We start from the raw sequence: 112,653 nt of genomic DNA on the forward strand, positions 1-112,653 counted from the left end.
GGTGACGCTGTTCGGCATGAGCTCCGTCCTTGTCGGGATGCCGCTCTGATGAAGGCCGTTTCCGACGACGCTGCCGAACAGGCAACTTTCCAGATCCTGACCCGGGCGCTGGACAAGCTGCTCGGACCGATCCGTTTTCTCCTCGAAGATCCGAGCGTTTCCGAAATCCTGATCAACGGCACATCCGACATTTTCGTCGAAAGACGCGGCAAGCTCGAACGCGCCGATACGCGTTTCGCCAGCCGGGAGGATCTGGAATCGGCCGCGCGCAGCATCGCGCAATTCTCAGGCAAACGCCTGACGCCTGAAGAGCCGAGCATCGAGGCCCGTCTGCCGGATGGCTCACGCGTGCAGATGATCCAGCCGCCCGCCGCCCGCACCGGGCTCTGCATCTCCATTCGCCGCTTTCTGAAGGAACATCGGAGCATCCGCGATCTCGTCACCCAGGGCAGCTTGACCGAGGAGTCTCTGTCGCTGCTGCAGGCGGCCGTCGGGCTGCAGAAGAATGTCATCATCTCCGGCGGCACCGGCACCGGCAAGACCACGATGCTGAACGCACTGTCGGAAGCCTTTGCCGACCACGAGCGCATCATCGTCATCGAAGACACGTCGGAACTGCAAATCCGCAAGGAACACGTGGTCTATCTCGAAGTGACGAAACCCGACCGTTTCGGCCGCGGCGGCGCCAGCATCCGCGACCTGTTCCGTTCGTCGCTGCGCATGCGGCCCGACCGGATCATCGTCGGTGAGTGCCGCGGCGGCGAGGCGCTCGACATGATCCAGGCGATGACCTCAGGCCACAGCGGCAGCCTTTCGACGGTGCATGCGAACACGCCCTACGATGCCCTGCACCGGCTGGAGACGCTGGCGCTGATGTCCGATATCGACATGCCGCTCCGGCCGCTGCGCGCCCAGATCGCCTCGGCGGTCGACGTCGTCGTGCAGATCGCCCGCTTCAAGCGCACCGGCCGGCGCCGTGTGATCGAGATTTCCGAGATCAAGGGCCTGAACAATGACGGCCAGTATATCGTCGAAAGCATTTACAAGCTGGAAGGCGACGGCCATTCCAATTCCGATGGCGCACTGCTCTGGACGGGCGTCGTCCCGAGCTTCGCCACCGATGCGATGGAAGAACTGCAAGGCGCCGAGCGCGCGGAGTGGATGAAGGCGGAAACCGGCGTGCAGGCAACCGCTTGAAACCTGTTGGCGAACGCTAGCTGGGACTATCTGCCCCGCATGGTGCATTCGAGGGAAGGCAAGCCTAGTTGCCTTCCCCGGTGTTTACTGGCGCTTCTTGCGCCAGGGCGCGCTCTTCTGCCAGTCGCCTGCCATGATGCTCCCGTAGGGGATCACCTCGTCGACCACTTCGGCGAGACCGTAGTGCTCGATCTGTGCCCGCACGTTCGCAGCGCTCTTGTAGGCACTCGGCAGTTCCGACACATCGGCGAAACCAGAGAAGAACCGCGCGTCGAGACCGCTTATTTCCTTCTCCAGAATAGCCGCGATGTTGTTCGGGCTCAGACCTCGCGAATCCGCTCCATACTCCGCAGACAGCTGCCTCATATGCGCGCTGCGCGAAAAGTTGCGGCCAGCGCCATGCGGCGAGAAGCCGAGGCCATGGGCAGCGTTCGAGCCACGAACGATCAGGATCGGCTCCGCCATGTTGAGCGGAATGATGGTCAAATCGGTCGCGTCATGCGCCCAGTTGTCGAAGGCAGGGGTCGCACCCTTTCCGTGGTAGAACAGCCCGTCAGACTTCCGGAAGACGAAATTATGCTCGTTCCAAAAGCGATCTGCGACCTTGGCCGAGAGTTTTTCCGCCGCCATGTCGTGAAGGACATAGTGGTTTTCCCTGGTCCACTGGCGGATCGTCTGCAGCGCCGACCAGTAGGCGTCACCTTCCTCGGTATCTGCCGGAATCCAGGCATTTTCCCTATGCGTCTCAGGCGAGATGCGTTCCCGAAACTGGTTGGCGACCTTCATACCCTTGTCATAGAGCCGCGCCCCCGGCGCCCGCGATCCATGATGGGTCACAAGGGCGGTTTCGCCGGTCGACTTCATCGTCCCGACATAGGCGAAATGATTGCCGTCGCCCTGGGTCGCGAAATGCTCGATGCCAGCGCTCAGCGCACCGTCGCGCAGATAAGGGTTCTGCTCGAAGGCCGAAAGCGTCGCCACGGAAGGCTTCAGCTGTGCGCCGCGCGGACGACCGCCGGGACCGAAATGCGTCACGGCATGCACAGCATCCAGAAGCGACTTCGGATCCACGCCAGGAAGGATCGAGATCGCCATAGAGCAGCAGATATCGGCCGAGTGCATGCCGGGATGGATCGCTTCGGACGCCACCACGCCGCCGACCGGGATCGTTCCCACAGGACCAGCCGGGCAAGCGTCCGGCATGATCGCTGCGGCCCGAACAACGGGTGTGCGCACCAGCGCGCGCATCGTCGCATTGACCTTCTCGACATTGTCTTGTTCGAAGGCGTTCTCGGCACGGATGTTGGAATAGATCTCGATATCGTTATCGGCCCTCAAGGCAAGCGTCGGCCCCGGCTGGAAGGCCCTTGCCGCCTCCAGGGCATCCGCCACCGAGCCACCCTTGCTCAAAACCGCATTGGCCGCGTCGAGAGCCGGGCGAAACCACTTCCCCTGGCTCATGCCGGCATCGATCAAATCCTGTCCGCTCATTACCGCTATCATTGTCTTTTCTGCGTCTGCAGTCCTTCTTGTTCAGTTGCTTCTCTTCACACCGCCTGAGCGACGAGCATTGCCGGAGATCTATCTCACCGCACGCATTCCATGGTCATGGCGCTATGCGGCCCCTGTAGTCACCGGCAGCATTCGCCCAGGGCCTTATCATCGTCCCGGCGACGAGATTTGGCAGGACAGTTTACTGAGCTACGTGCCCCTTTCGGAAGCGCGGGATGGATCGAACATCCGACCTGCCCGCCGGAAATCCGATGGGCCGCTCTACCTGTAGTCCTGCCGGCATTCGCCGAGTTATTCCGTCCCTGTGGAACAGGGATAGTGCATGCAATGCAGCGGCGACGAGGGTGGACGAAACTGGATGGCCCCGCTCGTGCCAGAGAGCGTATGCCCGGAGGAGTCGAACCTGCCAGACCATCCAACGTTGGCGGCTGTAGTTCCGTCCGGCATTCGCCGCTGCATTTGGCTACGGCGACAAGTGTTTAAGAAACTCCCGCTACCAAGGGGACGTTTAATCCCTCGCAGGGTTCGAACCTGCCGCGTCAATGTAGTTCCTTTTGCATTCGCCGTTCATTTCAGCCATGGCGACAAGTGTCCGGGAAACAGCTTGCTCTACCAACTGAGCTACAGGACCAGGCCCTGGCGAGAATCGAACTCGCGACACAGATGTAGTTCCCCATGCATTCGCCATGTCATTCCATTCGTCCGTGACGACGAGGTGTGGTGAAACATCCTGCTCTATCCGCTGAGCTACGGGTCCATAAACTGGAGGACCCGACGGGATTCGAACCCGCGACCTGGAGGGTAAACAGCCTGTAGTTTCATCCGGCATTCGTCACGGTTCCACGCGCCGTTCACGGCGGCGCGAGGGGATTGCTTCCTATGAGCCCGTCAGAGCTCGATCGCCTCGATGGCGTTCACCCAGCCATCCGCTCCTTTGCTATTGGCCGCGAAAGCCGTGATCACCCCATAGACGGCATCCGAGAAGCCACCGATGTTGAGCACATCTTCCCGCGTCGGCGCCTGTGTCGTGGCATGGGGCTGGATGTCGAGGCAGACCAGCTTCGCAGCCGGGTTGACCCGCTTGATCCTTGCCCATTCCGTCATCACCGCCGTCGGCTGGCCGCTCCCGCGCGCATCCACCCAGGACTCATTGTCCGAGATGAACACCACGAGATCGACTTTGGCCTTCTCGTTTGCCAGCCTCTTCAGCGGCGCGGAGCAGTTGGTTCCACCGCCGCCGATTTTCGCCAGCTTACCGGCATTGGTCATCACCGAATCCCGCTTGTTGAGGCTGACGTGCACCACGTCATTCTCGAACGGCAGCACCCGCGCCTTCGGGTTGCGCTGCAGGAACGCCGCGGTCATCAGACCGGCAACATCGATGCAACGAACCGAGGACGTTGCGCCCTTCCGGTAACCGGTCACGGGCGAACCCATGGAACCCGACACGTCGGGGCAGAGCACAACATTGCTCATCAGGGACGGCACGTTGGCTATGGCGATATCCATCGCGTCCTGAAGCGCATCCCGAACGACATCCGGAACCTGGCCATCGACCATCTTCCACGCCATCATCAACTGATAGGGGAAGACCTTTGCCTTGCGGATTTCCTCCGGATCGGCAAGCCGCGCCGCCAGCGCCTCGGCAAACCCCTCGACCTCGAACACGCCATTGCGTGCAAAGGTGTTGAGGTTCTGCCGCACCATCTGCCAACCGCCCTTGCGGGCGATCTCGACCCAATGCTCCCGCGTCAGCGGCAGCGAGGTCAGCATCTGGAACGGGACGTCCGGTACTGGCACCGTCTGGTCACGTCGGAACGCTTCCAATGCCTTGACGAGCTCAGGCAGTGCCGCGTAGTCGTGCGGCTTGCCGATCGCCCAGGCATAAAGCGCCTTGCGCTCCTCTGTAGCCGGCTTCGGATGCACCATGCGGATGACGTCGGCGAGCGAAGGATCGTTTCCGACCATCGCACGCAGGATCTGCTCGGTGCTGGCCCGTTCGAGCCACGCCTGCACCGCCTTCTTCGGACGTGTGCCGAGCGACTTGCGACCCGTGGCGCCAGAGCGCATGACCTGCACGAAGCCGCGCAGCATCTTGCCACTCTTAATCACCCGCGGGAATGCACGGGCGAAGGCATCGCTCTGAAGGCTGGAGAGCATGGCGAGCAACGTCACCGGCATATCCTTCATGTGACCCTTTTCAGCTGCGTAGACCGCCACCCTGGCGAGGAACTCCGGCTCGACCTGAAGGGCAAGCGACTTTACCGCTTCGAGCTGCTCAGCCCCCTCCGCATAGAAGGTGCCGTTGAACGTGCCTGTGACGGCATACTGCGCCAGCGCTTCGCGCGGCGTCAGCTGATAGGCCGGGGCGGCTTCATGATTTTTTGTGTCCGTTCCCGGAAGCAGTTTCCCGAGGTAGGTTTTGAAGATTGCCTTGTTGACCATGACAGCACCTCTTGATTGGTTCGTGCCAGATACATTTCAAGACGCGTGCCAGTTTGGAGAAAAGCACGCATCCCGCGTGTGTTTTTCTTTTATCCATATGTTTTTAAATATGAATTTTTTCCACGCCGTCACACGCAATCATGAATTGCGAAAATCCGCATGCCGATTATATTATCGCAAGGTATAGTACCTTATAATTTTGGATAAGACATGAAGCGCCGCGTCGCCATCAGCATTTTGGGAACCACCCTGGATGCAGGGAAGTGGGAAAATCGCTGGAGCCGCTGGCGGCCCAATGTTGCGCTTTGCCAGCAACCGGGCCTGTTCATCGACCGGCTGGAACTGATCCACGACAACCACTCGCAAGCTCTCTGTCACCGCATCGTTGCCGACATCGAAACCGTGGCGCCGGCAACGGAGGTGCGGAGCAATGTCATCAACTTTCGAGATCCCTGGGATTTTTCGGAGGTCTATACGAGCCTCAGGGACTTTGCCCGCAACTACAACTTCGACCCCGAAACGGAAGACTATCTCGTCAACATCACGACCGGCACTCATGTGGCGCAGATCTGCTGGTTCTTGCTGACCGAAGCCCGCATCATTCCCGGCCAGTTGTTGCAGCTTTCGCCGCCGCGCGACCGGGAACCGGAGCAGGATTTCGCCGGCACGCATCGGATCATCGACCTTGACCTTTCCCGCTATGACGAGATCGCCAAGCGCTTCGCCTCCGAGCGCGAAGACGCCGCGTCCTTCCTGAAGTCGGGGATTTCGACCCGCAGCGCCACCTTCAACAGAATGATCGACGAGATCGAGAGGGTGGTCATCCGCTCGACGGCGCCTGTTCTCCTGACCGGGCCGACCGGTGCTGGCAAGTCGCAACTCGCCCGCAGGATCTACGAGTTGAAGAAGAGCCAGCGCAAGGTCAGTGGTCCGTTCATCGACGTCAACTGCGCGACCCTGCGCGGCGACCAGGCCATGTCCACCCTGTTCGGCCATGTGAAAGGAGCGTTTACCGGCGCTGCCGGCGAGCGTGCCGGCTTGCTCAAGTCCGCCGACAAAGGCGTGCTGTTCCTCGACGAGATTGGCGAACTCGGCCTTGACGAACAGGCCATGTGTCTGCGGGCGATCGAGGAAAAGAAGTTCCTGCCCGTGGGCGCTGATCGGGAAGCGTCCGCGGACTTTCAGCTGCTTGCCGGCACCAATCGCGATCTTGGAGAGGATGTCCGCAAAGGCAGGTTCCGCGAAGATCTCTATGCCCGCCTCAACCTCTGGACTTTCCAGCTGCCGGCCCTGCGCGAACGCAAGGAGGACATTGAGCCCAATCTCGACTTCGAGCTCAGGCGCTATCTGGAACGAGAAGGCGAAAATGTTACGTTCAACAAGGAAGCGCGCGAACGCTATCTTGCTTTCGCAACTGGCCCGCAAGCCGTCTGGAGTGCCAACTTTCGCGACCTGTCGGCCTCGGTTACCCGCATGGCGACCCTCGCGCCCCATGGGCGCATCACGACTGCCGTCGTTGATGATGAAGTCCGACGGCTGAATGCGTTTTGGCGCAGCTCGAGTGACGACGGCAGGGTAGATCTGATTATTGAAGAAGTACTGGGTGCAGAGACTGCTGCTAGCCTCGATCGCTTTGACGCAGCACAGCTTGCCACTGTTCTTCATACCTGCCGTCAACATGCCACGGCAAGCGCGGCGGGCAGAGCCTTGTTTGCGATCTCGCGATTGGGGAAAAAGAGCAGCAACGACGCCGATCGCCTGAGCAAATATCTCGCCCGCTTCAGTCTCAAATTCGAGGACATTAGGAAAGCCGGATAAGGGCTTGTGCTGGGCGTGAACGCCAATCATCTCTTTCGCTCATGGGACAAACCATTGGCGATTGCCGTCGCCATGACCTAAAGCGCTCATCAGCTATTTTGACGAGAGAACGCGGTCATTCCGTCCCGTTAGCGTCGTTCCTGATATTGCCGGCACGGATGGCCTTTATGCGCTATCCTTTTCGGCGCTCGCCGCCATATGGGAGAGATCCTCCCAGAGACTTTCGGCGAAGCTGCGTAGAACGGTGAGCTCGAAACTGTCTTCGCCGGTGCGGACGATTTGCACCGAGAGGTGACCGACCATCGTCATCACGGAATGGCCCTCCAGGAAGACGGCGGGATCCAGATCGACGGCGGTGCCTTTCGAGAGAAGCACCCGCGAGGATCGGCCGGAAACGCCGATGCGCACACGCCCGTGGCTCTGGTCCATGACGTAGGCTTTTCCCGCAAGCGCTGCTGCGAGGGCATCGAGACTGGCCGGGACAAGCGGTTCATCGCCGGCGACGAACCATTGGCGGAAGCCCGCCTTGCGGATCGCACTTTTCGCAAAGCCTACCTTTGCCAATGCCCCAGTGAGTGCCGACGGTTCGATCGCGCCGAGCACATGCAGGAGATGACCTTCCGGCAAGGCTTCCAGCCGGACGCCCGCCTCCGAAGTGCCGTTATGGACCGTCCCGGCAAGAACCGGTCTATGCTGCGGAAGATCACGCATGAAGCTTCTCGTTTTCGGGATCGATAAAGACGGGATGGCAGAGCACCGCATCGGTGAATTCATTGCGCAGGCCGTTCCAGACCGTCACCTTTTCGCCGACGCGCTCCGGCCCGCGCCTGACGAGCGCCAGGCCGATCGTGTGGCCGAGATTGGGCGAGAAGGCGCTCGATGTGACGTAGCCCTGGTCGTTTTCGAGCGTCGCCGCGTCACCCTCGGCAAGGATATGCGAGCCGGTGCGGAAACCACGTGCCGGATCGAGCGGCTTGACGCCGACGAGGCGCGGCCGTTCCGGATCTTGCAGTCCTTCGCGGGCAAGCATCGCCTTGCCGATGAAATCCGGCTTGGTCGTTGAGACCATACGGCCGAAACCGAGATCTCCAGGTGTTACCGTGCCGTTAATTTCCGCATGGGTGACATGGCCCTTCTCGATGCGCATGACGCCGAGCGCTTCGACGCCATAGGCTGAGATGCCGTGTTTCTCGCCTGAGGCCATGATCGCGTCGGCAACCCCTTCGCCATAACCGGCTGGGACTGCCAGTTCGTAGGCGAGTTCGCCGGAGAAGGAGATCCGGAAGAGCCGACCTTCAAGCTGCCCGCCGAAGAGAGAGACCGTGCGGGCGCTCATGAAGGGGAAGGCCGCGTCCGACAGGTCCTCGTCGACGATCTCCGAGAGGATGGCGCGCGACTTCGGCCCGGCAACCGCCATCTGCGCCCATTGATCGGTCGAGGAGGCGAAGCAGACGTCGAGCTCCGGCCAAAGCGCCTGGGCACAGAATTCGAGATGAGTCAGTACGCCGGCGGCAAGCGCTGTTGTCGTCGTCATGAAGAAATGGTCGTCACTGAGTCGGCTGGTAGTGCCGTCATCATAGATGAAGCCATCCTCGCGCAGCATGATGCCATAACGCGCCTTGCCTACAGCAAGCTTGGCAAAGCCGTTGCAATAGATGCGGTCGAGGAAGATAGCCGCGTCCTTACCGAAGATTTCAATCTTGCCGAGGGTCGAGACATCGCAGAGGCCGGCATTCCTGCGGATGTTCAGCACCTCGCGATCGACGCTTTCACGCCACGTCGCCTCACCGGCACGCGGAAACCAGGAGGAGCGATACCAGAGACCGGTTTCGACGAAGACCGCGCCGTTCTTCTCGGCCCAGCGATGCAGCGGCGATTTGCGCACCGGCTGGAAATGCTTGGCCCGCGCGGCCCCTGTCAGCGCGCCGAAGGAAACCGGCGTATAGAAGGGGCGGAAGGTCGTCGTTCCCACTTCGGCGGGCGACACACCGCGCGCCTCGGCGAGAATGCCGATGGCGTTGATGTTGGAAAGCTTGCCCTGGTCGGTCGCCATGCCTGATGTGGTGTAGCGCTTGGCAAGTTCGACATGGCCGTAGCCTTCGCGGACGGCGAGACCCAGGTCCTTGAGATGCACGTCGTTCTGATAATCGACGAAAGCCTTCCCCTTCGAGCCTTTGATGGACCAGAGCGGCTTCGCGTGCGCGGCCGCCTCGGAGGCCAAGGCAAAGGCCGGTTCCGCTCTGAAGCCGATCGCCTCTAGCGCCCCAACTGCCTTTGCTGCACCATCACCGAGGCAGGTCGCGGTTTGCGCAAGACCGGCGGCCGAGCCGGCAACGGTAAGACCTTCCTGCTGGACGGGCGCAAAAAACGCCGAGGCCTCGTTCGACCATTGCGGCTTTGCACCGCGATGGCAGGCAAGATGGATGATCGGGCTCCAGCCGCCGGACATGGCAAGCGCATCCGCTTCGATCCGGCGAAGGCCGCCTGCGGTTTCGACGTTGACGCCGCGCAGGTGCTTGCCGCCAACCGCATCGATAATTCGGCCGCCCTTCAGCACTTCGGCGCGGCCCTGCCAGCTCCCGACTGCATCCGCGCGGCTGTCGACGATTGCCGCGATCTCGAGGCCTACGGCTTCAAGATCGGCGGCGGTGCGGTAACCGGCATCGTTGGTGGTGAAGATCACTGTACGGGCGCCGGGCGCGACCGCCTGCCGGTTGAGGTAGCTGCGCATGGCGCCTGCCATCATCACGCCGGGAATGTCATTGCCGCCGAAGACGAGCGGTCGCTCTTCCGCGCCTGTCGCAAGGATCGCTTGGCCGGCGACGATGCGCCACAGCCGTTCGACCGGACGATCCGGATCGGGGATCGCCACATGCTTCTGCACCCGCTCGATCGCGCCGAAGACATTATCGTCGTACCAGCCGAAAACAGTCATGCGCGGCAGGCGGCGCACGTTTGAAAGTCCTTCCAGCTCGGCAAGCAGCTCGCCGAGAAGGGCGTTCGCCGGCTTGCCGTCGACGCTGCCGCTGTCGGAAAGCAGGCTGCCGCCGAGTTCCGGTCCCTCGTCGGCGAGGATGACGCGCGCGCCGGCGCGGCCGGCGGTGAGGGCGGCGGCAAGGCCGGCAGGGCCGGCGCCGATCACCAGCAGGTCGCAATGCGCCCAGCATTTTTCATAGGAATCGGGATCGGCCTCGTAAGAGGCCCTGCCGAGACCGGCCGCCTTGCGGATCAGCGGTTCGTAGAGCTTTTCCCAGAAGGCCTGCGGCCACATGAAGGTCTTGTAGTAGAAGCCGGCGCTCAGGAAGGGCGAAAGTAGCCCGTTGACCGCGCCGATATCGAAGCCGAGCGAGGGCCAGCGGTTCTGGCTCTTTGCCGTCAGCCCCTCATAGAGCTCGATCATCGTTGCGCGCGTATTCGACTCGGTGCGCCCGCCGCTGCCTGTGGTCACCAGCGCGTTCGGTTCGGCGGCGCCCGCCGTCAGGATGCCGCGCGGACGGTGATATTTGAAGCTGCGGCCGACGAGCTGGACGCCGTTGGCAAGCAGCGCCGAGGCGAGTGTGTCGCCCGGATGGCCTGCGAAAGGCTTGCCGTCGAAGGTGAAGCCGTGCGAGGTGGTGCGGTCGATGCGGCCGCCGGAGGAAAGACGGAAGCTCGTCATGCCGGTTCTCCGCCGAGCTTGGAAAGGGCAGCGTCGCGGACGCTATGGACCGCATGGGTGACGGTATCGCGCTCGACGATCAGCCAGCGGCGGCATCCTGATGAATGGTGCCAATATTCGCTATGCCGGCCACGCGGGTTGTCGCGGAGATAGACATAGTCGAACCAGGCATCCGCACCGGCATCCGGCGCCGGCCTGATAAGGCCGGCATCACCGCGGATCGAGAATTCCTCCTTGGGCCGGGAGCCGCAATGGGGACAGGAAATCAGGCTTGCCATCGTCGAATGTCCTCAGTGCAGATTGGGCTGGGCGCCAACGCCCTTTTCGTCGATTGGATACCCGCGCGCGAAGCGGTCGAGCCGGAAGGCGCGGGCGGTCTGATGCGGTGTATTGCGGGCGATCAGATGGGCGTAGCAAAAGCCGGAGGCGGGCGTGGCCTTGAAGCCGCCGTAGCACCAGCCGGTGTTGAGGTAGAGATTGTCGATATGGGTGCGGTCGATGATCGGCGAGCCGTCCATGCTCATATCCATGACGCCGCCCCATGAGCGCAGATAGCGCACGCGCGACAGCGACGGGATCAGCGCCAGCCCGGCTTCGGCGACATGCTCGACCGCCGCGAGATTGCCGCGCTGGGCATAGGAATTGTAGCCGTCGATATCGCCGCCGAAGACAAGGCCGCCCTTATCAGACTGGGACGCATAGAAATGCCCGGCACCAAAGGTGACGACCGTGTCGATGAAGGGCTTCAACCCTTCCGAAACGAAGGCCTGCAGCACATGGCTTTCGATCGGCAGCCGCAGGCCGGCCATATCGGCGACGACGGTGGAATTGCCGGCCGCCGCAAGCGCCAGCTTGCCGCAGCCGATAAAGCCTTTGCTGGTCTCGACGCCAGTCACCTGACCGTTTTCGCGGCGAATACCGGTCACCTCGCACTGGGTGATGATGTCGACGCCGCGGCTGTCTGCCCCGCGCGCATAACCCCAGGCGACCGCATCGTGCCGCACCGTGCCGCCGCGCGGGTGGAACAAGCCGCCCATAATGGGGAAACGGGCATTGTCAAAATCGAGGAAAGGCAATTTCCGACGCACCGCCTGCCGGTCGAGAAGTTCAGCATCAACCCCGTGCAGCCGCATGGCATTGCCGCGGCGCGTATAGGCGTCACGCTGGGCGTCGGAATGGAAGAGATTGAGGACGCCGCGCTGCGAGACCATGGCGTTGAAGTTGAAGTCCTGCTCCAGCCCTTCCCAGAGCTTCATCGACAACTCGTAGAAGGGATTGTTGCCGGGTAGCAGGTAGTTCGAGCGGATGATCGTCGTGTTCCTGCCGATATTGCCGGAGCCGAGATAGCCCTTTTCGAGAACGGCGACATTGGTGACCCCGAACTCCTTGGCAAGATAATAGGCGGTGGCAAGACCATGGCCGCCGCCACCGACGATGATGACGTCGTAATGCGGCTTCGGCGCCGGATCGCGCCAGGCAGGCGCCCAGCCCTTGTTGCCGCGAAGACCGTTCAGGAAAATCGAAAAAGCGGAATAGCGCATAGGTCACCCGGAATGAACGGGCCCATGATGCCAGAAAGAGGCGGGCATACTTGCACAGTAGGGACCAAAATCGCTAAGAAAGAGACATGTCCTCACTTGATAGCAGAAACGTGCAGACGATCGGCTTCATCCTGATTCCGGGATTTGCGCTGATGTCCTATGCGTCGGCGACGGAGCCGCTGCGGGCGGCAAATCTTCTGGCCGGCCGCGAGATCTACCGGCTGCAGACCTTCTCGCCGGATGGCGCATCGGCGCTATCCTCATCGGGCGTCAGCGTTCCCGCCGAGCCTCTCCCGGCCAGGGGGGCCGGGCTTGGAACGGCCTTCGTCTGCGCCGGCGGGTTGCCCCGCGACTGGCGCTATCCCGGCGTGCTTTCCTGCCTGAGGCAATTGTCGCGCGAAGGCGTCAGGATCGGCGGCATTTCGGGCGGTCCCTATCTGATGGCCGCCGCTGGGCTGCTTGGTGGCCGCGACTTCACCATCCACTGGGAACATGCAGCCGCCCTTCTCGAAGCCTTCCCGGACCTGTCGCCGCGTCAGGCGCGCTTCATGATCGACGGTAATCGCATCACCTGCGGCGGTGGCATCGCCCCGCTCGACATGATGCATGTGCTGATCGCCGAGCGCATGGGGCCGGATTTCGCCCGCCGGGTCAGCGACTGGTACCTTCATACCGAGGTCAACGAGCCTGCGGCGCCGCAGCGCGGCTCGCTCGCCGAGCGCTACGGCGTCCACCATCCCGGCCTGCTCAGCGTTCTCGAGCGCATGGAGGAGACGATCGAGATGCCGCTTGAGCGCGCCGCCATGGCGCGCATCGCGGGCGTCACCGCTCGCCATCTCGACCGGCTCTTCTCAGCCCATCTCGGCACCACCTATCTCGATCAGTACCGCAGGATCAGGCTTCAGCATGCCCATCGCCTGCTGAAGCAAAGCCCGCTTTCCGTCTCGGAGATCGCGGTCGCCACCGGTTTTTCCAGCCTGAGCCATTTTTCCCGGATGTTCCGCACCGTCTACGGCATTGCCCCGCGTGAGGCGCGGCGGGAATAGGTTTTCTTCACGGTTGAGGAAATTTCACTATGGCGATAGGGTTGCCTTCAAACGAAAGAGAAGGCGGCAGTGGGAAATCCATGAAATCCAAGCATGAAGCGGCAGAGCAACCGGAACAGGCGCATGGCGGACGCGCGCCCTTTTCCCAGGATCCGCACGCCGTCCGGGAGCCGAAGGAAAACAACCTCGAAATGGCGATCGGCCACGAAGTGCGCGCCTACCGCAAGAAACTCGGCATCACGGTGACCGATCTGGCGGCCGCGACCGGCATTTCGCTCGGCATGCTGTCGAAGATCGAGAACGGCAACATCTCGCCGTCGCTGACGACGCTGCAATCGCTGTCGCGGGCGCTCGGCGTGCCGCTCACAGCCTTTTTCCGCCGCTTCGAGGAACCGCGCAACGCCGTCTTCGTCAAGGCGGGGCAGGGCATCGAACTCGAACGGCGCGGCACGCGCGCCGGCCATCAATATAATCTGCTCGGCCATATCGACAACAATACCAGCGGCGTCATCGTCGAGCCCTATCTCATCACGCTGACGGCCGATTCTGACACCTTCCCGACCTTCCAGCACGAGGGCATGGAGTTTCTCTATATGCTCGAGGGCGAGGTCATTTACCGCCACGGCGACCAGCTTTTCCAGATGCAGCCGGGCGATAGTCTGTTCTTCGACGCCGATGCGCCCCATGGGCCGGAGCAACTGGTGAAACTGCCGAGCAAATACCTCTCGATCATCAGCTATCCCCAGCAGAGCTCCAAGAGCTGACTTGCCTTAGAAGAAACGTTTATTCTTCCCAGTTGATGTCCATAAACAGACCTGCTAGTCCTTTCTCAACACGAAAGGAGCACGGGCTATGTGCGGCATTGTTGGACTGTTCCTCAAGGACAAGAGCCTTGAGCCCCAGCTGGGAAACCTGCTCTCGGATATGCTGATAACCATGACGGATCGCGGACCGGACTCGGCCGGCATCGCAATCTATGGTGGCTCTGCCGAGGGTAAGGCAAAAATCACCATCCAGTCCGCCAATCCGGGCGCAGACTTCGAAGGCCTCGCCGCCGACCTTGAGAAGGTCGGCATCAAAGCCGGCGTGTCGATCAAGAGCACGCATGCGGTCATCGAGCTGGAAGTCTCCAAACTTGAAAATGTGCGCAAGGCGCTCGAAGAGATCCGCCCGGCAGTCCGTCTGATGGGATCGGGCGAAAGCGTCGAAATCTACAAGGAGATCGGCCTTCCGAAAGAGGTCGTAGCGCGCTTCGGCGTCCGCTCGATGAGCGGAACCCACGGCATCGGCCATACCCGCATGGCGACGGAATCGGCCGTTACCACGCTCGGCGCCCATCCGTTCTCGACCGGTGCCGACCAGTGCCTCGTGCACAACGGCTCGCTGTCCAACCACAACAATCTGCGCCGCGAACTCGTACGCGAAGGCATGACCTTCGAGACGCAGAACGATTCCGAAGTCGCCGCCGCCTATCTGACGGCCGAAATGGCCAAGGGCAAGGATCTCGGCCAAGCGCTGACAGGCGCGCTCGATGATCTCGACGGCTTCTTCACCTTCGTCGTCGGCACCAAATCCGGCTTCGGCGTCGTGCGCGACCCGATCGCCTGCAAGCCTGCCGTCATGGCCGAGACAGAGCAGTATGTCGCCTTCGGTTCGGAGTACCGCGCGCTGGTCAACCTTCCCGGCATCGAGAATGCCCGTGTCTGGGAGCCGGAGCCGGCAACCGTCTACTTCTGGGATCACGACAAGGCCGCCTGAGGGACGCCAGAAAAGCAGGAGCCGGCTCAGACCGCCTTTCGGACCAACGAGGAATAAATGCCCATATTCGATCTTTCCAACACCCCTCTTCGCGAACTGAATGGCGCGCTTCACGCCCTTTCCGAAGGTGCTAATGACACTGAATTCGAAGTCGTCAACCCGCGCGGCAGCCATGCCGTCGCCGTTGGCATCGACAGCCCCGTCACGGTCGCGGTCAGAGGATCGGTTGGCTACTATTGCGCCGGTATGAATGACGGCGGCAGAGTGACGGTTCATGGCTCGGCCGGTCCGGGCGTTGCCGAAAACATGATGTCCGGTACCGTCGTCATCGAGGGCGACGCCAGCCAGTATGCCGGCGCCACCGGCCGAGGCGGCCTGCTCGTCATCAAGGGCAATGCGGCGTCGCGCTGCGGCATTTCGATGAAAGGCATCGACATCGTCGTTCATGGCAGCATCGGCCACATGTCGGCCTTCATGGGCCAGTCCGGCCATCTCGTCGTGCTGGGCGACGCCGGCGATGCGCTGGGGGATTCGCTTTACGAAGCCAAGCTTTTTGTCCGCGGCGAGGTCAAGAGCCTCGGCTCCGACTGCATCGAGAAGGAGATGCGGCGGGAGCATCTGGACAAGCTTGCCGAACTGCTCGAGCGCGCTGGAGTGACGGGCGTCCGGCCCGAAGAATTCAAGCGCTACGGTTCCGCTCGCAAGCTTTACAATTTCAACATCGACAACGCCGACGCGTATTGAGGCGAGGGACCCCCATGAGCTATCACAACCCCTATACCCCGCCACGCAAGTCCGCGACGTTCGATGACTATACGCTCGCCGAAATCCGCCGCGCGGCCGCTACCGGCATCTATGACATCCGCGGCGCCGGCACCAAACGCAAGGTTCCGCATTTCGACGATCTGCTGTTCCTCGGCGCCTCCATCTCGCGCTATCCGCTCGAAGGCTACCGCGAGAAGTGCGATACATCAGTGGTGCTCGGCTCTCGCTTCGCCAAGAAGCCGATCACGCTCAAGACGCCGATCACCATTGCCGGCATGAGCTTCGGCGCGCTTTCGGGCAATGCCAAGGAAGCGCTCGGTCGCGGCGCGACGATCGCCGGCACGTCAACCACCACGGGCGACGGCGGCATGACGGATGAGGAACGTGGCCATTCGCAAACGCTGGTCTACCAATATCTGCCCTCGCGCTACGGCATGAATCCGAGGGATTTGCGCCGCGCCGATGCAATCGAAGTCGTGGTCGGCCAGGGCGCCAAGCCCGGCGGCGGTGGCATGCTGCTCGGCCAGAAAATCTCCGACCGTGTCGCCAATATGCGCAACCTGCCAAAAGGCATCGACCAACGCTCGGCCTGCCGCCATCCGGACTGGACCGGACCCGATGATCTGGAAATCAAGATCATGGAGCTGCGCGAGATCACCGACTGGGAAAAGCCGATCTACGTCAAGGTCGGCGGCGCGCGTCCGTATTACGACACCGCTCTTGCGGTGAAGGCGGGCGCCGATGTCGTCGTGCTCGACGGCATGCAGGGCGGCACGGCGGCGACGCAGGACGTCTTCATCGAAAATGTCGGCATGCCGACACTTGCCTGCATTCGTCCGGCTGTCCAGGCGCTGCAGGATCTGGGCATGCATCGCAAGGTACAGCTCATCGTTTCGGGCGGCATCCGCTCGGGCGCAGACGTTGCCAAGGCGCTGGCGCTCGGCGCCGACGCGGTCGCAATCGGCACGGCGGCGCTCGTGGCGATCGGCGACAACGATCCGCGCTGGGAAGAGGAATACCAAAAGCTCGGCTCGACGGCCGGCGCCTATGACGATTGGCATGAAGGCAAGGATCCGGCTGGCATCACCACCCAGGACCCGGAGCTCGCAAAACGCCTTGACCCGGTTGCGGCCGGTCGCCGCCTTGCCAACTACCTCAAGGTCATGACGCTGGAGGCTCAGACGATCGCGCGCGCCTGCGGCAAGAACCACCTGCACAACCTCGAGCCGGAAGACCTCGTCGCACTGACGATCGAGGCATCGGCCATGGCGCAGGTGCCACTCGCCGGCACCAACTGGATCCCCGGCAAGGGAGGCTTTTGATTTCTACCGGCCGGGCAAGCGTCCCGGCCGTCTCATATCCATAACCAAAGTGTCTCCAAGAAATCCAAAGGGGAACAAGAATGACACTGGACCTTGCTGCTTTTGCCAGAGACAAAGGCATCAAATATTTCATGATCAGCTACACCGACCTGTTCGGCGGCCAACGCGCCAAGCTAGTCCCGGCAGAAGCCATCGCCGACATGCAGAAGGATGGCGCAGGCTTTGCGGGCTTCGCGACCTGGCTCGATTTGACGCCGGCCCATCCCGACCTGTTCGCGGTTCCCGATGCTTCTTCCGTCATCCAGCTGCCCTGGAAGAAGGACGTCGCATGGGTTGCTGCCGACTGCGTCATGGACGATAAGCCTGTCGAACAGGCGCCGCGTGTGTTGCTGAAAAGACTGGTCGCTGAAGCCGCGAAAGAGGGGCTGCGGGTAAAAACCGGCGTGGAGCCCGAGTTCTTTCTCATCTCAGCCGACGGCTCGGTGATTTCAGACCAGTTCGATACAGCCGAGAAGCCTTGCTACGACCAGCAGGCGGTGATGCGTCGGTACGATGTGATCGCCGAGATTTGCGATTACATGCTCGAGCTTGGCTGGAAGCCCTATCAGAACGACCACGAGGACGCGAACGGCCAGTTCGAGATGAACTGGGAATATGACGACGCTCTTCAGACGGCAGACAAGCACTCCTTCTTCAAGTTCATGGTCAAGTCGGTCGCCGAAAAGCACGGCCTTCGCGCCACTTTCATGCCGAAGCCCTTCAAGGGCCTGACCGGAAACGGCTGCCATGCCCACATCTCGGTCTGGGACATCGAAGGCAAGGTAAACGCCTTCGCGGACAAGGAAATGCCCTTCGGGCTCTCTGCTCAGGGTAAGACCTTCCTCGGCGGCATCATGAAGCATGCCTCCGCGCTTGCCGCGATCACCAATCCGACGGTCAACTCCTACAAGCGCATCAACGCGCCGCGCACGACATCGGGCGCGACGTGGTCGCCGAACACCGTCACCTGGACGGGCAACAACCGCACCCACATGGTGCGTGTGCCGGGACCGGGACGCTTCGAGCTGCGCCTGCCGGATGGTGCGGTCAACCCCTACCTGCTGCAGGCGATCATCATCGCGGCCGGCCTCGACGGCATCCACAGCCAGGCGGACCCCGGCCGGCACTACGATATCGACATGTATGCCGAGGGGCATCTGGTGAAGGACGCGCCGCGCCTGCCGCTCAATCTGCTCGATGCGCTGCGCGCCTATGATGCCGATGAAGGCTTGAAACAGGCGATCGGGGCAGAGTTTTCCGCCGCCTATCTCAAGCTCAAGCATCGGGAATGGAATGCCTACTGCTCGCATTTCACCCAATGGGAACGCGACAGCACGCTCGACATCTGAGCAGCCGGGCCGATGGCTTCGACAACAACCGACATGCCGGGGCAGAAAGCTCCCGGCGTGACCGGGTTCTCCACATCTGAATCGGCGAAAGAAGAGACAGCATGAAGAGCTTCGTACTCACCGTATCCTGCCAATCGACGCGCGGCATCGTGGCGGCGATTTCGAGCTATCTGGCCGAGAAGGGCTGCAACATCATCGACAGCTCGCAGTTCGACGATCTCGATACCGGCAAGTTCTTCATGCGTGTCAGCTTCATTTCGGAAGAAGGACTTTCGGGCGCCGAGATCGGTGCCGATTTTGCCGCCGTCGCCGCGCCCTTCGCGATGGAGTACGAATTCCACGACAGCGAGAAGCGCATGAAGGTGCTGCTGATGGTGTCGCGCTTCGGCCATTGTCTCAACGACCTGCTCTACCGCTGGAAGATCGGCGCCCTGCCGATCGACATCGTCGGCGTCGTCTCCAACCATTTCGATTACCAGAAGGTCGTCGTCAACCACGACATCCCCTTCCACCATATTCCCGTCACCAAGGCCAACAAGGTGCAGGCCGAGGCTCGCATCATGGAGGTGGCCGAGCAGACCGGCACCGAGCTGATCGTGCTGGCCCGCTACATGCAGATCCTGTCGGACGAGATGTGCCAGAAGATGTCGGGCAAGATCATCAACATCCACCATTCCTTCCTGCCGAGCTTCAAGGGCGCCAATCCTTACAAGCAGGCCTACGGGCGCGGCGTGAAGCTGATCGGGGCGACGGCGCATTATGTCACCGCCGATCTCGACGAAGGCCCGATCATCGAGCAGGACACGGCGCGCATCACCCATGCGCAGTCGCCGGACGACTATGTCTCGATCGGCCGCGATGTCGAAAGCCAGGTTCTAGCCCGCGCCATCCACGCCCATATCCACCACCGCACCTTCATCAACGGCAATCGCACCGTGGTCTTCCCGGCAAGCCCGGGCAGCTACGCTTCCGAACGCATGGGTTGAGAGATGGTCGAGGTCATCGATGGCAAGCTTGTTGCTGCATCCGTAATCGAGACGGTGAAGGCTGCGACGGCAGCGCTGGAGAAGAGTAGCGGCGTCACCACCGGTCTTGCGGTCATCATCGTCGGCGACGATCCGGCCAGCCACGCCTATGTCGGCTCCAAGAGCCGGATGGCCAAGGAATGCGGCTTCAAATCGGTCCAGCACACGCTGCCGGCCGAGACGAAGCAGGAGGAACTGGCAGCCCTCGTCGCCAGCCTCAACGCCGATCCGTCGATCCACGGCATCCTGGTGCAGCTGCCGCTGCCGAAGCCGCTCGACAGCGAGCCGATCATCCAGTCGATCCTGCCGGAGAAGGATGTCGATGGTTTGAGCAACGTTAATGCCGGCAAGCTCGCCACCGGTGATCTCAAGACCGGACTGGTGTCCTGCACGCCGGCCGGCGCCATGGTTTTCGTTCGCCGCACCCATGGCGAGGATCTCTCCGGCCTCAATGCCGTCGTCATCGGCCGCTCCAACCTGTTCGGCAAGCCGATGGCGCAGCTGCTGCTCAATGCCAATGCGACGGTGACGATCGCTCACTCCAGGACCAAGAACCTCGCCGAGGTCTGCCGCAATGCCGATATCCTGGTGGCCGCCGTCGGCCGTCCGGAGATGGTGAAGGCCGATTGGGTCAAGCCGGGTGCAACGGTCATCGACGTCGGCATCAACCGTATTGCCGCACCCGAGAGGGGCGAGGGCAAGACCCGGCTGGTCGGCGACGTCGCCTTCGCGGAGGTCTCTGCGGTCGCCAGGACCATCACCCCGGTTCCGGGCGGCGTCGGACCGATGACCATCGCCATGCTGATGGCCAACACCGTCATCGCCGCTCACCGCACCGCAGGGCAGGTGCCGCCGAAGTTTTGATTGGAATGCCGCCGGACGGGCTTGCCACGGCGCGAAAGACTTATATAGTCAGGAAATAAATATTCCGTAGAAGAAATAAGAGGGAACGGAAATGGCTCTATCATGGCGTTTCTCCGCCTTGGCGGATCGGCATCGCGCTCTGGGATCGAAGCTTGAGGACTGGAGCGGCATGGGAACCGCCTGGACCTATGACAAGGACATGTCGGAAGAACATGTCGCGGTCCGCACCAAGGCCGGCATCATGGATGTCTCAGGCCTGAAGAAGGTGCATCTGGTCGGTCCGCACGCCATTGCCGTGCTCGACTATATCACCACCCGCGACATGACGAAGATCTATCCCGGCCGCTCGGTCTATGCGGCCATGCTGAACGACCGCGGCCACTTCACCGACGATTGCATCGTCTATCGCACCGGCCCGAATTCCTGGATGCTGGTGCACGGCTCCGGCTCCGGCCACGAGGAATTCGTCAAGCAGGCGGCCGGCCGAAACTGCGCCGTGCTCTTCGACGACGACCTGCACGACCTGTCGCTGCAAGGCCCGATCGCGGTCGATTACCTTGCCAAATACGTGCCCGGCATCCGCGACCTCAAATATTTCCACCACATGCAGACGACGCTGTTTGGCGCGCCCGTGATGATCTCGCGCACCGGCTATACCGGCGAGCGCGGCTACGAGATCTTCGTGCGCGGCCAGGACGCCGTCATGGTCTGGGACCGGATCGTCTTGGAAGGAAAGGAGATGGGCATCATCCCCTGCTGCTTCTCCGTTCTCGACATGCTGCGCGTCGAAAGCTACCTGCTGTTTTATCCCTACGACAATTCGCAGATGTATCCCTTCGCCGACCAGCCGCCCGGCGACAGCCTCTGGGAACTCGGCCTCGACTTCACCGTCAGCCCGGGCAAGACGGGTTTCCGTGGCGCCGAAGAGCATGCCCGCCTGAAGGGCAAGGAACGCTTTAAGATCTTCGGCATGCTGATCGATGCCGACGGCCCGACCGATCTCGGCGACGAGGTCTTTGCCGACGGCAAGAAAGTCGGCGTCATCACCTGCCCGAGCTATTCGTCGCTGACGAAGAAATCCATGGCGATCGCCCGTCTCGATGTTGACAAGGCGGTGCACGGGGCGAAACTCGAAGTACGCGGCAAGACCGTCAAGGCGAGCGCCACTGCCCATACGCTCCCCTTCGACGATCCGGAGAAGAAGAAGAGGACTGCCGTAGGTTAAGGAGCACGCGAATGCTCGTTGCAGGCATCAAGAGCCGACCAGTCTACAAGGGCCTGACCATCCAGCCGCATGCCCGGCGGCACATTTTCGCGCTCGAAGGGGAGGGCGCCAATGCTCTCCTCGACCAGCAGCCGGCGCTTGACGAGACGGCCCTTTCCCGCAGCGAGATCCTCTATGTCGCCCGCGGCTCTCAAGGGTCCGGCCTGGACGAGGCGCTGCGCCATCTCGGCGCCGACATGTTCTCCACGGCCCCGACGATCGCAACGCTGCTCTTCCGATTGAAAGGTTCGCTCGCCACCGCCCATATGGGTACGCGGCTCTATATATCGGGCACGGAAGGCTTCATCGGCCAGGCGATGCTCGTGGCGCTCGAATACGGCATGGACCACGCCTCCATCATCACCGAGCATCGCGGCTCGCTGGCCAGGCGTGTGCAATGTGTCCATTGCAAGGGCATCACCGACGACGTCACCGTCAGCCCTTTTGCCTGCAGCCATTGCGGGCTGACGCTTCTCGTGCGTGATCATTATTCGCGCCGGCTCGCCGCCTTCCAGGGCGTCAATATCGATGCGGAAGAGCCCGGCAGCGCGCCCAATCCGGAGGAGTTGTTCCTTTGAGCGGTGGTACAGAAATTCCCGTCCGCGTGGCGCGGATCACCCCGATCGCCGAGCGCGTCAAGCGCTTCCGCTTCGAGCGGCTGGACGGCAAGCCGATGCCCTATTTCTCCGGCGGCGCCCATGTCATCGTCTCGATGAACGATGGCGGCCATATGCGCCGCAACGCCTACTCGCTGATGTCGCCGCCGCATGATTGCGCCGCCTATGAGATCAGCGTGCTGCATGTCGAGGATTCGCGCGGCGGCTCCACCTTCATGCATGAGAAGGTGAGCGAAGGCGACGAGCTGAAGGTCAGCTATCCCGTCAACCTATTCCAACCGGACTGGCGCGGGCGCAAGCATCTACTGATCGCCGGCGGCATCGGCATTACGCCCTTCATTGCGATGATGGAGCAGTTTTCCCGCGAGGGTGCCAATTTCGAACTGCATTACGCCATCCGCACGCGGAACCGCGGCGCCTACTGGCGGGAGCTGCTGGAGCGCTACGGTCCGCATCGCATCAAGATCTATTGCGACTCCGAAGGCGGCGCCATTCCTCTGACACGGCTGCTCGACAGCCAGCCGCTCGGCACGCATCTCTATGTCTGTGGCCCCACAGGCATGATCGACGGCGTGCTGAAGACGGGGCTGAATGCCGGCTGGCCGGAACAGAACCTGCATTCGGAACGGTTCCTGTCGTCGCTGCCCGGCAAACCCTTCGCGATCGAGTTGCTGCGATCCGGCAAGACCGTGAAGGTCGGCCATCACGAAAGCATGCTGGAGGCGATCGAGGCGGCGGGCGTCGACGCGCCCTTTCTCTGTCGCGGCGGGGCCTGCGGTCAGTGCGAGACCGGGGTCGTCACCTGCGACGGCAAGCTGCTGCACCATGACGTCTATCTGACGAGCGAAGAAAAAGCATCCGGCCGCAAGGTGATGATCTGTGTTTCCCGCTTCGAGGGAAACACACTGCATCTCGATCTTTGACGGTAAAAAGGAGACCGGACATGGCAATCGTCTTCAAGCAGGAAACCTTCCGGAACGATTTCAGCTACCGGAACAGCCCCGAGAATATCAGGCGTTTCCCGTTTCCCTTCGACCGGGATGAATACATGTATTCCGTCAATATGGAGCCGCATGTGCGCGGCCGGGCGGGAACCGTCTACGAAAGCCTGATCGACGTCGACGAGCATTACGTCGCCGAGATGCACGACCGGGCGCTGGTCCTGAAGGAAGATCCGCTGCGCTACCAGGCGCTTCCGCACATGATGAGCGCGCAGTGGGATACGCTCGAACTTTTGATGGAAGAGCAGGCGGCAGGTTATCCCGACCACTTCACGCTGATCCGCAACGGCGACCAGTGGCGCTGGATCAACCGCCCGCTCGGCATCGACGATAGCTTCACCTTCGGCGATGCCTCGACGCTGCCCTGCGAGCCATTCGAATATATCACCCGCCAGGCCCAGGGCGATTTCTGCATCGTCGATCAGCGCGACGGCAATCTCTGGATGGATGCCGGCATGGTGACGACGCAGGCCGACTGGTCGCTCGATTTCGACCTCGGCATGAACTTCATGGAATGGCATGGACCGGTGCCGCTCGCCCACCAGATCGGCGTCTTCGACCGGGCGCTGAAATTCCTTTTGAACCTGCAGCAGGGCAAGCCGACACGGCGCTTCAACTGGACGATGACGATCAATCCCCGGCTCGACACCAGCCCGGAGAATTATCACAAATGGGGTCCTGACCGCACGACGGTGACGCCTGACAATGTCGGCGAGAAGGTGCATTTGCGCGTCGAGCTGCAAAGCCTCTGGCGCCTGCCGCGCTCCAACGCCATCCTCTTCGTCATCCGCTGCTATTTGATGAACATGGAAGAACTCGTCACTGTGCCGAAATGGGCACGACGCTTCCCGCGCGTGCTGAAGACGCTGCCGCCGGAGCTCATCGACTACAAGGGGCTCACCCGCTTCCGCGAGACGACGATCGACTGGCTTTCCAAATACGACGATGGGGCGCCGACCAGCCCCGGCATCTATCCGGACTGAGGCGCAGCGATGCGTACCAGCGCCGCGCGTCTTCTCGGACGCACGAACTAAGCAATGACATATAATCAAGAGGGGAATGCTTCATGACAAGAGTAGCCGTCATCGGTGCCGGTCCTTCCGGGTTGGCGCAGCTGCGCGCCTTTCAATCGGCCGCCCAGAAGGGCGCCGAAATCCCGGAGATCGTCTGCTTCGAAAAGCAGTCCGACTGGGGCGGGCTTTGGAACTATACCTGGCGCACCGGGCTCGACGAATATGGCGAGCCGGTCCACGGCAGCATGTATCGTTACCTCTGGTCGAACGGCCCGAAGGAATGTCTCGAATTCGCCGATTATTCCTTCGAGGAGCATTTCGGCAAGCCGATCGCCTCCTATCCGCCGCGCGCCGTGCTGTGGGACTACATCAAGGGCCGCGTCGAGAAGGCGAATGTCCGCCATTGGGTGCGCTTCAGCACGCCGGTGCGCATGGTCCGCTTCGACGATCAGACGAAGAAATTCACGGTGACGGCGCACAACCGCGTCGCGGACCGGATGTATGACGAAGAGTTCGACTATGTGGTCGTGGCGTCAGGTCACTTCTCGACGCCGAATGTGCCTTACTTCGAGGGCGTGAAGACCTTCAACGGCCGCGTGCTGCACGCCCACGACTTCCGCGACGCGCTTGAGTTCAAGGGCAAGGACATCCTGCTCGTCGGCCGCAGCTATTCGGCCGAAGACATCGGCTCGCAATGCTGGAAATACGGCGCGAAATCGGTGACGACGAGCTATCGCTCGAAGCCGATGGGCTTCAAATGGCCCGAGAATTTCGAGGAGCGGCCGCTGCTGACCAAGCTCGAAAACCGCACGGCGCATTTCCTCGACGGCTCGACCAAGGAGGTCGATGCCGTGATCCTCTGCACCGGATACCAGCACCATTTCCCCTTCCTGCCCGACGATCTCCGGCTGAAGACCGCCAACCGCCTCTGGGCCGACAGCCTCTACAAGGGCGTGATCTTCGACAAGAACCCGCAGCTCTTCTATATCGGCATGCAGGATCAGTTCTATACCTTCAACATGTTCGACGTGCAGGCCTGGTGGGCGCGCGACGTGATGATGGGCCGCATCACACTGCCGCCGGAAGAGGAGCTGAAGGCCAATTTCGACATGTGGCGCGCCCGCGAGGAGACGCTTGAAGATGCCGAGCAGATGATCTGGTATCAGGGCGACTATGTGAAGGAACTGCTCGCCGAAACCGATTATCCCTCCTTCGACATCGAGGGCACCAACAAGACCTTCATGGAGTGGGAACATCACAAGGCCCACAACATCATGGGCTTCCGCGACCATGCTTATCGATCGCTGATGACCGGCAACATGTCGCCGACGCACCACACGCCCTGGGTCGAGGCGCTCGATGATTCCATGGAGGAATATCTGCGAAACTGATGACCGGCTGCTGCATAATTCCTTAGATCCGAATCGATTTCAGGATAAAATTACAGCAATTCAAAGTGCTACAGCGTCCCTTGCGGCTCTCGAAAAGACGCGCGGGCGCTGTAGGCTCCACATATCGGGGAGGGAGCCGTTCGTCGCGGCTCCCTCCCAGCGTTCAAAGTGAAGCAAGTAATCCGATTCGCAACTCCTCTTCTCGAGCGAGGCCTTTATGGATTTTCAAACGAGCATTCTCGGGCGCATGAACGGTTTTCTCTATCGCTGCCGCGCCGATGAAAACTACACGATGCTGGAGATGACCAACGGCATCGAGCGCATCTTCGGTTATCCCGCCGACGAAATCATCGGCAACAAGACGCGAACCTTCACCTCGATCATGTATGAGGAAGACGTGCCTCAGATGGACGAGATCGTCGGACAGGCGCTCGAGAAGCGCACGGACTGGACGATGGAATATCGTATCCGCCACGCCATGGGCCACCTGATCTGGGTGACCGAGACGGGCGGCGGCATCTGGGACGAGAAGGGTGAGCTTCTCTATCTCGAAGGCAGCATCATCAATATCGAATCACTCTACCAGCGAATCGATGAACAGACCGCCGATATGCGTGTCACCGCCTCGAAGACCAACGAGATCCTGCAATCGCTGCGCTACCTCAAGCTGCTCGCCGTCAATGCCGGCATCGAGGCCGCCCGCGCCGGCACGGCCGGATCGGGCTTTGCCGTGCTTGCCGCCGAGATGCGCACGCTCGCCAACTCTTCCGAAGAGGCCGCACGCGCCATTTCCAATGCACAACGCAAGGCGGAAGGCTGAGCGTTACCCATGCGGCCGCTGATTTGCGTCTCAGAGCGAAAGCCCCACTATTAACCGTGCGGCGCATCTTTTAATTATGTTGTATTTTCAACGACTTGAAGCGATAGCGCTCGTGAAAAACCTGATGCCGTTATAGGTAATATTAGAGCCGCGTTAACCTTTTGTTAACCATGCCGGCGGTAGACATGGTCAACGATTTCTTCACATAGATGACCAAAGTGCTAACAGACGCTCGCTCTATCCGCATCAAGGGCCGCTCTTTCCTCGCGGTCATGTTATCCCCGGATCTTCCGATCGATGATTGGTTGATCAGGCTGGACGATCTGGCTGCGCGTTCGGCCGGGTTCTTCCTCGGACGGCCTGTCGTGCTCGATCTGACGGACCTGCAAATCGACCGGCCGCAGCTGAAGGACCTGATTGCCGAACTTGCCAAGCGCAATGTCAGCATCATGGGCATCGAAGGCGCGCGTCCGTCGATCCTCGGCTCCGGCATGCCGCCGGCACTCAAAGGCGGCCGGTCGACCTCCGATATCGAGGTTCAGGCAAAGGAGCCTGTCGATCCGCCCGGCAAATCGATCGTGACGGAGACCCGTCCGGCAATGCAATCGATCGTCATCAGGGAACCCGTGCGCTCGGGGCAATCGGTGATCTTCCCGGAAGGCGACGTCACCGTCATCGGATCGGTCGCCTCGGGAGCCGAGGTCATCGCCGGAGGGTCCGTCCACATCTATGGCGCCTTGCGCGGCCGAGCCATGGCGGGATCCATCGGAAACGCATCGGCGCGGATCTTTTGCCGCAAGCTCGAGGCCGAGCTGGTTGCAATCGACGGCATCTACAAGATGGCAGAAGACATGGCCTCCAATCTTCGCGGACAGGCTGTTCAGCTCTGGCTCGAAGACGACGCGATCATGGCGGAAAAACTGATCTGACGACAGCACCGCGCGTCTCTTCAGACGCGCTAGGGATGCTGCAGCACTTTGAATTACTGCGGGCCACGGCAAAGGAGAGAAACATGGGGAAAGTGATCGTCGTCACGTCAGGCAAGGGCGGGGTTGGCAAGACCACCTCGACCGCCGCATTGGGAGCGGCGCTGGCGCAACGCAATGAAAAGGTCGTCGTCGTCGACTTCGATGTCGGCCTGCGCAATCTCGACCTCGTGATGGGCGCCGAACGCAGGGTGGTCTACGACCTGATCAATGTCATCCAGGGCGACGCCAAGCTTACCCAGGCGCTGATCCGCGACAAGCGGCTGGAGACGCTGTTCCTGCTGCCGGCCTCGCAAACCCGCGACAAGGACAATCTGACGGCCGAAGGCGTCGAGCGCGTCATCAACGACCTGAAGCGCTATTTCGACTGGATCATCTGCGACAGCCCCGCCGGTATCGAACGCGGCGCAACGCTTGCCATGCGCCACGCCGACGTTGCGGTCGTCGTCACCAATCCTGAGGTCTCCTCGGTACGCGATTCCGACCGCATTATCGGCCTGCTGGATTCCAAGACCGCCAAGGCCGAACGCGGCGAGCGGATGGAAAAGCACCTGCTGCTCACCCGCTACGACGCCAACCGCGCCGAACGCGGCGACATGCTGAAGGTCGACGACGTCCTCGAGATCCTGTCCATCCCGCTGCTAGGCATCGTGCCGGAAAGCATGGATGTGCTGCGCGCATCCAACATCGGCGCGCCGGTCACGCTGGCAGAGAGCCGCAGCGCGGCTGCGATGGCCTATTTCGATGCCGCTCGCCGGCTCGCCGGCGAGACTCTGCCGGTCGTAATCCCCGAGGAAAAGCGGAACATCTTCGGCAAGATCTTCGGAAGGAGGGCAGCATGAATATTTTTCGTCTTTTCAACAAGCAGCGAACGGCACCGGCCGCCCGCGAACGCCTGCAGGTGCTCCTTGCCCATGAGCGCTCCTCTGCCGGATCGGACCTGGTCTCCCTACTGCGCGAGGAGATCCTTGCGGTGATCGCAAAACACGTACAGCTCGACCACGACAAGGTGCAGGTGACGATCGACCGCAATGAATATGTGTCGACGCTCGAGATCGACGTCGAAATCCCGCTGAACGCAGCCGTACAGGCTGCTTGAAAGATAGCGCTGCCTGTCGTGGCGACAGGCAGCGCTGACAGTCAGGACTTTCTGGCTTTGCGATTGGCGTAACGCAGGTCGCGTTCGGCCTTTCGGGCGGCTTCATCGGCAATAACCCGGGCGATCCGGTCTTTGTCAGCCGCTTCGCGCGCGTCTGCATCGGCGCGTGCTGCGGCCTCGGCGGCGGCCTGACGCTCGGCTTGCGCGGCCTGAGCCCGCTCAAACTCCTCAAGCTTTACCCGTTCGCGCGCCGCACGCCGTTCTTCCCTGGCCGCAGCAATAGCCTGGCGCTCCGCCTGCTTCGCGAGCCGGGTGGGTTCGGCCGTATCCTTGGCGGTGCGATACGCATTGAGGAGCGCAGCCTTGGCTTCGGCAGCAGCGCTGCGGCGATCGGCAAGCTCGTTGTTTCTGGCGTTTTTCAAATCTGTTACCTGACCGTTCGACGACCTGAGGGTCAGTCCTTGTGTTTTTGCTTTGCTGCAAGAGCGTTAGCCGCCGTCAGGCGATCCTGTAGCTCCTTGGCCTCACGGGCTTCGCGTAGCCGCAAGGTCTTCTCCTCGCGGGCCCGTACGGTCTGATCGACCTCTTCAACCGCACGGCTTCGCGCCAGGAATTGCGATTGCACGTTTCCGAAGGCAATCTCCGCCTGCTTGCGTGATTTGCTATGTGACTCTGTCATATCCGTCCTGGATTCATGCGCCGCTCAGCGAACGCAACAAAAAGGCCAGGCAAATTGCCTGACCTCGATAGTATCATGCTTTCGACAGTGCCGGTACATCCGCGGTCAAAGGAAAGCAGATTTCAGTTCAGGCAGCTTGGAGATTGCAAGCGGACATTTTGCCCGACTTGCTGTCACGCTCAAGGTCGTAGCCGATCTTCTGGCCTTCGACGATTTCGCGCATGCCAGCGCGCTCGACGGCAGAGATGTGAACGAAGGCATCAGCGCTGCCGTCATCCGGCTGAATGAAGCCGAAGCCCTTGGTGGAATTAAACCATTTAACTGTGCCAGTGGTCATAACAAACCCTTTCATAGCAATTGAAGGCCGCACGTGCGGAAGCACGACGGATGATAGTCTCGATTTTGAAGAGGGAAGTTCGTCCAGGGCACGTTGCCAGCGCGCGATAACAAAAGTCAAACAAGCAATATCGACAACCGGAATATAATCATCGAACCCGCAATTGTCAACTTTTAGTTTTTCCCAGTTGCCATTTCTCTATCTGGTTGTATCTCGGCGGCCGTGCGCGTCATCGACAGAATCGAGAGCCGATCGCCGTTCCCCGATCTCGAAAGTATGTGCTACGAGCGCGGCCGTGTCTTCTGCGGGTCGTAATGCGAAAGCGGCACGATCGTCGCCGGCAGCCGCTTCTGGTGGCCGTCGAGCTTGCCGATTTCAACCTCGGTGCCGGGGGCCGCATGCATCACGTCGATGCGGGCGAGCGCGATCGTCTTGCCGAGGATCGGCGAGCGCATGGCACTGGTGACGACGCCCACCTGGGCGCGGCCGATATGGACGCAGTCGCCGTGGCCGACCGCCTCGTTCGCCTTGATGTCGAGGCCGACGAGCAGATGGCGCGGATGCTCCTTGCGCCGGATCAGCGCCTCGCGGCCGATGAAATCGTCCTGCTTGGATTTCAGCGGCACGGTGAAGCCGATGCCGGCCTCGAACGGGTCCGTCTGGTCGGTGAATTCGTGATGGGCAAAGATCAGGCCCGCCTCGATGCGGACCATGTCGAGCGCCTCCAGCCCCATCGGCTTCAACCCGTGCGGCTGTCCTGCCTCCCAGACGGCGTCGAACACCGTCAGCGCATCTTTCGGATGGCAGAAGATTTCGTAGCCGAGTTCGCCGGTGTAGCCGGTGCGCGAGACAACGACAGGCGCACCCTCGAAACCGCCGATGCGACCGACGGTGAAGCGGAACCATTCGAGCTCGCCTATCGTCGGCTGGCGCGGTGCCGTCCAGATGATCTCCTTCAGGATATCGCGGCTCTTCGGCCCTTGCAGGGCGATATTGTGCATCTGATCGGTCGAGGAACGGACCCAGGCCTTGAAGCCCTTCTTCTCGGCCTGCTGACGCAGCCATACGCCGCTGAAATCATCGCCGCCGATCCAGCGGAAGTTCTTGTCGCCAAGCCGGAAGAGCGTGCCGTCATCAATCATGCCGCCGTTTTCGTAGCACATGGCGGAATAGACGACCTGCCCGGTCGACAGCTTGCGCACGTCGCGCGTCAGACAATATTGCAGCAATTCCTCGGCATCCGGCCCGGTCACCTCGAACTTCCGCAAGGGTGAGAGATCGATGACGGCAGCGCGCTCGCGGCAGGCCCAGTATTCCTCGACCGGCCCTTCGCTGGAAAAGCGGTTCGGGAGCCAGTAGCCGCGATATTCGGTGTAATCCCGCGTCAAGGCGGAGAGGCGGGGATGAAAGGCTGTTTCGCGCGTCAGTTCGGGTTCGGCATCTGGGGTCATGCGATAGGCTACCGCTCGTGAGAATTTCTCTTTTCCGGAAAAGGTGCGGACGTGGATATCCGTCGGATCCCAGCCGTTCGCAGCGTCGATATCGTCAGGGCAGGACGAGGAGACGCAGACGAGATCGGTCAGCGCCCGCATCAGCACGTAATCGCCGGGACGCGACCAGGGCTCGTCGAGATAGAGCTGGTTGTTGTGGTCGATATTGGTGTTGTAGAAATAGTTCAGCGCTTCCCAGCCCTTGCGGCCGGCAATGCCGTAAGGCGCCAGCGCCGCATTGAAATTGTCCGTGCAGTTGACATGGCCGGGGTAACCCATGTCGTCATAATAGCGCGAATTGCAGGCGGTCGCGAAAGCGTCGTGACGGCCGACCGTATCCTGGACGATCTCGACCAGCGGCTCGAAGTCGCGGTCGAAGGCCTTGGAGGGCAGACCGGGCGTGGGATAACTGCGGCCGAGCAGCGTGCGGGTGACCGTCGAATCGAGCGCGAGATCGAGTCCCTTGTCGACCTTGCGAGCGGCGAAGGCCTGGAAATCGGTGCACTGGCGCCCATAGACGTCGATGATCTGGATGAATTCGCCGGCGTGCACGAAATAGGCTGCGGCAGTCGCCGCCCGGATGCGGATATCCTCGATCGGATCAGCGACCGGCTCCGGCAGCGCGGAGGCGTAATCGCGGATCAGCAGGCTGCGCTTGATCCTGATTTCGATCGGCGTCGCCGTATCCTGGGCTTCCGGCAACATGGCGGCAGCGGGTGCCGCGACGATCAGGAGGCCCTTCATTGAAATCGTGAACTCCGCCCGGCTGCCCGGGGTCGATCCCGGACCGAAGATGCTGAGTGCGCCGGCTGCCGCAAGATCGGCGCCGCGGCGCTCAAGCGCTGCACGCGTGCGGGCAGCGCTCTCGTCCTCCGCTTGAAGAATAGCCTTCAAACCATCGGCGGAATTGGTGAATGCCGTTCCAAGCCCAGCCGCCAGGAAGCGGCCCTTTTCATCAAGAAAAGAAATTTCACAGACCTGCCCGCCCTCGCTGTCAATGACGCTCACGCGGTCGCCCGCCTCGACACGCATGACGACCGATCCGCCGCCCCTTGCCCTGTAGCGTTCGGTTCCCTCCGGCAGGGTGGGAATGCCGGGATAATATACGAGGCTCGGAGCGACCGTCCGCAGGCCCGTCACAGCAGGATGTAGTTCTCGCATTCTACCCTCATGGGGGATCGGCATGCCCTCCGGCACACACCCATACAGGTTACAAAATGCCTCGGGAAAGTAAAGGCATGTTGACTAAAAAGAAAATATCTTCACTATGCATAAAGAGTTGAGACTCGGGGAATCCGTCGGAACGCGGATCGCCAAAATCATCCGAGCGAGCTTGAGACTGTCAGGGAGACACGTTCAGGGAGACGTACAAAGATACGTCCGGAACAAATAGAGTGGGGAATTTCATCGATGACAGACGTAGTGGAGGCCGGGATTGCATCCGGCACCGAAGGTAAGCTTATACGCGCGCTCGACTGGAAGGGCGCATTCTGGGTGGCTGCGGGCGTGCCGCCGCTCGTCCTCTTCTCCATCGGCGGCATCGCGGGCACGACGGGCAAGCTCGCCTTCGTCGTCTGGATCATCTCCATGGTGATGGGATTCCTGCAATCCTTTACCTATGCCGAGATTGCCGGCATGTTCGGCAATAAATCCGGCGGCGCTTCGGTCTACGGCGCCACTGCCTGGCTGCGCTATTCGAAGTTCATCGCGCCGCTGTCGGTCTGGTGCAACTGGTTTGCCTGGTCGCCCGTGCTTTCGCTCGGCTGCGCCATCGCCGCCGGTTATATCCTCAACGCGTTCTACCCGATTCCGGCAGCAGATTCGCAGATGGTCCTCGACTGGATCTCAGCGCACGCCGCTTCCGTCACGGCCGATAGCCCCCGCGTCGCCGAATATATTGCAGCCCATGCCGGTACGACGCCGGAAGATGCCGTCAAGGCGTTGCTCGGCACCGATGGCGTCGCGGCGCTCACGCCGGCGATCCGCAGCTGGTCGCTTGTCAGCTTCAGCATCCCCTTCCTCGCCACCGCCAACATCAATGCCACTTTCTTCATCGGCGGCATCCTGATGCTGATCATCTTCGCGATCCAGCATCGCGGCATCTCTGAAACGGCAAGCGTGCAGAAATGGCTTGCCATCATCGTGCTGGTGCCGCTGCTCATCATCGGCCTCTATCCGATCGTCAGCGGCCAGATCGTCGCCGCCAACGTCACCGGCCTGGTGCCGCCGACGGCCGCCTATACCGCCAGCGACGGCACCTGGAGCAATGGCGGCTGGACGCTCTTTCTCGGCGGCCTCTATATCGCCGCCTGGTCGACCTACGGCTTCGAGACGGCGGTCTGCTACACCCGCGAACTCAAGAATCCGAAGACCGATACCTTCAAGGCAATCTTCTATTCCGGCCTTGCCTGCTGCCTGTTCTTCTTCCTCGTACCCTTCGCCTTCCAGGGCGTTCTCGGCCACGCCGGCATGCTGGCGCCCGGCATCGTCGACGGCACCGGTGTTGCCGAAGCCCTCGGCGGCCTGATCAGCGCCGGCCGGGTCATCACCCAGCTGCTCGTCGTCTTGATGATCATGGCACTCTTCCTCGCCATCATGACGGCGATGGCCGGCTCGTCGCGTACGCTCTACCAGGGCTCGAAGGATGGCTGGCTTCCGAAATATCTCGACCACGCCAACGAGCACGGCGCCCCGACACGGGCGATGTGGACCGATTTCGCCTTCAACCTCTTCCTTCTGGCAATCGCCTCGGATGCCGGCGGCTATTTCTTCGTGCTCGCCGTTTCGAATGTCGGCTACATCATCTTCAACTTCCTGAACCTCAATTCCGGCTGGATCCACCGGATGGATTCCGGCCACATCGAACGGCCGTGGAAAGCGCCGACCTGGCTGATCGGTGTCAACACCGTGCTCGCCTTCGTCAACGCGCTCTTCCTTGGCGCCGGCGCCAAGGTCTGGGGTTATTCCAACGCGCTCTGGGTCGGCTTCATCTTCGCAGCCCTTATCCTGCCGGTCTTCGCCTATCGCCACTATGTGCGTGACGGCGGCAAATTCCCGGCAGGCGCGATGGAGGATCTCGGCCTCATCGGCCAGGATCTCGGCGTCAAGAAAGCCGGCATGCTGCCCTATCTGGCACTCGTCGGCGGCCTCGCGATCGTCCTGATCGCCAACTGGTTCTTCCAGCTTCCGGCTTAAATCTCCTCCCAAGCAGAAAAGCCGCCAAGCCGCCATGGAAACATGGCGGCTCTTTCTATGGGTGACCTTCTATCATCCAACCTCGCCACGCGGCCGTCATGGAAATCGCTTGAAGGCGAGGGCGGTCTGTAGAAAGACTATCAAAAGATACAGATGAAGCGGGGCGCATTCGAAGGGCGATCATCATGCCAACCCTCGGCAATATCTGGTTGTTTATCGGCGCTTCCCTGGCTCTTCTTCTGATTCCGGGGCCGGCGGTTCTCTATATCTTTGCCCGCTCGGTCGAGCAGGGCCGCCTTGCGCGCTTCGTGTCGATTCTCGGCATTCATGCCGCGACACTGGTGCATGTCATCGTCGCGGCGTTGGGCCTGTCGGCAATACTGGCTTCGTCGGCCCTCGCGTTCAGCGCGGTCAAGTATGCGGGCGCGGCATATCTGATCTGGCTCGGGCTCAAGAAGATTTTCGGCCGAACCGAGCTTCCCGAAACCGACACCGGCGTGAAGCCCTTCGGCCACGCGCGCCTTCTGCGTGACGGGTTCGTCGTCAATCTCTTCAATCCCAAGACCGCGCTCTTCTTTCTTGCCTTCCTGCCCCAGTTCATCTCGGTGGACCGGGGTCACGCAGCGATGCAGATCGCCTTCCTGGGCTTGATCTACACCTGCCTCAGCATCATCACCGACGGCAGCTACGCGTTCGCCGCCGGTATTGCCGGCAACTGCCTGAGGCGCAATCGCCGCTTTCTCACGGTCGAACGCTATGTCAGCGGAGCCCTGTTGATCGGCCTCGGTCTGACGGCCGCATTTGCGGGAAACCGAAGCAGCAGCCGTTAGACAACGGTCTCACCGCCGTCGACGACGAGGATCTGCCCGGTCATGTAGGACGAACGGTCCGAGACCAGGAAGAGAATGGGTTCGGCGATTTCGGAGACATCAGCCCAACGCCCGAGCGGCACTTTTTCGGCGATATAAGCCTCGATCGCGCCGCGCCCGCCCATCTGGGCGATGAAGGGTTCGTTGAACGGCGTGTCCACCCAGCCCGGGCAGAGCGCGTTGACGCGGATGCCGAACCTGGCGTAGTCGCCCGCCATCTGCCGGGTCATCGCGATGACGGCATGTTTCGTCGTCGTATAGGCAATCATCTCGCGGTCGTAGAGCACGCCCGACGAGGAGGAGGTATTGAGGATGACGCCGCGGCCGGCCTTCTTCATCAGCGGCATGACGAAACGCGCCGCCATGAAATGCGCCCGGACGTTCAGGCTCCATGATCTGTCGAAGCCCTCGACCGCCACCTGTTCGAGATCGCCCGCCACCTGGGCGCCGGCATGATTATGGAGGATGTCGATGCGGCCGTGACGCGCAGCGACCGAGGCGATGCCGGCTTCGAGTGCCGCGTCGTCGGTGACATCGAGAACAAGACTCTCGGCCTTGCCACCGGCCGCCTCGATCCTGCCGACGGTTTCGGCGGCATTGGCAGCGCTCCGATCCGCCACCACGACGAACGCGCCTTCCCCTGCCATGATCAGCGCACCGGCCTGGCCGATGCCCGACCCCGCTCCGGTGACGATCGCGACGCGATTTTCAAGAATCATGGATGTTTCCCGTTCAGTTTATTGTTTTCTCGCGCATCAGGAAGCGCGCGATGAGGATCAGTCCCAACGATGCGATGAGCACCATGGTGGCGACGGCGTTGATCTCCGGCGTCACGCCGCGGCGGATCGAGGCGAAGACATAGATCGGCAGCGTCGTGTTCGAGCCCGCGACGAAGAAGGCGATGATGAAATCGTCGAAGGAGAAGGTGAAGGCGAGCAGAAAACCGGCCAGGATCGATGGCAGGATCTGCGGCAGCACGATCTGGCGAAAGGTGGTGAAGGGCGTGGCATAGAGATCGCTCGACGCCTCGACGATATCACGGCCGAGACTGGCAATGCGCGCTTTGACGATCATCGTCACCAGCGCCATGGTGAAGAGGCCATGGGCGGCGATGATCGAGCCGTAGCCGAGGGAAAGTTTCGGCGCCTGTTCGCTCGGCCAGACCGCGGCGAGCAGCGGATTGACGAAGCCGAAGACCTCGACGAGCGCCACCAGCGTCGCAATGCCGATGACGACGCCCGGCACGACGATCGCCGCGGCGAACAGCCCGTCGAAGACCGCCCGCGTGCGGGCGCCGAGCCGCTCCATGCCGATCGCCGCCATTGTGCCGAAGACGGCGGCAAGGCCTGCGCTGGTGAAGGCGATGATCAGGCTGTTCTGCAGCGCCTCCATCAGGAAGGTGTTGGCGAGCGCCTTGCCATACCATTGCGTGGAGAAGCCGGTGAACTCGCTGGCATTGCGGCCGGCATTCAAGGAAAACAGCACGACCAGCGCGATCGGCGTGTAGAGGAACAGGTAGACTGCGGTGACCAGCGCGCGCATCAGACGAGATCCACTTGGCGGGTGCCGGCGACACGCCAGGCGATGCGCATGGCGATCAGCAGCACGATGACAACGACAACGACGAGAGTAACGGCGATCGCCGAGCCGAACGGCCAGTTGCGCGATTGCAGGAAGAGATCGACCAGCGCATTGCCGATGAAGAAGACCTTGCCGCCGCCGAGCAGCTGCGGGATCAGATATTCGCCGAGCAGCAGGATGGTGACAAGCGCGATGCCGGTCATCACGCCTGGAAGCGACAGCGGCAGGGTGATGCCGAAGAATGTCGAAAGCGGCCGCGCACCGAGATCGGCGGAAGCCTCGAGCAGGCGGCGGTCGAGTATTTCCAGGCTGACATAGATCGGCATGATCATCAGCGGCAGGTAGCCGTAGACGATGCCGAGCAGCACAGCGCCCGGCGTGTTGAGCAACCTGACATTCTCGATGCCGACCATTTCAAGCAGATGCGGAATGCCGCGGGCGCCGAGGATGTACATCCAGGCATAGGTACGCACGAGAAGGCTGGTCCAGAAGGGCACGACAACGAGCGAGACCAGCAGCAGCCGGTATTTGGGGCTCGCCTTGACCGCCAGATAATAGGCGACGGGATAGGCGACGAGCAGGCAGGCGACGGCGCCGATCGGCGCAAGGATCAGCGTGTTCTTGAAAGCGGCGGCGCGCGAGCCGAGATTGGCAAACTGCGCAAAGGTGAAGGCCGGCTGATAACCGCCCTCCGGCGCCCGCTCGCCGAAGGCAAAGACGATGATGGCGATGAAGGGCAGCACCAGGAACACGAACAGCCAGATGCTGGCCGGCGCGACGAGCGCGGCGGTGACCAGGCGTTTTTTCGTGTTTGGTGTAAGCGGCATTTCAGTTCGATCGTCTCAATGTTCGTTGAATGGCCAATACATGTCCCCGCGCTCCCTCTTCTCCACTCGGGGAGAAGGTGGCCCGAAGGGTCGGATGAGGGGGCTACACGGCAGGACGCCAACCAGCCTTCGCTTTCCGCTCAGGCTGCGCTTCGCTGGCGCTCTTCGCACCCCCTCATCGCCTTGCTATCGCTCCGGCACTTCTCCCCGCCGCTGGGGAGAAGAGACAAGAGGCGGCGGCTCGCCCCCAAAAGGGAAGCGGCGGGAGATCAAATCAAGCCGACTTGAAGCGCGCCATCAGCTCCGCGCGGCCGGGATCGGTCAGCGTTACCGCCGCGCCGAATTCCAGCGGCGTCAGTGATGCCTCGTCGGGATAGACGATCTTGTTGGCGGTGATCTCCTTCGGCAGCAGCGCGATGACGCGGCTGTCGGTCGTCGGCGCGCCGTTGGCGATGTGCTCCTTCACGGCATTGGCAGGATCCATCAGGTAGTTGAGCAGCGCATAACCCGCCGCCTTGTTCGGCGCATCCTTCGGAATGGCGTAGTAATCGGTCCAGATCTCGCCGCCGTCGGTGCCGAGCACATAGGAGATCTCGGGAACGTCGCGGTTGAGCTGTGCGCCGTCATTGGTCCAGCACATGGTGAGCCAGGCGTCGGTGGCGCGCATAGCCGGCTGGTAGTCGCTGTTGATGGCGAACAGGTGCGGCTTGACCTTGATCAGCAGTTCCTCGGCCTTGGCGAGTTCGTCCGCCTTGATCGAGTTGAAGTCGTAGCCGAGCGAGACCAGCGCGCTGCCGATCGTCGTCAGCTGATAGTCGTGCACCATGGCGCGGCCGTCGGCTTCCGTCTGGGCGATCTCGAAGAAGTCCTTCCAGCTCGAAAGCTTGGTCCTGATCTTCGAGGTATTGACCGAGAATCCTGTCGTGCCCCAGTTCTTCGGCACGGCATAGGTCTTGCCGTCGATCATGCCTTCCCTGGTGAAGCGCGGGTTTTCCGTCGCCTGGCTGAAATTCGGGATCTTCGACAAATCGAGCTCGTCGATCAGGCCGAGCTTGTGGTGGGTGGAGATCGTGTAGTTGGTCGGCACGAAGAGCGACCAGCCGGAGGCGCCCGCCTGGAGCTTGGCCAGCATTTCCTCGTTCGAGCCGAAGACGTTGACCTCGACGGCAACGCCGGTCGCCGCCTTGAAGTTCTCGAAGGTCGCCGGATCATGGTAGTTCGGCCATGTCGCGATCGACATCTGAGTGCCGAGATCCCCTGCATAAGCAGGCGTCGACAGCGCGCCGGGGAAGCGCGACAGCACCGCGGTCGCGAGCCCGAGGCCGGTGATGCCGAGGAAATGACGGCGGCTGACCGAGCCGCGCTTCAGGCGCATGAACTCGTCCATGAAGCCTTCAGGGGTAATGGGCAGATTATCCTTGTAGTCCTTGCTCATGATGCTGTTCCCTTGTTCTGGTTTATGCACTTGATCCTGAAGAAACCTGGGCCGGAAAGACGTGGGCCATGTCGGGATCGAAGCCGAGGAAGACCGCTTCGCCCGGCTCGACCAGATCGCTCTCGCTCATGCTGCGCCGGTCGGCGGTGACGAGGAAATCGCCAAGCCCCGGAACGGTGACGGCATATTCGGCCGAGGAACCGAGGAAAATGCGGTGCGTGACCGTGCCGGCGAAGGACGTGCTGCCGACGGCGGCCCGAGTCAGCCGGATCGCCTCCGGGCGGATCGCGACGGTGACCTCGCCTGGCGGAAGGGCGTGTCGCGCACCTGCCGGGAGTGCCGAGCCGTCAGCAAGACGGAGCGTCTTGCCATCGGCTTCCATTGTCGCGCCGATCCGGTTGGTCTTGCCGACGAAATCGGCGACGAAGAGATCGGCCGGGCGGTCGTAGACCTCCTGCGGCGTGCCGAGCTGGCGAATGCGTCCGGCGCTCATGACGCAGACGACGTCGGCCATCGACAGCGCCTCTTCCTGATCGTGGGTGACGAGCACGAAGGTAATGCCGAGTTCGCGCTGCAGCGTCTGCAATTCGATCTGCATGGCCGAGCGCAGCTTCTTGTCGAGTGCGGCCAGCGGCTCGTCGAGCAGCAGCACCGAAGGCCGGTTGACGATTGCCCGCGCCAGGGCCACGCGCTGCTGCTGGCCGCCGGACATCTCATGGATGCGGCGCTTGGCAAAGCCGCCGAGCCGCACCATTTCGAGCGCCTCGGCCGCGCGGCGGTTGATCTCGGCCGCCGCAATCCTCGGCCGCATCTGCCTAAGGCCATAGGCGACGTTTTGTTCGACATTAAAATGCGGAAACAGCGCGTAGTGCTGGAAGACCATGTTGACGGGACGGCGATAGGCCGGAACGCCGTTCATCTCCAGCCCGTCGATCAGCACGGCGCCCTCGCTCGGCTGCTCGAAGCCGCCGATCATGCGAAGGCATGTCGTCTTGCCGCAGCCGGAAGGGCCGAGCAAAGCAAGGAAAGCACCTTTCGGCACATTCAGGTTTATATCCGTCACGGCGGTCACGGCGCCATAGTTCTTGGTGACCGAACGGAATTCGATATCGTTCGTCGAAGCGGATGCCACGTCTGTTCCCTGCGGTTGGTTGGTACGGGCAGTCTAGCGCTGCCTTTTGCCACCGTCGTTGAGGAAAGACTAAGCTCGGGCTTCCCGCGCGGTATATACCCCGAAAGAGGTATTCTGCCTCACATCGCTTCGTGGAAGGTGTATATGGATGCTGCGCGCATTCCGCATGGGCGGTTGAGGGAGGCTGTCGATGAGCATTGATCTCGAAGCGCTGTTTCAGGCTTTCGACGCCACCGTTGGAAAGCCCGTGATGGCGGATGCGGAATTCGGAGAGACGTTCCGTCGGATGATGGCGGCGCTAGTGCGCTTCGATTATGTCGTTGTCTTCGCTTATCGCGGCAAGGAACGGCCAATCGATCTCTACAGCACCTTCGATCCGCAGGAGAACGTCATCTTCGTCACGCTCTATCAGGTCGGCCCCTACCTGCTCGACCCGTTCTACCAGACCGCCCGCGCGCGCCGTCCCGGCGTCTTCCGCATGCGCGAGCTGGCGCCTGACCGCTTCTTCTCCAGCGAATATTACCGAAGCTACTATGTGCAGACCGGGCTTGCCGAGGAGATCGGCTTCTTCGTGACGCTCGACGATGATATCACCGTCGTGCTGTCGCTGATGCGCCGGGAAAAGACCGGCCCGTTTCCGCCGGCCGAATTCGCCCTGCTGAAAAAAGCGGAGCCTCTGGTGGCGAGCCTGGTCCGGCATGTCTGGCCGGGGCTTGGCGCCCGCTTCGATGCACAGCTTGATGCCGGCATGCGAACGGGCAAGAAGCGCGGCGCGGCGGCGCAGGCGCTGCAACCGGCCGACACCGTCTGGCGCGACCTCAAGCTGACAAGCCGCGAAACCGCGATCGTCGATCTGGTGCTGCAGGGACATTCGTCGGAATCGATCGGTCTCAGGCTCAATATCTCCACAGGCACGGTGAAGGTTCACCGCCGCAACGTCTATCGCAAGCTCGGCATCTCCTCGCAGACGCAGCTTCTGTCGATCTACCTCAAGACATTCGCCAGCACGGGTGAACGACCTGCACCCCAGAGTGCCGGTCGATCGTCCTAACCCGGAGACCTGTCCGCCTCGGCGGGAGGCGGACAGGTTGCGTTCAGTTACATCAGCAAGGCTCAGCGGCCGCCCTCGATCTTGCGGTGGCGCTGGTTAATGCCGCCCTTGCCGTAGGGATAGTCGAACGGCTGGGGGGCGCTCACATCGTTGAGTCTCGCCATGTCACTATCGGAGAGCTTGAGCTTCATGGCGCCGAGATTGTCGGCGAGCTGTTCGGGCGTGCGGGCGCCGAGGATGACCGAAGTGATCGCCGGCTGCGCCGCCGTCCAGGCGAGCGCCACCTGCGCCATGCTGATGCCATGCGCCTTGGCAATCTCCTCGACAACAGCGATGATCGCCCAGGTTCGCTCCATCGCATTGCGCGGCGCATAGGATTCACCACCGCGATTGGGGTTTTCGCCGAGGCGGGTGGCGCCGGTCGGCATCTCGTCGCGCTTATACTTGCCCGTCAGCCAACCACCGCCGAGCGGCGACCACGGCAACAGGCCCATGCCGGCATCCTGGCAGGCCGCGACGATTTCGAGTTCGATGTCGCGCACCAGCAGGTTATATTGCGGCTGCAGCGTCACCGGGCGCGTATAGCCGCGCGCCTTGGCGATCTCCGAAGCCTTGGCGATATGCCAGCCGACATAGTTGGAGAAGCCGTAATAGGCGATCTTGCCTGACGAAACCGCATCGTCGAGGAAGCGCAGCGTCTCTTCGATCGGCGTCAGCGCGTCCCAGGCATGCATCTGGTAGAGGTCGATCTGCTCGAGGCCGAGGCGGCGCAGCGAATCGTCGAGCGCCTGGCCGAGGTGCCGACGCGACAGGCCGATATCGTTCGGGCCGTCGCCCATCGGAAACCGTCCCTTGGTGGCGACGATCGCCTGGCGGGCCTCGGTCGGCCGCGCCTTCAGCCAGCGTCCGATGATCTCCTCCGACTTGCCGGCGCTATAGACATCGGCCGTATCGATGAAATTGCCGCCCCAGGCGAAATAATCGTCGAGCAGCTTGTGAGATGCTGCCTCGTCGGCTTCTGCGCCGAAAGTCATGGTGCCGAGGCAATAAGCGGTGACGACGGCCCCGCTGGGACCGAGCTTGCGATAGTCCATTTCTTCCTCCTGATGCGGATGCCCGCAGCCGGCGGCAAAACCGTCGGGGTAGAAGCCGGGGCTCCTGCAATCGATGACAATATCGTGCTTGAGGCGGTCGCTTGCCGCCGGATGACGTTCAGCGCTCTGCGCTCTCAGCGCAGGGGCCGAGAGGGAAGATAACCAATCCGGCCCGCGCGACAAGTGAGAAAAAAATATTCCCACCTGCCGACGCAGCCGGCGATGGTTACCGGCCTTGCGAAAACGAGCCGGCGATCAGCTCGGCTGCGGCGACACCCGTCTCGTAGGCGCCGTGCGCCGTCGAATAACGCGAGCGCGAACAGGCTTCGCCGGCAAAGAAGATCCGCCCGTCATGCGGTGCGGCGAGACGGGCGCGCAGATCGGAGGCGCCGGGTTCGGCGTAGGAATAAGAGCCGCCGATATGGGGCATCGCGGCCCAGGCCGATATCGCTGCCACAGACAGTTGCTTGCGAATGTCAGCGCCGAAATGCGCCGCCAGTTCATCAGCGGCGAAGGAAAAGGCGATCTCTTTTCCCTCACGCTCGAGATCATGTGCCAGGTCGCCGGCAAAATAAGCCTCGACGACGGGGGCGCCGAACGGGCGGAGCTGATAGGTGCCGGTCGCACCGCGGCTGGTGGAGCCGAGCATATGCGTATCCGCGGGCAGCGCCTCCGGATGCGCGAGGCTCAGGAAGAGCTTGTCCGCGAGCCCGAGCGGCAGACGGGCTGCCGCCTCGGTCTTCTCGGGTAGGGGAGGGTCGAAGGCGATCCGGCCGGCGGCAAGCACGTTCGTTGAAACGGTGATGAGCACCGCGCGAGCGCTGAGCATCCCCTGGTTCGTCTCGATGCCGACGCGGCCGGCGTGGTGATGGTCGATGCGCCGGACTTCGGCACCGAGCCTTGCCGGAACCGGCTTGCCATACAGGGAGACCAAGGTCCCGTAGCCCTCGCGCACCCGCCAATCGAGACCGGGACCCGGATCATATCTCTTGTAGTCGACGACCGAAGAGCGCTCCAGTTCGGCGCCGGTGATATAGGTGCCGATCGCCCGGATCTGGCCGTTCGAGGGATTACCGGGCTCTAGCATCCCGGCCATGTCGGTATCCCTACCCTCATGGTTTTCGAGCCGTTCGAAATAGGCGCCGATCGCCTCCTGCGCGGCACGGACGTCCGCCTCATCCCGCTGAAGCTGACGCCCACCGTTCCACGGCGCGGGCGTACGGTCGACCGTCAGCCCGACGTCTCCTGCGATCGCCGTCCACGCATTGGTCCGCGCGCCGTGCAGCCAGCCGCAGCCGAGATCGAGCCCGACACCATCAGCCTCCAGCCCGACCGTCCAGGCCCTGCCGCCGAGCCGGTCGCCGGCTTCGAGCAGGAGGATGGAAAGATCCGGTCGGAGTGCCTGCAGGCGGCGGGCAGCGGCAATACCGGCGGCACCGGCGCCGATGGTGACGACGTCCTTATCGGCGACCTTGCTGGTATCACCTGGCATGCATTCTCCTTCGGCCGCCCGTTCGCTTGGCTCGAGATGCTACGCTGAAGCCTTCTCCTTCCGCCAGGCGGAAAGCCTGTCCTTCAAATCCGGAAGGAATCTTTGAATGGTATCGTCCGGCCGGCTGAATTCCTCGATCTGCCGGAACAGTGCCCAGCGTTGTTCGGCATCGGCCGGGAGCTGCGGTCCGCGCGCATTGGATCCGTTGACCTTCGCGGAAAACTCCTCACGCGAGCGCGTATAATAATGATTGAATCGCAGGGTGTCGGCCTTGAGCTTCAGGGGATCTTCCCTGGGGAAACGCGGCAGCGGCTCGCCATCCTCATTCACGCCAATCTTGTTCGTGCCTTTGAGGTTGAACCAGTGGACGCTTTCGATCGATCTGATGTGAGCCGGCTGAACGATCGACTTGACGTTCAGAAGCTTCGGATGTTGGCGCTGGAGGTCCATGGGAACCGCCTCCCGGTAATTTTCCGCGACCAGACCCTCGGGCCTGACGGCGTGGCCGCTCGTTCCAAAATTGATACCGGTGACACAGATCGCCTGCTCCTTCTCTCGCGCCTGCAAAAGCTCGGTCAAGGAAGCGGCGTGCACCGGAAACATGAATTCATCGAGATCAAAAAAGGCCATCCATCGGCTGCCCGGCCCAAAATTACTGACGGCGTGGGCATAGGCCATATTCTGGGTATTCGCCCAAACGCTGAAGGGACGCCAAGGCACGACGGTCACGATACCGGCCTTCTCATAGGCTCTTAGTACCGACAGGGAATGATCCGTCGATCCGTTGTCATAAATATAAAAATGCGAAACGCCGACCAGCAGATGAAACTGAATCCATTCGTCCAGATAGGCGCCCTCGTTCTTGGCAATCGCGACACAAGACAAATAATGATCGGGCTGCGTCGTGGCGACGGATTGCGGGACAACGATGGGCTCTCTTACGAGAATCTTCTCGTTACGGGCCTGGCGGCGTTTTTTAAGCACGGCTCTAAGCCCATGCCATACATGCATTTTTCTCTCCTGGCACAGGGCAGTTTCCGCAGGCGGATGTGGCCTGTAATCAAACAGCTAAGCTGCGTATCCCTGAAAGGCAAGAGGCGGGTGACCTGGAGTTCCGCAGCGATCTTCGCGGCATGCCGACACGGCCTTCGGCTCGCTATTGCAGCTGTTCCAGCAGCCGCCTGAGCGCCGTGCGCAGATCGTCCATCTGCTGCTGGCCGGTCAATGCCGCCCAGCTTTCATCGACGCGCCGGCCCGCCGCCATCGCGACAGGCCGCACGCCTTGGCCCTTTTCGGTCAGAAACACCAGCCGGGCGCGTCGATCGTCCGGATCGGGCCGTCGTTCGACATAGCCAAGACGTTCGAGTTCCTCGACCGCCTGAGTCATCGTCTGCTTGCGGACACGGGCAAGTTTGGTGAGCTCGCTCACCTGGATTCCCTCGGGACGGGCGAAAGTGAAGACGTTGGCGTGCGGCGGGCGGATGTCGCCGTAGCCGGCTTCTTCGAGCGCCGCCTCGACAGCCTGCGTCCAATGCTGATGGACCAGACGCAACAATAGGCCAAGCGAAGACGACGACATGAAACCCCACACGACAATATAGACAGGCAACTGTCCATCTGATAAGTAGACAGTTGCCTGCCTATACAGCACGAAACCGCGGAGTTCCATATGCCGACCATCGATATCCTCAGCTCGTTCATCACTTACGAGGAACAGGGGGAGGGCGATCCGATCGTCTTCCTTCACGGCAATCCCACCTCATCGCATCTCTGGCGCAACATCATGCCTCGCGTCGGGCCGGGGCGCTGCCTGGCGCCCGACCTGATCGGCATGGGACGCTCCGGCAAGCCCGATATCGGTTACCGCTACGGCGACCACATCGATTACATCGATGCGTGGTTCGATGCGCTCGACCTCGACAACGTCGTCCTTGTCGGCCACGACTGGGGCGGCGCGCTGGCATTCGACTGGGCCTCGCGCCATCCCGAGCGGGTGCGCGGCATCGCCTTCATGGAAACCATCCTGCGTCCGATGACGTGGGCGGATCTGCCGGGCGGCGGAAAGGCGCGTTACGAGCTGTTGCGGGCGCCGGAACCGGCGAAGCCAAAGTCCTCGACGAAAATTTCTTCATCGAGCAGGCTCTGCGCGTGACCACATTGAAGGGGCTCAGCGACGCCGACTGGGCAATTTACAGCGCACCCTATCCAGACCGCGACAGCAGGCGCCCGCTGCTGGAATGGCCGCGCGCCATGCCGATCAACGGCGAACCGGCCGACGTGGTTGCCAGGATAGAAGCCTATGACCGTTGGCTTTCCGCCAGTCCCGAAATTCCCAAGCTGTTGTTGACCTTCGAAGGCCCCGCTGAAACGTTGCTCATCGGCAACGAGATGATTTCGTGGTGCCGCGACAACATCGCCGGCCTGGAGACAAGAGGCTGCGGCCCGGCTCGTCACATCTCCCCCGAGGATCAGCCGGAGGCGATTGCCGCCGAAATCGAAAGCTGGATCGACCGGAACGGGCTGAGGACAGCGCATGAGAGAGCGTCATTGCGCGCATGAGAATGCATGTCGGCGGCGATATGACAGACTGTTGCAATGTTGGGTTGGTTCATAGGCGGGATCAAAACGCCAAAGTGAAGGTCCCATGCCACGCTTCGATCGACGCCGCTTTCTTCTTGCCTGGCTTCGCGCGCCCCTGCGCATCGCCTCGATCACACCATCAAGCCCGCGCCTTGCGGGCTTGATGACCCAGGAAATTTCCGCAGCGACCGGGCCGGTTCTCGAACTCGGCCCTGGTAACGGTGTTTTCACCGCGGCCCTGCTTAAGCGAGGAATTGCCCAAAGCGACCTGACGCTTGTCGAATACGAGCGGAATTTCGCCGCGCTGCTACAAGACCGCTTTCCCGGCGCCAGGGTTCTGCAAGCCGACGTCCGGGAGATGTGGAAGACGGCGCTTTCGGGAAGCTTCTTCGGGAGTGTCGTCAGCGGGCTTCCGCTTCTTGCCATGCAGCCGGACGACGTACACGAGCTGCTTGAAGGCTGCTTTTCCAACCTCAAGCCGTACGGTGCCTTCTACCAATTCACCTACGGGCCGAAATGCCCGGTGCCTTTAGAAATCCTCGACTCTCTCGGCCTTGTCTCCAAAAGGATCGGCTGGACGTTGCGCAATATCCCGCCCGCTGCGGTCTATCGCATCAGCCGAAGACACCAGCCAATGGCATTGATCGAACAGCGCCGTGCATGATGGCTGATACGATCTACACACCGCTGCTCTACGGCGGATTTCTCTCCATCGTCGCCCTGGCGCTTGCCGAAAAGCTCGTGCCCGTCATACCGTCCCATGCGCTTCTGATCTTTCTCGGCACGACCCATGCATCCGATACGAAAGGCCTCATCTCGACGGTTGCCGCTTCGGCTCTAGGATCGATGCTTGGAACACTCGTCTGGTACGGGGTTGGCCGGCTGGCGGGCAGGAACCGGATCGACGTTTGGATCGACAAGGGTGGCCGTTACGTCTTTCTGCCGTTGGCGCGATATCGAGCACTGGCGGAACTCTATGAAAGGCATACGTTCTGGATCACGCTCACCGCACAGACGATCCCGACCGTCCGCATCTTCCTGGCGATGCCGGCCGGCATGCTCGGATTGAACTTGCGGCTGTTCATCCCCGCCAGCATGCTCGGCATCGTCATATGGAACACATCGCTGATCGGGATTGGCGCCATCGTCGGCAACTCTCGTTACGATCCCCTCTATTCCGGGTTGCTTGTCGTCGCCGCGATCCTTTGCTTCGAGGCCGCAATATGGCATTCCATGCGATACAGGCGCCGCAGGCCTGCCTGAGGATGATATGGTTTCCATCTATGGGCAGACGGTCCCAATAGGCCCCCGATAGGAATGTGTGATGCGCATATTACTGATCGAGGATGAACCTCAAATGGCCGCAGCACTCCGGGGCGCGCTGACCAGGCACGACATAGTGATGGACCATGTCTCGACCCTATACGACGCCGAGATGGTGATCGGCGATAGCACCTACGACGCCGTACTCCTCGACCGGCAACTCCCTGACGGCGACGGCTTGGAACTTGTTGCCAAGATCCGGAAAAAGGGGATTACCCTTCCCATCATCGTCATCACAGCCAAGGGGGAGGTTCCGGACAAGATCACCGGCCTCGAGACAGGCGCCGATGATTACCTCGCCAAGCCCTTCGTCTTCGACGAGCTTCTGGCGCGGTTGCGCGCCGTCATGCGCCGCTCAGAAACGTTGCGCCCGGCGCTGATCTCGATCGGCAGGCTTTCCTTCGATCCGACCTATTGCGATGTCAGCGTCTCGGGCCAGCCTCTGGAAATGCCGCGCCGCGAGGCGTTGGTGCTCGAATGCCTGGTGCGCCGCGCCGGCCGCATGGTGCCACGGCCGGCCTTGATGGAGGCGGTCTTCGGCCTCGATGACGAAATCCAGCCGAACGCGCTCGATTCCCACATATCGCGGCTGCGGCGCAAGCTGGCGGCGTCGCAGGCGGGCGTCGTCATCAACGTTATAAGGGGCGTGGGTTACCTCCTGCGGGAGGCATCGTGACCAAACGATACCCCTACTCGTTGCGCAAGCGCCTGTTCTGGCGGCTTCTCGCCGTCCAGTCGGTCGTGCTCATCCTGGTGGTGATCGTGCTGATCTCTGTCGGGCAGATGTTCGATTACAGGTCGACGGAGGGCACGATCGAGATCCTGCGCCGGGCCGTGTTCCGCCAGCCTACAGGAGAATTGAGCCTGCGGGAGACCGAGGATCTCAGACAGCTCCGGAAAGATGCGCCCGATCTCTGGTACACCATTCGAGACACGCAGGGACATGTTTTGACCGAGGGCCGGATTCCGGACGAATATGCCAGCATCGGCAGTGCGCTTGATCATGTCGGCCAGGCGAGGTTAGGCTGGAATCTTGGCGACCAGGACCGTCCAGCCGCCGCCCGGATGAAGTGGATTGCCATGGACTGGGGGCAGGCGCAGTTCTTGACCGGGACCGATGGCCCCAATTCGATCACGTTCATCCTGTTCGGCGTCTCGCTGACCCTTGCGAAATTCGTCGTTCCCATCGTCGCCGTGATGGCGTTGGGCGCTCTGATCGCAACGCCGATGGTCGTGCGAAGGTCGCTCGTCGGGATCAACCAGGCGGCGCTCCAGGCCGATACGATCGATGTCGATCAGCGCGGCGGCCGGCTGTCTGCAAACGATATCCCCGAGGAGGTCGCGCCGCTGATGCGTGCCGTCAACCGCGCGCTCGGCCGGCTCGACGAAGGTTACGAGCGGCAGGAACGGTTTCTGACCGACGCGGCCCACGAGTTGCGCACGCCGATCGCCATTCTGAACACCAGAATAGGCTCCCTGCCGCACAGCGCGGTGAAGACCGATCTTTTGGAAGACGCCGCCAGGCTTGCCGTTCTGACCGAGCAGATGCTCGATCTTCAGCGCCTCAAACAGGGCAAGGTGCAATTCACCAACATCAATCTCGGCCAGCTCGCAAGGAAGGTCATCATCGAGATGGCGCCGCTGGCCTTTGCCGCCGGCTATACGGTGCAGTTCGAGGTCGACGGCGCCGGAGAGATCGAGGGTGATCCGCTGGCACTTCAGCGCGCCCTGATGAACATCCTGCAGAACGCCATCAACCATGGCGGCCGGAAAGGCATCATCTCCCTGACATCGGGCTGCAACTGGATCGAGGTCAGCGACGAGGGTCCGGGCATTCCCGCCGATTTGCAGGAGCGCATTTTCGAACCCTTCTTCAAGCGCCACCACGACGGGCGCGGCGCCGGCCTCGGCCTCAATCTGGTTCGCGACATCATGCGCATGCACCGCGGCGAGGTGACCTTCGACAACCGCGGTCTCGGCGCCATCTGCCGGCTCAGCTTCCCCTCGGGCGGGACCGCGGACGACAAGACTGTGTCCCATCTTGCGCGAGCGATGGATTAAACCAGCTCTCCGTGACATACAGATTCCATGAGCGTGCACAGAGATTCGCAACTCGACATGTTTGCCAAGGCATCGCCCGCGGTGGTCAAGGTGCGCGGCCCATCGCGCCGGCCTCCGTCACAACCGACCGCCCGCTCCGATGAAGACATGGCACGAACGCTCGAAGAGAGCGGCAATTATCGTATTCTCAGAAAACTCGTTGCCCGCCCGATTGCGACAGTCCGACGGCCTGGATTTCCGCAGCTCGGCGTCATTCTCGATACGGAGACGACAGGCCTTAGCCATCGCAGCGACGAGATCATCGAAATCGGCGCGGTCGCGTTCACGTTCAGTGATGACGGCGCAATCGGGGATATCGTCGGCATCTATGGCGGCCTGCAGCAGCCGTCCCGGCCGATCCCGCCCGAGATTACCCGGCTGACAGGCATTACCGACGCCATGGTCGAAGGGCAGGTCATCGATATTCAGATGCTCAACGCCCTGATCGAACCGGCGGATCTGATCGTCGCCCACAATGCCGGTTTCGACCGGCCGTTCTGCGAGGCCTTCTCCAGGATCTTCGCCGGCAAGGCCTGGGCGTGCTCGGTTTCGGAGGTCGACTGGAGCGCCCGCGGCTTCGAGGGCACCAAGCTCGGCTATCTCGTCGGCCAGGCCGGCTATTTTCACGAGGGCCATCGCGCCGTGGATGATTGCCATGCGCTGCTCGAAATTCTCGATCGGGAACAGGGTCGCGGCGAAAGCCCGTTCGCGGAGCTTTACCGCGCCAGCCAGCGCTCCCGCATCCGCATCTTTGCGGAACACAGCCCGTTCGAGATGAAGGACCATCTGAAGGCGAGGGGCTATCGTTGGTCCGACGGAAGCGACGGCCGTCTGAAGTCCTGGTGGATCGAGATCGACGAGGAAAGCCTCGACGTCGAGCTTTCCTATCTGCGTGCGGAAATCTACCGCTGGGCGGAGGCGGAGCCGCCGATCCTACGGCTGACCGCTTTCGATCGCTTCAAGATCTAACCCTCTGCGGCAACCCATGCAGAGGTCGCATAGGTGCAGTGATGCATTGGCGCTGCAACAATCAGCGGTCCCATATTATATACAGCTCATCGAAGCGAACGAAGCGCCAAGGACTGGCAGCTAAGCTTCGAAAGCCCACGGAAAGGGGATCATTATGAACGTAGCACGCTCTTTCAACAACTGGCGCAAGTACCGTCAGACGGTCGCTGAACTGGGCCGTATGTCCTCGCGCGAACTGGACGACCTCGGCATCGGCCGCGACGAAATCCGGACCATCGCCCGAGCAGCCATCGCCCGCTAACGGCCACTAAGACTAGACATCGTCGAGACTTGGTCAGCGCCTGCTTCCTCCCGAGCGGGCGCTCTGCTTTTGTCCTCCCCCGCGTGACGGAGCCGTCCGCTTTTCGCATAACGCATAGCTGCCCTGCAAAGAAATGCCTATCAACTGAGCAGGAAATAAGTATGATTATTTCTATCGAAGCGATGCACCTCCTCCCGCATCCCTTCGATGTACAGGCGCTCCATCCTCCTCCCAGGATCGTCTGTCGGAACGACAGCACTCCTCCTCCCAGCTGTCGTTCGATTTTTTCGAAAGCCTGCCGCACCTCCTCCCGCGGCAGGCTTTTTTCGTTTTGGCCGACGGAATGCCGGGAGCGGCCGCTTGTGATCACCGTCTGGTCGCGAGCAGCTCCGACAATTTCTCCCGATTATTCTCAAATTTGCCTCCATGCTTTTACGAGCCTCGCGTCTCCTCAAGGGAGCACGGGACAAACCTGTTGACACCAAACTTGTCGTACAACTATGTAACCAGACGGATACCACCGCAGCGGAAGGCGACAGGCAAGACCGGCTTCCGCGATAGCGATATGGCCGACGACAACGAAGCTGAAGGAAAAATGACATGCAGATCGACGTGAGGCACGCCTCCCATCCCGAGGCCGTGCGTGATTTCGACACGGAGACGCTGCGGCGTCACTTTCTGGTGGAAACCATCTTCGAAGGCGGCGAGATCCGGCTCACCTACTCCCACTACGACCGCATGGTCATCGGTGGCGCGACGCCGCTCGGCACCGGGCTGACGCTCACGGCGCCGACGGCGATCGGGCAGGAAACCTTCCTTGCCGAACGTGAACTTGGCGCGCTGAACACCGGCGGCGCCGGCCGCATCATCGTCGACGGCATGAGCTACGATCTTGCCAAATATGATTGCCTCTATGTCGGCAAGGGTGCCCGGGACATCCGCTTCGAAAGCAACGACGCTGCCGATCCCGCAAAGTTCTACCTCGTCTCGACTCCAGCGCATGCCACGCACCCGACCGTGCTGCTCACCCGCGACAAGGCAAGGCATATGAGCCCCGGCGACCCGGCGACCTCCAACAAGCGCTCGATCTTCCAGTATATTCATCCTGAGATCTGCCAGTCCTGCCAGCTCACCATGGGCCTCACCATGCTGGAGACCGGCAGTGTCTGGAACACCATGCCGGCCCACAAGCATGACCGGCGCATGGAAGCCTATCTCTATTTCGATCTCGAGGCTGACCAGCGCGTCTTCCACTTCATGGGCGAACCGCAGCAGACCCGCCATATGGTCGTGGCCAGCGAGCAGGCGGTCATCTCGCCGCCCTGGTCGATCCATTCGGGCGCCGGCACCCGCAACTACAGCTTCATCTGGGCGATGGCCGGCGACAACAAGAGCTTTACCGATATGGACCATATCGCTGTTGCGGATCTGAGGTGAGCACCGTGGCAAATCCCTTCGACCTTTCCGGCCGGACGGCTGTGGTCACCGGCGCCAATACCGGTATCGGTCAGGCCATCGCTGCCGCATTGGCCGGCGCCGGCGCGTCCATCGTCGCCGTCGGGCGCTCGTCGATGGACGAGACCGAGGCACTGGTGAAAGAGGCGGGAAGCCGCTTTCATGTCGTCAAGGCCGATCTTTCCACCATCGAACCGGTCAAGGGGATCGTTGACGAGACGATCCGCACCTTCGGTGACCTCGACATTCTTATCAACAATGCCGGCATCATCCGCCGCGCCGACGCGCTCGACTTCACCGAAGAGGACTGGGACGCGGTGATCGACGTCAACCTGAAGACCGCCTTCTTCCTTTCGCAGGCGGCCGGCCGCCACATGGTCGAAAAGGGCAGGGGCAAGATCATCAACATCGCCTCGCTGCTCTCGTTCCAGGGCGGCATCCGCATCCCGTCCTACACTGCTTCGAAAAGCGGGCTTGCCGGACTGACCAAGCTGCTTGCCTGCGAATGGGCCGGCAAGGGGGTCAACGTCAACGCCATCGCGCCAGGTTATTTCGTCACCAACAACACCACGGCGCTGCGCGAGGATCCTGACCGGAATGCCGCCATCCTTGCCCGCATTCCGGCCGGGCGCTGGGGAACGCCTAGTGAACTCGGAGGCGCTGCGGTATTCCTGGCATCGTCGGCATCCGACTACGTGCACGGAACGGTGCTACCGGTCGACGGCGGCTGGCTGGCGCGGTGATCCAGCTTCCCGACTGACCAGGCACGAGTTGCCGTGGCTCCCGCCGTTTTGCCTTTCCCGCCGGCATGCGCTAGCACAGGATAATGGCCGGCGCAGCCGCGTCGACACGCAGGACTTCGACACGGGATGACGGACAAGGACAACGCGGTCTTCAACACCACTCGCCAGCCGCCGAACCTGCGCAGCGGCCTTGCGGATACGTTGATGGCGCAGATCGAGTCCGGCGACCTGAAGCCCGGCCAGCGCCTGCCGACCGAACAGGCGATCATGGTGGCGACCGGCGTCAGCCGGACGATCGTGCGTGAGGCGCTCGCCACGCTGCGCGCGAAGGGGCTGATCACCACCCACCAGGGCCTCGGGGCTTTCGTCTCGAACGATCCGACGCCAAGATCTTTCTCTATCATTCCGAACGACCTGCAGTCGATCGACGAGGTTCTGCGCGTGCTGGAGCTGCGCATGGGGATCGAATACGAAGCCGCCGGCCTTGCGGCCCTGCGGCGCACGGGGGAAGACATAGACCGAATGCAGGATCGCCTCGACGCGCTCGACAAGGCTCTCGAGGAAGGCGGATATGGCGCACAGGAGGATTATGCCTTCCACCGGTCCATCCTGGTCGCGACGCAGAATTCTTACTACAGCCGCCTCTTCGATACGTTCGGCAACATCATGGTGCCGCGGCAGTGGGCGCGCTTGGACAAGATGACCTCCGCCGAGCGCAAGCGTCATGCCGCGCGCATGCGCAGGGAACACCACGCCATATTCGCGGCGATCCGCGACGGCAACGAGTCCGCCGCCCGCCGCGCCATCCGAACCCACCTGTCGAAAAGCACCGCGCGCTTCGAAGAGCTGCGCGACGCCAGCACCTCGTCCTGAACCTCTTCTCTTCTACGGCTTCATCATCATCCGCCGCCAGGCGGCGTGATCCGTTTGCAAATCGACAGAAGCATGAGCCGCGGGAAGAAGTGGTTTGTGCTTACGCCGTCCGAAGCGCCGTTTGAATCCCAGGATATTTTCGACAATGCTTCGGGTGTAGAGCCCCGGGCCGCTCGAATAGATGCGCCATCCGCCGTCGACGGCGATCTTTCCCGCCTTGACCCGCTCCCATTTGGCAGCTGCCTGATACCGGTCGTGGAAAGCCGCATCGCTGCTGCTGAAATAGGTGTTGCGCTGGCGCAGCGAAGCGTGCGGCAGCGCTGATGTGACGGCGATCGGATTGACGACGGCAATTGCCTTCCAGAGCTCCTCCGCCTCGGCTTCCAGCGCGAGCGTCTCGCAATAACGCAGATGCGCATGCACATACATCAACCCGATCTCGCGGCCGAAGAAGGAGGAGGATTCAGCCCTGCGAAACAGCGTCTCGGGCCCGCCGGCATAGGTCGCGGGCTTCTCCATCAGACGCACGCCGTCGGGAAAGAGCAGATGCTCTTCGATCAGCTTCATATGATCGTGTCTCTGAACCGGCGTGAAGAGGCCGCCAAGCATCGCCTGCGTCATCGAGATCAGCGAGAAATGCAAGCCAGTGCGCTTGTCGCTCGGATGCAGCAGCAATTCGACGCCGTCATGTTCGGGATCGAAGATGCCGTAGCCGGCGACGATGCCGTCACGGATGAGATGACGGTTGAAATCCCGACGCATCGCCGTGGCGATCTTCCTGAGCGCCTTGCCCCTTTCATCGTGCCCGAGGCGGCGCAGGATCACGGAATACCGGACGACCTGTTCGTAGAGCAGCGCAACGGTCCAGCTGCTGACCATCCAGTCGCGCAGATGCGGATCGGCCGGCTGCAGCGAATCGTTCCAATCGCCCTCTCCGTAGCGGATCAGATGCGTTCCCGGAATGAACTGCCCGCGCACGGTATCAAGCAGCTTCTCGACATGGATCGCGATGGTATCGGCCTCCGGCGCCTTCTGCATGGTATTTTCATCGCGCCACGAGACCTTTTCGTCGAGTATGGCGAGATCGCCGGTGGCTTCGATATAGTCGCAAAGCGCCTTCAGCGGCCAGACGACGATATCGCCATGGCTTTCGCCCGCGCGGATGTTGGAATAGGGCTCGAGCATGAACCATTGCGGCCAGTTGCCTTTTTCCAGGTACTGCTCGCTGAAGACGGTCTTCAGCACCTCCTTGGCCTCACCATCATGCTCATAGGCGAGCAGAAATTCGATCGGGCCCTGGCAGGCATCGCGTGTGCCCCAGGCAGCGCCGGTATATTGCTCGAGGCCGTGCGGCACGCTCAGATGCACGATGGCGTCATGTGCGAGCCAGGGCAGAAGGGTCGCCTGTGCGGCAAGATCGGGCGACGTGCTGTCGATCGTCATGCCGCGTATGGCGTTGCGCCAGAATTTTGATGCCGGGGTCAGCATGGCCTCATCGGTAACGCCTGCCTCATAACGCTCTGCCAGGCGCTCGGCTGAGGCCGCATCAGTCAGCGAGCCGACGACCGCAAAGCAAAGCGTTTGCGTCGGCCGGGATCGCAGCGCGATGAAAGCACCGTTGCGCGTGATCCCATCGGTGTGGAGCAGTTCGTCGCCGCCGATTTCCTCGATGGCATCGGGGGTCGAACTCACCATCCAATAGCTGGCGTCAGGATACCGTTCGCCCCAGAGCCAGGCCGGATCCGGCAAGAAGCGGATACGTTTGCCCGACGTATCGAATTCGATCTGCCCGCCCGCGTCATATTCGCGCTCGCCGAGAACGACGTGGCCGAACACCAGGAAGCGGCACGGCCTGCCCTCGACGGAGACGGTCCATTGCATCGCCGCATCTTCGCCGGAGACGGTAGCCGCAACGGTGATCGTGCGGTCGTCGGCACAACGATAGATCCAGCGGCAATCGCTGAGCCCCATTTCGAAAGCCGAGGGCACCGCCAGAAGCTGCCAGCCCGCGCCGACATCGGCCATGATGCGCAGCCCGCTGGCCAGCGTCAAATTGTAGGGGTCGCGGGATACGGAAAAGAGCTTGTGAAAGGAGGTATTGCCGATCGTCAGCTGCGCGGCGAAGATGCCCTGCATCCAGCAGGTCGCGGCAAGGGTGGAATCGTCGAGCAGCATGTTCTGGCCGCTGCGAACGATCGCGCCGTGGCGGCGGGCCACCAGAAGTTCCTTTTCGCGCAGGACGACATGGCGGTTCAAAGTGCCATCCGGCACGAAAAACGAAAGAAGCTTTCCGCCGGCGCGCTCTTCCAGGCTCCGTTCCGGATAAAGCCGGACAATCGCCTTTTTGTCGAGCGGCTCGGCCTGCAGCAGGGCAGCATCCTGCAACAGGCTGCGAACCGGTGCTGCTTCCTCGATATCAACGGCTGCACTTTCCATGGCCGCAAGCCCATCGAGCCGCAAAAGGTCGGCATCGCTCGACGCTTCGGGATGATCGGCAGCAAACAGCGCAAAGAAGGTCGCGCTGGCACCGCTTGCCGGAACGGAGAATGATTTCGATTGAATGGCGGGGCATGCCGTCTCCTGTTGCCGCCGTTCGCTCGGCAGGCTGGCGCCGAAGGGACCCACCAGCAGGTCGCCAAGGAGGTCTTTCGCCTGCACCAGCTGGATCGCATCCGTGGCATAGGCGACCGCGCCGTCGAGGCAGCCTTGCATGAGCCAGGGATTGCGGGCGCCCGACTGCTTGAGATTTTGCCGGTTCATCAAAACAGGACCATATGTCTTATGATCGGCGATGTGGTGATCGACATATTGCGAGGCATAGGCTTCGCTGTTCATCAGGAAGCCGCGGTCGCCGAGGCCGACATCCTGGACCAGCACCAGGTCCGCCGGCAGCGTTCCCTTCTTCAGATGCCGGACCGAGGCGCGCCAGAACCATGCCGTTTCGGAAGGATGAAGCTCGAGGCGGACGTTATAGCCGATATCGCCTGTTTTACCGCTCCAGGAGAAGCTCGTCGCATCCTGCCCGAAGCTGCCATTGGCGCGAGGTCCGACGATCTCGACCACGCGAGGCGCAGCACCGCCGACGCGGAGATAAAGGCGGCCAATCCCGCCGAAGAGCGGCGAGCCCTGGATCTGATTGATCTGCACCGATCCTTTGTCGTCGGCATATCCGATGGCAAACAGCGTGCCGTTCGGCAAGGCCGATATCGACAAGCCGGAGCCGTTGCTGATCGTGAACAGACCAAGCTCTTCGCGTCTCGGCATTTGCAAACTGCGCTTCGGGTCCGGGGACATTGGGGTTCTCGTCGATTGGCATCAGAGGGAATCGAAGGATGACGCAAAATAATTGTAGGAAATCTTACCGGCGATCCGGCGATCGGCAATCTATCACAGGTGACGAACTCACATTAGAACGAAACAAACACTGGTCTAAAGCGAGGCAGATAGGCAACGGGAGTTCCGTCTGCCACCCCAATCAAGCGCACGATAAACGTGTTTCAGCTGTCGCACATGCCCGTGTGAAACAGAGCGCTTCACTGCGTCTACACCGCTGTGTTCTGCTTCGGTATTTGGAGCATGCCCCCAGTCAATCGCGCACTGGTCTGGCTCGTGTTGGCGAAGGTCGAGTGTAGCCGTACATCCCTTCGAACGGTGCAATACAAGCCGCATTCATGGGTGTTTCCAACAAGACGCTTTTTGCTTGGCGAATTAGCGTGACTCTAGGTAAGACCCTCTCATTGAGAGAGGGCAACATGCGAAAATTATTATCGATTCTATTCAGCTCAGTTATTTTGGCGGGAACAGCGCACGCTCAAGCGAGAGTCCAGGCCACCCACAGCAACCGCTTGATCGAGAGCTATCGCGCCTATATTGGCGACGCTGATCTTTACAATTCAAATGGGGTTAGACTTACCCAACCGTGGCAGATCATCCGACAAGACCGGGCGAATTTCCATCAGTACCATGTGCGCGATTCTGACGATCAATCAGACTCATTCTTTGCCGATCCGGTAAATCGCCAAGCTCTGGAGCAGATGCTGCGGAACGGAACGATGACGCGAGAGGCCGCCAATATGATCGTACGTGGCAACGTGTGGATTGACGTTGATATCTACGGTGGCCAAGGGACCGGTCGATGGATCGACGTTTCTGTATCTGATTGATATTTCCCGTAGCCGGTAGCCGCGTCGACGCATGGCCATATTTTGCGGCAGCTTGCTGCAAAATATGGATCGTTGCCTCGTGCACCACGGATATCATTGTGATGGAGCTGACCTGATCGCCTGCAAGGTTCGCTATTGATGAGACACCTCTCGTGAAATCAATAGGTTAGGTGATTTTTCTTAGGCCGGGCTCGTCACGTGGATCTCATGCCGGCGCCGGGCGCCGGGCGAAAGGCACGGAGAGCAGGGCGCAGCCGGTCAGGACGGCGACTACCATCCAGGCCTCGTTGATGGCCTGGACGCTTGCCGCCGTCTGGACCAGGGGATCGAGCATCGCCGTCGTATCCGCATCGAAGCTGCCGCTATGTCCCGATATGGTCTGAACAGGCGCGCCGACGAATGCCGCGGCCCCGACGTCGCCGGCCTGGAGGCGAGCCCAGAGGTCTTGTCCCATCGGTTCCGAGCGGGTGTAGATGATGGTGTCGATGAGGGCGATGCCGATTGCCCCGCCGAGATTGCGCATCAGGTTGAAAAGACCGCTGGCATCGGGAATGCGATCCGGCGGAAGCGTATCGAGCGCCAGCCGCGTCGGTGGCAGCAGGCAGAACATGATGGCGACGCCGCGCACGATCTGCGGCCAGAACATCGCGTCATAGTCCGAACGGGGATCCTGAAAGGCGCTCATCCCGACGCCGATTGCAAAGAGCGTGAAACCGACGGCCGACAGCAGGCGCGCATCCATGCGCTTCTCCAGCGCCACCGCGATCGGCGCCGTGACCAGCTGCGCGATGCCGGTGACCAGCATCGTCATGCCGATCTCAAGCGCATCATGCCCCCTGATGAAAGCGAGGAAGACCGGCATGAGATAGACCGAACCGAAGAGGCCGATGCCGAGGACGAAGCTCAGCACCGAGCCGACGAGGAAATTGCGGTCGCCGAAATTGCCGAGATCGACGATCGGCCTGTCTCTGCGCAGCGTTCGCCAGACGAAAATGCTTCCCGATGCAAGACACACTGTCAGCAGGCTGAGGACATAGGCCGAGATCCAGCCGCTCGTCGGTGCTTCCTTCAGGCTGAGTTCTAGGGTCGTCAGCGCAGTCGCCATCAGCAGCAGCGACGGGCCGTCGAGATGTCCGAGCTCGGACGGATCGGGCGCCTGCCGCAGCAGGAAGCGTGCCGCGACGATGGCCGAGGCGATGCCGGGGATGACGTTGATCAGGAACAGCCAGTGCCAGGAATAGGTCTGGGTCAGCCATCCGCCGACGATCGGCCCGACGGTCGGCGCCAGCACCGCAAGCACGCCGGCAATCGTCGTAGCCAGAGCCTGGCGCTCGTTCGGGAAGAGGATGAAGACGGCTGAGAATACCGAAGGGATCAGCGTTCCGCCGGAAAAGCCCTGAAGCACGCGCCAGGCCACCAGCTCGCCGAAGTTGCCGCTTGCCGCACAGCCGGCGGAGGCGGCGACGAACAGGCTGATGGCGACGACGAACAGCCATCGCATGGTCAGCAGCCGCGTCAGGAGGCCGGTCAGCGGGATCGCCACCACTTCGGCGATGAGATAGGCCGTCTGTATCCAGCTCATCTGATCCGGACCGATATCCAGAGCGGACTGGATGGTCGGCAGCGACGTCGCCACCACCTGGACGTCGAGAATCGCCATGAACATGCCGACGCACATGGCCATGAAGCCGAGCCAGACAATGGCGGGCGCTTTGTCAGGACGGGCAGGCCCCGGTCGTTCCAGCATGCGATGATCCCACGAGTACGGTATTCTCCGCCCCGATGCGAATATTCAAGCTCGATCGGCATGCCGGAGACAAAGGGCAGACCGCGATCTCGTCGATGCCGACACCATAGTTCGGATGAGGACGGAAGCGATAGGGACCTGCCAACAGAAATCCGTCACCCCGGCCAAAACCATGCAGGTTGAATTCTGCCGAGAACCGTCCACCCAGGCGCTGCAGAAATTTGAGATCAGCAATTGACGGGTCGGCTGGAAACTGACTATCAATATTAAATCAATTTGATTGACTTCAAAAATAATAACGAGGGGAACATCGAAATGAGTTCGAGCAAGCGCGTATTCCGCGACATTTTCGTGCATGCAGGCTGGGCGACGGCAACGGCCCTGACGACGCTCATCGCCTTCGGAGCGGGCAAAGCGGCCGCAGAGTCGGTGCTGACGATGCATATCGAGGAGCAGACCAGCTGGGTGCAGAACTTCAATCCGTTCGACCTTGCCGGGCGCCGGCAAAGCACGATGGATTTCATCTACGAGCCGCTGGTCATCTTCAATGCGGAGGACGGCGGAAAGCCGGTTTTTCGTCTGGCGACCGACTATAAATTCTCCGAGGACATGAAATCGGTCACCTATACGCTACGGTCAGGCGTGAAATGGTCAGACGGGCAGCCGCTGACATCGGCCGACGTGAAATACACGATCGATCTCATGCTGAAGAACCCGGCGCTTGACACCGTCGGCGTCGGCGAGACCGTTGCATCAGTCGAGACGCCGTCGGCGACCGAGGTCAAGATCAATCTCAAGGCCGTAAACTCCGATTTCCCGGAAACGCTTGCAGATCTCGCGGTCGTTCCCGAACATATCTGGAAGGATGTCTGCGATCCTGTTGCCTTCAAGAACGAGAAGCCTGTGGGGTCCGGTCCGATGACGGAGCTGCGCCGTTTCACGCCGCAGGTCTATGAGCAGTGCCGCAATCCGAACTATTGGGATGCAGCCTCGCTGCATGTCGATTGCCTCAGGCTGCCGCAGATCTCGGGCAACGACCAGATGCTTGCCATTCTCCCCGAAGGCAACATGGACTGGATCGGATCCTTCATCCCGCAGATCGACAAGACCTTCGTCGCGCTTGATGCCGATCATAACGGCTACTGGCAGCCGCCGGCCGAGACCGTCGCCTTCCAGATGAATTTCAAGAGCGGCAATGAAGGCAATCTCGAAGCCTATAAGGACCTGAACTTCCGCCATGCCTTCAGCCTCGCCATGGACCGCGCCTCCATGGTCGATATCGCAGGCTTCGGCTATCCCGTCGTCAACGAGCATGCGACCGGCCTGCCGCCGCGCTTCGAGACCTGGCGCAACAAAAATGCGGAAGGCGACAAGGATGCCTTCATGGGTTTCGATACCAAGAAGGCCAGCAAGATTCTCGACGATGCCGGCTACAAGAAGGGCGCCGACGGCTTCCGCACGACGCCGAGCGGCAAGCCGATCGCCTTCCCGATCATCGTTCCGAACGGCTGGACGGACTGGATCGATGCGGTGCAGATCGCGGTTGAAGGCCTGCGCGCCGCCGGCATCAACGCTTCCGTCGCCACACCCGAATATGAGCAATGGCGCAAGCAGATCATCGACGGCAGCTTCGAAGTCGTCATGAATTCCCGCGCCGACGGCGCAACGCCGTTCCGCGGCTACTACCAGAGCCTTTCGACCGCCTATGGCGGGCGCATCACCGGCGCGCCGTCGCGCTATTCGAACCCGAAGCTCGACGCTCTTTTCGATCAGTATCTGAAGGCGACGTCGGATGACGATCACAAGAAGATCTTCAACGACATCCAGATGTTGATCGCCGACGATTTCCCCGTCGTGCCCGTCTTCAACGGACCGACCTGGTACCAGTTCTCCAGCAAGCGCTTCACCGGCTGGGTTACCGACAAGGAGCCCGTCATGAATCCGGAGGATCATGACAACAACCGCATGCGCCTGATGCATCTGCTGCGCCTCAAGCCGGTCAGCTGAGTCTGACGAGGGAGCGGAAATGCGCGTTTCGAGCCGGCGCCTTGGCGTCTATGCGGTCGCCCTGGCGTTCGCCATCGTCGTGAACTTCATTCTTCCCCGGCTCATGCCGGGGAGCCCGGTCGATGCCATGGTCGCCCAGCTCGGTCCACGGGCGACGCCGGCCGCGGTCGAGGCGATCAAGGCGCGCTTCGGCGCGGTCGACCAGCCGATGCTCTGGCAATTCGTCGATTACCTCAAGGGGCTTGCTACCTTGGATCTCGGCGTCTCGGTCAAATATTATCCCCAGACCGTCGTCCAGGTTCTCGGCCGTTCGACGCTCTGGACGGTCTTCCTCGTCACGACCGCGATCGTCTTTTCGCTCTGCGTCGGCGTCGTGCTGGGCGCGGTTTCGGCCTGGCGCCGCGGCGGGCGTTTCGACACGATTGTCTCGCCGCTCTCGGTGATCATGATATCGGTGCCGCCGGTCATCGTGGCGCTGACGACGCTTTTCGTCTTCGCAGTGTCGTTGCGCTGGTTTCCGGTGGGCTACGCTTACGATCCGAACCTCGATCCCTCATTCAATTTCACATTCGTTGGCAGCGTGTTCATCCATGCGATCCTGCCGGTCCTGACGCTTTCACCGTTCCTGATCGGCGAATTCCAGACGACGATGCGCTCGTCGATGATCTCGGTGCTCGGCGAGGACTATGTGACCATGGGCCGCGCCAAGGGGCTCAGCCACCTCACAGTCATGTTCAGCTACGGCGCGCGCAACGCCATGCTTCCCGTGCTGACCAACCTGGCGCTGATGCTCGGCGCCGTCTTCGGCGGCTCGATCGTCACCGAGATCGTCTTCAACTATCCCGGCTTGGGATTGACCCTCTATACCGCAAGCATCGCCCGCGATTATCCCGTCATCCAGGGACAGTTGCTGCTGATGACACTCGCGACCCTCGGCGCCAATTTCCTCGTCGACATCATCTACGGGCTCGTCGATCCCAGATTGCGGGAGGCCGTTTAATGAGCTTCACGCCGTGGCCTATCCTCAAGCAGAAGAAGGCGCTCGCCGGTCTCATCATCATTGCCGTCCTGTGGCTGATGGCACTATTTGCGCCGGTGATCGCGCCCGGCGAGCCCGGCGCGCGCGTTGGCCGCTCGCATCAGCCTCCGTCAATCGAACATGTCATGGGCACCACCAAGATGGGGCGGGATGTCTATCGCCAGTTCGTCTGGGGCGCCCGCAGCTCTCTGTCCGTCGGTTTCGCCACGGGGATCGCCATCACCGTTCTCGGCACCGCGATCGGCCTTGTCGCCGGCTATGCCGGAGGCAGGACGGATGCCGTGCTCGATCTTGCGACGAATGCCGTGCTGGTCGTCCCGAACATGCCGCTTCTGATTCTGCTCGCCTCCTTTGCCGGTACGGTGGGACCGATGACGATCATGACGATCATCGCGCTGACCTCCTGGCCCTGGGGCGCCCGCATGACGCGTTCGCAGACAATGGCGTTGCGCAATCGCGATTTCGTCACGGCCTCCAAGATGATCGGAGAACCGGCCTGGCGCCTCATCTTCGTGGAAATCCTGCCGAACCTGACGACGCTGATCGGGATCAACCTCGTCGGCAGCATCATCTACGCAATCGTCGCCCAGACGACGCTCGAATATCTCGGCTTCGGCGATCCGCTGAAAGTCTCCTGGGGCACCATGCTCTACAATGCCCAGAATTCCTCGGCGATCATGGTCGGCGCGTGGTGGGACATCGGGGTACCAGCGCTCGGCATCGCGGTGACGGGGCTCGGCCTTGCGCTTTTGAATTTCACCTTCGACGAGATCGCCAACCCGCAGCTTCGCTCCGGCCCGGCGCTGACGCGCTGGTTCCGCCTCACCCGCGCCCGCAACAGGGAACTGGAGCTCGGCCGATGAGCGACAATCTTCTTGAGATCGAAAAGCTCAATGTCGACTATCTCGTCGACAAGGGAGAATTCCGCGCCGTCAAGGACGTCTCCTTCCATATCGGCCGCGGCGAGATCTTCGGGCTTGCCGGGGAATCCGGCTGCGGCAAGAGCACGATCGCTTATGCCATCACGCGTCTTTCCAAGGCGCCCGCCTGGATCAGCGGCGGCAGCATCCGGCTTACCGGACAGGATCTCCTGAGGCTGCCGGAACGCGAGCTGCAGAAAATCCGCTGGAAGCGCATCGGCATGGTCTTCCAGAGCGCGATGAATTCGCTCAATCCGCTGATGCGGGTCGAGGCGCAATTCCATGACGTTCTGCGCCGGCACACCGGTTGTTCGCATGAGGAATCCAGAGCCCGGGCCGAGGAGATGTTCCGCCTCGTCGGCATTCCCACGCATCGCATCGGCGATTATCCGCACCAATTCTCCGGCGGCATGCGCCAGCGCATCGTCATCGCGATCTGCCTGGCGCTAAGACCGGAACTCATCATCATGGACGAGCCGACGACGGCGCTCGACGTGGTCGTGCAGCGGGAGATCCTCGAACAGGTCGTCGATCTGCAGCGGAGCTATGGTTTCTCGGTGCTCTTCATCACCCATGACCTGCATCTGATGGCGCAGCTCTGCCAGCGCATCGGTGTCATGCTGAAGGGTGAACTCGTCGAAGTGGGGGACGTTCGCCAGGTCGCCCAGGCGCCGCGGCACGAATATACCAAGAAGCTCTGGAATGCCATTCCACAGCTTCCCGGCAATCCGCATCTATCGGGAGTCGTGGCATGAAAGCGGAGGCAAGTCCGGTCGTCGCCGAAGCCGTGATCCGGCTTGAGGACATCACGCGCAATTTCGGTCCGGTGCGCGCGCTGAAAGGCGTATCCTTCTCACTCGTTCCCGGTCGGGCATTGGCGCTCGTCGGTGAATCCGGCTGCGGCAAGACGACCTGCGCCCGCATCATCGCCCGGTTGGACAAACCGACGGGCGGCAGGCTGTTTTTCCGCGGGCAGGAACTCCGCGGCGAAGCGAAGGACGAGCATCGGTACCGCCGGGAGGTGCAGATGGTCTTCCAGGATCCGTTCTCCTCGCTCAATCCGGCCTTCACGGTCAGCCATCATCTGGCGCGGCCTCTGCAACTGCATCGACAGAGCGGCTCCGGGGCGGATCTTGCCGGAGAGATTGCCCGCCTGCTGGCAAGCGTCGGGCTGGAGCCTGATCTGACCCGGCAGAAATTCCCGCATGAACTTTCGGGCGGGCAGCGCCAGCGCGTCAACATCGCCCGTGCGCTTGCCGTCGCACCCAGCGTGCTGGTCGCCGACGAACCGACCTCGATGCTCGATGTCTCTATCCGCAAGGATATTCTCGATCTGCTCGCCAGAGTGAAACGCGAGAACGATCTCGCCATGCTCTACATTACCCACGACATCGCGACGGCAGCGCATGTGGCCGAGGAGATCGTCGTCATGTTCGCCGGCCAGATGGTCGAATGGGGCGACACCGATACGGTTCTCTCCGATCCCCGCCATCCCTATACGCGGCTATTGCTTTCCGCCGTTCCCGACGGCAGCCGGCCGTTCGTGACGGGTGGGAGCGCGCGTTTCCTCGAACAGGCGGAAAAGGTACGCTCGCTGTGCCGTCCTGAATCGATCGTCATCGAACAGGTCGGCCCCAATCATTTCATACGCGCGCTCGGCGTTCCCGGTTGAAGGATGCCGGAATGCTCAAGACCTGATTTTCAAAAGCCCGATCGTCAAAAGGGCCGATCTTCAAAAGGAAAGAGTGACCATGTCCACACCGCGACCAAAAGCCTTGCGGCTTGAAACCCTTTGGAACCCGCCGGCCGACGGCAAGGAATTTTCCTATGTGCTGCGCCTCAAGAACCTCAGCGCCGAGCCGCTTTCGAATTTCTCCCTCTGCGTGAGCGGCCCGGGCCGCGTCGATCCCGCCGGGCGGGTCGAAGGCGCCAGCGTCTCGCAGCGGCTGTCGAATTTCACCGAATTCCGGCCTCCCGCCAATTTCGTTCTCGGCGCCGGCGAGACCTGGACGATATCGGTCTATGCGCTCAGCTGGCAGTTCCGCCACTGGACGGACGGCGCGACGAGCGCCTATTTGGCACTCTCCGACGGCAGCACCATCGTTCTCTCCATCGAGCCGACGCGATCCTCAGTCAGCAACGCGCCGCTGAAGCGTGGTGCCGAAATCTATCCCGTTCCCGCCAATGCGCCGGTTCAGGTGTCGATCGTTCCCTGGCCGAACCGCGTGGCGGTCGCCTCGCGCCGGCCGTTGCCGGCCGGTTTTGTGCCGCAGGCGCAGAGCGCCGAAGGGGAGGCCGCAGTCCGAAGCTTCGCGGCCCTGGTGGATCATCTCTTCGCCGTCGAAGGCATCGTGCGGGACGAAGCGGAAGGCGCTGTTCGGGTTACCCTGAAAGATGCCGCCGGCTTCACTCCGGAAGCCTACCGGCTGAGCTTCGACGAAGAAACGATCGCGATCGAGGCGAGCAGCCGGACCGGCTTCCTCTACGGTCTCGTGACACTTGGCCAGATCTGGCGCGGGGCAAGGCTGCATCCTGGGGTCTTCCAGTTTCCCGGCTCCGGCGAGATCGTCGACGAGCCGTCGATGGGCTGGCGCGGGCTGCATCTCGATGTCGCCCGCCAGTTCTATGCCGCGGCCGAAGTCAAAAAGCTGATTGCGGTGCTTGCCTGGAACAAGCTCAACCGCTTCCACTGGCATCTTTCCGATGACGAAGCCTGGCGCGTGGAAATCGAGGCCTATCCAGCACTGACGGAGATCGGCGCCTGGCGCGGCCACGGCCTTGCCGTTCCGCCGCTCTTGGGCTCGAGCCCGGCCCGGACGGGCGGTTATTACACCAAGGCCGCCATCCGCGACATCGTCGCCTACGCAAAAGGCCTCGGCGTGGAGATCGTGCCGGAGATCGACATGCCCGGCCATTGCTACGCCATGCAGAAGGCCATACCGGAGCTGCGCGATCCTGATGAAATCGGCAGCTACTATTCAGTGCAGGGCTTTCCCGACAATTGCATCAATCCTGCCCGTGAAAAGACTTACGAGGTCGTCGAGACGATCCTTTCCGAGCTTATCGAACTTTTTCCGTTCAAGACCATTCATCTCGGCGCCGACGAAGTGCCTCTCGGCGCATGGTCGGGCTCGCCGGAAGCGCTCACCCGCCTGCGCGCCGTCGCCGGCGACGAAGTTGCCGATGCGCATGCCAACCGGCTGAACGTCGTGACCAATACCCACGGCGCCGACGACATTCACGGCTCGGGCGCCGCCATCCTGCAGGCGGAGTTCCTGAACCGCGTCCAGCGCTTCCTTGCAAGCAAGGGCTGTGTCACCGGCGGCTGGGAAGAGGCAGCCCACGGCGACGTCATCGACAAGGCGAAGAGCTATCTCTGCAGCTGGCGCAATGTCGAGGTCTCGGCCGAGCTCGCCGAGCGCGGCTACGACATGGTCGTCTGCCCCGGGCAGGTCTATTACCTCGACATGGCACTCAGGCCCAACTGGGATGAACCCGGCGCCAGCTGGGCAGGAACCTCCGACGCGGAAAAACTCTACAATTTCGACCCGGTCGGCGGTTGGACGGCGGCGCAGAAACAGAAGCTCCTCGGTATCCAGGCCTGCATCTGGTCTGAACCGATGACGGATCGCGCCGTTTTTGACCGCCTCGTCTTCCCGCGCCTTTCGGCCCTTGCCGAAACGGGCTGGACGAAGCCTTCCTCCAAGTCGTGGGAGCGTTTCAAGGCGCTCGCAGGGCTGATGCCGCTGCTCTACGGGCTGCAGGAGTCGTAAGACTTTGATTTGAGTATCATCCCTGCCATCGCCGAAGGCGGTGATGGCAAGGATACTCAGTCGCTTTAAGCTGTCCCGCCAAACAGGCCCGCACCCGGAGTCAGTCCTGCTGATCCTGCGGCGGGGCGGCGCATCCGGGTTCGGCGATCCGTATGGGGCGGGTGCCCACAGGAGCGCCGGTCGCGCGGTCGATGGTCACGGGATCGATCTCGGTTCCGGTCTCGGCGTCGAAGAAGCGGGTGACTTCACCACCGCCGCGATGCTTGCGGCCCCAGGCGCCGATCGCAAACAGAACCGGCAGAAAGTCGCGGCCAGCCTCCGTCAGTACATATTCGTCGCGCGGCGGGCGCTCGGAATAGCGGCGTTTTTCCAATAGCCCTTCCTCGGTCAGCGATGACAGCCGCCCCGTCAGCATCGTCGGGGCGATGCCGAGGCTTTTTCGGAAATCATCGAAGCGGGTCAGCCCCGCATGGGCGTCGCGCATGATCAGCATGCTCCACGCATCGCCCACGAGCGCCAGGCTGCGGGCGATCAGACAGGGTTGGTCCGAAAGATTCTTCATGTCGATATCTTTTTAGTAGTGACTCGCTATCAATTTGATAGTAACAGAATGCGCATAGATGTTCCATGCCAAAACGAAGGCAGATATTGATGAGCAAGAGAGAACGCGGCATTGCCCTGGTCACCGGGGCTTCATCCGGCATTGGGCTGGTGACGGCGAAAGCGCTGCGGCGCGATGGTTACCGTGTGTTCGGCACCAGCCGAAAGCCGATGCCGGACACCGCCGATGGAATCACCATGCTGGTCTGCGACGTCATCGACGATCAATCCGTGCAGGGCGCCGTCGACGAGGTTCTCAAACGCACGGGACGGATCGACCTTCTCGTCAACAATGCCGGGATCGGCCTGCTCGGCGGCGCCGAGGAATCGACGACGGCACAAGCCAAAGCCGTATTCGACGTCAACGTCTTCGGCACCGTACGGATGACGAATGCGGTGCTGCCGGTGATGCGACGGCAGCGCAGCGGCCGGATCATCAACCTGAGCTCGATCCTCGGGCTGATCCCGGCGCCCTTCAACGCGCTTTACGCCGCGACCAAGCACGCGATCGAAGGCTATTCGGAATCCCTCGACCATGAAGTGCGCACGCAAGGCATCCGCGTCGTGCTCGTCGAACCTGGCGTCACCCGCACCTCCTTCGAGGAGAACATCACGCGGCCGGACCGGCCGCTCGCCGTCTACGATGCGGTACGTGCCGACGCCGAAAAGCTGATGCGTGAAATCGTCTCGAAGGGCGATGCACCCGAAGTGGTTGCCGCAACTGTCGTCCGAGCCGCCAATGCGCCATCGCCGAAGAGACGCTACACGGCCGGAAAAGCCGCAGGACAGGTCCGCTTCATCCGCCGCTTCCTGCCCGAGTCCTTCGTCGACAGGAACCTCCGGAAATTCAACAAGCTTCCCGACTGAGCCTGCCCTGTCGCTGCGCCGGCTCACCACAGAAACGAAAGTTCGTCCCATGAAAGCATTCCTGATCGATCGCTACAAGAAAGGCGGCGCCCTCAGGCTCGGCCACAGCCCCGAACCGCAACTGCGTGAAAACGACGTGATGGTCGAGATCCATGCCGCCAGTGTGAACCTGCTGGATGCCAAGATCCGGGATGGGGAATTCAAGCTCATTCTGCCCTATCGGCTTCCCCTGGTGCTCGGCAATGATGTCGCGGGCGTCGTGGTCCGGGTCGGAGCGAATGTCCGGCAGTTCAAGCCGGGCGACGAGGTCTACGCGCGGCCTGGCCAGGATCGCATCGGGACGTTCGCCGAGTATATCGCCATCGATGCGGCCGATGTCGCACTGAAGCCCGCCAAACTCAACATGGAAGAGGCCGCATCGATTCCGTTGGTGGCGCTGACCGCATGGCAGGTTTTGGTCGAGCGTGCCAAATTGAAGAAGGGACAGAGGATACTGATCCATGCGGGCTCCGGCGGCGTCGGCACGGTCGCGATCCAGCTTGCCAAACATCTCGGCGCCCATGTGGCGACGACCACGAGCACTGTGAACATCGATCTGGTGAAAAGCCTCGGCGCCGACGTGGTGGTCGACTACAAGAAGGACGACTTCGAAAAGGTGCTGAAGGGCTATGATGTCGTGTTGAACAGCCTGGGCAAGGACACGCTGGAGAAATCGCTCGCCGTTCTGAAGCCGGGCGGCAAGCTGATCTCGATATCCGGTCCGCCCGACCCCGATTTCGCCAGGGAGAATGGCTCGGGCTGGCTGCTGCAGCAAGTCATGCGCCTTTTGAGCTTCGGCATCAGGCGGAAAGCGAAACGCCGGGGGATCGGCTATTCTTTCCTCTTCATGACCGCAAACGGCGCTCAGCTCGGCAAGATCACCTCGCTGATCGAGGCAGGCGCCATCCGCCCCGTCATCGACCGGGCCTTCCAATTCGAGAAGACCAATGAGGCGCTGGACTATGTGGAAAGGGGACGCGCGAAAGGCAAGGTCGTCATCGCGGTGAAGTGAGGTCTGGAAGTCCGAAGAGCCCTCAGTTTAGCCGAGCGGCTTTTGCAGGTGTCGAGGCGCGGATTGGTTTTAGAGATCAAGACTGCCGTCTCGTCCCGCCCACAACGAACAAACGCTTATCGAGCGAAGGCACTTCATTATCGTTGCCGGTAGACAGAGGGTGTGACGCCTGTGCCCAGCTTGAATGCCCGTGTCATGTGGCTCTGGCTGCTGAAGCCGCAGGCGGAAGCGATCTCTGCGATTGAGTCCGTGCCGCACAACATCGATTTGGCGCGTTCGACACGCCGGTGGGCCACCCAGCCATGCGGGGACACGCCATAGCTTGCCCGGAACATCCGCTGAAAATGAAAGGCGCTGAGCTGCCCGATCGCCGCCAGATCCTGCAAGCGGATTGTCTCATCGAGATGGGCCTCGATATATTCCAGACTCCGGCGCCGCACATGAGGGGCGAGCCCGCCCGTGATCGCGCAGGGACGCATCCCTCCATAACGCGGATCAACGAAGAAATCGTTGATCGTCTGTGTCATCGCTTCCTCGGCCTGCAGATGACCGCCCGCCACCATCGCTTTCGTCATCTGCCGAAGCCTGCGCGCCAAGGCGGGTGCCTCTGCGAAGGTCACTTCGGGAAGAGCCATAAGCCGGGCATCGCGGTCAAACGTCTCCGCAAACATCCGGCGCATCTGATCATCGGGAACATACAGATGGGCGAATTGGGAGAATTCGGTGATTTCCCATTCGGACGAATGCTCCTGTGGCATGATGCACAGGACTCCCGGACGGCCGCGCGCGGCGGGGTTGCCATCTAGACGACGCGTTCCAGCGCCGCCCCTGAGATAAAGACTGAACGTGTGACCGTTCGGCCGCTGATAGCTCATCCTGTCGTGTGCATTGCTCCAGATAGCAGCTGATCGCCCGAACCCCAAATCGATGGACTGCGACATCCGCGCGGTGGGAGATGCGGACAAAAATCTGAAAACCGAGGGGTGACTATATTTCACCAATTCTTCCCCACACCTGACCATGCCGTGCGAACAATACCGGCGGACAACCCTCATGGCGAGCCGGAAGTCCGGGCAGATCGATTTCATAGCAAGAATCTGCAAGAGGCCTGCTCACGGTTCGCCTATTGGTCGGGAAAACGAGGATCACTCCATGGCAAATGCCGCTCTCTTCATCGCGACCGTCCTCATATGGGGGACGACCTGGATCGCCATTGCGATGCAGGTCGGTCCCGTACCGGTCTTGGTCTCGGTCTTTTACAGATTTGCGGTCGCGGCAGTAATCCTCGTCGCCATTCTGGCTGTCATGCGGCGGCTCAAGCTCCCAGCCTTGCGCGATCAGCCTTTCATCCTTGCGCAAGCGCTCTGCCTGTTCAGCCTCAATTTCATCTGCTTCTACAACGCAGCCGCCTCTATCCCGTCCGGGCTGATCTCCGTGATCTTCTCGCTCGCAACGATCTACAATGCCGTCAATGCGCGTCTCTTCTTCGGCGACCGCATTACAGGCCGCACGCTTCTCGCAGCCGCGCTCGGAGCAACCGGCCTTCTCCTGCTTTTCGGACAGGATGTTGTCGTCGATTTCGATATGGGCACGTTGAAAGGGATCGGGCTCGCAGCGCTTGGCACGCTGTTCTTCTCGCTGGGCAATATGGCATCGCGTCGAAACAGCGCGGCCGGAATCTCACCGCTGACCGCCAATGCCTGGGGGATGACCTATGGCGCGATCATCCTCCTCTTCCTCATTGCCGTGACGAAAACGCCGATCGTGGCGCCGCCCGACATCACCTATCTTGCCGCCCTGATCTATCTCGCGGCGATCGGATCGGTGATCGGCTTCACCACCTATCTCATGCTGGTGTCGCGCATCGGCTCCTCACGTGCTGCCTATGCCACCGTCCTGTTCCCGATCGTCGCCCTCTCGCTATCGACTGTTTTCGAGGGGTACCATTGGAGCGGTCTAGGTCTGATCGGCCTGGCGCTGACGCTTCTCGGGAACGTGGTCATCTTTGCCCGACCTCTGGCCCGTCGCCCGCAAGCCGATGCGGGGCTGTCTGCCTCCTGAGAGGCAACATCTTCTTTTCGAGCGGAGTTAGGACGGTGACGTGACCCGTGAGCCGCGGCTCAGCCGAGCGGCTTTTGCAGAACGTCAAAGCGCGGATTGGTTTCGGAAAAGATCGGCAGGGCGGCGGCGCCAAGGATGGCCGTATCCTTGCCGGTCATGCCGATCATGACGCGAGGAATGGTCCGCTTCTGGCTGGGGTCGATCGGGATGTGGAGCGGCTCCAGCCGCTCCGCGAGCCGCTGCATCAGGGGTGTCGATATGCTGCCACCGAGCACGATGGTCTGTGGATCGAAGGCCAGTTCCAGAAAGTCGACGGTCTGCCGCAACGGCTGGACGGCCTGATCGAGCCAGGCGTCCAGACCTTCGCCGCCCTTGACGACCAGCGCATCGAGATCGTCAGGCGAAAGCTCCTCGGCATTCGCAATGCCCATGAATTCGTAGGCGACCGTCAGCGAGATGTAGCGGTCCAGGCAGCCGCGCTTGCCGCAGCTGCAGAGCTTGCCATGCGGCTCGACGATGATGTGCCCGATCTCGCCGGCATTGTTGCGGCTGCCCTTGTAGAGGTGGCCATCGAGGAACATTCCGGCACCGATGCCGCCGCCGCCCGCGAGGAAGAGATAGACGAAGCTGGCAAAACCGCGGGCGACGCCGTGAAGGCGCTCGCCGATTGCTGCCGCCGTCGCATCGTTCTCGACGAGCACCGGCACCTTCACCCGCTGTTCCAGCTCTTGCCCGACAGGAAAGCCCTGCCAGCCTGGCAGGTTAAGCGGACTGAGGGAGGTGGTGCCACCGTCGGCATAGCGGCCGGGCAGGGCCATTCCGACGCCGAGCAGCCTGTTTCGGTCGAATACGAAGGCCTGTTGAAGATCTTCGACGATGGATTGCAGCACCGGCATGGCCCGTTGCGGATCGGGGTGCTCGATGTGGCGCTCGATACGTGCGCAAACGCCGCCGGAAAGATCCGTCAGGACTCCGCTGGCGCGCTGCCGTCCGAGCTCCAGGCCGATCGAATAGGCGCCGTGCGGATTGATGCTGTAGGGAATGATCGGCTGGCCGCGCGCCAGCTTCTGCGCCTTGGCCGCAACCAGAAGGTGCGACCTCTCCAGCTCCTCGACGATGTTGGAGACGGTCTGGGCGGTGAGCGCCGTCATCCGGGCGATCGCGGCGCGCGACAGAGGGCCGTTGGTACGCACCGCCTCGATCACCACACGCCGGTTGTGAAACTTGGCCTGCTCGAGATTCGTGCCGGAGATCGCCTTCATGTCGCCTTCAAAGGAAATGGTGCATCACCCTTGTCACAAGACGAACGCCGAAGAAAGCTACATTCATCGTTGCGCCTCATTTGCCGATACGTCGGCTCGGCGGACATTGCGTCTCTGCAGGAAGCCAAGAATCGTGATCCCGGACAGGCCCGCAACGGCGCTCAGAATGGCGGTTCCGGAATAACCCGTCATGAACGTGCCGCCGGCAAAGATCAGCGCGCCGATACCGGCACTCGCAAAGATATTGACGGAGATGAGCGCACTGCCGAGGCCCGGCCGGTCGGCGATGAGATCCTGCAGATAGGTGATCGGAATGCTGATGATCGCCGCCGCGCCGATCCCGGCGATCAAGGTGAGCGCGTAGAGGTGCCACGGCTCAGAGGCAAAGCCGAGAAGGCTGAGGAACACGGCGTAAATGATCGTGCCGGCGGCAAGCGCCGTCATCTGGCCGGTCTTCCGCGCAATGCGCGACCAGACGATGATGAAGACGACCTCCAGCAAGGCGACGATGCCGACGAGAATGCCGACGTCGCTCAACGCCCCATGCGCCGCGCCGGTGGCAATCAGCGGCAGAAGGGCGTCGTTGAGATGAAGCGTGCTGGTGATGAGCGCCACGCCGCAGATATGCGCCGAAATCCGCGGCGAAACCACCTGGCGAAGGGCGCCGAGATAGCTGAGATGGTGAATCGCGGCCATCTCCTTTGCTGCCCGTCTTGGCAGGGCGAAGACGATGATGCCCTGGCATATCAGGCACGAGATGCCTGCAAAGAGGTAGGCCGGCAGCATGCTCGACCCACCCGAGAGCACAAGACCTGTAATACCGGGGATCAGCACCCAGGAGAGCGAGATCATGGCGCGCACGCCGGAGTTGGCCGTCACCATCTCGCTTAGGCTCATGCCATGCATCGCCGCGCGCGCATTGGCAAAGAGCAGCGAGTTCAACGCCCCGTAGATGGGCAGGGGCAGCAATCCGCTGATGATGAAGACGGCCGCTGTAGGAAAGGCGTAGACTATGCCGTAACCGACGATGCCGAAGAGGCATGCGCCGATCATCGTCGACCGGTACTCGCCGAGGCGATCGGCGAGATTGCCGAGCAGGATGCTGATGACGACGTTCACCGCCGCCGAGACGAAACTCAGAGAGGAATAAAGGCCGTCGCTCAACCCCAGTTCACGGATGCCGATGACCGAACGGTAGGGTGCGGTCATCGCCCCCGCCATTCCAAAGGTGAAAATGGCGATCATGCTGGCGCGGATCGCCGGATTGCGGAAGACGTCGGGAAAAAGGCGGCTCATGCGGTCAATCAATCGTCAGGGAAATTGGCAAGAGCGGCCGGGACGGGCAAGTCCTGCAATGATTTTCAGTAATGTTCCGATTGGGAGAAGGTCCGCGCAAGTTCGGCCTGGCCGGCCGTGAGGCCGCAGTCGACGGGCAGGCAGACGCCTGTAATAGCTGCGGCCAGCGGCCCGGCAAGAAAGGCCACGGCATTCGCAACGTCCTTGGGATCGACGACGCGCTGCAGCGGATACCAGCGGCGCGCCTCCTCGAAAACGTTCGGATTGGCGGCGGCGCGCGCTTCCCAGGCCTGCGTCTTCACCGTGCCGGGCGCAACGGCATTGGAGCGGATGCCGAACTTCCCGTATTCCACGGCGACCAGCCGGGTGAAGTGCAGCAAGCCCGCCTTGGCGGCGCTATAGGCCGGGTGTCCGAAGACATGCAGGCCGTTGACCGAGGCGATGTTGACGACGGACCCCTTCGAAGCCTTCAGCATGGGTTCGAAGGCACGGAAACATAAGAATGCCGCTTCGAGATTGAGCGCATTGTCTGCTCGCCAGATCTCAGGCGTCGTGTCGTGCAGGCTGGTCGCGCGGGCAGCACCGGCATTGTTGACGAGGGTTCGGACCACGCCGACATCCGCGGCGCGTTTCGCCAATTCGGCAATGCTCGCCTCGCTGGTCACATCACACCCGACGGCCACGAAGCAATTGTCCGGTCCGAGTTTCGAAGCCACGGCGGCTGCGGCCGTCACATCTATGTCGGCAAGCAGCACAACATCATGGTCATCGGCGAGCCGGGCGGCAATCGCCGCGCCGATATCGCCTGCAGCGCCCGTCACGATGGCTGCCGATTGGGTCATTTGCTGTCGCTCCCGTTCATGAGATTCAATCTCCAAGCAATTGTCGGTCGTCACCGTCCCGGTGAATGACGAGCTGCTGCTTGATGCGCCGAAGCGTGGTCGTCGCCTTTGGCTGAACGGCGTAGGCGACCAGGCTCGACAAGATATCGACCGTCGCGATGTAGGCGATGCGCGTGGAGGTCGGGCGATAGATGTTGTTGCCTTCCGGAAGATCGATCGGCACGACGATTTCGGCGGCCTTGGCTACAGGGCTTGCCGTCTGGGTCAGAGCGATCGTCTTTACCTTGGTGTTGCGGGCCAGCTCGAAGGCTCGCACCAGCTCCATATTGCGCCCGGAGAAGGACGAGCCGATCAGCACGTCGCCCGGCCTTGCCGCGGCGGCCATCATCAGCTGCATGCTGTGGTCGGAGCTTGCCGTGATGCGCAGCCCGAGGCGGAAGAGGCGGTTCTGAAGCTCGTCGGCAATCATCGACGAATTGCCGCCGGAGCCGAAGGCGTAGATCATGTCGGCCTTGGCGATATGCGAGACAGCCGCTTCGATCGCAGCAAGATCGAGCGAACGGTGCAGGAGAAAGAGCGCGTTCTGCGCCTTGGTGATGATATCCTGGGCGACATCGGCCGGATCGGTGCTCTTCGATTCCGGTTTCAGATAGCGCACGCCGATATGGGCGGTCCGGGCGAGTTGCACCTTGAAGTCGGAAAAGCTCTCGCAGCCCAGGCGGCGGCAAAAGCGCGTGACGGTCGGCGGCGAAACCTCGGCCCGTTCCGCAAGCTCGATGATCGAGGCATTCACGGCAAATTCGAAGTCGTTGACGATGATCTCCGCGATGCGGCTCTCGGAGGGAGAGAGCCGGCCCTTGTCTTCTTGCAATGTCGAAAAGATATCCAAACCCGTCCCCCCGATGGCTCTTTATACATCCTTCTTCTTATAGGCCACACAGTCGATCTCAACCTTGCAATCGACCATCATCGATGATTGCACACAGGCGCGTGCCGGCGGATGTTCGCCGAAATACTCCTGATAGATCTTGTTGAAAGTCCAGAAGTCGCGCGGATCATCCAGCCAGACGCCGACGCGCACGACATCCTCGACGCCGTATCCGGCCTCCTCGAGGATCGCCAGAACATTGGCGATCGTCTTGTGGGTCTGGGCGATGATGTTGCCGTCGATGATCTCGCCATCTTCCATTGCAACCTGCCCGGAAACATAGAGCCATCCGTCAGCTTCGACGGCGCGCGCGAAAGGCAGCGCCTTGCCGCCGGCGCCCGTTTGAACAGTGCCATAGCGCTTGATAGGCATTCTCAAGTCCTTGCAAATTATTTTCTTGATAAGTTGACAAGTGACCATAGAAAGCAGAATTTGACCAGTGAGAAACGTGTTTTATGAAAAGAATTTCAATCCGGGGCTGACATGCGCGATCCCTTCAAGAATCCTTTCCCGTCCGACAGCGCCCGCCACGCCATCTGGGAAATGCTCGTTCCCCGCGATATCGATGCCTTTCTGGCCGCCGATTGGTCGATGGTGGAGCATGACTTCGTGGAAGAAGGTTTCATCGGCATCGACGGCCGGAAGGAAGTCAGCCCCGACAAGTGGCGCCTGGCTTTCCCGACACTTTCGGCCTATCGCCAGGAATGGCTGAGGCAGGCCAAGGATTTCGCCGAACAGAGTTTCGCCGAAGATGCCCGCACGGCGATTTTCACCACGACGACGCTGGAGGATATCGAGATCGAAGGCGACACGGCGCTCGTCCGCAAGAAATTCGACGGCGGCATCACCAAGAGCGACAATACCCGGGACGTCCTGCAGTGGCAGACGCTCTATTATTGCAGGCTTCACGAGGGACGCTGGAAGATCTCAGGTTTCACCGGCTACCTGCCGAACCCGATGGGTTGACGCGGAGCCGACAACACGAAGGCCACTTTCTTGCGCATTTTCACGGCAGCACTGGCGACCGAGACCAATACATTCTCTCCGATCTGCGTGGATCGCCGCGCATTCGAAGCCTCGCTTTATGCTCCGCCCGGCCAGCATCCCGAAACGCCGACGCTCTGCACCGCGCCGATCACCGTCGGAAGGCGCGTCACTGCTGAAAAGGGCTGGGAGCTGATCGAGGGAACGGCCACCTGGGCCGACCCCGCAGGCCTCGTCAACCGGGCGACCTACGAGGAATTGCGTGACGAAATCCTCGGCCAGCTCAGCGCGGCAATGCCTGTCGATGCCGTCGTCATGGGCCTGCATGGCGCCATGGTGGCAGCCGGATACGAGGATACGGAAGGCGATCTTCTCTCGCGCATGCGCGAGATCGTCGGACCCGACGTTCTCATTTGCGCCGAACTCGATCCGCACAGCCACTTGACCGCAAAGCGCGTCGCAGCACTCGACTTCGCCGTCTATTTCAAGGAATTTCCGCATACGGATTTCGTCGATCGCGCCGAGGATCTCTGGCGCATCGCGGTCGAAACGCTCGAGGGTCGGGTCAAGCCTGATATATCGGTGTTCGACTGCCGGATGATCGATGTCTTCCCGACATCGCGCGAGCCCATGCGCTCCTTCGTCGACAAGATCATGCGGATTGAAAAGGACGATCCTGACATTCTGTCGATCTCGGTGATCCACGGCTTCATGGTTGGCGACGTTCCCGAAATGGGAACGAAGCTGCTTGTCGTAACCGACGACAAGCCGGAAAAAGGCGCCGCATTGGCGCGCGAACTCGGCTTGGAACTCTTCTCCAAGCGCGGCACCTTCATGGTCCCGCAAATCGACGAGAAGGAAGCCGTTGCGCGCGCGATCGCGGCAACCGCATGGCCTGTCGTCGTCGCCGATGTCTGGGACAATCCGGGTGGCGGCACGGCGGGTGATGCGACCGTCATTCTCGGGGAACTCATGGCGCGGGGTGTTACGAGCGCCGCGATCGGCACCATCTGGGATCCGGTGGCCGTGCAGATCTGTTTTGCGGCAGGCGAGGGGGCAGACATTCCGCTGCGCTTCGGCGCCAAGTCGGCGCCCGGCACCGGCAATCCCGTCGACGGCACCGTGAAGGTCGTCAAGCTGGTGAAGAATGCCGAAATGCAGTTCGGCGAGAGCCTCGCACCTTTCGGCGATGCCGCGCATATCGTGCTCAACGGCATCGACATCATCCTCAACTCGACGCGCGCCCAGAGCTTCGACCCGAGCCTCTTTTCGGTGATGGGCATCGATCCCGTGAGGCAGAAGATCCTGGTGATCAAATCCACCAATCACTTCTTCGCGTCCTTCTCGAAGATTGCGGCGGAGATCCTTTACTGCTCGGCTGGAACGCCGTATCCCAATAATCCGGCGACGACGGCTTACCGGCGGGCGCCAAAGACCATCTGGCCGATCGTGGCCGATCCACATGGGATAGCACGCGGAGCCGCCTAGATGCATGATGTCAGCTTTGCCGTTGTCGCCAAGGCGGGTGACAGGATCGCCGATCTCTCGACACCGCGCCCTGTCATCGACGAAGACCGGCTGGCTGCAAACATCAGCCGCGTCCAGTCCTATATGGATCAACACGGGCTGAACTTCCGCCCGCATATCAAGACACACAAGATTCCCGCCCTGGCCGTCGCGCAGGTCGCCGCAGGCGCCAGGGGCATCAATTGCCAGAAGGTCACGGAAGCCGAGGTCTTTGCCGAGGCCGGCTTCGGAGACATCCTCATCACTTTCAATATCCTCGGACAGCAGAAGCTCGACCGCCTGGCCAAACTGAATGAGAAGACCTCGGCCCTCAAGGTCGTCGCAGACAGCGAAGTGACGGTCGACGGCCTCGCCGCGCATTTTTCCGGCCATAAGCCGCTTATGGTGCTTGTCGAATGCGATACCGGCGCCGGCCGCTGCGGCGTGCAGACGCCGGAGGAGGCAGTTGCGCTCGCCAAACGCATCGCCGCCGCCGACGGGCTCACCTTCGGCGGCATCGTGACCTATCCGAAGCCGCAATCGGCCGCCACCGTGGAAGCCTTCATCGCCGAAACGGTGAGCCGCCTGAAATCGGAAGGCATTGCCTGCCCGATCGTCAGCAATGGCGGAACGCCAAGCCTTTTCGAGGCGCATCTCGTCACGTCGGCCACGGAACACCGCGCCGGCACCTATATCTACAACGATCGCCAGATGGTGCGCATGGGCCATTGCACCGAGGATGATTGCGCCATGCATGTGCTGGCGACCGTCGTGTCACGGCCGAATGCCGACCGCGCCGTCATCGATGCCGGATCGAAGGCGCTGACCTCGGATCTTCAAGGCTTCAGCGACTACGGGCTGATCGTCGGTTATCCCCAAGCACGCATCACCAGCCTCTCGGAAGAACACGGCGTGATCGACCTGTCGAACTGCACCGGCCCCCGGCCTCAGATCGGCGAGAAGCTCTTCATCATCCCGAACCACACCTGCGTGGTATCAAACCTCTTCGATACGATGGTCTTCCATCGGGGCGGTGTCGTGACCCGCGTTGAGAAGGTCGCGGCCCGCGGCCTTGTCTGGTAGGGGCCGGTTCCCGGTTGAGGGCGAAATGACACTGATCGCCGAAGGCACCCAGACTGAGGATACCCTGGCGCTGTGGTGTGTCATGTAAGGCCGGTGATGGCTGGATGGGTTTGCTGATCGTAGAGCGCCAACTCCTCGGCAGTCGGCGGCTCGAACAGCTTCGACCACCTAAGCAGGTCCGCCCACGAGATATCGAACGTGCCGACTGGAAGCTCGGCGTTTCGTCGGGAGACCCGGTCCCAAAGCTCATCGAAGGGAACGTCGAGGAAGCAGAGGACGACGCGGGCACCAACTGCGCGAGCTTCGTCCCGGCAGGCGTCGCGCTCTGCCCGTGACCACACTCCCCAATCTATGACAACGTTACACTGAAGCTTGATGGCACGCATAGCGATCTGCCATTGCAGGTTCTCGACTCTACCTCGGCACGGGCCAGTTTCGGCTTCTGGAGTAGAGATGGCGAGCGACGTCTTCCCTGAACCGGGAAGACCGCAAGTGAGGTAGAGCGTGGGCATTGAAAATCTCTGATTTTGGCTTGGCAAGTGGAAGTGGCCCCGCGTGTCGTGCAGGGCTGCGCTTTGCTCAATGCCGCTAGGCGCGGCCAATCAGAGGTGTGTTGCCATAGTCTATCTTGTAGGACCGGTCTGCTCAGGGGTCAAGACGGAGCGCATGGGTGAGCTCACAGAGATTGTCCAGCGACGTTCGTTAACTGAAAATCACCCCGAACGCCTGCCGGCGGGCGGTCGTCGTTGCTTGGGGTGTCATTCGCCCCGACTCCCGACAGGACGAACCGCCGACACTGAGCCAGTCGGTTCAAACTGCCGTCGGATTGATCACGTTCATATCGATTTCCGTCAGTTCGACGCGCCGCTCGAAGGCAATGCCCGCCTCGTCGAAGAGATGGCAATCGGCGGCATTGATGCCGGTCGAAACAGGTGCATCCGGACGGATGCCGACACTGCCCGGCAGCATGGCGCAGAAATTCTCGGCTTCGCCGTTGAGCGAGGCGTAAGCGACCGTATTTGCCCCGAGGCGCTCGATGACCGTCGGCGTCACGGTAAAGACGATATCGCCGCCGCCGAGTTGAATATGCTCCGGCCGGATGCCGAGCGTCAAAGGCTTGCCGACCATGCCGTCACGCGGTGTCACCGGCAAAACCGCCGTCTGACCTTGATAATCCACCTCGACGCCATCGGCGCTGACGCCCTTGCAGGTCACCGGAAGAAAATTCATTTTCGGATTGCCGATGAAGCCGGCGACGAATTGGTTCGCGGGTTTGTGATAAAGCTCCAGCGGCGCGCCCGTCTGGGAAATATTGCCGGCGTCAAGCACGACGATGCGGTCGGCCATCGTCATGGCCTCGACCTGGTCGTGGGTCACATAGATCATCGTCGCCTTCAACTGCCGGTGCAGCTTGGCGAGCTCGATGCGCATGTCGGCGCGCAGCGCAGCATCCAGATTGGAGAGCGGCTCGTCGAACAGGAATATCTTCGGTTCGCGCACGATGGCGCGGCCGATCGCGACACGCTGGCGCTGGCCGCCGGAAAGCATGCCGGGTTTCTGCTGCAGCCGTTGTTCGAGGTGCAGGATGCGCGCTGCATTTTCGACCTTGGCCTAGAGCTTTGCCTCTACCATCTTTTCGACGCGAAGCGGGAAGGCGATGTTCTCGAAAACAGTCATGTGCGGATAGAGCGCGTAGGACTGGAATACCATGGCGATGCCGCGCTTGACGGGCGGCAGGTCGTTGACCCTGATGCCATTGATGACGATGTCGCCCGCCGTCGTCGCGTCGAGACCGGCGATCATACGCAAGAGGGTGGACTTGCCGCAGCCGGACGGGCCGACGAAGACGACGAACTCGCCATTCCTCACTTCGAGCTGCACGCCCTTCAGGACTTCATAGTCGCCGTAGAACTTCTGAACTTTGTTGAGAAGAAGCTGTCCCAAAAATCTGTCTCCGCCGGCGACCTGTGTCGCACGCTCGATCATCGTTCCCGCATAATTCCTCAAGTCGGATTCGATTTAAGGAATTATGCAGCAATTCAAAGTGTTACAGCGTTCTACGCATCTGAACAGACACGCGGCGCCGTAGGGGAGGGATCGCGGATTGTTGCCTCCGCGATCCCGAAGAGCCGAAGCAGGCTTACTTGAAGGCCTCGATTTCGCCGGCAGCCTTCTTGAGCGCGGCCTCAGGCTCGGCCTTGCCAGTCACCACGGACTGGATCATCTCGATCACCGAATTCTGGAAGCCCTTGTAGTCGGTGAAGAGCGGCTCGGGACCGCCGTAGCTGATACCGTCGATCAGCGGCTTCCAGTAGGGATCCTTGGCGACGAATTCGTCGACCTTAGCCGAAGGACGCAGCGGGGTAAGGCCGGCGCCGCCCTGCAATTCGTATTCCGACTGGACCTCCGGCGAGGTGATGAACTTGGCGAATTCCGTCGCCTTGTCCTCGACCCCGGAACCCTTGAAGATTGCAAGGCTGTCGGTGATCAGGAGCGTGCCGGGACCCTTGGCGTCGGGGCCGAGCGGCAGCGTCGTGATGCCCCAGCTGATCGTCGTCTTCTTCAGACGATCGGCCGCACCCGAGCCTGCCTGGATCATGGCGACCTTGCCGTCGAGGAAGATGGCGCGGACTTCGTTCTGCTCGTAGGCGGTCGGGCCTTCTTCGGCATAGGCCGAAATATCCTTATAGGCCTTCAGCGCTGCAAGGATCTGCGGGCTGTCGAGCGTGATCTTGCCGTCGGCATCGGTGACGGCGCCGTTGTTGGTGTAAACCCAATGCATGAACTGGTGCATCGTGTTGTCGAAGGTCTTGGCAGAGAGACCGAAGCCCGGGATGCCGGTCTTTTCCTTGATGGTCTTTGCCATCTGGATTTCTTCGGCCCAGGTCTTCGGCGGCGTCTCGGGGTCGAGGCCGGCCTGCTTGAAGAGATCCTTGTTCCAATAGAGCGCCTTGGTGGAGAAGGCGATCGGAACGCCCCACTGGTTGCCCTCGAAGGTTACCGTGTCGACGATATGAGGATAGTAGCTCTTCTTTTCGTCATCCGTCATCGGCACCGGAACGATGAGATCGTTCTGCGCGAATTCCTTCAGCGTGCGCGAGCCGACATAGGCCATCGCAACAGGCGTGCCGGCGGCTGCGAGCGTCGTTGCCTTGTCCTGGCACTGCGCCCACCCGACGACCTCAGGCGCGACCTTCCAACCTGCGTTCTTTTCTTCCCACTGCTTGATGTATTTGGTGTGGACCGGGTCGATCGTGTCGCCGCAATAGATCCAGCTGATTTCCTTGTCGGCCGCCTGGGCAGTGACCGCAGTCAGTGCCGTTGAACCGAGCAAGGCGAGCGCCATAAGGCCTGTCTTGATGGTAATGCTCACGTCGTGACTCCCATTCTTGTGTTAGCTGTTCACTCGTTTTTGCTCTTATTGTTTCACCGCACCGGCGGTCAGGCCGCCGACGAGGTAGCGCTGAAGGAAGAAGATGACGACCATCGCCGGCGCGATGCCGACGAAGGAAGCTGCCATCAGCTCGTTCCAGATGACCTCCTGCTTGCCGAAGTAAGCAAAGAGCCCCACTGGCAAGGGCATGTATTCTGTCTTCGAGTTGAACGTCAGCGCGAAGATGAATTGCTGGGCGTAGGCGCCGATGAAGGTGGTAATGGCGACGACGATGATCCCCGGCATCGCGATAGGCAGGATGACGCGGCGAAGCGTGTAGAAATGGCTGGCGCCATCCATGTAGGCCGCTTCGTTGAGTTCCTGGGGAATGCGGATCATATAGGTGCGCAGCAGCCAGATCGCCGAAGGGATCAGGAACGCGACACCCGGCACGATCATGGCGAGATAGGTGTTGAGCACGCCCATGCTGCGCATCAACCGGAAGAGCGGGATCAAAAGCACGGCACCGGAAAACATGTTCACCGTCAGGAATGCGCCGAGCAGAATGCCCATGCCCCTGAATTCGAACTTCGCAAAGGCGTAGGCCGCTGGGATGACGAGGCAGAGCACGATCACCGTGACGATGGTCGAGATGAAGAACGAGTTGAAGATATAGCGCGCAAAACCCGGCACGCTGATCCACATCGTCCGATAGGCTTCGAACGAGCCGTTCTCCGGCCAGAAGCGATAGGGCGAGGAGAAGAGCTGGCTGAGGGGCTTCAGCGAAACCAGGAAACCTTCGAAGAAGGGCGCCAGCACGAAGAACAGAAACACGGCGATGCCGCAATAGATCAGGATGATTTCCCACCAGCGGTAGCGATCGATCATGGCCGCATTGCTCATGCGCGCTTCTCCGGATTGAGACGACGGGTGACGCGGAAATAGGCAAAGCAGAAGAGCGACAGGAAGATGCAGATCAAAACGGCGCGCGCCGCCCCTTCACCGTATTTCTTCGAGCCGATTGCGGTCTGATAGGTATCGATGATCATCGTCGTCGTCTCGCCGCTCGGCCCGCCCTGCGTCAGGATCCAGATGATGTCGAACGAGTTGAAGGTGGCGATCAGCGAGAGCATCGACATGGTGATGATGGCGGGGACCATCAGCGGCAGCGTGATGCGGCGGAAGCGGTACCAGCGGCCGGCGCCGTCCGTCCAGGCAGCCTCGTAGAGATCCTTTGGAATGGATTGGATCGCCGCCAGGAAGTAGATCGTCACCAGCGGCACGCCGATCCACACGTCGGTGACGATCGTTGCCCAGAAGGCGGTGCTTCCATAGGCGAGGAAGGCAACCGGACCGTCGACGAGACCGAGACGCTGCAGGACCCCTGATATCATCCCGAACTGGCCGTTATACATCCAGCCCCACATGAAGATGCCGATCGCCATCGGCACGATCCATGGCGGCATGGTCAGCAGCCGGAACAGGGAGCGGCCGGGCACGGCGGCATTCAGCATGGTTGCGCCAAACGTACCGATCACCATTTTCAGGGCGACCGAGAAGAAGGTCCAGATGAAGGTGCGGATGATGACCTCCGCAAACCGTTCATTGAAGATCTTCTCGTAATTGATCCAGCCGACCCATTCCGTGGTCTTCTTCAGCGACGCGTCGGTGAAGGAGAGTATGAACGTATCGACCAGCGGATAGGCGACGATCGCGAGAACATAGAGGACTGCCGGAAGAAGAAGGATCCAGGCGAAGATGATCGTGCTTCTTTGAACACTCATCTTGCCGTCCTCCTCAAGCCGCTTTTGCGTGGAGGGCTTCGTCGAAGCGGTCCCAGACGGGGCGCAGGTCGACGACCGTTTTCTTCATCCTTGCTTCGTCCATCGCGAGCGCCAGAATGCCGGCTTCGAGCGCGTTCAGCGTGGAGACGGGAAGTTCAAGCCCGGTGCGCACGCTTTCGAGCAGGTCGCCCGCCATCTGTTCATCGGCGCCGTAATGCTGGGAGAGCTCCGTGGCGGCGTAGGTGTTTTCGACCACTTTGTTGCCCGTCAGCTGTTCGTGCACGTTGAGGTAGCCACGGACGAAATCGCCTTCGGCCATGCCGCGCGAGCCCATGATGGCGAAACGACGGAACTGGTCGGGCACATTGAGATTGGTATGGAAGTTCATGCCGACGCCATTGGCATATTCGACGATCGCCACCTGATAATCGATGATGTCGGCATCGCTGTCGAAGACCTTGTCCGAACCCATCCATCCGCTCGGCTTGCGATGGAAAAGCTCGAGATCGTTGATGCCTTCGCGCGCCGGGTCATTGGCCGGGATGAAGCTCTTGCGGCCGCCGAAACTGGCGACACGTTCCGGCCGTGCGCCGACGACACCATTATAAAGATCAAGGTCGTGGCAGCACTTCTCCAGCATGAAGCTGCCGGAATAGCGCTCGTATCGGCGCCAGTCGCGCATGAAGAAGGCACCGTGATAAGGCTCGATATGTTCGGACGCCTCGATCGATACGATCTGACCCAGCTTGCCCTCGGCCTGGATAGCGCGCAGATCCCGGTAAAGAGGAGAATAGCGCAGCACGAGACCGACCATCAGCCGCTCATGACCGAATTTCGCCATCAGATGGGCAAGCTCGATGCTTTCTGCGATCGTCGTGACGATCGGCTTTTCGCAGAAGACCTTGAGACCGGCCTGAAGCCCGAGTCTGATATGGTCGAGATGCATGTGATTGGGCGAGCCGATCATCAGGAGATCGAGCTTCTCGGAGGCAAGGAGTTCTTCTGGCGAACCATAGGCTTTGCCGACCGAAATTCCCTTTTCCGTCAATCCGGGAAGTCCGGCGGGATCCGGGTCCACATAGCCTACGATGTCGAAACTGCTGTCGATTGCCTTGAAGACATAGCCGAGATAACCGAGCCGGAATCCTAGCCCTATGATTCCCACTTTCATGCCGATCAGGTTCCCATTTAAGTAATTTATTTTCTTTAAGTTGGGACAAAAAACGAGGGGCGTCAATAGAAAACGGGCCTCAAAGCAGAAGCATGAAATTAATTTTCATAGATCGATAGGCGGCTGTCGATTCCGAGCCTCCAGCTGCCTTCGCCAGCGACAGATGGCGCCGGGCCGCACCTTCAGGCAGAGGACCGGCGGATGCGAGGGGCCAATTGCCCGAGCCTCGATCGCCCCAGCAAGCTCACGCAGAACTCGCGAAATGTTGAAAAGAGTCGCGAGCTTACGTGTGTAGGATGGCCCGAGGACCCGAGGCAAGGAGGAGCCATCATGACCCGTATGACAGCCAAGGATTTCCCTCAGGAACTTCTCGAACTCTACGATTATTACGCACATGGGAAAATCACCAAGCGCGAGTTTCTCGACCGGGCCGGCAAATTCGCCGTCGGCGGCGTGACGGCAGCCGCCATTCTTGCGTCGCTCAGCCCCGATTATGCGCTGGCGACCCAGGTCGAATTCACCGATCCCGATATATCAGCCGAATACATCACCTATCCCTCGCCGAAAGGAAATGGAGATGTGCGCGGCTATCTCGTCCGCCCTGCGAAAGCCGCCGGCAAGGTCGCGGCCGTGGTGGTCGTTCACGAGAACAGGGGCCTTAATCCCTATATCGAAGACGTGGCGCGGCGCGTGGCGAAAGCAGGCTTCATTGCGCTTGCGCCCGACGGCCTCACTTCGGTCGGAGGCTATCCCGGCAATGACGAAAAGGGGCGGGACCTCCAGCAGAAGGTCGATCCGGAAAAGCTGATGAACGACTTCTTCGCGGCGGTGGAGTTCCTGATGCACGGCGACCTCACCACCGGCAAGATCGGCATCACCGGCTTCTGCTACGGCGGCGGCGTTGCCAACGCTGCCGCGGTCGCCTATCCCGAGCTTGCCGCCGCCGTGCCCTTTTACGGCAGGCAGCCGCCCGCCGAGGACGTGCCGAAGATCAAAGCGCCGTTGCTCCTCCATTATGCCGGCCTGGACAAGGGGATCAACGAAGGCTGGCCGGCCTATGAGGCCGCGCTGAAATCAGCTGGAAAAACCTACGAGGCCTATATCTACCCCAACGTCAACCACGGCTTCCACAACGATTCCACGCCACGCTATGACGAAGCGGCAGCCAAGCTCGCCTGGCAGAGAACGATCGACTGGTTCACGAAATATCTCGCCTGAGAAGGCCGCGGCTGAAGATCACACGGCGGGAAGGCGTTCCCGCCGCCCGGCACCGTGGCGCAGCTATTGCGAACCGTCGACCTTGCGTCTTCCCCGACTGACCACCATGCCGCCGACGATAAGAACAATGCCGGCCGCGTTCGCCCAGAACGATGCAGGGACGGCGCGCGCGTAGTCAAACGCCACCCCCGTTACCATCTGCCCGCCGATGATCAGCAGAGCCGAATTGACCGCCCCTATTCGCGCAATCGCCCAACTGCCGGCTGCCACGAAGATAACGCCGATGGGACCGCCCAGATAGATATACCAGGGCGCCTCGGCGGCGCCGGCAGGAAGCAGGCCTCCGACGAAGAGACCGAGGCAGGTAAGGACGACAAAACCTACGGCGTGGTTCCAAAAAGATGCGATCAGCGGCGTCGTGGAGATGCTCAACCGTCCATTGAGCTGACGGCTGAGACCAACGAGCATGCCGCCCAGGCAAGCGAGGAGAACGAAGACCGTCATGCTGCACCTCGCCCGAACAGGATGATGAGCGCAGCCCCCGTGACGACCAAGCCCAGCGCCGCGACGTCTCGTGGATCGGGGCGCCGCTTTTGCAGGCCGAACAGTCCCCAGCTGTCGGCAGCGACGCTGAAAGCGACCTGGCCGGCCAACCCCAAAGCCAAAGTGCCGGAGAGCCCGAGCGGTGAATTGACCGCAGTCGAGGTCAGAATGACCGTTGCCGCGCCGGATATTCCACCGAAATAGGCCCACAAGGGCGCGCCGGCGGCTTTTCCCAGCGTTGGCGTGCCGCGCCGGTGGATCAGCAGGAGAAGAATGATGGCTGCGATGATGCCTGTGCCGTGGGCGGTCCATGACGAGAAGAGGGGATTTCCATAACGCGCCAGTTCCCCATTGAGGTGTACCATGAACGTCAGGAGCCCACCCGTGGCAAAGGCTCCGGCAAAGTAGATCGGATGCGGATTTCGTACTCTTTCGATGGTCATTGGAAGTCCCGTTAAAGAATCGCTTTGCGACGGATATTATTGCCACTAAGGCCATTCATCGGCATTTTCAGCAAGATGATGACCGTCGTCCGTCTGCCTGTTGTCGGCGCCCGACGTCCCGCGTCGCCAAGCAGGGGACTGTCGGCGACCACAAGAAAATACCGCCGGCCATCGTCATCGGCGCGTTTCTGAAATGGATACAGGCCGCAACAGTGATTACCACAAGTCGCTTCCGCTTTTGGCAATTGTGCGGTAGCCTGTCTTTTCCTTCACATCGAGCGAAGATTTTTCGCTGCGACCCCAAAGACGCCGAGGACGGCGAAGTTTCGACCGTCCAGAGTTCCGGAACAGTTTCCGTCAGCCGTGATACGGCAAAAATGCGATGTGAACGGAACAATGATGCCTGCACCTGGGTTTCGAGCCTTAGCGTTCAAAAGGAGGAGCATTATGCCTACGGTTGCCGCGACATCCATCACTCCGCCCGATCAGCATGTCGTCACCGCCCGCGAAGCTATCGAGCCGCTTTACGAAAAGCTCGAGCTTCAAACGGAGTCGCTCGTTCTCTCTGCAGCGCTGGAAGCAGGATGGTCTCCGGACGAGGCAACGGAAGCGCTGGCGGCGCTCAGACTGCAGGACGCACTTTCCATCCTCGGACCAACTAACTAGCCAATCCTTTCGAGAACAAATCGACGAGCTTCGACAAATCCGAGAGATCGGGTGGCAGTATCTTAAGATCGCGGTGCCGGCTTCGTCGGTCTCCTCGTGTGCGGACGATCAATCCCGGTCGTGTGCGATCCGGCCAATAGTATGCCTATCGACCGGTGGACCGGTGTAGAGTTTTACAATCATGCTGTCGCGAGCAGAGCCGCTGAGTTCGAAATACAGGTGCAGGTAGCAGTCTTGGTTGTCGCCGCTACGACTTATACTCCGTCATCGTTGAGGGCCTAATTCCACGCGACCTTTTCTAGAGCGGTTCAGCTTTTCCTAGAAGCACAGAACCGCTCTCATCTTCTGTATTTGCGCAATTCCAGACGCCTGGATTGCTCTAGTTCGGTCGAAGCCTTTTGGTCGCGATCAGCATCACGAGATCTTCGGAGGCATCTGCGAGCGCCAGTGCCAGTTCCGCAGCCTCCCATCCACGTTTCTGCAAACTGACGAGCATTTCTACCATCGCGACTTCGACTTCTTGTCTGCAGCTCGAAATCGGCTTCAATTCGATAATTTTCTCATCACATGCCGTAGTCATCTTAGCCTCCGTTCTGCCATATGAAAGGCAGCGTCCACAAATTCGACAATGGGTGGATATGATAGGGGTTGCGTGCAGGCCTCGGTCGTTACGCATCGACACAGATGGCCTCGGCTGCGCGCAACCCCTTGCGCGCCATTATTTGCCGATGTCCGGCCTAGGAGCGTCTCGCATGAATTTTCACGACACAAGGTAAGCATTTTTCCTGACGCCAGAGGGCCTCTCGCAGAATAATTTCCGTTGCGAGCCGCGCTCGCGCAAAGAGCGCACGAATATTTCTCCGATAGTTCACGACCTATCCTCCTGTGTTTTCATGTTTTGTTTTGAATAAGTGTCGTTTTACGTTGCCGGCGCTTCGAAACTACATTGCACCAACAAATGAGGATTTTGGATTTTCCGAACTTCCTCAGGAATTAACGATTGCTCATTTAAATATATGAACAGCACGCAATTGTCGTTATCGCCGCATCCTGAAAATTATCGGTCCGTCCATTTCTGCTCGTCAGAGAATATGATAGGTAGCTTATGCACGTAGAGCTTTAGCCAATTCGGCTTTGTCGGATGGTTGTGCGGTTCAGCGCGAAAACGATTGTTTGCTTCAATTTCAACAGCCCGGATCGGCTTATGCGCTGGAGGAATTGGATGGTTACGGGTTCTGGAGATGACCCCACTGCGGGAAAGGAATGGCCGGCTCACCTCGAGCGGCGGCGCTGGCCGCGCGAACCGTCCCCCCAGAAGGAACATCGGGTGGACGTTGCACCGGCACTGGTGCCCTTGCGATTTTCGACGCACGACCTGCCACCGAAAGAACAGTTCCGGTCCTGGCGATCACATATGGCCCCACTTGTGGATGTTCATCTGCCGGATGGAAAATCAGAGGGCGACGGTTTTCTTGCGGAACAGACCGGCTGGCATCTCGGCGAGATCCTCATCGTTCAGCAGCGCGCGCAGGCATGCAGCTATATTCGCGATCAGGCCATGCTGCGATCGAGCCCAATCGATCACTGGAACGTCGGCGTACTGCGAAGCGGCCGGGCCTGGACCGAGGCCAATCGGCATGTAACGGCGACCGGCCCGGGTGAGGTATTTTTCAGGTCTCTTGGTTATCCTTACCGCGGGCGGATGACCGATTCAGCCGCTGTGCTCGTCTTCTTGCCATATGAACTGTTGACCCGTGATGCAGGTCTTCTGCAGAACGCCAACAATATCGCCCTGTCCGGTAGCCTGGCTGAATTGCTCGTCAGCTATATCAACGGCCTGGAAGCGAACCTGGGCAATTTGACGGTGGAGGAGGTGCCGCGGATCATACGGACGATCGGCGATATGGTCGTTGCATGCGCTGCATCGTCCACAAGTTTGGATCGCGGTCAGGAACAGACCAATATGGGGCTTATGGAGCGGGCGCATCGCTATATTCACCTCAATCTTCATTCAGATAGCTTGACGCCTGACGTCATGTGCCGTGCGCTGGGCATCTCGCGGACGCGACTCTATCAATTGTTCGAAACGAGCGGGGGCGTCTTCAACTACATTCGCAAACATCGATTGCTGCAGGCATATGCGGATCTTACTAACCCGACTGACAACAGGCCGATCTCGGAGATTGCCGAGGCCGCCGGCTTCGACGTTGCGGCCAATTTCACGCGCGCGTTCAGCCATGAATTCGGGCTCAGCCCGCGTGAAGTCCGAAAGACAATAGCAACTGAGCGCCCGGCCATCCCCGCGACACGTTCCACGCGACGTTTTGGGACAACGATCGGCGATTGGCTGACGCTCGCACGTTGATGTGGGAAAGCACCAAAAGCCGTTGATATTGCCGCATAGTTTTCAAAGAGTTATGCAGCGACGTTTGCTTGACACTTTCAAGTTCCATAAGACAGATTACGCCACTTTGCTCGCATAACGTGCACATACTACATACAACACAACCAAGTCGATATCATCGTGCAAGAGACGCTTATCACATTCAGTCTGAATGAGACTCGCAAAGTCACCTGCTCGGGCTATGAGAAAGTGAGCTTCTCGCTCGGCCGCGTGAGAGTTTCGGGACGCAGAACCGCATCCAGATGCTCCTTCTGCATCAGGCCCCGTTCGAGAAGGATCTCATATACACCCCGTCCCGAATGGTGCGCCTCCAACGCAACCTCGGTGGCGTTGCGATAGCCGATATAGGGGTTTAGCGCCGTCACGATGCCAATCGACTGCTCGACCGTTTGACGCAACCGGTCGCGGTTGGCGGTAATGCCTTGAATGCAATTCGCCTCGAGCGTCAGGCAGGCGTTGGTCAGGTGGCTCAAGCTGCGATAGAGGCTGTAGAAGATGATGGGCTCGAAGGCATTCAACTGAAGTTGGCCGGCCTCTGCGGCCATGGTGATCGTCACGTCATTACCGATCACCTCGAAGGCGACCTGGTTGACGACCTCCGGGATCACGGGATTGACCTTGCCCGGCATGATCGAGGAACCGGCCTGCCTTGCGGGCAAATTGATCTCGTTCAATCCGGCGCGCGGCCCCGAAGACAGAAGCCGCAGGTCGTTGCAGGTCTTGGACAGCTTCACCGCCACGCGCTTGAGAACGCCCGAAAGCTGCACGAATGCCCCGCAATCCTGTGTGGCTTCCACCAGATCCGGCGAGGTCACCAGATCGACACCGACGATTTCCGACAGGCGCTCGCGGACCAGAGCCGCATATCGAGGATGGGCCGTAATGCCGGTCCCTATGGCCGTCGCGCCGAGATTGATCTCGCGGATCAACGAGACCGCTTCGGAAAGGCGCGCTTCGTCTTCCGCAAGCATCAGCGCATAGGTTCCGAATTCCTGCCCCAGCGTCATCGGCACGGCATCCTGCAATTGGGTGCGGCCCATCTTGAGGACGTCGGCAAACTCGATCGCCTTGGCCTCGAACGACCGGCGCAGGATGGCCATGGCGTCGACGAGACGATGAACGCCGATCCATGCGGCGAGCTTCAAAGCCGTCGGATAGACGTCGTTGGTGGATTGTGAGAGATTCACATGCTCGTTCGGATGCAGGTGTTGGTAGTCTCCTCGGCCATACCCCATGATTTCGAGCGCCCTGTTGGCAATCACCTCGTTGGCGTTCATGTTGGTCGAAGTTCCGGCCCCGCCCTGGATCAGATCGACGACGAAGTGGTCGTGTAGTGCACCGTCACGGATCTCGACGCAGGCCGCGATGATGGCGTCGGCTCGTTCCCGGTCCAGAAGGCCGAGGCTCGCATTGGCCTGGGCTGCCGCCTGCTTGATCGCAGCCAGGGATGCAATCAGGTCTGCCGATTCACGAAGGGTTTGACCGGTGATGGCAAAATTCTCGACCGCTCGCAGCGTATGCACGCCGTAATAGGCCGAGACCGGCACCTCGCGATCGCCGATGAGGTCATGCTCGATGCGGATTTTCGTAATATCGGATGCAGTCATAGCGGGACCTTCGAGAAGAGGCGCTGCGGGCTTGAACTTGAGGCGGCAGGCCGAAGAAGATGATGTGTGGAGAGGCGGCAATTGCCGCAACCCGGGATGTCTGATCGGGTCAGGGCCGCGCGACGAGGTTCGCCCCGTCCGGTTTGAATCCACGCGGCTTGAACGGAAAAGACACGCGGCCTGTCGTGACGCCCATCGTGTTCACGCGCGCGGGATGATGGAACGTCGCGAACTGCCTGCGGATATCAGGCGAACCGATTCCAAGCTGTTCCAGGATTTCCGTCACAACTGCGTAGAGGATTTCGACGTTGCCATCCTCGACTTTAACCGAGATGCCGAGCGCGCCATCCGCTCCCAATCGCCTGGTTTCATCCGAGGCCCGCACACCAATCGCGTAGCTGGCATCGGCCCCGAGCTTGCCAATCATTGCGCCTTTGAATGCTTGCATGAGCACCGTGCAATAGCGCCCCTCGCCCGCGACCATCTCAGGATAACGTGCCATCGCATGGAAAATGCGAGCCAGCGCGGTGCTACGCACCGACTGGTCTTCGCGCGCATCGTTCCCATCCGCAGCCGCAGCAAGCTTGGCATAGATGCGCGCCAGCCGATCCAATGGAAAAGCAGGGGTCGGAAGATTGCATCCGTCGATCCCCCATTCGACGTCCCGTGCTTCCAAATCGCAGAGCTCGGCAATCGTACGCTTGACCACCACCTGCATCGGATGATCCGGCAGGTGGTAGCCTTCCACGCCTGCCCCGATCGCGCGGGATCCGGCAATCATCCCGACGTGTTTTCCCGAACAATTGCTGCAAACCGCCGTTGGCGTGTAATCCCGCTTGATCCAGGAACGGTTCACCGTTTCGGACAGGGAAGGATGGCCGCCGCAACGAAGATCTGCCTCCTCGGCCCGAACCTTCGACAGCATGGTCCGTGTTCGCTCGATATGCCGCTCTTCGCTGCTGTGGGAAGCGCACATCAGCGCAAGGTCGGCATCGTCGAACCCGTAACGCTCGAAACCATGCGTTTCCAGAATGGCAAGCGCCTGGGCCGGTTTTGCCGCAGACCGGGCAAGTGTCATGCGTGTCGGATTTCCCAGTGCATAAAGCAGGCTGCCTTTTGCATCGACAACGGCCACGTGGACGCGGTGACTGTTCTCGACGATCCCGCCACGGTCGGTAACGACGACATCCTCATTCGAGGTCATTTCTCTCTCCATCCATGCGGCGCTGTGCCCAGCCCCGGCAGCGAGCTTCGCCGCCGGGTAAAGCTTGCGCTATCAAGCCAAATCGAAACCACCGCGATCTTGGCCTTGTTCGGCCGCAATCATGTGGATGCGCTCCCGCATGAAAAGCCAGCCGAGCACCAATGCCGGAATGATCAGGACCAGAGAGGCAACCGTGTAGGTGCCGACAGGATAATCGAGGGCCATCAGGACTACGACGACCGCAAGGAACCCCAGCGTCAGCACGCCGGTGTAAGGAGCGCCGAACATCCGGAATTCAGGGCGCGCCAGTTTGCCTTGACGCGACAGTTTCCACAGCTTGAGCTGGCACAGGACAATCACCCCCCACGCCGCGATAATGCCGAGGGCGGCAACATTCAGCCCAATCTCGAAAGCTTCCGCCGGAACCAAAGCATTCAGCACGACACCGAACGCGGTCACGACCGCCGTCACTGCAATGCCCCCATAGGGCACGCCGGACCTGTTCATCTTCGCCAGCGCGGCCGGAGCCGAGCCTGAAATCGCCATGGAATGCAGAATGCGGCCTGTCGAATAGAGGCCCGCATTGAGCGACGACATGACGGCGGTCAGTACGACGAGGTTCATGACGACGTCGGCGCCATGGATGCCGATCTTGCCGAAGAAGGTCACGAACGGGCTCTCGCCACCCTTGTAGGCGGTATAAGGCAGCAGCAGCGACAGCAGCATGACCGAGCCGACATAGAAGACCACCAGACGGAGCACGACGGTCCGGATCGCGCGGGGCATGACCTTGCGCGCATTTTCGGTTTCGCCTGCAGCAGTGCCGATCAGCTCGATGGAGGCATAGGCAAAAACCACGCCCTGTATCACCACCAGAGCCGGCAGGATTCCGTTCGGGAACATGCCGCCGAAGTCGGTTATCGTATTCAGGCCTGGAACGTGACCGTCGATCGGCGTACCAGATACCACGAAGTAAACGCCCACGATCAGGAAGACGACCAGGGCGAGAACCTTGATGAGACTGAACCAGAATTCCAATTCGCCGAAAACCTTCACCGACAAAAGGTTCATGGCGAGAACGATGATCAGCGCTGCCAGCGCAAATACCCACTGATCGATCATGGCGATCCACGGGACATAGGCCTTGAAGAAATTCATGTAGAGGGCGACGGCGGTGACGTCGGCGACCGCAGTCATCGCCCAGGTCAGCCAATACAGCCAGCCGACCGCAAATGCGAGCTTTTCGCCATAAAATTCACGGGCGTAGGACACGAACGAGCCCGAGGTCGGGCGATGCACGATGAGTTCGCCCAGAGCCCGCAGAACGAGAAATGCAAAAAAGCCGCACAGCGCATAAACCAGCACAAGCGCCGGACCAGCGGCAGCAAGCCGGCCGCCCGCACCAAGAAACAGCCCTGTGCCGATCGCTCCGCCGATGGCGATCATCTGGATCTGCCGCGGTTTCAGCGCTTTTTTGTAACCGAGATCTTCCTCGGCGAAAACCTGGCCATCGCCCTCGGTTCTGGTGGATTCCATCACTGTCATTTCTCCTCCCTATCCACGGTTCGGCAACCTCCAGGCCGCCCGTCCGCGCAGATTTCTGTAAAGATGCCAATCTGCTATGCGGTCTGACAGGTTAGCGTTTAAATTGAATAATACGATCCCGTCAAGGATTTTTCGCTCGTTTGTGGCAGATAGATCGCCGGCTTAGCGCGGCTCGGAACCGATGATGCGGCCTAGCGCCGCCTCGACTTTTCTCAGATGAATTTCCATCGCAAGCTGAGCCTCGACCTCCGACCCTCTGCGGATGGCTTCGATGATCGCCCGATGTTCCTCGTTCGACTCCTGACGCCGCGGCCCCAAAATCGTCAGCAGCCCGGATTGCTGGGCCATCGCCTCGCGGACGTCATCGATGATATCGCGGAAGACAGCATTCTTGGATGCCTCGGCGATCAGCCCATGAAAATCCGAATCCAGCTGCACCCAGATCTCGGTATTTTCTTCCTGCTCCATCCGGTCGCAAAGTGTCAGCAACCGGGACAGATCATCATCGCTTCGACGCAGAGCCGCCCAACCGGCGGCGGATACCTCGACGAAGGCGCGCGCCTCCATCAGATCACGCGCCGAATAATTGCCGTAGCGAATATCTCTGTTGCCGCTGTCGGCGAGCACGTAGGTCCCGCTCCCGGTCCGCGTCTCCGTCAATCCCAAAATCTGCAGCGAGCGCAGCGCTTCCCGCACGATCGGACGGCTCACTCCGTATTTTCCCGCCAGCTTGGCTTCCGACGGAAGCTTGGAGCCAGCAGCGAACCGGCCGGAAAGAATGAGATTGCGCAGCTCCTCGAAGACCAGTTCCGAGGCGCTTTTGCGACTGAGGATCGCGGGGTCTGAAAGCCAGCTTTCTAGATCGTTCATCGCTTCGCATTCAATCGGCAGCGCACCCAGACATCCAGGCGCAAAATTAGAAATTATACCTTAAGTGGAGTTCGCTTTTCATCGGCAGTCCCGATGATGGACCGCTTCACCTCGAGCAGGTGCTCTGCCATGGCGCCACGCGCATCCCCTTCCTTGCTTGCGGCAATTGCCTCCAGTATTCGGCGATGCTCCGCATTGGACGCTTTCCGCCGTCCGCGAACATGCTCCACGAGTTCCGATTGCGTCGAGAGTGCACCGCGAACACCGGCAACGACTTTCCGGAAGATCGCATTGCCCGAAGCTTCCGCGATTTCTCCATGAAACTCAGCGTCCATCCGCACCCATTTCTGGACATCCTCCTCATCGTCCATCCGGTCGCACAAGGATGTTAGGGAGGCCAGTTGCTCGTTGGAGCGACGCAATGCCGCCCAGCCCGCAGCCGGTATCTCGATGCAGGGACGCGCTTCCATGAGATCGCGGGCGGAATATGCCCCTCCGCCGAGTTGCCGCGCCGGGCTCTCCGAAACGATGAAGGTGCCCCGACCGGTTCTGGTTTGCGTGAAGCCCAGCGTCTGCAGCGAGCGAAGCGCTTCACGCACGATAGCCCGGCTGATGCCGTAGCGTTCGGCCAGTTGCACCTCGGAGGGAAGCCGGGTACCGAGAGTCAGTTTATGATCCACAATGGCCGTGCGGATATCTTCGAAGACCGCTTCGGCAGCGTTTCTTCGGCCTGTCTCTTTCTTCTCCGACAGCCATGAATCCATATCCCGCATCGAACGACGATGCGTGCAATCGCTAGAGGTGTCAAGCAACCGGACAGGTTCGCCGCAAATGCGCCGACCGCGTGCCGGGCTCGCCTCAAGCGGCTGTTATACCTTGTGAAAGGAGCGATTGACCGAGAGCCGCGCCGCCTTCCGGCGCGCAAGCTTGAACCGGCTCGCGAGGCCGCCTACCAGAGCGTCATGTGGCGGTTGACATCCTTGTAAAGCAGGTAGCGGAACCGGCCCGGGCCGCCGGCGTAACATGCCTGCGGGCAGAAGGCGCGCAGCCACATGAAGTCGCCGGCCTCGACCTCGACCCAGTCCTGGTTCAGGCGATAGACGGCCTTGCCCTCCAGCACATAGAGACCATGCTCCATGACATGGGTTTCCATGAAGGGGATCACCGCGCCCGGCTCCAGGGTCACGATGGTGACATGCATATCGTAGCGAACGTCGGCGGGATCGATGAAACGCGTCGTCCCCCAGCCCCCGTCGGTGTCCGGCATTGCCGCCATGGGATGATCGTCCTCATGCGTGAAGATCGCCGGTGGCGGCTCCAGCCCCTCGACCTCCTGAAACGCCTTTCTGATCCAGTGGAATATCGCCGCGGCCGAACCATCGTTTTTCAGGCGCCAGACTGAACCCGCCGGAAGATAGGCGAAGGAACCGGCGCGCAGCGCGTGGCTGACGCCATCGAGCTCCACCGTCATGCCGCCCTCGACGACGAACAGCACCGCTTCGGCCCGCTTGTCAGACTCCGGCCGGTCGCTTCCGCCACCCGGCTGAACTTCCATCACATATTGCGAGAAGGTCTCGGAGAATCCTGAGAGCGGACGGGAGAGAACCCATGCCCGCGTCCCCGTCCAGTGAGGCAGGACGCTGCTGACGATATCGGTCAGGACGCCGCGCGGGATGACCGCGTAGGCCGTGGTGAAAACGGCCTTGCTTGAAAGCAGCTGCGTCTGCGGCGGCAATCCGCCGAGCTTCGAATAATAATCGTTGTTGTTCATCGGTGCAGATTTCCGGGCATTTGGCTATGCCTCTGCTTTATGCGCCGCCGGCCCGTTAGGCAACTCCCATTGGACGGCGCAGGGCTAGCGATCCGCCATCACCAGATGGCCCGGACTAACCTCGCGATACGAAACGGCCGGAGGTTGATAATCGACTGATCGCATCGGGCTCTTGATCTCTTCGTTTGCCACCATCCGTTTTTCGTGGCGACGATCGGGATCAGGCACGGGCACAGCTGAAATCAGCTTCTTCGTATAGGGATGCTGCGGATTTTCAAAGACGGCGGCGCGCGGGCCGATCTCGACGATCTCGCCGAGATACATCACCGCCACGCGATGGCTGACGCGCTCGACCACCGCCATGTCGTGCGAAATGAACAGGAAGGCGAGATTGAGGCTCTGCTGCAGGTCCAGCATCAGGTTGATGACCTGCGCCTTGATCGAAACGTCGAGCGCCGAGACGCTTTCATCGGCGACGATGACCTTCGGCTGCAAGGCAAGCGCCCGGGCAATGCAGATGCGCTGCCGCTGGCCGCCAGAAAATTCATGCGGGTAACGCGAAGCCATATCGGGAGACAAGCCGACTTTCACCAGCAGGTCGGCTACGACCTCCCTCGCCTCTCTCGCATTGCCCATCCTGTGCTCGAGATAGGGTTCTGCGATCGCGGCACCAACCGTCATGCGCGGGTTGAGGCTGGCAAAGGGATCCTGGAAAATCATCTGCACGGATTTGCGCATCTGGCGCAGATCCTTTCTGTCGAGGCCGAGCACTTCCCTGCCCTCGACGAGGACGGAACCGGCCTGCGGTTCGATCAAACGCAGGATGGCGCGGCCCGTCGTCGATTTGCCGCAGCCGGATTCACCGACAAGCGACAGCGTCTCGCCGGCATGAAGATCGAAGGAGACGTTTTCGACCGCGTGCACCCGGCTGGTCAGCCGGTTGAAGAGGCCGGAATGAATATCGAAGCGCTTGGTGAGGTTCTTCACCTCAAGCACAGGCTTTGCCGCCACCGTATCGGCCGCCTCGGCGGGAATGTCCGATTCACCCGTCGCCGTATTGACCACGGGAAAACGCAGCGGCTTTTGCCGGCCCTGCATCGAGCCGAGCACAGGCACGGCCGAGAGCAGCGCTCTCGTATAGGGATGTTTGCCGCGGTGGAAGATATCGGCGGTGGCGCCGCTTTCCACCTGTTCGCCGCGATACATCACGACTGTCCTGTCGGCGATCTCGGCGACGACGCCCATGTCATGGGTGATGAAGAGAACGGAAGTCCCCTCCTCGTCCTGCAGCATCTTGATGAGATCGAGGATCTGACCCTGGATCGTCACGTCGAGCGCCGTCGTCGGCTCGTCGGCGATCAGCAGCTTCGGCCGGCTGGCGAGCGCCATGGCGATCATCACGCGCTGGCGCATGCCGCCGGAAAAGCGATGCGGATACTCGTCGAAGCGCGAAGCGGCCGAGGGGATGCGGACCTTTTCCAGGAGCCTTATCGTCTCGGCCTTCGCATCCGCCCTGCTCATATCGGAATGGCAGAGCAGCGCTTCGGAAATCTGGTCACCGATGGTGAAGAGCGGATTGAGCGATGTCATCGGCTCCTGGAAGATCATCGCCACCTCGTTGCCGCGCACCCGCCGCATGGCAGGTTCCGGCAAGGCCAGCAGGTCGCGTCCGCCCAGCATGACGCGGCCCTCGATGCGGCTCGTGTCCGCCTGCAGCAGCCGCATGATCGACAGAGACGTGACGCTCTTGCCCGAGCCGGATTCGCCGACGATCGCCACCGTTTCAGCCGGCGCGACAGTGAAGGAAACGTCGCGCACAACAGGTTTCCAGGCCCCCTCCACCAGAAAGGACGTCGTCAGCCTGTCGACGGAAAGAACGGCTGTTGTCTCAATCGGTTGCGCCTGGACGCTGGCCATATCGTTTCCTCTTCCGACGGTTTAATCAGGCCAGCGCAGGAGCCCGTCGAAGCGGTGCCGGCTGCGGTTTTCGATGGGCGTCGCGATGATCTCGTTGGAGGCGCGGGCCTTGTCGAGTTCCTCGCCAAGACGGTTTGCGACGATCTCTTCCTGGCCCGGATGCAGGTTGCAGGGGTCGAGATAGAAATAGCGGTGCTCCACCTCATGGTCGCTCACGATGATCGGCGGGCTGCCCTTCGCCAGCGCATCCGCCAGATCCCAGGCGGTGATATGCGCCTGCTCGGGATCAAGGATGAGGCGCAGCCGATCAAGCGGATTGCCGGTCGGATCGGGCTCGATCAGCGCGGTAACACCGGGACGGCCGTCAAGCGTGCGCTTCCAGAGATTGAGATAGCTGGTCTCGCGTTCGCGAATGCCGGCGTGGTCGCGTTTTTCCCAGGCTTCGAGTGCGGCCATGACGCCGAAGATGCTCTCCTTGCCGACCTTCATGCCGCGGCCGATGCCCATATTCTGCAGGAAGGCATGACGCACCAGTTCCTTCCTGCCCGCGACGATGCCCGAAGTCGGGCCGCCGAGGAATTTATGGCCGGAATAGAGCGCGATATCGGCCCCCTGCTCCAGGAAGATCCTGAGATCGTATTCCGAGGCCGCATCGACGATGACGGGCACACCTCTCGCATGGGCGATCTCGACGAACTCCTTGAGGTTCAACAGTCCGTAATCGACGACATGATGGGAGACGATAAAGCCGGCGGCGGCGGTCTTGTCGGTGATGGCGTTTTCCATGTGGAAGCGATGGGTCGAGGTCGCCTGGCCGATCAGCACGACCTTGCCGCCGGCAAGCCGGATCGCCTGGTCGACGGGTGCGCCGTAGCTCACCACATGGCCCATCTGCACGAGCACTTCGTTCTTCTCGGATGTCGTATCCGGCAATTTTTCGATCGCCAGCAGATTGTCGCCGGTGATGGCGCCGGCGACGGCAAGCGAAATGCCGGCCGAGCAGGAGGCGGTGACGAAACCCGCCTCGCCGCCGGTCAGCCGGGCGATGATGGCGCTTGCCTTGCGCTGCAAATCGTTGATCTCGACGAAGTGCGGCAGGATCGATGCCATCGCGCTGACCGCTTCCGGCACCCCGATCGAGGCGCCGAGGCTCGTCATCGTGCCCGATACGTTGATGACAGGACGAAGGCCGATCGATGGTCTCATATCAGTGGGCATGAAGTTCTCCAGAATTCTGGCTCGGGAAGAGGATAAGTGGAGCGCTGCTCCAAATATGAAAGTTCTCGTCAGCCGTGCAAGGCGACGATTGCCTCGATCTCGACGGTGATGTTGCCGGGCAGCGAGCCGAAGCCGACGGCCGAGCGGGCATGTTCGCCGGCCGGTCCGAAGACTTCGATCAACAGATCCGAGCAGCCGTTGATGACGCTCGGATGATCCTCGAAATCGGGCACGGCATTGACCATGCCGAGCAGCTTGACCACCCGCTTGACCCGGGAGAGATCGCCGAGCGCCTCATGCATGACCGACAAGAGGTTGATGCCGGTCAGCCGTGCATGGCCGTACGCCTGCTCGACGCCGACGCCACCTGCGCCGACCTTGCCGGCATGCAGGAAGCCATCGGCCTCGCGCGGTCCTTGGCCGGAGAGATAAAGCATGTTGCCTTCAAGCACATGCGTCACGAAATTGGCGATCGGCGGCGGCGGCGGCGGAAGCTCGATGCCGAGCGCGGCAAGCCGTTCATAGGGCGAGTTCTCAACCGTACCTGCGGCGGGAAACTGATTCACGCTAACTCCTGTCATGCGAATTCGATTGGCGAATGTCGTTTGGCCGACGTTTCGTCGGCGGATTAAAGGTCCTTGCGAAGTCTTGGGTCGAGCATGTCCCTGAGGCCGTCGCCGACCATTTGCAGCGACAGCACGGAGAGGATGATCGCGACGCCGGGAAACAGCGTCATCCAGTCGGCCTGGCCGATATATTGCCGGCCGGCGGCGATCATCGTTCCCCAGGTCGGGATTTCAGGGCTGACGCCGAGGCCGAGGAAAGACAGGCCGGCTTCGGCAAGCATCGCGCTGGCGAAGAGGAACGTCGCCTGCACCAGGATCGGCGAGAGCAGATTGCGCAGCACATGCCGCGTCATGATGTGGAAGGTCGAAATCCCGAGCGCCCTCGCCGCCTCGACATAGGGCAGCTCGCGAATGACGAGCGTCGAGGCACGGACGATGCGGGCAAGACGCGGCGCATAGACGATCGACAGCGCGATGATGACTGTTGTCAACGAGGGCCCTAGGGCGGCAACGAGCGCGATCGCCAGCAGAATATCGGGAAATGCCATCATCGCGTCGATCAACCGGGCGATCGGCGTATCGAGCTTCTGGAAAAAGCCGGCAAGCAGGCCGAGCGTCACGCCGATCACGGCTGACAAGGTCACGACAGCGGCACCGACGAGCAGCGACAGGCGGCCGGCGAAGATCGTTCGCGAGAAGACGTCGCGGCCGAACTCGTCGGTGCCGAAGAAGAAGATGCCGCTCGGCGGCTTCAGCCGGTTGACGATGGACAACTTGGACGGCGAATAAGGCGCAACGACAGGCGCGAAGACCGCGAGCAGCACGAAGATCGTCAGGATCAGGAGGCCGCAGGCGACCGTCTTGCGTTTCAGCAGGCGCCGAACGAATTTGCCGCCCTCGCCTTCGGCTGAATTGATCGCAATATCGGCCATCAGTAGCGCACCCTCGGATCGATCAACAGATAGAGCATGTCGATCGCAAAATTGATCAGCACGTAGAGCGCGGCGATGACGAGCAAGGCCCCCTGGATGACAGGGTAATCGCGACGCAGAACCGCCGAGACGACGAGATTGCCGACACCCGGCAGGCCGAAGACGGTCTCGGTGACGACCGCGCCCGAAATCAGCACCGCCGCCGTCAGGCCGATCACCGTCAGGATCGGGATCAGCGCATTCTTCAGCGCGTGCTTGAGGATCACCCGGTGCTCGACCAGCCCCTTGGCGCGCGCTGTGCGGATATAATCGTCGCCGAGCACATCGAGCATCGAAGCGCGGGTGAAGCGCAGGATCAGCGCCGAGGAAACGATGCCGAGGGCAAAGGCCGGCAGCGTCAGGTGATACATGCGCTCGAAGAAGGTCGAGCCGGGACCGCCATAACCCGAGACCGGGAAGAGATTGAGCCTGACGGCGAAGAACTGAATCAGGATGAGGCCCAGCCAGAAGCTCGGGATGCTCGCGGCAAACATCGCAAGCGTCGTTGCCGCCTGGTCGATGAAGGAGCCGCGGCGATAGGCGGCATAGATGCCGATCGGCAAGGCGATGATGCTGGCGATGGCAAGTGAGAACAGCGTCAGGAAGAAGGTCGGTTCGGCGCGGTCGAGCAGGGCCGATGTGACGGGCATGTTGAGAAAGATCGACTGGCCGAGATCGCCCTTCAGCAGCTGGCCGATGTAGTAGACATATTGCAGGGCGAGCGATTGATCGAGGCCGAGCTGGGACCTGAGATCGGCAATATCCTGCGGCGTCGCATCCGGCCCGAGCATGACGGCGGCCGGATCTCCCGGCGTCACGCGCACGATGACGAAGACAATCGTGACGACGAGAAACATCACGACGATCATGCCGAACAGGCGCTGGAGGATGTAGCGGATCATGAATGGCCTGTTTTCGAGCCCTTGCAGATGCGGCAGAAAAGAAGACCGGCACCAGCCACGGAGGGCCGGCGCCGGTGGCGATGCTTACTTCTTGATCGAGGCATTCCAGAAATACGGCCACGGAGCCGGATCGACGCCATCAAGCTTGACCGATTTCGCCGAGACGGCGTTGAAATCGCCGATCTTCATGAAGGGCGCGTCGGCATAGATGGCCTTCTGGACGTCGGCCCAGAGCGCGACGCGCTTCTTCGGGTCGACTTCCGAGGTGAAGGCATCGACGGCGGCCTTGCGGGCCGGCGTATCCCACCAGCCCGGCGAACTGGTCGAGAGCGAGCCGATGAGCGCCGGCTCCGGCAGGAAGGGGCTGTGGGTGATGTAGATATCCCAGAGCTTCGGATCGGTGCGGCGCTGCGTCAGCGTCGCCCAGTCCACCACCTGCATGTCGACGGTGAAGCCGGCAAGCTTCAGATATTCGGCGGCGACCTGCGCCATCTTGTAATGAAACTCATACTGGCGGCTGGTCAGGATACGGATCGGCTCGCCATTGTAGCCGGCCTTCTTGGCGGCAGTCGCCGCTCCTTCCGGATCGGCGACGTTATAGGCGCCCTCGACGCCGGCATCCGTCGACCAGGCAAAAGTCTTCGGATAGATGGCACCATCGAGCGCATAGAAATCCGTGCCGCCGAAGGCAGCGGCCAGCATGTCTTCCATGCTGAGCGCCTGGCGGATCGCCTTGCGGACCTCGACATTGCTAGCAGCACCTTCCTTCGTGTTGAAGACGAAGACTGGATAACCGAAGGGCTTCAGCATGACCGGCTGCGAGGCGGTCGAAGCCTTCAGCTTGTCGTACGATTCCACAGGGATCGAATCGACATAATCATACTGGCCGGAAACGGCGGCTTCGACACGGGTATTCGGGTCCGGCACCGGCACGAAGCGGATCTCATCAAGATACTGATGGCGGGCACCGCCATAACCATTGCTGTCGCCCTCGCGTGACTTATAGCCATCAAAGCGGACGAGCTGGATATACTGGTCGGCCTTGCGCTCCTTCAGCATGTAGGGACCGGTGCCGATGAATTCCTTCATCGGCTCGTCCTGCTTTTCGGAGGGGATGATGATCGCGGCCGAATTGTTGAAGGCGAGCAGCGAGGTCAGCGGCGCATAGGGCTGCTTCAGCGTGATCGTGACGGTCGCCGGATCGGGGGCGGCGATCTTGTCGATGAAGCCTGCCACCTGCTTGCCGCGCGAGGCGATCTTCGTCCAGCGGCCAAGCGAAGCGACGACATCCTCCGACGTCATGTCGCTATTGTCGTGGAACTTGATGCCGGTTCTGAGCTTGATCGTATAGGTTTTGCCGTCGGCGCTGATCTCAGGCAGGCTTTCGGCCAGCAGCGGCGTGACGTTCCAGCTCTTGTCGAAGGTATAGAGCGTTTCGAAAATATGCTGCGTGACGATGCCGACGAGATCGGCCGTTGACGACATTGGGTCGAGCGTCGGCGGCTCGCCGATCGTCGCAACGTTGATGACGCCGCCCTTTTCCTGGGCAAGAAGGGTCGACGGCAGGGCGGCAAGCGCGGTGCCGAGCAGGAATGCGACCAGAATTTTCATGTGATGGCTCCCGTTTAGTTCCACAATTATGTAATTAATCTTTTTGTAACAGAATAGAAGCTGAAACTATCGTGTCAAGCACGAGCGGTGGATTATGCAGCCGCCGATAGCATCGTCGTCGAAAAGGCACCATCTTCAGCTGCGCCCAGCCCTCTGCACGAAGCCTGCGTGATATGCCAAGGTGAGGCGACCGCCCTGCGGCAAGGTTTCAAAGGAACGGGAGAAGCGGATGCGCATCGATTTCAACGACGGAAAATGGCTGAACGAACCGGCCAGCTGGCACGCCGACGAAACCGGCCTGACGATGACGACTGGCGAGAAGACCGATTTCTGGCGAGAGACCTATTACGGCTTCACCCGCGACAGCGGCCACTTCCTCGCCTTTCCCACCGGCGACAACTTCACCGTGCAGATCCGCATCCAGGGCGAATTCCGCACCCTCTACGACCAGGCCGGCCTCATGGTGCGCATCGACGAGAGCCGCTGGGTGAAGACAGGCGTCGAATTCACCGACGGCGAACCCTTCCTCAGCACCGTCGTCACCGACGGCAGGTCCGACTGGTCCGTTTCCCAGCCCTTCAAGGAACTCGAGGATTTCCGCATCCGTGTGACGGTCGCGAACGGCGCTATGCGCATCCAGGCCTCGCGCGACGGCCGCCACTGGCCGCTGCTGCGGCTAGCGCCCTTCCCTGCGGCCGAGCACTATCAGGTCGGGCCGGCTGCCTGCACGCCGGAGCGCCGTGGGTTGAGGGTGCGGTTTTCGGAATTCTCGATTGGGGCGGCGAGTACGACAGGGCTGCATGATTTGAGTTAGAAGTCTCCGGCTTCGCCACAAGCATAGTTTACATGAAACGTCTGGCATCTGAACGTAAACGATGAATAGCAGACACGTTTCGAGCATACTTAATCAAGCCTGCAATTGCCAAGTTCACTGAAATATATAGGTGTATTTTAGAAAAATATTGCACCCACGGTTGCTGCTGCTATTCTTTCCGAAAAGGGGGAGGACAGTTGCATGGCAAAGAGGCAACGGCCGGCGCAACCCCGGACGGAATCCGAAGACAGCATTCAGGAAAACCTGGTCAAGACCCGAATCGGGGGCGATCTCTCGTCGTTCATGAAAGGCGATCCGGACCGCCCCAGGAGAGCCAGCAAAACTCCTGAGAGTTTTGATGTCGTCGTCGAATTCAATCGCGATTTTCCCGGCGGCGTGACGGCGGCGCGGCAGCTTTTGTTCGAGGCATATCTGCGCCACCTCGACAGGATCAGCGCGACCGATGAAAGCAATAATCTGCGGCGTTTCGGCATTTCGGCGCCGCTCGGCATGCCTGCGGTCTCCGATGACAGCAGGCTCGATCTCTCGCAGATCTTTTCGAATGGCAGCAGGATTGCCGCCAAATCGCTCTGGACCGACAGCTACGTTTTCGCGACCCTGACCCGGGAAGCCATCGGCCGGCTGTCGACCTGGACGATGCCCAAGAGCGACGGCAAGCAGAGGGATATCCCGCTTGTCTACAAGATCTGGCACGATCACGAGATATCTCGCTGCGTCTATGAATCCATCAGGACGATCAAATGCGATGCGGCGCAGGCCTCTTTCGCGGCCAGCGGAAAGGGCGTCGTCTGGGCTGTGGCCGATACCGGGATCGACAAGAACCATCCCCATTTCTCAACGTTGAAAACGCTCGAATTGCCGGATGGCCTCAGCCATTGGGATTTTACATCTGATAATCCCGATCCGGCCTCCGCACCCGCAACGGCGCTGACCGACGCCGCCGGCCATGGAACTCATGTCGCCGGCATCATCGCTGGACGCACGTCCATATTGGAAAACCCGACGACGCAGGGGGTAGAGAAAATCCCTGTCACCTCGGAAATACGCAATGAGGACGATACGAAGTCTCAGGTTACCGACGAATATCAGGGGGTGATCTCCGGCATGGCGCCCCATTGCAAGCTGATAAGCCTGAAGGTGCTCATCAACGACAGGCAGGGGAGACTGAGCAACCTGCTGGCCGCGATCAATTACGTCCAGCGGTCGAACGATTACGGGCGCAACATCAAGATTCATGGCATCAACCTCAGCCTCGGCTATCCCTTCAACCCGGTGTGGTTCGCGGCAGGCCAAAGCCCGCTCTGCGTCGAGGTCAACAGGCTCGTCCGCTCGGGCGTCTGTGTCGTCGTTGCGGCCGGCAATGCCGGCTATGGCACGGTGACGCAATTTTCCGGAGCGCCGGAGCGCGCCGCCCATAGCGGCACGATCATGGATCCCGGCAATGCGGCGCTCGCCATCACAGTCGGCTCGACGCATCGCGATATGCCGCACACCTATGGCGTCTCCTATTTCTCCTCGAAGGGACCGACCGCCGACGGGCGCATGAAACCCGATCTCGTCGCTCCCGGCGAGCGCATCATTTCCTGCGCGCTCTATGACCGCGACAAGCCGGGAGAGGCACCGTTCCGGGAGGATACCGGCACGAGCATGGCCGCGCCGCACGTCTCCGGGGCGATCGCCGCCTTCCTGTCCGTCCGGCGCGAATTTCTCGGCCAGCCCGAGCGCGTCAAGGAGATCTTCGTCGGCGCTGCGACCGACCTCAAGCGACGGCCGGAGTTTCAGGGCGCCGGCCTGCTCGATCTGATGCGAACGCTGCAAGCTGTGTAAGGAGGCCACATGGAAACGCTTGGACCCTCGCCACTTCTGTGGCTCGAATTCGACAAGGACGGCGTGATCGATCCCGCGTTGACGAGAAAGCTCGCCGGGCTGCTGAACCAGCCCGATATGACCGATCTGGTGGTCATGTCGCATGGCTGGAAGAACACCAAGGACGATGCCCGCACGCTCTACGGAACGCTCTGGGCGAACGCCTGTAAAATTCTTACCCCCGACAAGGCGCGCCGCACGACGATCGCCGGCGTCGTTTGGCCGGCCAAGGCCTATGGCCCCGATTTCGACGAGCAGACGCTGGTGACGGCAGGCGGCGGAGCCCAGGCAGCCGACGGGACGGCGGCGGCCCTCAAGGATCTCGACGACGAGGCTTTCAACGAGGTGCTGGCCGATTTCGAGGATCTCTTCGGGCCGGATGGCGCCGCCACGGCCGAAAAGGCTCGGGTAGCAGCCAAGACTCTCGATGAAACGACGTCACTCTTCCTCGTCAGGAAAGGCAATGAAGCGCTCGGCTCTCCCGGAGCCGATGCGGAACTCCAGGCGGATGCCGAGCCGATCGCGCTCGCGACCGAGGATGCCAACAGCGCCAAGATGCTGATGGAAGGTCTCGTCCCGGCGCCGACCTTCAATCTTGAAAGCTCGGTCGGCCAGGCGCAGGGCCTAGGCGACGTCGTCTCCAGCCTGATCTCCGGCCCAAGAGCCGCCGTGGCGCGGTTTCTGAACCAGTTGACCTATTACGAAATGAAGAACCGCGCCGGCATCGTCGGCGAGGCCTTGACGAAGAGCGTGCTGTCGAAGCTCGTGCTGCAGCGGTCGATCCGCCTGCATCTCGTCGGCCACAGCTTTGGCGCCCGGCTGGTCTCGGCGGCGGCGAACAGGCTCGCGCCGGTCCCGAAACTGGAGTTCTTCTCGCTCACCCTGTTGCAGGGCGCCTTTTCCCACAATGGTTTCGCCAAAGAGATCAAGCCGGGCCTTGCCGGCGCCTTCCCTGAGGTCGTCGGCAAACCGACCGGCCCGATCTGCGTCACTCACACCCACAACGATCTCGCCTGCACGCTTGCCTATGCGCTGGCTTCGCGCTTGTCGCGCGATATCTCCAAGAGCATCGGCGATGCGAACGACGCCTTCGGCGCGATGGGAGCAAACGGCCCCCAGCACCTGAAAGCCGGACAGGCCGTCGCGGACGATACGGACACCGTCTTCGCGCCGCAGGCCGGCAAGGTGAACACCTTCTTGGCGGACAAATACATCGTCAAGACGGCGACCTCGGATGCCCATAACAACGTGAAGAACGAGGATGTCGGACGGTTGCTGGCAAAGATCGTCGGCTGATCGCCTTTCGCAAATTAGCCGCACTGCACGGTCGCAGAATTGTCGTTTTCGGGGTGACATGCGCCCCGTTCTCTGCAAAATAGAGCCTGATGAGAGACAGGGGCGTCCGTCGAAAGACGGGCTGAGAAGCACCCTTCGAACCTGAACCGGATCATGCCGGCGGAGGGAGTCGCTCGGGGTTGCGGCTCGCCCGTATGAAACGCCCCGTGCCTGCCCCCGCCTGAAAGGGGCAATATGCAGACCGAGACCACGCCAGGAACGATGCTGAAGGCGATGCGCGAAAAGCCGCCGCTCGTTCAGTGCATCACCAATTACGTCGCCATGAACATTGCCGCAAACGTCCTGCTTGCATCAGGCGCCTCGCCGGCCATGGTGCATGCTGCGGAGGAAGCCGGCGAATTCGCCGGGATCGCGAACGCGCTGACCATCAATATCGGCACGCTCTCGACGCAATGGATCGCAGGCATGCACGCGGCTGCAAAGGCGGCGAACGCAGCCGGTAAACCCTGGGTTCTCGATCCGGTCGCGCATTACGCCACGGCGTTCCGCCGCAGCGCTGTTGCCGGTCTCCTGGCGCTCAACCCCGCCATCATCCGCGGCAACGCCTCCGAGATCATCGCACTTGCCGGCGGAGAGAGCCGCGGCCAGGGCGTCGACAGCCGCGATCCGGTCGAACAGGCGGAAGAGTCTGCGCGGCGGCTCGCCGAGCGGCAGCGGGCGATCGTCGCCGTCACCGGCGCGGTGGATTTCGTGACCGATGGTGAAAGGGCGGTGCGTGTTGCAGGCGGATCGGCCTTGATGCCCCAGGTCACTGCACTCGGCTGCTCGCTCACCTGCCTCGTCGGCGCCTTCGCCGCGACCGCGCCCGAGGATCTCTTCGGCGCGACTGTCGCAGCTCTCGCAACTTTCGCCGTCGCCGGCGAAGATGCAGCGCTGGGTGCCGCCGGCCCCGGCTCCTTCTCCTGGCGCTTCCTCGATGCGCTGGCCGCAATCGACGCCGAAACGCTCGATGCCAGGGCAAGGATATTGTCCGCATGAAGCGTTTCGACCTTTCGCTCTATCTCGTCCTCGATCCCGATCTCTGCGCCGGGATTGGCATGGTCGAAACGGCGCGCCTTGCGGCTGCCGGCGGGGCGACGATGGTGCAACTGCGCGACAAACGTGCCAGCACCGCCAGCATGATCGAGACCGGCCGCGCCTTGAGACAGGCGCTCGATAGGACCGGCGCCCTCCTGATCGTCAACGACGATATCGAGGCGGCGATCGCCATCGGCGCGGACGGCCTGCATATTGGCCAGGAGGACATGGATGCGCGCAGAGCGCGAACGATGATCGGCCCCGATATGATCCTCGGCCTCTCGGTCGAAACCGAACTGCTTGCCGGCGCCGTCGATCCCGATCTCGTCGATTATACCGGCGTCGGGCCGGTATTTGCGACACCGACCAAGGCAGACCACAAGCAGCCGATCGGTTTTGATGGCCTTGCAAAGCTGGTGAAAGCCTCGCCGGTGCCGTCGGTTGCCATTGGCGGGCTCAAGGCGGACCATGTGGCGCAAGTGTTTGCCGCAGGCGCCAAGGGGCTTGCGGTCGTTTCCGCCATCTGCGGCACGCCGGACCCCGAAGCGGCCACGCGCCGCATCGCTGCCGAAATCCGAAAGGTTCGTCCATGATCCGCAACGTTCTCTCCATCGCCGGCTCCGATCCCTCGGGCGGCGCCGGCATCCAGGCCGATCTCAAGGCCTTTTCCGCCCGCGGCGTCTATGGCATGGCGGTGGTGACTGCGCTGACGGCGCAGAATACGCAAGGGGTGAGCGGCGTGCATCTGGTGCCGCCGCAATTCGTCGCCGACCAGATCAATGCCGTCTTTGCCGATGTGCGCGTCGATGCCGTCAAGATCGGCATGATCGCCAATGCCGGCATTGCCGAAGCCGTCGCCGCGGCACTCGCCGACCATCGCGACATTCCGATCGTTATCGATCCTGTGATGATCGCCAAAGGTGGGGCCGCCCTGCTCGCGCCGGAAGCCGTCGACGTGCTGACCCGCCGGCTGTTGCCGCTCGCAACCCTTCTGACCCCGAACCTTCCCGAAGCCGCCGCCCTGCTGCACCAGCCGGTTGCGGCCAACCGCGCGGAGATGGCAGCGCAGGCCGAACAGCTGCGGGCGCTTGGCCCGGCCGCCGTGCTGGTCAAGGGCGGCCATCTCGAAAGCGATGAAAGCCCCGACGTGCTGGCCACGGCCGACGGCCTGCATTGGTTCGAAGCCCGACGCGTGCCGACCAAGAACACGCACGGCACCGGCTGCACGCTCTCCAGCGCGCTGGCGGCCGAGCTTGCCAAAGGCGTCTCGGTCCGGGAAGCCGTCGCCATCGCGAAGGAATACCTCGCCGGCGCGGTCGCGGCTGCCGGAAGTCTCACCGTCGGCTCCGGTCACGGCCCGGTGCAGCATTTTCATGCGCTTTGGAACGATGGCGAATAAGCGCAGGATCAGCAACCAGGCCGCCATCATCATGTGATGGTCCTCTCATTTGGCTATTATCGAAAAACGGCCCGGGCTCCCCGGGCCGTCAGACTGCTGACAAACCCGTCGATTTTTTCGGCGGGTTTTGCTTTTTTGGCGATAGGATTCTTTGCCGGTCGTGTTGGCAGAGGGCGAAGAAGGAGGTTTCGGCTTACGCCGTGGCCGGTTT

At 61.3% G+C, this 112,653-nt stretch carries 102 protein-coding genes, 1 tRNA gene, 2 pseudogenes and 1 riboswitch (1 of these 106 only partly in view); of the genes and pseudogenes, 55 read left to right on the plus strand and 50 right to left on the minus strand.

Going from position 1 to position 112,653, the window contains the following annotated elements:
- Window positions 1–49 carry the end of a hypothetical protein gene (locus EFD55_RS34380; protein WP_281039983.1) on the plus strand. Its footprint begins 74 nt before the window's first position, so 49 of the gene's 123 nt are visible here — the last part of the coding sequence; its start codon lies off the left edge, out of view; the stop codon is at window positions 47–49.
- Window positions 49–1,197 (plus strand): TadA family conjugal transfer-associated ATPase, encoded by a 1,149-nt coding sequence (locus EFD55_RS13230; RefSeq protein WP_245438468.1) that lies wholly within the window; start codon window positions 49–51, stop codon window positions 1,195–1,197. Before EFD55_RS34380 ends, EFD55_RS13230 begins: the two co-directional genes overlap by 1 nt.
- 84 nt (window positions 1,198–1,281) lie before the next feature.
- Here the strand turns inward: EFD55_RS13230 and EFD55_RS13235 are convergent, their stop codons facing one another.
- From EFD55_RS13235 to EFD55_RS13240, 3 genes are all read right to left on the minus strand, one after another.
- Complete coding sequence (locus tag EFD55_RS13235) at window positions 1,282–2,688, minus strand: RtcB family protein (RefSeq protein WP_125845504.1); 1,407 nt, start codon at window positions 2,686–2,688, stop codon at window positions 1,282–1,284.
- A 652-nt stretch (window positions 2,689–3,340) separates the two neighbouring features.
- A tRNA-OTHER gene (locus tag EFD55_RS33160) sits at window positions 3,341–3,466 on the minus strand.
- Between the two features lie 131 nt (window positions 3,467–3,597).
- Entirely contained in the window at window positions 3,598–5,154 is a 1,557-nt protein-coding gene (locus EFD55_RS13240; protein ID WP_125845505.1) for an RNA-binding protein, read from the minus strand.
- 210 nt (window positions 5,155–5,364) lie between these two features.
- Between EFD55_RS13240 and rtcR the strand changes: the two genes are divergently transcribed.
- Window positions 5,365–6,972, plus strand: coding sequence for an RNA repair transcriptional activator RtcR (gene rtcR / locus EFD55_RS13245; protein WP_125845506.1), 1,608 nt, complete (start codon window positions 5,365–5,367; stop codon window positions 6,970–6,972).
- A 165-nt stretch (window positions 6,973–7,137) separates the two neighbouring features.
- On the opposite strand, the gene EFD55_RS13250 is transcribed toward rtcR, so the two are convergent.
- From EFD55_RS13250 to EFD55_RS13265, 4 genes are read right to left on the minus strand one after another with little or no spacing between them, the layout of a single operon-like run.
- Window positions 7,138–7,683, minus strand: a complete 546-nt coding sequence (locus tag EFD55_RS13250) for a sarcosine oxidase subunit gamma family protein (RefSeq protein WP_125845507.1) — start codon at window positions 7,681–7,683, stop codon at window positions 7,138–7,140.
- Window positions 7,676–10,630, minus strand: coding sequence for a sarcosine oxidase subunit alpha family protein (locus tag EFD55_RS13255; RefSeq protein WP_125845508.1), 2,955 nt, complete (start codon window positions 10,628–10,630; stop codon window positions 7,676–7,678). Before EFD55_RS13255 ends, EFD55_RS13250 begins: the two co-directional genes overlap by 8 nt.
- Window positions 10,627–10,908, minus strand: a complete 282-nt coding sequence (locus tag EFD55_RS13260) for a sarcosine oxidase subunit delta (protein ID WP_125845509.1) — start codon at window positions 10,906–10,908, stop codon at window positions 10,627–10,629. Before EFD55_RS13260 ends, EFD55_RS13255 begins: the two co-directional genes overlap by 4 nt.
- Before the next feature lie 12 nt (window positions 10,909–10,920).
- Window positions 10,921–12,171, minus strand: a complete 1,251-nt coding sequence (locus EFD55_RS13265; protein WP_125845510.1) for a sarcosine oxidase subunit beta family protein — start codon at window positions 12,169–12,171, stop codon at window positions 10,921–10,923.
- An 86-nt stretch (window positions 12,172–12,257) separates the two neighbouring features.
- Here EFD55_RS13265 and EFD55_RS13270 point away from each other — a divergent pair, with 86 nt between their 5' ends.
- The 17 genes from EFD55_RS13270 to minE all read left to right on the plus strand — a co-directional run bounded on the left by EFD55_RS13270 (window position 12,258) and on the right by minE (window position 28,530).
- The gene (locus EFD55_RS13270; protein ID WP_125845511.1) at window positions 12,258–13,217 is read left to right on the plus strand and encodes a GlxA family transcriptional regulator; all 960 of its coding nucleotides are present in this window, start codon (window positions 12,258–12,260) and stop codon (window positions 13,215–13,217) included.
- 80 nt (window positions 13,218–13,297) lie between these two features.
- Window positions 13,298–13,981, plus strand: coding sequence for a helix-turn-helix domain-containing protein (locus tag EFD55_RS13275; protein WP_125845512.1), 684 nt, complete (start codon window positions 13,298–13,300; stop codon window positions 13,979–13,981).
- An 88-nt stretch (window positions 13,982–14,069) separates the two neighbouring features.
- Window positions 14,070–14,975 carry a class II glutamine amidotransferase gene (locus EFD55_RS13280; RefSeq protein ID WP_125845513.1) on the plus strand — a complete coding sequence of 302 codons (906 nt, stop codon included), beginning with the start codon at window positions 14,070–14,072 and terminating at the stop codon, window positions 14,973–14,975.
- A gap of 57 nt (window positions 14,976–15,032) precedes the next feature.
- Complete coding sequence (locus tag EFD55_RS13285; protein WP_125845514.1) at window positions 15,033–15,719, plus strand: GltB/FmdC/FwdC-like GXGXG domain-containing protein; 687 nt, start codon at window positions 15,033–15,035, stop codon at window positions 15,717–15,719.
- 14 nt (window positions 15,720–15,733) lie between these two features.
- Window positions 15,734–17,062: an FMN-binding glutamate synthase family protein gene (locus EFD55_RS13290; RefSeq protein ID WP_125845515.1), complete on the plus strand. Its 1,329-nt coding sequence runs from the start codon at window positions 15,734–15,736 to the stop codon at window positions 17,060–17,062.
- Between the two features lie 80 nt (window positions 17,063–17,142).
- A complete protein-coding gene (gene glnT, locus EFD55_RS13295; RefSeq protein ID WP_125845516.1) occupies window positions 17,143–18,450 on the plus strand; it encodes a type III glutamate--ammonia ligase in 1,308 nt (435 codons plus the stop codon).
- A 101-nt stretch (window positions 18,451–18,551) separates the two neighbouring features.
- Window positions 18,552–19,436: a formyltetrahydrofolate deformylase gene (purU, locus tag EFD55_RS13300; protein WP_125845517.1), complete on the plus strand. Its 885-nt coding sequence runs from the start codon at window positions 18,552–18,554 to the stop codon at window positions 19,434–19,436.
- A gap of 3 nt (window positions 19,437–19,439) precedes the next feature.
- Entirely contained in the window at window positions 19,440–20,339 is a 900-nt protein-coding gene (gene folD, locus EFD55_RS13305) for a bifunctional methylenetetrahydrofolate dehydrogenase/methenyltetrahydrofolate cyclohydrolase FolD (protein WP_125845518.1), read from the plus strand.
- A gap of 91 nt (window positions 20,340–20,430) precedes the next feature.
- Window positions 20,431–21,564: an aminomethyl transferase family protein gene (locus tag EFD55_RS13310; protein WP_125845519.1), complete on the plus strand. Its 1,134-nt coding sequence runs from the start codon at window positions 20,431–20,433 to the stop codon at window positions 21,562–21,564.
- Between the two features lie 11 nt (window positions 21,565–21,575).
- Window positions 21,576–22,181 (plus strand): dimethylamine monooxygenase subunit DmmA family protein, encoded by a 606-nt coding sequence (locus EFD55_RS13315; RefSeq protein ID WP_125845520.1) that lies wholly within the window; start codon window positions 21,576–21,578, stop codon window positions 22,179–22,181.
- Window positions 22,178–23,143, plus strand: coding sequence for a PDR/VanB family oxidoreductase (locus EFD55_RS13320; RefSeq protein WP_125845521.1), 966 nt, complete (start codon window positions 22,178–22,180; stop codon window positions 23,141–23,143). Before EFD55_RS13315 ends, EFD55_RS13320 begins: the two co-directional genes overlap by 4 nt.
- 20 nt (window positions 23,144–23,163) lie before the next feature.
- Window positions 23,164–24,204, plus strand: coding sequence for a heme-dependent oxidative N-demethylase family protein (locus EFD55_RS13325; RefSeq protein WP_125845522.1), 1,041 nt, complete (start codon window positions 23,164–23,166; stop codon window positions 24,202–24,204).
- 83 nt (window positions 24,205–24,287) lie between these two features.
- Window positions 24,288–25,625 (plus strand): trimethylamine monooxygenase, encoded by a 1,338-nt coding sequence (locus tag EFD55_RS13330; RefSeq protein ID WP_125845523.1) that lies wholly within the window; start codon window positions 24,288–24,290, stop codon window positions 25,623–25,625.
- 217 nt (window positions 25,626–25,842) lie between these two features.
- Entirely contained in the window at window positions 25,843–26,445 is a 603-nt protein-coding gene (locus EFD55_RS13335; RefSeq protein WP_125845524.1) for a methyl-accepting chemotaxis protein, read from the plus strand.
- Window positions 26,446–26,654: 209 nt separating this feature from the next.
- Window positions 26,655–27,374 carry a septum site-determining protein MinC gene (minC, locus tag EFD55_RS13340; protein ID WP_125845525.1) on the plus strand — a complete coding sequence of 240 codons (720 nt, stop codon included), beginning with the start codon at window positions 26,655–26,657 and terminating at the stop codon, window positions 27,372–27,374.
- A gap of 83 nt (window positions 27,375–27,457) precedes the next feature.
- The gene (minD, locus tag EFD55_RS13345) at window positions 27,458–28,273 is read left to right on the plus strand and encodes a septum site-determining protein MinD (protein ID WP_125845526.1); all 816 of its coding nucleotides are present in this window, start codon (window positions 27,458–27,460) and stop codon (window positions 28,271–28,273) included.
- Complete coding sequence (gene minE, locus EFD55_RS13350; protein ID WP_003574994.1) at window positions 28,270–28,530, plus strand: cell division topological specificity factor MinE; 261 nt, start codon at window positions 28,270–28,272, stop codon at window positions 28,528–28,530. Before minD ends, minE begins: the two co-directional genes overlap by 4 nt.
- A 41-nt stretch (window positions 28,531–28,571) precedes the next feature.
- Here minE and EFD55_RS13355 read toward each other — a convergent pair whose 3' ends face one another.
- From EFD55_RS13355 to EFD55_RS13370, 4 genes are all read right to left on the minus strand, one after another.
- Window positions 28,572–28,952, minus strand: coding sequence for a DUF6481 family protein (locus EFD55_RS13355; RefSeq protein WP_125845527.1), 381 nt, complete (start codon window positions 28,950–28,952; stop codon window positions 28,572–28,574).
- 32 nt (window positions 28,953–28,984) lie between these two features.
- Window positions 28,985–29,209: a hypothetical protein gene (locus tag EFD55_RS13360; protein WP_125845528.1), complete on the minus strand. Its 225-nt coding sequence runs from the start codon at window positions 29,207–29,209 to the stop codon at window positions 28,985–28,987.
- A 127-nt stretch (window positions 29,210–29,336) separates the two neighbouring features.
- Window positions 29,337–29,546 carry a cold-shock protein gene (locus EFD55_RS13365; RefSeq protein ID WP_125845529.1) on the minus strand — a complete coding sequence of 70 codons (210 nt, stop codon included), beginning with the start codon at window positions 29,544–29,546 and terminating at the stop codon, window positions 29,337–29,339.
- 281 nt (window positions 29,547–29,827) lie between these two features.
- A complete protein-coding gene (locus EFD55_RS13370; protein ID WP_125845530.1) occupies window positions 29,828–32,197 on the minus strand; it encodes a trimethylamine N-oxide demethylase in 2,370 nt (789 codons plus the stop codon).
- A 249-nt stretch (window positions 32,198–32,446) separates the two neighbouring features.
- On the opposite strand from EFD55_RS13370, the gene EFD55_RS13375 reads away from it, so the two are divergent.
- Together EFD55_RS13375 and EFD55_RS13380 are read left to right on the plus strand one after the other, a co-directional pair.
- Window positions 32,447–34,231: a trimethylamine N-oxide permease gene (locus EFD55_RS13375; RefSeq protein WP_125845531.1), complete on the plus strand. Its 1,785-nt coding sequence runs from the start codon at window positions 32,447–32,449 to the stop codon at window positions 34,229–34,231.
- Window positions 34,232–34,416: 185 nt separating this feature from the next.
- On the plus strand, window positions 34,417–35,061 hold the full coding sequence (locus EFD55_RS13380) for a LysE family translocator (protein ID WP_125845532.1): 645 nt from the start codon (window positions 34,417–34,419) through the stop codon (window positions 35,059–35,061).
- Here EFD55_RS13380 and EFD55_RS13385 read toward each other — a convergent pair.
- The 5 genes from EFD55_RS13385 to EFD55_RS13405 form a co-directional block, all read right to left on the minus strand.
- Window positions 35,058–35,819 (minus strand): SDR family NAD(P)-dependent oxidoreductase, encoded by a 762-nt coding sequence (locus EFD55_RS13385; protein WP_125845533.1) that lies wholly within the window; start codon window positions 35,817–35,819, stop codon window positions 35,058–35,060. The two genes, EFD55_RS13380 and EFD55_RS13385, sit on opposite strands and share 4 nt — an antisense overlap.
- 13 nt (window positions 35,820–35,832) lie before the next feature.
- The gene (locus EFD55_RS13390) at window positions 35,833–36,642 is read right to left on the minus strand and encodes an ABC transporter permease (RefSeq protein WP_125845534.1); all 810 of its coding nucleotides are present in this window, start codon (window positions 36,640–36,642) and stop codon (window positions 35,833–35,835) included.
- Entirely contained in the window at window positions 36,642–37,508 is an 867-nt protein-coding gene (locus EFD55_RS13395; protein ID WP_125845535.1) for an ABC transporter permease, read from the minus strand. The genes EFD55_RS13390 and EFD55_RS13395 overlap by 1 nt, the downstream gene beginning before the upstream one ends.
- A gap of 274 nt (window positions 37,509–37,782) precedes the next feature.
- Entirely contained in the window at window positions 37,783–38,943 is a 1,161-nt protein-coding gene (locus tag EFD55_RS13400) for an ABC transporter substrate-binding protein (RefSeq protein WP_125845536.1), read from the minus strand.
- Window positions 38,944–38,965: 22 nt separating this feature from the next.
- Window positions 38,966–40,075: an ABC transporter ATP-binding protein gene (locus EFD55_RS13405; RefSeq protein ID WP_125845537.1), complete on the minus strand. Its 1,110-nt coding sequence runs from the start codon at window positions 40,073–40,075 to the stop codon at window positions 38,966–38,968.
- Window positions 40,076–40,265: 190 nt separating this feature from the next.
- Here EFD55_RS13405 and EFD55_RS13410 point away from each other — a divergent pair, with 190 nt between their 5' ends.
- Window positions 40,266–41,126, plus strand: a complete 861-nt coding sequence (locus EFD55_RS13410; RefSeq protein ID WP_125845538.1) for a helix-turn-helix transcriptional regulator — start codon at window positions 40,266–40,268, stop codon at window positions 41,124–41,126.
- A 62-nt stretch (window positions 41,127–41,188) separates the two neighbouring features.
- Here the strand turns inward: EFD55_RS13410 and EFD55_RS13415 are convergent, their stop codons facing one another.
- From EFD55_RS13415 to EFD55_RS13430, 4 genes are all read right to left on the minus strand, one after another.
- Window positions 41,189–42,220 (minus strand): aldo/keto reductase, encoded by a 1,032-nt coding sequence (locus EFD55_RS13415; protein WP_125845539.1) that lies wholly within the window; start codon window positions 42,218–42,220, stop codon window positions 41,189–41,191.
- Window positions 42,221–42,446: 226 nt separating this feature from the next.
- Complete coding sequence (locus EFD55_RS13420) at window positions 42,447–43,712, minus strand: flavin monoamine oxidase family protein (RefSeq protein WP_125845540.1); 1,266 nt, start codon at window positions 43,710–43,712, stop codon at window positions 42,447–42,449.
- Window positions 43,713–43,751: 39 nt separating this feature from the next.
- Window positions 43,752–44,723 (minus strand): glycosyltransferase family 92 protein, encoded by a 972-nt coding sequence (locus EFD55_RS13425; protein ID WP_125845541.1) that lies wholly within the window; start codon window positions 44,721–44,723, stop codon window positions 43,752–43,754.
- 145 nt (window positions 44,724–44,868) lie between these two features.
- A complete protein-coding gene (locus EFD55_RS13430) occupies window positions 44,869–45,381 on the minus strand; it encodes a MarR family winged helix-turn-helix transcriptional regulator (RefSeq protein ID WP_125845542.1) in 513 nt (170 codons plus the stop codon).
- Here EFD55_RS13430 and EFD55_RS13435 point away from each other — a divergent pair.
- The 10 genes and pseudogenes from EFD55_RS13435 (at window position 45,382) to EFD55_RS13480 (ending at window position 54,056) form a co-directional block, all read left to right on the plus strand.
- Window positions 45,382–46,271, plus strand: a pseudogene (locus tag EFD55_RS13435) (haloalkane dehalogenase). It begins immediately after the preceding gene.
- A gap of 85 nt (window positions 46,272–46,356) precedes the next feature.
- Entirely contained in the window at window positions 46,357–46,956 is a 600-nt protein-coding gene (locus EFD55_RS13440; protein WP_125845543.1) for a class I SAM-dependent methyltransferase, read from the plus strand.
- Window positions 46,953–47,555 (plus strand): DedA family protein, encoded by a 603-nt coding sequence (locus EFD55_RS13445; protein WP_125845544.1) that lies wholly within the window; start codon window positions 46,953–46,955, stop codon window positions 47,553–47,555. The genes EFD55_RS13440 and EFD55_RS13445 overlap by 4 nt, the downstream gene beginning before the upstream one ends.
- 61 nt (window positions 47,556–47,616) lie before the next feature.
- The gene (locus tag EFD55_RS13450) at window positions 47,617–48,291 is read left to right on the plus strand and encodes a response regulator transcription factor (protein WP_125845545.1); all 675 of its coding nucleotides are present in this window, start codon (window positions 47,617–47,619) and stop codon (window positions 48,289–48,291) included.
- Window positions 48,288–49,676: a sensor histidine kinase gene (locus EFD55_RS13455; protein ID WP_125845546.1), complete on the plus strand. Its 1,389-nt coding sequence runs from the start codon at window positions 48,288–48,290 to the stop codon at window positions 49,674–49,676. Before EFD55_RS13450 ends, EFD55_RS13455 begins: the two co-directional genes overlap by 4 nt.
- A 27-nt stretch (window positions 49,677–49,703) precedes the next feature.
- Entirely contained in the window at window positions 49,704–50,684 is a 981-nt protein-coding gene (locus tag EFD55_RS13460) for a 3'-5' exonuclease (RefSeq protein ID WP_125845547.1), read from the plus strand.
- 154 nt (window positions 50,685–50,838) lie between these two features.
- Window positions 50,839–50,985, plus strand: coding sequence for a DUF1127 domain-containing protein (locus EFD55_RS13465; RefSeq protein WP_125845548.1), 147 nt, complete (start codon window positions 50,839–50,841; stop codon window positions 50,983–50,985).
- Window positions 50,986–51,585: 600 nt separating this feature from the next.
- Window positions 51,586–52,422, plus strand: coding sequence for a 5-dehydro-4-deoxy-D-glucuronate isomerase (gene kduI / locus EFD55_RS13470; RefSeq protein ID WP_125845549.1), 837 nt, complete (start codon window positions 51,586–51,588; stop codon window positions 52,420–52,422).
- Window positions 52,419–53,183, plus strand: coding sequence for a 2-dehydro-3-deoxy-D-gluconate 5-dehydrogenase KduD (kduD, locus tag EFD55_RS13475; RefSeq protein ID WP_281039984.1), 765 nt, complete (start codon window positions 52,419–52,421; stop codon window positions 53,181–53,183). Before kduI ends, kduD begins: the two co-directional genes overlap by 4 nt.
- 126 nt (window positions 53,184–53,309) lie before the next feature.
- Window positions 53,310–54,056 carry a FadR/GntR family transcriptional regulator gene (locus EFD55_RS13480; protein ID WP_125845551.1) on the plus strand — a complete coding sequence of 249 codons (747 nt, stop codon included), beginning with the start codon at window positions 53,310–53,312 and terminating at the stop codon, window positions 54,054–54,056.
- A 12-nt stretch (window positions 54,057–54,068) separates the two neighbouring features.
- Here EFD55_RS13480 and EFD55_RS13485 read toward each other — a convergent pair whose 3' ends face one another.
- Complete coding sequence (locus EFD55_RS13485; protein WP_125845552.1) at window positions 54,069–57,350, minus strand: GH36-type glycosyl hydrolase domain-containing protein; 3,282 nt, start codon at window positions 57,348–57,350, stop codon at window positions 54,069–54,071.
- 458 nt (window positions 57,351–57,808) lie between these two features.
- On the opposite strand from EFD55_RS13485, the gene EFD55_RS13490 reads away from it, so the two are divergent.
- On the plus strand, window positions 57,809–58,219 hold the full coding sequence (locus EFD55_RS13490; RefSeq protein WP_125845607.1) for a hypothetical protein: 411 nt from the start codon (window positions 57,809–57,811) through the stop codon (window positions 58,217–58,219).
- Window positions 58,220–58,424: 205 nt separating this feature from the next.
- Here EFD55_RS13490 and EFD55_RS13495 read toward each other — a convergent pair whose 3' ends face one another.
- Window positions 58,425–59,966 (minus strand): DHA2 family efflux MFS transporter permease subunit, encoded by a 1,542-nt coding sequence (locus EFD55_RS13495; RefSeq protein WP_125845553.1) that lies wholly within the window; start codon window positions 59,964–59,966, stop codon window positions 58,425–58,427.
- A 315-nt stretch (window positions 59,967–60,281) separates the two neighbouring features.
- Between EFD55_RS13495 and EFD55_RS13500 the strand changes: the two genes are divergently transcribed.
- From EFD55_RS13500 to EFD55_RS13525, 6 genes are all read left to right on the plus strand, one after another.
- Complete coding sequence (locus EFD55_RS13500) at window positions 60,282–61,973, plus strand: ABC transporter substrate-binding protein (RefSeq protein ID WP_125845554.1); 1,692 nt, start codon at window positions 60,282–60,284, stop codon at window positions 61,971–61,973.
- Between the two features lie 19 nt (window positions 61,974–61,992).
- The gene (locus tag EFD55_RS13505; RefSeq protein WP_125845555.1) at window positions 61,993–62,973 is read left to right on the plus strand and encodes an ABC transporter permease; all 981 of its coding nucleotides are present in this window, start codon (window positions 61,993–61,995) and stop codon (window positions 62,971–62,973) included.
- Window positions 62,973–63,875 carry an ABC transporter permease gene (locus EFD55_RS13510; RefSeq protein WP_125845556.1) on the plus strand — a complete coding sequence of 301 codons (903 nt, stop codon included), beginning with the start codon at window positions 62,973–62,975 and terminating at the stop codon, window positions 63,873–63,875. Before EFD55_RS13505 ends, EFD55_RS13510 begins: the two co-directional genes overlap by 1 nt.
- Window positions 63,872–64,687, plus strand: coding sequence for an ABC transporter ATP-binding protein (locus EFD55_RS13515; RefSeq protein ID WP_125845557.1), 816 nt, complete (start codon window positions 63,872–63,874; stop codon window positions 64,685–64,687). The genes EFD55_RS13510 and EFD55_RS13515 overlap by 4 nt, the downstream gene beginning before the upstream one ends.
- Complete coding sequence (locus EFD55_RS13520; protein WP_125845558.1) at window positions 64,684–65,604, plus strand: ABC transporter ATP-binding protein; 921 nt, start codon at window positions 64,684–64,686, stop codon at window positions 65,602–65,604. Before EFD55_RS13515 ends, EFD55_RS13520 begins: the two co-directional genes overlap by 4 nt.
- A gap of 79 nt (window positions 65,605–65,683) precedes the next feature.
- Window positions 65,684–67,705: a beta-N-acetylhexosaminidase gene (locus EFD55_RS13525; protein ID WP_125845559.1), complete on the plus strand. Its 2,022-nt coding sequence runs from the start codon at window positions 65,684–65,686 to the stop codon at window positions 67,703–67,705.
- Between the two features lie 100 nt (window positions 67,706–67,805).
- Here the strand turns inward: EFD55_RS13525 and EFD55_RS13530 are convergent, their stop codons facing one another.
- Entirely contained in the window at window positions 67,806–68,267 is a 462-nt protein-coding gene (locus EFD55_RS13530) for a winged helix-turn-helix transcriptional regulator (RefSeq protein ID WP_125845560.1), read from the minus strand.
- An 89-nt stretch (window positions 68,268–68,356) separates the two neighbouring features.
- Here EFD55_RS13530 and EFD55_RS13535 point away from each other — a divergent pair, with 89 nt between their 5' ends.
- Both EFD55_RS13535 and EFD55_RS13540 read left to right on the plus strand, forming a co-directional pair.
- Window positions 68,357–69,172: an oxidoreductase gene (locus EFD55_RS13535; RefSeq protein ID WP_125845561.1), complete on the plus strand. Its 816-nt coding sequence runs from the start codon at window positions 68,357–68,359 to the stop codon at window positions 69,170–69,172.
- 49 nt (window positions 69,173–69,221) lie between these two features.
- Window positions 69,222–70,223 carry an NADP-dependent oxidoreductase gene (locus EFD55_RS13540; protein ID WP_125845562.1) on the plus strand — a complete coding sequence of 334 codons (1,002 nt, stop codon included), beginning with the start codon at window positions 69,222–69,224 and terminating at the stop codon, window positions 70,221–70,223.
- 137 nt (window positions 70,224–70,360) lie between these two features.
- On the opposite strand, the gene EFD55_RS13545 is transcribed toward EFD55_RS13540, so the two are convergent.
- Window positions 70,361–71,221, minus strand: a complete 861-nt coding sequence (locus tag EFD55_RS13545) for a helix-turn-helix domain-containing protein (protein WP_483475641.1) — start codon at window positions 71,219–71,221, stop codon at window positions 70,361–70,363.
- A gap of 154 nt (window positions 71,222–71,375) precedes the next feature.
- Here EFD55_RS13545 and EFD55_RS13550 point away from each other — a divergent pair, with 154 nt between their 5' ends.
- Window positions 71,376–72,284 (plus strand): DMT family transporter, encoded by a 909-nt coding sequence (locus EFD55_RS13550; protein WP_125845563.1) that lies wholly within the window; start codon window positions 71,376–71,378, stop codon window positions 72,282–72,284.
- Between the two features lie 59 nt (window positions 72,285–72,343).
- Here the strand turns inward: EFD55_RS13550 and EFD55_RS13555 are convergent, their stop codons facing one another.
- From EFD55_RS13555 to EFD55_RS13575, 5 genes are all read right to left on the minus strand, one after another.
- Complete coding sequence (locus tag EFD55_RS13555) at window positions 72,344–73,546, minus strand: ROK family transcriptional regulator (RefSeq protein ID WP_125845564.1); 1,203 nt, start codon at window positions 73,544–73,546, stop codon at window positions 72,344–72,346.
- Window positions 73,547–73,609: 63 nt separating this feature from the next.
- Window positions 73,610–74,842 carry an MFS transporter gene (locus EFD55_RS13560; RefSeq protein ID WP_125845565.1) on the minus strand — a complete coding sequence of 411 codons (1,233 nt, stop codon included), beginning with the start codon at window positions 74,840–74,842 and terminating at the stop codon, window positions 73,610–73,612.
- Window positions 74,843–74,907: 65 nt separating this feature from the next.
- A complete protein-coding gene (locus EFD55_RS13565; RefSeq protein ID WP_125845566.1) occupies window positions 74,908–75,684 on the minus strand; it encodes an SDR family oxidoreductase in 777 nt (258 codons plus the stop codon).
- Between the two features lie 25 nt (window positions 75,685–75,709).
- Window positions 75,710–76,573, minus strand: coding sequence for a MurR/RpiR family transcriptional regulator (locus tag EFD55_RS13570; protein ID WP_125845567.1), 864 nt, complete (start codon window positions 76,571–76,573; stop codon window positions 75,710–75,712).
- 21 nt (window positions 76,574–76,594) lie between these two features.
- Window positions 76,595–76,984 (minus strand): RidA family protein, encoded by a 390-nt coding sequence (locus EFD55_RS13575; RefSeq protein WP_125845568.1) that lies wholly within the window; start codon window positions 76,982–76,984, stop codon window positions 76,595–76,597.
- Between the two features lie 111 nt (window positions 76,985–77,095).
- On the opposite strand from EFD55_RS13575, the gene EFD55_RS13580 reads away from it, so the two are divergent.
- From EFD55_RS13580 to EFD55_RS13590, 3 genes are read left to right on the plus strand one after another with little or no spacing between them, the layout of a single operon-like run.
- Entirely contained in the window at window positions 77,096–77,578 is a 483-nt protein-coding gene (locus EFD55_RS13580; RefSeq protein WP_125845569.1) for a hypothetical protein, read from the plus strand.
- 30 nt (window positions 77,579–77,608) lie between these two features.
- Window positions 77,609–79,084, plus strand: a complete 1,476-nt coding sequence (locus EFD55_RS13585; protein WP_125845570.1) for a M81 family metallopeptidase — start codon at window positions 77,609–77,611, stop codon at window positions 79,082–79,084.
- Window positions 79,085–80,185 carry a D-TA family PLP-dependent enzyme gene (locus tag EFD55_RS13590; RefSeq protein ID WP_125845571.1) on the plus strand — a complete coding sequence of 367 codons (1,101 nt, stop codon included), beginning with the start codon at window positions 79,085–79,087 and terminating at the stop codon, window positions 80,183–80,185.
- Between the two features lie 80 nt (window positions 80,186–80,265).
- Here EFD55_RS13590 and EFD55_RS13595 read toward each other — a convergent pair whose 3' ends face one another.
- The 6 genes and pseudogenes from EFD55_RS13595 to EFD55_RS13620 all read right to left on the minus strand — a co-directional run bounded on the left by EFD55_RS13595 (window position 80,266) and on the right by EFD55_RS13620 (window position 86,513).
- Window positions 80,266–80,697 (minus strand): P-loop nucleotide/nucleoside kinase family protein, encoded by a 432-nt coding sequence (locus EFD55_RS13595; protein WP_125845572.1) that lies wholly within the window; start codon window positions 80,695–80,697, stop codon window positions 80,266–80,268.
- Between the two features lie 298 nt (window positions 80,698–80,995).
- A pseudogene (locus EFD55_RS13600) lies at window positions 80,996–82,129 on the minus strand (ABC transporter ATP-binding protein).
- A gap of 196 nt (window positions 82,130–82,325) precedes the next feature.
- Window positions 82,326–83,531: an ABC transporter substrate-binding protein gene (locus tag EFD55_RS13605; RefSeq protein ID WP_125845609.1), complete on the minus strand. Its 1,206-nt coding sequence runs from the start codon at window positions 83,529–83,531 to the stop codon at window positions 82,326–82,328.
- 72 nt (window positions 83,532–83,603) lie between these two features.
- Entirely contained in the window at window positions 83,604–84,461 is an 858-nt protein-coding gene (locus EFD55_RS13610; protein WP_125845573.1) for a carbohydrate ABC transporter permease, read from the minus strand.
- The gene (locus EFD55_RS13615) at window positions 84,458–85,342 is read right to left on the minus strand and encodes a carbohydrate ABC transporter permease (RefSeq protein WP_125845574.1); all 885 of its coding nucleotides are present in this window, start codon (window positions 85,340–85,342) and stop codon (window positions 84,458–84,460) included. The genes EFD55_RS13610 and EFD55_RS13615 overlap by 4 nt, the downstream gene beginning before the upstream one ends.
- A gap of 13 nt (window positions 85,343–85,355) precedes the next feature.
- On the minus strand, window positions 85,356–86,513 hold the full coding sequence (locus EFD55_RS13620; protein ID WP_125845575.1) for a Gfo/Idh/MocA family protein: 1,158 nt from the start codon (window positions 86,511–86,513) through the stop codon (window positions 85,356–85,358).
- 330 nt (window positions 86,514–86,843) lie between these two features.
- Here EFD55_RS13620 and yghX point away from each other — a divergent pair, with 330 nt between their 5' ends.
- The gene (yghX, locus tag EFD55_RS13625; RefSeq protein ID WP_125845576.1) at window positions 86,844–87,731 is read left to right on the plus strand and encodes a YghX family hydrolase; all 888 of its coding nucleotides are present in this window, start codon (window positions 86,844–86,846) and stop codon (window positions 87,729–87,731) included.
- 63 nt (window positions 87,732–87,794) lie between these two features.
- Here the strand turns inward: yghX and EFD55_RS13630 are convergent, their stop codons facing one another.
- Entirely contained in the window at window positions 87,795–88,235 is a 441-nt protein-coding gene (locus tag EFD55_RS13630) for a DMT family transporter (protein WP_125845577.1), read from the minus strand.
- On the minus strand, window positions 88,232–88,717 hold the full coding sequence (locus tag EFD55_RS13635) for a DMT family transporter (RefSeq protein WP_125845578.1): 486 nt from the start codon (window positions 88,715–88,717) through the stop codon (window positions 88,232–88,234). Before EFD55_RS13635 ends, EFD55_RS13630 begins: the two co-directional genes overlap by 4 nt.
- Before the next feature lie 447 nt (window positions 88,718–89,164).
- On the opposite strand from EFD55_RS13635, the gene EFD55_RS13640 reads away from it, so the two are divergent.
- A complete protein-coding gene (locus EFD55_RS13640) occupies window positions 89,165–89,383 on the plus strand; it encodes a hypothetical protein (protein WP_125845579.1) in 219 nt (72 codons plus the stop codon).
- 379 nt (window positions 89,384–89,762) lie between these two features.
- Here the strand turns inward: EFD55_RS13640 and EFD55_RS13650 are convergent, their stop codons facing one another.
- Window positions 89,763–89,963, minus strand: coding sequence for a hypothetical protein (locus EFD55_RS13650; protein ID WP_125845580.1), 201 nt, complete (start codon window positions 89,961–89,963; stop codon window positions 89,763–89,765).
- A gap of 642 nt (window positions 89,964–90,605) precedes the next feature.
- Between EFD55_RS13650 and EFD55_RS13655 the strand changes: the two genes are divergently transcribed.
- Window positions 90,606–91,748, plus strand: a complete 1,143-nt coding sequence (locus EFD55_RS13655) for an AraC family transcriptional regulator (RefSeq protein ID WP_125845581.1) — start codon at window positions 90,606–90,608, stop codon at window positions 91,746–91,748.
- A gap of 218 nt (window positions 91,749–91,966) precedes the next feature.
- On the opposite strand, the gene aspA is transcribed toward EFD55_RS13655, so the two are convergent.
- The 12 genes from aspA to EFD55_RS13715 form a co-directional block, all read right to left on the minus strand.
- Complete coding sequence (aspA, locus tag EFD55_RS13660) at window positions 91,967–93,394, minus strand: aspartate ammonia-lyase (RefSeq protein WP_125845582.1); 1,428 nt, start codon at window positions 93,392–93,394, stop codon at window positions 91,967–91,969.
- Window positions 93,395–93,503: 109 nt separating this feature from the next.
- On the minus strand, window positions 93,504–94,598 hold the full coding sequence (locus EFD55_RS13665; protein ID WP_125845583.1) for an asparaginase: 1,095 nt from the start codon (window positions 94,596–94,598) through the stop codon (window positions 93,504–93,506).
- 72 nt (window positions 94,599–94,670) lie between these two features.
- Window positions 94,671–96,143 (minus strand): amino acid permease, encoded by a 1,473-nt coding sequence (locus EFD55_RS13670; RefSeq protein ID WP_125845584.1) that lies wholly within the window; start codon window positions 96,141–96,143, stop codon window positions 94,671–94,673.
- A gap of 162 nt (window positions 96,144–96,305) precedes the next feature.
- A complete protein-coding gene (locus EFD55_RS13675) occupies window positions 96,306–97,013 on the minus strand; it encodes a FadR/GntR family transcriptional regulator (protein WP_125845585.1) in 708 nt (235 codons plus the stop codon).
- A gap of 53 nt (window positions 97,014–97,066) precedes the next feature.
- Window positions 97,067–97,786 (minus strand): FadR/GntR family transcriptional regulator, encoded by a 720-nt coding sequence (locus tag EFD55_RS13680; protein ID WP_125845586.1) that lies wholly within the window; start codon window positions 97,784–97,786, stop codon window positions 97,067–97,069.
- Between the two features lie 176 nt (window positions 97,787–97,962).
- The gene (locus tag EFD55_RS13685) at window positions 97,963–98,784 is read right to left on the minus strand and encodes a bifunctional allantoicase/(S)-ureidoglycine aminohydrolase (protein WP_125845587.1); all 822 of its coding nucleotides are present in this window, start codon (window positions 98,782–98,784) and stop codon (window positions 97,963–97,965) included.
- Between the two features lie 84 nt (window positions 98,785–98,868).
- A complete protein-coding gene (locus EFD55_RS13690) occupies window positions 98,869–100,701 on the minus strand; it encodes an ABC transporter ATP-binding protein (protein WP_125845588.1) in 1,833 nt (610 codons plus the stop codon).
- A 21-nt stretch (window positions 100,702–100,722) separates the two neighbouring features.
- On the minus strand, window positions 100,723–101,919 hold the full coding sequence (locus tag EFD55_RS13695) for an aminotransferase class V-fold PLP-dependent enzyme (RefSeq protein ID WP_125845589.1): 1,197 nt from the start codon (window positions 101,917–101,919) through the stop codon (window positions 100,723–100,725).
- A gap of 68 nt (window positions 101,920–101,987) precedes the next feature.
- Window positions 101,988–102,500 carry a RidA family protein gene (locus EFD55_RS13700; RefSeq protein ID WP_125845590.1) on the minus strand — a complete coding sequence of 171 codons (513 nt, stop codon included), beginning with the start codon at window positions 102,498–102,500 and terminating at the stop codon, window positions 101,988–101,990.
- A 47-nt stretch (window positions 102,501–102,547) separates the two neighbouring features.
- Window positions 102,548–103,417 (minus strand): ABC transporter permease, encoded by an 870-nt coding sequence (locus tag EFD55_RS13705; RefSeq protein ID WP_125845591.1) that lies wholly within the window; start codon window positions 103,415–103,417, stop codon window positions 102,548–102,550.
- Window positions 103,417–104,358, minus strand: coding sequence for an ABC transporter permease (locus tag EFD55_RS13710; RefSeq protein WP_165504813.1), 942 nt, complete (start codon window positions 104,356–104,358; stop codon window positions 103,417–103,419). The genes EFD55_RS13705 and EFD55_RS13710 overlap by 1 nt, the downstream gene beginning before the upstream one ends.
- 84 nt (window positions 104,359–104,442) lie before the next feature.
- Entirely contained in the window at window positions 104,443–105,969 is a 1,527-nt protein-coding gene (locus EFD55_RS13715; protein ID WP_125845592.1) for an ABC transporter substrate-binding protein, read from the minus strand.
- 229 nt (window positions 105,970–106,198) lie between these two features.
- On the opposite strand from EFD55_RS13715, the gene EFD55_RS13720 reads away from it, so the two are divergent.
- The 6 genes from EFD55_RS13720 to thiD all read left to right on the plus strand — a co-directional run bounded on the left by EFD55_RS13720 (window position 106,199) and on the right by thiD (window position 112,442).
- On the plus strand, window positions 106,199–106,783 hold the full coding sequence (locus EFD55_RS13720; RefSeq protein ID WP_125845593.1) for a DUF1349 domain-containing protein: 585 nt from the start codon (window positions 106,199–106,201) through the stop codon (window positions 106,781–106,783).
- Between the two features lie 201 nt (window positions 106,784–106,984).
- Complete coding sequence (locus EFD55_RS13725) at window positions 106,985–108,631, plus strand: S8 family peptidase (protein WP_125845594.1); 1,647 nt, start codon at window positions 106,985–106,987, stop codon at window positions 108,629–108,631.
- 9 nt (window positions 108,632–108,640) lie between these two features.
- Window positions 108,641–109,966: a hypothetical protein gene (locus EFD55_RS13730; RefSeq protein WP_125845595.1), complete on the plus strand. Its 1,326-nt coding sequence runs from the start codon at window positions 108,641–108,643 to the stop codon at window positions 109,964–109,966.
- 88 nt (window positions 109,967–110,054) lie between these two features.
- Window positions 110,055–110,151: riboswitch (TPP riboswitch) on the plus strand.
- A gap of 49 nt (window positions 110,152–110,200) precedes the next feature.
- Window positions 110,201–111,004 carry a hydroxyethylthiazole kinase gene (thiM, locus tag EFD55_RS13735; protein WP_125845596.1) on the plus strand — a complete coding sequence of 268 codons (804 nt, stop codon included), beginning with the start codon at window positions 110,201–110,203 and terminating at the stop codon, window positions 111,002–111,004.
- The gene (thiE, locus tag EFD55_RS13740; RefSeq protein ID WP_125845597.1) at window positions 111,001–111,636 is read left to right on the plus strand and encodes a thiamine phosphate synthase; all 636 of its coding nucleotides are present in this window, start codon (window positions 111,001–111,003) and stop codon (window positions 111,634–111,636) included. The genes thiM and thiE overlap by 4 nt, the downstream gene beginning before the upstream one ends.
- The gene (thiD, locus tag EFD55_RS13745) at window positions 111,633–112,442 is read left to right on the plus strand and encodes a bifunctional hydroxymethylpyrimidine kinase/phosphomethylpyrimidine kinase (RefSeq protein WP_125845598.1); all 810 of its coding nucleotides are present in this window, start codon (window positions 111,633–111,635) and stop codon (window positions 112,440–112,442) included. Before thiE ends, thiD begins: the two co-directional genes overlap by 4 nt.
- Window positions 112,443–112,653 lie beyond the last annotated feature (211 nt).

Source organism: Rhizobium pisi (assembly GCF_003938655.1).
Classification (GTDB): Bacteria; Pseudomonadota; Alphaproteobacteria; order Rhizobiales; family Rhizobiaceae; genus Rhizobium; species Rhizobium pisi.

Excerpts from the sequence above, each read along its gene's own strand:
- EFD55_RS13230 (WP_245438468.1), top strand. The coding sequence starts at position 49 with ATGAAGGCCGTTTCCGACGACGCTGCCGAACAGGCAACTTTCCAGATC.
- EFD55_RS13235 (WP_125845504.1), bottom strand. The coding sequence starts at position 2,688 with ATGAGCGGACAGGATTTGATCGATGCCGGCATGAGCCAGGGGAAGTGG.
- EFD55_RS13240 (WP_125845505.1), bottom strand. The coding sequence starts at position 5,154 with ATGGTCAACAAGGCAATCTTCAAAACCTACCTCGGGAAACTGCTTCCG.
- rtcR (WP_125845506.1), top strand. The coding sequence starts at position 5,365 with ATGAAGCGCCGCGTCGCCATCAGCATTTTGGGAACCACCCTGGATGCA.
- EFD55_RS13250 (WP_125845507.1), bottom strand. The coding sequence starts at position 7,683 with ATGCGTGATCTTCCGCAGCATAGACCGGTTCTTGCCGGGACGGTCCAT.
- EFD55_RS13255 (WP_125845508.1), bottom strand. The coding sequence starts at position 10,630 with ATGACGAGCTTCCGTCTTTCCTCCGGCGGCCGCATCGACCGCACCACC.
- EFD55_RS13260 (WP_125845509.1), bottom strand. The coding sequence starts at position 10,908 with ATGGCAAGCCTGATTTCCTGTCCCCATTGCGGCTCCCGGCCCAAGGAG.
- EFD55_RS13265 (WP_125845510.1), bottom strand. The coding sequence starts at position 12,171 with ATGCGCTATTCCGCTTTTTCGATTTTCCTGAACGGTCTTCGCGGCAAC.
- EFD55_RS13270 (WP_125845511.1), top strand. The coding sequence starts at position 12,258 with ATGTCCTCACTTGATAGCAGAAACGTGCAGACGATCGGCTTCATCCTG.
- EFD55_RS13275 (WP_125845512.1), top strand. The coding sequence starts at position 13,298 with ATGAAATCCAAGCATGAAGCGGCAGAGCAACCGGAACAGGCGCATGGC.
- EFD55_RS13280 (WP_125845513.1), top strand. The coding sequence starts at position 14,070 with ATGTGCGGCATTGTTGGACTGTTCCTCAAGGACAAGAGCCTTGAGCCC.
- EFD55_RS13285 (WP_125845514.1), top strand. The coding sequence starts at position 15,033 with ATGCCCATATTCGATCTTTCCAACACCCCTCTTCGCGAACTGAATGGC.
- EFD55_RS13290 (WP_125845515.1), top strand. The coding sequence starts at position 15,734 with ATGAGCTATCACAACCCCTATACCCCGCCACGCAAGTCCGCGACGTTC.
- glnT (WP_125845516.1), top strand. The coding sequence starts at position 17,143 with ATGACACTGGACCTTGCTGCTTTTGCCAGAGACAAAGGCATCAAATAT.
- purU (WP_125845517.1), top strand. The coding sequence starts at position 18,552 with ATGAAGAGCTTCGTACTCACCGTATCCTGCCAATCGACGCGCGGCATC.
- folD (WP_125845518.1), top strand. The coding sequence starts at position 19,440 with ATGGTCGAGGTCATCGATGGCAAGCTTGTTGCTGCATCCGTAATCGAG.
- EFD55_RS13310 (WP_125845519.1), top strand. The coding sequence starts at position 20,431 with ATGGCTCTATCATGGCGTTTCTCCGCCTTGGCGGATCGGCATCGCGCT.
- EFD55_RS13315 (WP_125845520.1), top strand. The coding sequence starts at position 21,576 with ATGCTCGTTGCAGGCATCAAGAGCCGACCAGTCTACAAGGGCCTGACC.
- EFD55_RS13325 (WP_125845522.1), top strand. The coding sequence starts at position 23,164 with ATGGCAATCGTCTTCAAGCAGGAAACCTTCCGGAACGATTTCAGCTAC.
- EFD55_RS13330 (WP_125845523.1), top strand. The coding sequence starts at position 24,288 with ATGACAAGAGTAGCCGTCATCGGTGCCGGTCCTTCCGGGTTGGCGCAG.
- EFD55_RS13335 (WP_125845524.1), top strand. The coding sequence starts at position 25,843 with ATGGATTTTCAAACGAGCATTCTCGGGCGCATGAACGGTTTTCTCTAT.
- minC (WP_125845525.1), top strand. The coding sequence starts at position 26,655 with ATGACCAAAGTGCTAACAGACGCTCGCTCTATCCGCATCAAGGGCCGC.
- minD (WP_125845526.1), top strand. The coding sequence starts at position 27,458 with ATGGGGAAAGTGATCGTCGTCACGTCAGGCAAGGGCGGGGTTGGCAAG.
- minE (WP_003574994.1), top strand. The coding sequence starts at position 28,270 with ATGAATATTTTTCGTCTTTTCAACAAGCAGCGAACGGCACCGGCCGCC.
- EFD55_RS13360 (WP_125845528.1), bottom strand. The coding sequence starts at position 29,209 with ATGACAGAGTCACATAGCAAATCACGCAAGCAGGCGGAGATTGCCTTC.
- EFD55_RS13365 (WP_125845529.1), bottom strand. The coding sequence starts at position 29,546 with ATGACCACTGGCACAGTTAAATGGTTTAATTCCACCAAGGGCTTCGGC.
- EFD55_RS13370 (WP_125845530.1), bottom strand. The coding sequence starts at position 32,197 with ATGCGAGAACTACATCCTGCTGTGACGGGCCTGCGGACGGTCGCTCCG.
- EFD55_RS13375 (WP_125845531.1), top strand. The coding sequence starts at position 32,447 with ATGACAGACGTAGTGGAGGCCGGGATTGCATCCGGCACCGAAGGTAAG.
- EFD55_RS13380 (WP_125845532.1), top strand. The coding sequence starts at position 34,417 with ATGCCAACCCTCGGCAATATCTGGTTGTTTATCGGCGCTTCCCTGGCT.
- EFD55_RS13385 (WP_125845533.1), bottom strand. The coding sequence starts at position 35,819 with ATGATTCTTGAAAATCGCGTCGCGATCGTCACCGGAGCGGGGTCGGGC.
- EFD55_RS13390 (WP_125845534.1), bottom strand. The coding sequence starts at position 36,642 with ATGCGCGCGCTGGTCACCGCAGTCTACCTGTTCCTCTACACGCCGATC.
- EFD55_RS13395 (WP_125845535.1), bottom strand. The coding sequence starts at position 37,508 with ATGCCGCTTACACCAAACACGAAAAAACGCCTGGTCACCGCCGCGCTC.
- EFD55_RS13400 (WP_125845536.1), bottom strand. The coding sequence starts at position 38,943 with ATGAGCAAGGACTACAAGGATAATCTGCCCATTACCCCTGAAGGCTTC.
- EFD55_RS13410 (WP_125845538.1), top strand. The coding sequence starts at position 40,266 with ATGAGCATTGATCTCGAAGCGCTGTTTCAGGCTTTCGACGCCACCGTT.
- EFD55_RS13415 (WP_125845539.1), bottom strand. The coding sequence starts at position 42,220 with ATGGACTATCGCAAGCTCGGTCCCAGCGGGGCCGTCGTCACCGCTTAT.
- EFD55_RS13420 (WP_125845540.1), bottom strand. The coding sequence starts at position 43,712 with ATGCCAGGTGATACCAGCAAGGTCGCCGATAAGGACGTCGTCACCATC.
- EFD55_RS13425 (WP_125845541.1), bottom strand. The coding sequence starts at position 44,723 with ATGCATGTATGGCATGGGCTTAGAGCCGTGCTTAAAAAACGCCGCCAG.
- EFD55_RS13430 (WP_125845542.1), bottom strand. The coding sequence starts at position 45,381 with ATGGAACTCCGCGGTTTCGTGCTGTATAGGCAGGCAACTGTCTACTTA.
- EFD55_RS13440 (WP_125845543.1), top strand. The coding sequence starts at position 46,357 with ATGCCACGCTTCGATCGACGCCGCTTTCTTCTTGCCTGGCTTCGCGCG.
- EFD55_RS13445 (WP_125845544.1), top strand. The coding sequence starts at position 46,953 with ATGATGGCTGATACGATCTACACACCGCTGCTCTACGGCGGATTTCTC.
- EFD55_RS13450 (WP_125845545.1), top strand. The coding sequence starts at position 47,617 with ATGCGCATATTACTGATCGAGGATGAACCTCAAATGGCCGCAGCACTC.
- EFD55_RS13460 (WP_125845547.1), top strand. The coding sequence starts at position 49,704 with ATGAGCGTGCACAGAGATTCGCAACTCGACATGTTTGCCAAGGCATCG.
- EFD55_RS13465 (WP_125845548.1), top strand. The coding sequence starts at position 50,839 with ATGAACGTAGCACGCTCTTTCAACAACTGGCGCAAGTACCGTCAGACG.
- kduI (WP_125845549.1), top strand. The coding sequence starts at position 51,586 with ATGCAGATCGACGTGAGGCACGCCTCCCATCCCGAGGCCGTGCGTGAT.
- EFD55_RS13480 (WP_125845551.1), top strand. The coding sequence starts at position 53,310 with ATGACGGACAAGGACAACGCGGTCTTCAACACCACTCGCCAGCCGCCG.
- EFD55_RS13485 (WP_125845552.1), bottom strand. The coding sequence starts at position 57,350 with ATGTCCCCGGACCCGAAGCGCAGTTTGCAAATGCCGAGACGCGAAGAG.
- EFD55_RS13490 (WP_125845607.1), top strand. The coding sequence starts at position 57,809 with ATGCGAAAATTATTATCGATTCTATTCAGCTCAGTTATTTTGGCGGGA.
- EFD55_RS13495 (WP_125845553.1), bottom strand. The coding sequence starts at position 59,966 with ATGCTGGAACGACCGGGGCCTGCCCGTCCTGACAAAGCGCCCGCCATT.
- EFD55_RS13500 (WP_125845554.1), top strand. The coding sequence starts at position 60,282 with ATGAGTTCGAGCAAGCGCGTATTCCGCGACATTTTCGTGCATGCAGGC.
- EFD55_RS13505 (WP_125845555.1), top strand. The coding sequence starts at position 61,993 with ATGCGCGTTTCGAGCCGGCGCCTTGGCGTCTATGCGGTCGCCCTGGCG.
- EFD55_RS13510 (WP_125845556.1), top strand. The coding sequence starts at position 62,973 with ATGAGCTTCACGCCGTGGCCTATCCTCAAGCAGAAGAAGGCGCTCGCC.
- EFD55_RS13515 (WP_125845557.1), top strand. The coding sequence starts at position 63,872 with ATGAGCGACAATCTTCTTGAGATCGAAAAGCTCAATGTCGACTATCTC.
- EFD55_RS13520 (WP_125845558.1), top strand. The coding sequence starts at position 64,684 with ATGAAAGCGGAGGCAAGTCCGGTCGTCGCCGAAGCCGTGATCCGGCTT.
- EFD55_RS13525 (WP_125845559.1), top strand. The coding sequence starts at position 65,684 with ATGTCCACACCGCGACCAAAAGCCTTGCGGCTTGAAACCCTTTGGAAC.
- EFD55_RS13530 (WP_125845560.1), bottom strand. The coding sequence starts at position 68,267 with ATGAAGAATCTTTCGGACCAACCCTGTCTGATCGCCCGCAGCCTGGCG.
- EFD55_RS13535 (WP_125845561.1), top strand. The coding sequence starts at position 68,357 with ATGAGCAAGAGAGAACGCGGCATTGCCCTGGTCACCGGGGCTTCATCC.
- EFD55_RS13540 (WP_125845562.1), top strand. The coding sequence starts at position 69,222 with ATGAAAGCATTCCTGATCGATCGCTACAAGAAAGGCGGCGCCCTCAGG.
- EFD55_RS13550 (WP_125845563.1), top strand. The coding sequence starts at position 71,376 with ATGGCAAATGCCGCTCTCTTCATCGCGACCGTCCTCATATGGGGGACG.
- EFD55_RS13555 (WP_125845564.1), bottom strand. The coding sequence starts at position 73,546 with ATGAAGGCGATCTCCGGCACGAATCTCGAGCAGGCCAAGTTTCACAAC.
- EFD55_RS13560 (WP_125845565.1), bottom strand. The coding sequence starts at position 74,842 with ATGAGCCGCCTTTTTCCCGACGTCTTCCGCAATCCGGCGATCCGCGCC.
- EFD55_RS13565 (WP_125845566.1), bottom strand. The coding sequence starts at position 75,684 with ATGACCCAATCGGCAGCCATCGTGACGGGCGCTGCAGGCGATATCGGC.
- EFD55_RS13575 (WP_125845568.1), bottom strand. The coding sequence starts at position 76,984 with ATGCCTATCAAGCGCTATGGCACTGTTCAAACGGGCGCCGGCGGCAAG.
- EFD55_RS13580 (WP_125845569.1), top strand. The coding sequence starts at position 77,096 with ATGCGCGATCCCTTCAAGAATCCTTTCCCGTCCGACAGCGCCCGCCAC.
- EFD55_RS13590 (WP_125845571.1), top strand. The coding sequence starts at position 79,085 with ATGCATGATGTCAGCTTTGCCGTTGTCGCCAAGGCGGGTGACAGGATC.
- EFD55_RS13595 (WP_125845572.1), bottom strand. The coding sequence starts at position 80,697 with ATGCCCACGCTCTACCTCACTTGCGGTCTTCCCGGTTCAGGGAAGACG.
- EFD55_RS13605 (WP_125845609.1), bottom strand. The coding sequence starts at position 83,531 with ATGGCGCTCGCCTTGCTCGGTTCAACGGCACTGACTGCGGTCACTGCC.
- EFD55_RS13610 (WP_125845573.1), bottom strand. The coding sequence starts at position 84,461 with ATGAGCAATGCGGCCATGATCGATCGCTACCGCTGGTGGGAAATCATC.
- EFD55_RS13615 (WP_125845574.1), bottom strand. The coding sequence starts at position 85,342 with ATGAGTGTTCAAAGAAGCACGATCATCTTCGCCTGGATCCTTCTTCTT.
- EFD55_RS13620 (WP_125845575.1), bottom strand. The coding sequence starts at position 86,513 with ATGAAAGTGGGAATCATAGGGCTAGGATTCCGGCTCGGTTATCTCGGC.
- yghX (WP_125845576.1), top strand. The coding sequence starts at position 86,844 with ATGACCCGTATGACAGCCAAGGATTTCCCTCAGGAACTTCTCGAACTC.
- EFD55_RS13630 (WP_125845577.1), bottom strand. The coding sequence starts at position 88,235 with ATGACGGTCTTCGTTCTCCTCGCTTGCCTGGGCGGCATGCTCGTTGGT.
- EFD55_RS13635 (WP_125845578.1), bottom strand. The coding sequence starts at position 88,717 with ATGACCATCGAAAGAGTACGAAATCCGCATCCGATCTACTTTGCCGGA.
- EFD55_RS13640 (WP_125845579.1), top strand. The coding sequence starts at position 89,165 with ATGCCTACGGTTGCCGCGACATCCATCACTCCGCCCGATCAGCATGTC.
- EFD55_RS13650 (WP_125845580.1), bottom strand. The coding sequence starts at position 89,963 with ATGACTACGGCATGTGATGAGAAAATTATCGAATTGAAGCCGATTTCG.
- EFD55_RS13655 (WP_125845581.1), top strand. The coding sequence starts at position 90,606 with ATGGTTACGGGTTCTGGAGATGACCCCACTGCGGGAAAGGAATGGCCG.
- aspA (WP_125845582.1), bottom strand. The coding sequence starts at position 93,394 with ATGACTGCATCCGATATTACGAAAATCCGCATCGAGCATGACCTCATC.
- EFD55_RS13665 (WP_125845583.1), bottom strand. The coding sequence starts at position 94,598 with ATGACCTCGAATGAGGATGTCGTCGTTACCGACCGTGGCGGGATCGTC.
- EFD55_RS13670 (WP_125845584.1), bottom strand. The coding sequence starts at position 96,143 with ATGACAGTGATGGAATCCACCAGAACCGAGGGCGATGGCCAGGTTTTC.
- EFD55_RS13675 (WP_125845585.1), bottom strand. The coding sequence starts at position 97,013 with ATGAACGATCTAGAAAGCTGGCTTTCAGACCCCGCGATCCTCAGTCGC.
- EFD55_RS13680 (WP_125845586.1), bottom strand. The coding sequence starts at position 97,786 with ATGCGGGATATGGATTCATGGCTGTCGGAGAAGAAAGAGACAGGCCGA.
- EFD55_RS13685 (WP_125845587.1), bottom strand. The coding sequence starts at position 98,784 with ATGAACAACAACGATTATTATTCGAAGCTCGGCGGATTGCCGCCGCAG.
- EFD55_RS13690 (WP_125845588.1), bottom strand. The coding sequence starts at position 100,701 with ATGGCCAGCGTCCAGGCGCAACCGATTGAGACAACAGCCGTTCTTTCC.
- EFD55_RS13695 (WP_125845589.1), bottom strand. The coding sequence starts at position 101,919 with ATGCCCACTGATATGAGACCATCGATCGGCCTTCGTCCTGTCATCAAC.
- EFD55_RS13700 (WP_125845590.1), bottom strand. The coding sequence starts at position 102,500 with ATGACAGGAGTTAGCGTGAATCAGTTTCCCGCCGCAGGTACGGTTGAG.
- EFD55_RS13705 (WP_125845591.1), bottom strand. The coding sequence starts at position 103,417 with ATGGCCGATATTGCGATCAATTCAGCCGAAGGCGAGGGCGGCAAATTC.
- EFD55_RS13710 (WP_165504813.1), bottom strand. The coding sequence starts at position 104,358 with ATGATCCGCTACATCCTCCAGCGCCTGTTCGGCATGATCGTCGTGATG.
- EFD55_RS13715 (WP_125845592.1), bottom strand. The coding sequence starts at position 105,969 with ATGAAAATTCTGGTCGCATTCCTGCTCGGCACCGCGCTTGCCGCCCTG.
- EFD55_RS13720 (WP_125845593.1), top strand. The coding sequence starts at position 106,199 with ATGCGCATCGATTTCAACGACGGAAAATGGCTGAACGAACCGGCCAGC.
- EFD55_RS13725 (WP_125845594.1), top strand. The coding sequence starts at position 106,985 with ATGGCAAAGAGGCAACGGCCGGCGCAACCCCGGACGGAATCCGAAGAC.
- EFD55_RS13730 (WP_125845595.1), top strand. The coding sequence starts at position 108,641 with ATGGAAACGCTTGGACCCTCGCCACTTCTGTGGCTCGAATTCGACAAG.
- thiM (WP_125845596.1), top strand. The coding sequence starts at position 110,201 with ATGCAGACCGAGACCACGCCAGGAACGATGCTGAAGGCGATGCGCGAA.
- thiE (WP_125845597.1), top strand. The coding sequence starts at position 111,001 with ATGAAGCGTTTCGACCTTTCGCTCTATCTCGTCCTCGATCCCGATCTC.
- thiD (WP_125845598.1), top strand. The coding sequence starts at position 111,633 with ATGATCCGCAACGTTCTCTCCATCGCCGGCTCCGATCCCTCGGGCGGC.